Source organism: Amycolatopsis bartoniae (genome assembly GCF_014191255.1).
In the GTDB taxonomy this organism is placed as follows: domain Bacteria; phylum Actinomycetota; class Actinomycetes; order Mycobacteriales; family Pseudonocardiaceae; genus Amycolatopsis_E; species Amycolatopsis_E bartoniae.
On the sequence record NZ_JACHWH010000004.1, the window covers coordinates 230,325 to 343,615 of the forward strand.

The 113,291-nt window shown below is 71.1% G+C and carries 106 protein-coding genes and 2 pseudogenes (2 of these 108 cut by a window edge); 66 read left to right on the top strand and 42 right to left on the bottom strand.

The features are described 5' to 3' along the window. From FHX82_RS22440 to FHX82_RS22455, 4 genes are all read right to left on the bottom strand, one after another. Positions 1–473, bottom strand: the 5' portion of a protein-coding gene (locus FHX82_RS22440) for an ABC transporter ATP-binding protein (RefSeq protein WP_145939203.1). 235 nt of this gene lie to the left of the window's left edge; the window shows 473 of its 708 coding nt (coding positions 1–473); it begins with the start codon at positions 471–473; its stop codon lies beyond the left edge, outside the window. Continuing rightward, positions 470–1,732, bottom strand: coding sequence for an efflux RND transporter periplasmic adaptor subunit (locus FHX82_RS22445; RefSeq protein WP_145939204.1), 1,263 nt, complete (start codon positions 1,730–1,732; stop codon positions 470–472). Before FHX82_RS22445 ends, FHX82_RS22440 begins: the two co-directional genes overlap by 4 nt. 133 nt (positions 1,733–1,865) lie before the next feature. Next, positions 1,866–2,894, bottom strand: a complete 1,029-nt coding sequence (gene trpS, locus FHX82_RS22450) for a tryptophan--tRNA ligase (protein ID WP_145939205.1) — start codon at positions 2,892–2,894, stop codon at positions 1,866–1,868. Positions 2,895–2,907: 13 nt separating this feature from the next. Beyond that, complete coding sequence (locus FHX82_RS22455; protein ID WP_145939209.1) at positions 2,908–3,801, bottom strand: LysR family transcriptional regulator; 894 nt, start codon at positions 3,799–3,801, stop codon at positions 2,908–2,910. A 76-nt stretch (positions 3,802–3,877) separates the two neighbouring features. On the opposite strand from FHX82_RS22455, the gene FHX82_RS22460 reads away from it, so the two are divergent. Next, on the top strand, positions 3,878–4,900 hold the full coding sequence (locus FHX82_RS22460; protein WP_145939206.1) for a TDT family transporter: 1,023 nt from the start codon (positions 3,878–3,880) through the stop codon (positions 4,898–4,900). A gap of 133 nt (positions 4,901–5,033) precedes the next feature. Here the strand turns inward: FHX82_RS22460 and FHX82_RS22465 are convergent, their stop codons facing one another. Further along, on the bottom strand, positions 5,034–5,339 hold the full coding sequence (locus tag FHX82_RS22465) for a hypothetical protein (RefSeq protein ID WP_373308711.1): 306 nt from the start codon (positions 5,337–5,339) through the stop codon (positions 5,034–5,036). A gap of 206 nt (positions 5,340–5,545) precedes the next feature. Here FHX82_RS22465 and FHX82_RS22470 point away from each other — a divergent pair, with 206 nt between their 5' ends. The 4 genes from FHX82_RS22470 (at position 5,546) to FHX82_RS22485 (ending at position 8,041) form a co-directional block, all read left to right on the top strand. Beyond that, positions 5,546–5,764, top strand: a complete 219-nt coding sequence (locus FHX82_RS22470; protein ID WP_145939207.1) for a DUF2277 domain-containing protein — start codon at positions 5,546–5,548, stop codon at positions 5,762–5,764. Positions 5,765–6,310: 546 nt separating this feature from the next. Continuing rightward, positions 6,311–6,901, top strand: a complete 591-nt coding sequence (locus FHX82_RS22475; protein ID WP_145938795.1) for an ArsR/SmtB family transcription factor — start codon at positions 6,311–6,313, stop codon at positions 6,899–6,901. Position 6,902: 1 nt separating this feature from the next. Further along, a complete protein-coding gene (locus FHX82_RS22480; RefSeq protein ID WP_145938794.1) occupies positions 6,903–7,577 on the top strand; it encodes an SRPBCC family protein in 675 nt (224 codons plus the stop codon). Then, a complete protein-coding gene (locus FHX82_RS22485; protein ID WP_145938793.1) occupies positions 7,574–8,041 on the top strand; it encodes an NUDIX hydrolase in 468 nt (155 codons plus the stop codon). The genes FHX82_RS22480 and FHX82_RS22485 overlap by 4 nt, the downstream gene beginning before the upstream one ends. A 355-nt stretch (positions 8,042–8,396) precedes the next feature. Here the strand turns inward: FHX82_RS22485 and FHX82_RS22490 are convergent, their stop codons facing one another. From FHX82_RS22490 to FHX82_RS22505, 4 genes are all read right to left on the bottom strand, one after another. After that, positions 8,397–9,197 carry an exodeoxyribonuclease III gene (locus FHX82_RS22490; protein WP_145938791.1) on the bottom strand — a complete coding sequence of 267 codons (801 nt, stop codon included), beginning with the start codon at positions 9,195–9,197 and terminating at the stop codon, positions 8,397–8,399. Between the two features lie 36 nt (positions 9,198–9,233). Further along, entirely contained in the window at positions 9,234–9,557 is a 324-nt protein-coding gene (locus tag FHX82_RS22495) for an SH3 domain-containing protein (protein WP_145938790.1), read from the bottom strand. A gap of 192 nt (positions 9,558–9,749) precedes the next feature. After that, complete coding sequence (locus tag FHX82_RS22500) at positions 9,750–10,973, bottom strand: NADP-dependent isocitrate dehydrogenase (protein WP_145938789.1); 1,224 nt, start codon at positions 10,971–10,973, stop codon at positions 9,750–9,752. A 162-nt stretch (positions 10,974–11,135) separates the two neighbouring features. Next, positions 11,136–12,074 carry a GlxA family transcriptional regulator gene (locus FHX82_RS22505; RefSeq protein ID WP_145938788.1) on the bottom strand — a complete coding sequence of 313 codons (939 nt, stop codon included), beginning with the start codon at positions 12,072–12,074 and terminating at the stop codon, positions 11,136–11,138. An 87-nt stretch (positions 12,075–12,161) separates the two neighbouring features. Here FHX82_RS22505 and FHX82_RS22510 point away from each other — a divergent pair, with 87 nt between their 5' ends. The 3 genes from FHX82_RS22510 (at position 12,162) to FHX82_RS22520 (ending at position 13,406) form a co-directional block, all read left to right on the top strand. Continuing rightward, positions 12,162–12,563, top strand: coding sequence for a DUF6010 family protein (locus tag FHX82_RS22510; protein WP_145938787.1), 402 nt, complete (start codon positions 12,162–12,164; stop codon positions 12,561–12,563). Between the two features lie 4 nt (positions 12,564–12,567). Further along, complete coding sequence (locus FHX82_RS22515; protein ID WP_145938786.1) at positions 12,568–13,140, top strand: HhH-GPD-type base excision DNA repair protein; 573 nt, start codon at positions 12,568–12,570, stop codon at positions 13,138–13,140. 74 nt (positions 13,141–13,214) lie between these two features. Beyond that, positions 13,215–13,406 carry a DUF1918 domain-containing protein gene (locus FHX82_RS22520; protein WP_145938785.1) on the top strand — a complete coding sequence of 64 codons (192 nt, stop codon included), beginning with the start codon at positions 13,215–13,217 and terminating at the stop codon, positions 13,404–13,406. Between the two features lie 33 nt (positions 13,407–13,439). Here the strand turns inward: FHX82_RS22520 and FHX82_RS22525 are convergent, their stop codons facing one another. Then, positions 13,440–14,258 carry a spherulation-specific family 4 protein gene (locus tag FHX82_RS22525; RefSeq protein ID WP_145938784.1) on the bottom strand — a complete coding sequence of 273 codons (819 nt, stop codon included), beginning with the start codon at positions 14,256–14,258 and terminating at the stop codon, positions 13,440–13,442. A gap of 288 nt (positions 14,259–14,546) precedes the next feature. Between FHX82_RS22525 and FHX82_RS22530 the strand changes: the two genes are divergently transcribed. Beyond that, positions 14,547–15,710, top strand: coding sequence for an MFS transporter (locus FHX82_RS22530; protein WP_145938783.1), 1,164 nt, complete (start codon positions 14,547–14,549; stop codon positions 15,708–15,710). 2 nt (positions 15,711–15,712) lie between these two features. Here FHX82_RS22530 and FHX82_RS22535 read toward each other — a convergent pair whose 3' ends face one another. After that, the gene (locus tag FHX82_RS22535) at positions 15,713–16,012 is read right to left on the bottom strand and encodes a DUF3017 domain-containing protein (RefSeq protein WP_183176766.1); all 300 of its coding nucleotides are present in this window, start codon (positions 16,010–16,012) and stop codon (positions 15,713–15,715) included. Then, positions 15,993–16,850 (bottom strand): bifunctional methylenetetrahydrofolate dehydrogenase/methenyltetrahydrofolate cyclohydrolase, encoded by an 858-nt coding sequence (locus FHX82_RS22540; RefSeq protein WP_145938782.1) that lies wholly within the window; start codon positions 16,848–16,850, stop codon positions 15,993–15,995. The genes FHX82_RS22535 and FHX82_RS22540 overlap by 20 nt, the downstream gene beginning before the upstream one ends. 138 nt (positions 16,851–16,988) lie before the next feature. Here FHX82_RS22540 and FHX82_RS37145 point away from each other — a divergent pair, with 138 nt between their 5' ends. Next, positions 16,989–20,732 carry a glycohydrolase toxin TNT-related protein gene (locus FHX82_RS37145; RefSeq protein WP_229881511.1) on the top strand — a complete coding sequence of 1,248 codons (3,744 nt, stop codon included), beginning with the start codon at positions 16,989–16,991 and terminating at the stop codon, positions 20,730–20,732. Positions 20,733–20,977: 245 nt separating this feature from the next. Here the strand turns inward: FHX82_RS37145 and FHX82_RS22555 are convergent, their stop codons facing one another. Then, on the bottom strand, positions 20,978–21,571 hold the full coding sequence (locus tag FHX82_RS22555) for a pentapeptide repeat-containing protein (RefSeq protein ID WP_145938781.1): 594 nt from the start codon (positions 21,569–21,571) through the stop codon (positions 20,978–20,980). Positions 21,572–21,598: 27 nt separating this feature from the next. Between FHX82_RS22555 and FHX82_RS22560 the strand changes: the two genes are divergently transcribed. Beyond that, positions 21,599–22,294: a methyltransferase gene (locus FHX82_RS22560; RefSeq protein WP_229881513.1), complete on the top strand. Its 696-nt coding sequence runs from the start codon at positions 21,599–21,601 to the stop codon at positions 22,292–22,294. On the opposite strand, the gene FHX82_RS22565 is transcribed toward FHX82_RS22560, so the two are convergent. The 9 genes from FHX82_RS22565 to sucC all read right to left on the bottom strand — a co-directional run bounded on the left by FHX82_RS22565 (position 22,277) and on the right by sucC (position 35,711). Then, positions 22,277–25,624 (bottom strand): error-prone DNA polymerase, encoded by a 3,348-nt coding sequence (locus tag FHX82_RS22565; RefSeq protein ID WP_145938780.1) that lies wholly within the window; start codon positions 25,622–25,624, stop codon positions 22,277–22,279. The genes FHX82_RS22560 and FHX82_RS22565 overlap by 18 nt on opposite strands. 115 nt (positions 25,625–25,739) lie before the next feature. Then, positions 25,740–27,284, bottom strand: coding sequence for a DNA polymerase Y family protein (locus FHX82_RS22570; RefSeq protein ID WP_145938797.1), 1,545 nt, complete (start codon positions 27,282–27,284; stop codon positions 25,740–25,742). 202 nt (positions 27,285–27,486) lie between these two features. Continuing rightward, positions 27,487–28,098: a DnaE2-dependent mutagenesis accessory factor ImuA' gene (gene imuA', locus FHX82_RS38225; protein WP_145938796.1), complete on the bottom strand. Its 612-nt coding sequence runs from the start codon at positions 28,096–28,098 to the stop codon at positions 27,487–27,489. An 819-nt stretch (positions 28,099–28,917) separates the two neighbouring features. Further along, positions 28,918–30,471 (bottom strand): bifunctional phosphoribosylaminoimidazolecarboxamide formyltransferase/IMP cyclohydrolase, encoded by a 1,554-nt coding sequence (purH, locus tag FHX82_RS22580; RefSeq protein WP_145939333.1) that lies wholly within the window; start codon positions 30,469–30,471, stop codon positions 28,918–28,920. After that, complete coding sequence (gene purN / locus FHX82_RS22585; RefSeq protein WP_145939335.1) at positions 30,468–31,085, bottom strand: phosphoribosylglycinamide formyltransferase; 618 nt, start codon at positions 31,083–31,085, stop codon at positions 30,468–30,470. Before purN ends, purH begins: the two co-directional genes overlap by 4 nt. Positions 31,086–31,190: 105 nt before the next feature. After that, positions 31,191–32,585, bottom strand: coding sequence for a cell division protein PerM (locus FHX82_RS22590; protein ID WP_183176768.1), 1,395 nt, complete (start codon positions 32,583–32,585; stop codon positions 31,191–31,193). A gap of 151 nt (positions 32,586–32,736) precedes the next feature. After that, a complete protein-coding gene (locus FHX82_RS22595) occupies positions 32,737–33,453 on the bottom strand; it encodes a DUF5336 domain-containing protein (RefSeq protein WP_145939332.1) in 717 nt (238 codons plus the stop codon). 193 nt (positions 33,454–33,646) lie between these two features. Continuing rightward, a complete protein-coding gene (gene sucD, locus FHX82_RS22600; RefSeq protein WP_183176769.1) occupies positions 33,647–34,537 on the bottom strand; it encodes a succinate--CoA ligase subunit alpha in 891 nt (296 codons plus the stop codon). 4 nt (positions 34,538–34,541) lie between these two features. After that, entirely contained in the window at positions 34,542–35,711 is a 1,170-nt protein-coding gene (gene sucC, locus FHX82_RS22605) for an ADP-forming succinate--CoA ligase subunit beta (RefSeq protein ID WP_183176770.1), read from the bottom strand. Between the two features lie 117 nt (positions 35,712–35,828). Between sucC and FHX82_RS22610 the strand changes: the two genes are divergently transcribed. Further along, positions 35,829–36,572 carry a GntR family transcriptional regulator gene (locus FHX82_RS22610; protein ID WP_145939228.1) on the top strand — a complete coding sequence of 248 codons (744 nt, stop codon included), beginning with the start codon at positions 35,829–35,831 and terminating at the stop codon, positions 36,570–36,572. 58 nt (positions 36,573–36,630) lie between these two features. Here the strand turns inward: FHX82_RS22610 and FHX82_RS22615 are convergent, their stop codons facing one another. Genes FHX82_RS22615 through FHX82_RS22625 form a run of 3 tightly spaced genes read right to left on the bottom strand, consistent with a single transcriptional unit; the run spans position 36,631 to position 41,670 of the window. Then, entirely contained in the window at positions 36,631–38,757 is a 2,127-nt protein-coding gene (locus FHX82_RS22615; protein ID WP_221216441.1) for an acetate--CoA ligase family protein, read from the bottom strand. After that, the gene (gene frc / locus FHX82_RS22620; protein WP_145939230.1) at positions 38,754–39,980 is read right to left on the bottom strand and encodes a formyl-CoA transferase; all 1,227 of its coding nucleotides are present in this window, start codon (positions 39,978–39,980) and stop codon (positions 38,754–38,756) included. Before frc ends, FHX82_RS22615 begins: the two co-directional genes overlap by 4 nt. 10 nt (positions 39,981–39,990) lie before the next feature. Next, positions 39,991–41,670 (bottom strand): thiamine pyrophosphate-binding protein, encoded by a 1,680-nt coding sequence (locus tag FHX82_RS22625; protein WP_145939231.1) that lies wholly within the window; start codon positions 41,668–41,670, stop codon positions 39,991–39,993. Between the two features lie 164 nt (positions 41,671–41,834). Between FHX82_RS22625 and FHX82_RS22630 the strand changes: the two genes are divergently transcribed. Next, positions 41,835–42,815 (top strand): 2-dehydropantoate 2-reductase, encoded by a 981-nt coding sequence (locus FHX82_RS22630; RefSeq protein ID WP_145939232.1) that lies wholly within the window; start codon positions 41,835–41,837, stop codon positions 42,813–42,815. Next, the gene (locus FHX82_RS22635) at positions 42,812–44,341 is read left to right on the top strand and encodes an aldehyde dehydrogenase family protein (RefSeq protein ID WP_145939233.1); all 1,530 of its coding nucleotides are present in this window, start codon (positions 42,812–42,814) and stop codon (positions 44,339–44,341) included. The genes FHX82_RS22630 and FHX82_RS22635 overlap by 4 nt, the downstream gene beginning before the upstream one ends. On the opposite strand, the gene FHX82_RS22640 is transcribed toward FHX82_RS22635, so the two are convergent. Continuing rightward, positions 44,342–44,722 carry a MerR family DNA-binding transcriptional regulator gene (locus tag FHX82_RS22640; protein WP_145939234.1) on the bottom strand — a complete coding sequence of 127 codons (381 nt, stop codon included), beginning with the start codon at positions 44,720–44,722 and terminating at the stop codon, positions 44,342–44,344. Between the two features lie 47 nt (positions 44,723–44,769). On the opposite strand from FHX82_RS22640, the gene FHX82_RS22645 reads away from it, so the two are divergent. Together FHX82_RS22645 and FHX82_RS22650 are read left to right on the top strand one after the other, a co-directional pair. Then, positions 44,770–46,143 carry a DHA2 family efflux MFS transporter permease subunit gene (locus tag FHX82_RS22645; protein ID WP_145939235.1) on the top strand — a complete coding sequence of 458 codons (1,374 nt, stop codon included), beginning with the start codon at positions 44,770–44,772 and terminating at the stop codon, positions 46,141–46,143. Then, positions 46,143–46,700 (top strand): NADPH-dependent FMN reductase, encoded by a 558-nt coding sequence (locus FHX82_RS22650; protein ID WP_145939236.1) that lies wholly within the window; start codon positions 46,143–46,145, stop codon positions 46,698–46,700. Before FHX82_RS22645 ends, FHX82_RS22650 begins: the two co-directional genes overlap by 1 nt. A 502-nt stretch (positions 46,701–47,202) precedes the next feature. Here the strand turns inward: FHX82_RS22650 and FHX82_RS22655 are convergent. Next, the gene (locus FHX82_RS22655; RefSeq protein ID WP_145938993.1) at positions 47,203–48,513 is read right to left on the bottom strand and encodes a DUF349 domain-containing protein; all 1,311 of its coding nucleotides are present in this window, start codon (positions 48,511–48,513) and stop codon (positions 47,203–47,205) included. Positions 48,514–48,725: 212 nt separating this feature from the next. Here FHX82_RS22655 and FHX82_RS22660 point away from each other — a divergent pair, with 212 nt between their 5' ends. The 5 genes from FHX82_RS22660 (at position 48,726) to FHX82_RS22680 (ending at position 53,839) form a co-directional block, all read left to right on the top strand. Beyond that, positions 48,726–49,391: a class III extradiol ring-cleavage dioxygenase family protein gene (locus FHX82_RS22660; RefSeq protein ID WP_145938994.1), complete on the top strand. Its 666-nt coding sequence runs from the start codon at positions 48,726–48,728 to the stop codon at positions 49,389–49,391. After that, entirely contained in the window at positions 49,388–50,287 is a 900-nt protein-coding gene (gene miaA, locus FHX82_RS22665) for a tRNA (adenosine(37)-N6)-dimethylallyltransferase MiaA (RefSeq protein ID WP_145938995.1), read from the top strand. The genes FHX82_RS22660 and miaA overlap by 4 nt, the downstream gene beginning before the upstream one ends. A 9-nt stretch (positions 50,288–50,296) precedes the next feature. Then, positions 50,297–51,118, top strand: coding sequence for a diaminopimelate epimerase (gene dapF, locus FHX82_RS22670; RefSeq protein WP_145938996.1), 822 nt, complete (start codon positions 50,297–50,299; stop codon positions 51,116–51,118). Positions 51,119–51,365: 247 nt separating this feature from the next. Further along, a complete protein-coding gene (gene hflX, locus FHX82_RS22675; RefSeq protein ID WP_145938997.1) occupies positions 51,366–52,796 on the top strand; it encodes a GTPase HflX in 1,431 nt (476 codons plus the stop codon). A 20-nt stretch (positions 52,797–52,816) separates the two neighbouring features. Then, the gene (locus FHX82_RS22680; RefSeq protein WP_229881416.1) at positions 52,817–53,839 is read left to right on the top strand and encodes an SdiA-regulated/phytase-like domain-containing protein; all 1,023 of its coding nucleotides are present in this window, start codon (positions 52,817–52,819) and stop codon (positions 53,837–53,839) included. 282 nt (positions 53,840–54,121) lie between these two features. Here FHX82_RS22680 and lexA read toward each other — a convergent pair whose 3' ends face one another. Next, the gene (lexA, locus tag FHX82_RS22685) at positions 54,122–54,847 is read right to left on the bottom strand and encodes a transcriptional repressor LexA (RefSeq protein WP_145938998.1); all 726 of its coding nucleotides are present in this window, start codon (positions 54,845–54,847) and stop codon (positions 54,122–54,124) included. 259 nt (positions 54,848–55,106) lie between these two features. On the opposite strand from lexA, the gene FHX82_RS22690 reads away from it, so the two are divergent. The 5 genes from FHX82_RS22690 to FHX82_RS22710 all read left to right on the top strand — a co-directional run bounded on the left by FHX82_RS22690 (position 55,107) and on the right by FHX82_RS22710 (position 60,643). Continuing rightward, positions 55,107–55,580, top strand: a complete 474-nt coding sequence (locus FHX82_RS22690; protein ID WP_183176771.1) for a LysM peptidoglycan-binding domain-containing protein — start codon at positions 55,107–55,109, stop codon at positions 55,578–55,580. Positions 55,581–55,848: 268 nt separating this feature from the next. Continuing rightward, entirely contained in the window at positions 55,849–56,319 is a 471-nt protein-coding gene (gene nrdR, locus FHX82_RS22695) for a transcriptional regulator NrdR (RefSeq protein ID WP_145938999.1), read from the top strand. Between the two features lie 29 nt (positions 56,320–56,348). Further along, a complete protein-coding gene (locus FHX82_RS22700; RefSeq protein ID WP_145939000.1) occupies positions 56,349–59,153 on the top strand; it encodes a vitamin B12-dependent ribonucleotide reductase in 2,805 nt (934 codons plus the stop codon). Between the two features lie 133 nt (positions 59,154–59,286). Beyond that, complete coding sequence (locus tag FHX82_RS22705; protein ID WP_229881418.1) at positions 59,287–59,709, top strand: MarR family winged helix-turn-helix transcriptional regulator; 423 nt, start codon at positions 59,287–59,289, stop codon at positions 59,707–59,709. A gap of 10 nt (positions 59,710–59,719) precedes the next feature. Beyond that, positions 59,720–60,643: an NADP-dependent oxidoreductase gene (locus FHX82_RS22710; RefSeq protein ID WP_145939001.1), complete on the top strand. Its 924-nt coding sequence runs from the start codon at positions 59,720–59,722 to the stop codon at positions 60,641–60,643. A gap of 42 nt (positions 60,644–60,685) precedes the next feature. Here FHX82_RS22710 and FHX82_RS22715 read toward each other — a convergent pair whose 3' ends face one another. Further along, the gene (locus tag FHX82_RS22715; protein ID WP_145939002.1) at positions 60,686–62,692 is read right to left on the bottom strand and encodes a prolyl oligopeptidase family serine peptidase; all 2,007 of its coding nucleotides are present in this window, start codon (positions 62,690–62,692) and stop codon (positions 60,686–60,688) included. 156 nt (positions 62,693–62,848) lie between these two features. Here FHX82_RS22715 and FHX82_RS22720 point away from each other — a divergent pair, with 156 nt between their 5' ends. After that, entirely contained in the window at positions 62,849–63,277 is a 429-nt protein-coding gene (locus tag FHX82_RS22720) for a CBS domain-containing protein (protein WP_145939003.1), read from the top strand. Here the strand turns inward: FHX82_RS22720 and FHX82_RS22725 are convergent. Both FHX82_RS22725 and FHX82_RS37790 read right to left on the bottom strand, forming a co-directional pair. Next, positions 63,268–64,323 carry a DUF2293 domain-containing protein gene (locus tag FHX82_RS22725; protein WP_145939007.1) on the bottom strand — a complete coding sequence of 352 codons (1,056 nt, stop codon included), beginning with the start codon at positions 64,321–64,323 and terminating at the stop codon, positions 63,268–63,270. The genes FHX82_RS22720 and FHX82_RS22725 overlap by 10 nt on opposite strands. Before the next feature lie 48 nt (positions 64,324–64,371). Further along, positions 64,372–64,927 (bottom strand): annotated as a pseudogene (locus FHX82_RS37790) (LuxR C-terminal-related transcriptional regulator); the annotation flags it as partial. Positions 64,928–65,462: 535 nt separating this feature from the next. Between FHX82_RS37790 and FHX82_RS22735 the strand changes: the two are divergent. After that, positions 65,463–66,527 carry a DUF4192 domain-containing protein gene (locus FHX82_RS22735; RefSeq protein ID WP_183176772.1) on the top strand — a complete coding sequence of 355 codons (1,065 nt, stop codon included), beginning with the start codon at positions 65,463–65,465 and terminating at the stop codon, positions 66,525–66,527. Positions 66,528–66,724: 197 nt separating this feature from the next. Here the strand turns inward: FHX82_RS22735 and galE are convergent, their stop codons facing one another. The 3 genes from galE to FHX82_RS22750 all read right to left on the bottom strand — a co-directional run bounded on the left by galE (position 66,725) and on the right by FHX82_RS22750 (position 70,308). Next, positions 66,725–67,693: a UDP-glucose 4-epimerase GalE gene (galE, locus tag FHX82_RS22740; RefSeq protein ID WP_145936625.1), complete on the bottom strand. Its 969-nt coding sequence runs from the start codon at positions 67,691–67,693 to the stop codon at positions 66,725–66,727. Between the two features lie 108 nt (positions 67,694–67,801). Beyond that, positions 67,802–69,013 (bottom strand): galactokinase, encoded by a 1,212-nt coding sequence (gene galK / locus FHX82_RS22745; protein ID WP_145936624.1) that lies wholly within the window; start codon positions 69,011–69,013, stop codon positions 67,802–67,804. Positions 69,014–69,612: 599 nt separating this feature from the next. Beyond that, on the bottom strand, positions 69,613–70,308 hold the full coding sequence (locus tag FHX82_RS22750) for an iron-dependent transcriptional repressor DtxR (RefSeq protein WP_183176773.1): 696 nt from the start codon (positions 70,306–70,308) through the stop codon (positions 69,613–69,615). Between the two features lie 106 nt (positions 70,309–70,414). Between FHX82_RS22750 and FHX82_RS22755 the strand changes: the two genes are divergently transcribed. Continuing rightward, a complete protein-coding gene (locus FHX82_RS22755) occupies positions 70,415–71,587 on the top strand; it encodes an acetoin utilization protein AcuC (RefSeq protein WP_145936622.1) in 1,173 nt (390 codons plus the stop codon). A gap of 379 nt (positions 71,588–71,966) precedes the next feature. Next, the gene (locus FHX82_RS22760) at positions 71,967–74,696 is read left to right on the top strand and encodes a bifunctional acetate--CoA ligase family protein/GNAT family N-acetyltransferase (RefSeq protein ID WP_145936621.1); all 2,730 of its coding nucleotides are present in this window, start codon (positions 71,967–71,969) and stop codon (positions 74,694–74,696) included. Between the two features lie 128 nt (positions 74,697–74,824). Here FHX82_RS22760 and FHX82_RS22765 read toward each other — a convergent pair whose 3' ends face one another. The 3 genes from FHX82_RS22765 to FHX82_RS22775 are packed head-to-tail and all read right to left on the bottom strand — an operon-like array spanning position 74,825 to position 78,501. Next, positions 74,825–76,318 carry a long-chain-fatty-acid--CoA ligase gene (locus FHX82_RS22765; RefSeq protein ID WP_145936620.1) on the bottom strand — a complete coding sequence of 498 codons (1,494 nt, stop codon included), beginning with the start codon at positions 76,316–76,318 and terminating at the stop codon, positions 74,825–74,827. Beyond that, positions 76,315–77,319, bottom strand: a complete 1,005-nt coding sequence (locus tag FHX82_RS22770; protein WP_145936619.1) for an acyl-CoA dehydrogenase family protein — start codon at positions 77,317–77,319, stop codon at positions 76,315–76,317. Before FHX82_RS22770 ends, FHX82_RS22765 begins: the two co-directional genes overlap by 4 nt. Before the next feature lie 9 nt (positions 77,320–77,328). Beyond that, on the bottom strand, positions 77,329–78,501 hold the full coding sequence (locus FHX82_RS22775; protein ID WP_145936618.1) for an acyl-CoA dehydrogenase family protein: 1,173 nt from the start codon (positions 78,499–78,501) through the stop codon (positions 77,329–77,331). Between the two features lie 101 nt (positions 78,502–78,602). Between FHX82_RS22775 and FHX82_RS22780 the strand changes: the two genes are divergently transcribed. The 17 genes from FHX82_RS22780 to FHX82_RS22860 all read left to right on the top strand — a co-directional run bounded on the left by FHX82_RS22780 (position 78,603) and on the right by FHX82_RS22860 (position 93,626). After that, positions 78,603–78,797, top strand: coding sequence for a ferredoxin (locus FHX82_RS22780; protein WP_145936617.1), 195 nt, complete (start codon positions 78,603–78,605; stop codon positions 78,795–78,797). An 87-nt stretch (positions 78,798–78,884) separates the two neighbouring features. Continuing rightward, positions 78,885–79,973: a zinc-binding dehydrogenase gene (locus FHX82_RS22785; protein ID WP_145936616.1), complete on the top strand. Its 1,089-nt coding sequence runs from the start codon at positions 78,885–78,887 to the stop codon at positions 79,971–79,973. After that, the gene (locus tag FHX82_RS22790; protein WP_145936615.1) at positions 79,970–80,797 is read left to right on the top strand and encodes an SDR family NAD(P)-dependent oxidoreductase; all 828 of its coding nucleotides are present in this window, start codon (positions 79,970–79,972) and stop codon (positions 80,795–80,797) included. The genes FHX82_RS22785 and FHX82_RS22790 overlap by 4 nt, the downstream gene beginning before the upstream one ends. Next, the gene (locus FHX82_RS22795; protein WP_145936614.1) at positions 80,794–82,305 is read left to right on the top strand and encodes an aldehyde dehydrogenase family protein; all 1,512 of its coding nucleotides are present in this window, start codon (positions 80,794–80,796) and stop codon (positions 82,303–82,305) included. The genes FHX82_RS22790 and FHX82_RS22795 overlap by 4 nt, the downstream gene beginning before the upstream one ends. Continuing rightward, entirely contained in the window at positions 82,306–83,061 is a 756-nt protein-coding gene (locus FHX82_RS22800; protein ID WP_145936613.1) for a glucose 1-dehydrogenase, read from the top strand. A gap of 114 nt (positions 83,062–83,175) precedes the next feature. Next, positions 83,176–83,970, top strand: a complete 795-nt coding sequence (locus FHX82_RS22805) for an MlaE family ABC transporter permease (RefSeq protein ID WP_145936612.1) — start codon at positions 83,176–83,178, stop codon at positions 83,968–83,970. Further along, entirely contained in the window at positions 83,970–84,827 is an 858-nt protein-coding gene (locus FHX82_RS22810) for an MlaE family ABC transporter permease (RefSeq protein ID WP_145936611.1), read from the top strand. The genes FHX82_RS22805 and FHX82_RS22810 overlap by 1 nt, the downstream gene beginning before the upstream one ends. After that, positions 84,824–86,155, top strand: coding sequence for an MCE family protein (locus FHX82_RS22815; RefSeq protein WP_145936610.1), 1,332 nt, complete (start codon positions 84,824–84,826; stop codon positions 86,153–86,155). The genes FHX82_RS22810 and FHX82_RS22815 overlap by 4 nt, the downstream gene beginning before the upstream one ends. Further along, on the top strand, positions 86,152–87,195 hold the full coding sequence (locus tag FHX82_RS22820; RefSeq protein WP_145936609.1) for an MCE family protein: 1,044 nt from the start codon (positions 86,152–86,154) through the stop codon (positions 87,193–87,195). Before FHX82_RS22815 ends, FHX82_RS22820 begins: the two co-directional genes overlap by 4 nt. Continuing rightward, positions 87,192–88,220, top strand: a complete 1,029-nt coding sequence (locus tag FHX82_RS22825; RefSeq protein ID WP_145936608.1) for an MCE family protein — start codon at positions 87,192–87,194, stop codon at positions 88,218–88,220. The genes FHX82_RS22820 and FHX82_RS22825 overlap by 4 nt, the downstream gene beginning before the upstream one ends. 1 nt (position 88,221) lies before the next feature. Further along, positions 88,222–89,409 carry an MCE family protein gene (locus FHX82_RS22830; protein ID WP_145936607.1) on the top strand — a complete coding sequence of 396 codons (1,188 nt, stop codon included), beginning with the start codon at positions 88,222–88,224 and terminating at the stop codon, positions 89,407–89,409. After that, positions 89,406–90,578, top strand: a complete 1,173-nt coding sequence (locus FHX82_RS22835; RefSeq protein WP_145936606.1) for an MCE family protein — start codon at positions 89,406–89,408, stop codon at positions 90,576–90,578. Before FHX82_RS22830 ends, FHX82_RS22835 begins: the two co-directional genes overlap by 4 nt. Beyond that, on the top strand, positions 90,575–91,813 hold the full coding sequence (locus FHX82_RS22840) for an MlaD family protein (protein ID WP_145936605.1): 1,239 nt from the start codon (positions 90,575–90,577) through the stop codon (positions 91,811–91,813). The genes FHX82_RS22835 and FHX82_RS22840 overlap by 4 nt, the downstream gene beginning before the upstream one ends. Further along, complete coding sequence (locus tag FHX82_RS22845) at positions 91,810–92,304, top strand: Rv1363c family protein (RefSeq protein WP_308431620.1); 495 nt, start codon at positions 91,810–91,812, stop codon at positions 92,302–92,304. The genes FHX82_RS22840 and FHX82_RS22845 overlap by 4 nt, the downstream gene beginning before the upstream one ends. Further along, positions 92,304–92,477 carry a hypothetical protein gene (locus FHX82_RS22850; protein ID WP_183176774.1) on the top strand — a complete coding sequence of 58 codons (174 nt, stop codon included), beginning with the start codon at positions 92,304–92,306 and terminating at the stop codon, positions 92,475–92,477. The genes FHX82_RS22845 and FHX82_RS22850 overlap by 1 nt, the downstream gene beginning before the upstream one ends. Continuing rightward, on the top strand, positions 92,474–92,977 hold the full coding sequence (locus FHX82_RS22855; RefSeq protein WP_229881421.1) for a hypothetical protein: 504 nt from the start codon (positions 92,474–92,476) through the stop codon (positions 92,975–92,977). Before FHX82_RS22850 ends, FHX82_RS22855 begins: the two co-directional genes overlap by 4 nt. Before the next feature lie 16 nt (positions 92,978–92,993). Then, positions 92,994–93,626: a hypothetical protein gene (locus FHX82_RS22860; protein WP_145936604.1), complete on the top strand. Its 633-nt coding sequence runs from the start codon at positions 92,994–92,996 to the stop codon at positions 93,624–93,626. On the opposite strand, the gene FHX82_RS22865 is transcribed toward FHX82_RS22860, so the two are convergent. Together FHX82_RS22865 and FHX82_RS22870 are read right to left on the bottom strand one after the other, a co-directional pair. Continuing rightward, positions 93,623–93,877, bottom strand: a complete 255-nt coding sequence (locus tag FHX82_RS22865) for a hypothetical protein (protein ID WP_145936603.1) — start codon at positions 93,875–93,877, stop codon at positions 93,623–93,625. The genes FHX82_RS22860 and FHX82_RS22865 overlap by 4 nt on opposite strands. Positions 93,878–93,879: 2 nt before the next feature. Beyond that, a complete protein-coding gene (locus FHX82_RS22870; protein WP_145936602.1) occupies positions 93,880–95,682 on the bottom strand; it encodes an AMP-dependent synthetase/ligase in 1,803 nt (600 codons plus the stop codon). 105 nt (positions 95,683–95,787) lie between these two features. On the opposite strand from FHX82_RS22870, the gene FHX82_RS22875 reads away from it, so the two are divergent. The 7 genes from FHX82_RS22875 to FHX82_RS22905 all read left to right on the top strand — a co-directional run bounded on the left by FHX82_RS22875 (position 95,788) and on the right by FHX82_RS22905 (position 100,837). Beyond that, positions 95,788–96,177: a polyketide cyclase / dehydrase and lipid transport gene (locus FHX82_RS22875; protein WP_145936632.1), complete on the top strand. Its 390-nt coding sequence runs from the start codon at positions 95,788–95,790 to the stop codon at positions 96,175–96,177. A gap of 77 nt (positions 96,178–96,254) precedes the next feature. Beyond that, complete coding sequence (locus tag FHX82_RS22880; protein WP_145936601.1) at positions 96,255–97,046, top strand: metallophosphoesterase family protein; 792 nt, start codon at positions 96,255–96,257, stop codon at positions 97,044–97,046. 21 nt (positions 97,047–97,067) lie between these two features. Beyond that, the gene (locus tag FHX82_RS22885; protein ID WP_145936600.1) at positions 97,068–97,514 is read left to right on the top strand and encodes an SRPBCC family protein; all 447 of its coding nucleotides are present in this window, start codon (positions 97,068–97,070) and stop codon (positions 97,512–97,514) included. A 1-nt stretch (position 97,515) separates the two neighbouring features. Then, positions 97,516–98,652 (top strand): ArsA family ATPase, encoded by a 1,137-nt coding sequence (locus FHX82_RS22890; protein ID WP_145936599.1) that lies wholly within the window; start codon positions 97,516–97,518, stop codon positions 98,650–98,652. Beyond that, a complete protein-coding gene (locus tag FHX82_RS22895; RefSeq protein ID WP_145936598.1) occupies positions 98,649–99,023 on the top strand; it encodes a hypothetical protein in 375 nt (124 codons plus the stop codon). The genes FHX82_RS22890 and FHX82_RS22895 overlap by 4 nt, the downstream gene beginning before the upstream one ends. 15 nt (positions 99,024–99,038) lie before the next feature. Then, complete coding sequence (locus FHX82_RS22900; protein WP_145936631.1) at positions 99,039–99,968, top strand: ROK family protein; 930 nt, start codon at positions 99,039–99,041, stop codon at positions 99,966–99,968. Continuing rightward, positions 99,968–100,837 (top strand): NUDIX hydrolase, encoded by an 870-nt coding sequence (locus tag FHX82_RS22905; RefSeq protein WP_145936630.1) that lies wholly within the window; start codon positions 99,968–99,970, stop codon positions 100,835–100,837. Before FHX82_RS22900 ends, FHX82_RS22905 begins: the two co-directional genes overlap by 1 nt. On the opposite strand, the gene FHX82_RS22910 is transcribed toward FHX82_RS22905, so the two are convergent. Continuing rightward, positions 100,828–101,691: a polysaccharide deacetylase family protein gene (locus FHX82_RS22910; protein ID WP_145936597.1), complete on the bottom strand. Its 864-nt coding sequence runs from the start codon at positions 101,689–101,691 to the stop codon at positions 100,828–100,830. The two genes, FHX82_RS22905 and FHX82_RS22910, sit on opposite strands and share 10 nt — an antisense overlap. A 59-nt stretch (positions 101,692–101,750) precedes the next feature. Here FHX82_RS22910 and FHX82_RS38035 point away from each other — a divergent pair. Beyond that, positions 101,751–101,888 (top strand): annotated as a pseudogene (locus FHX82_RS38035) (MerR family DNA-binding transcriptional regulator); the annotation flags it as partial. A gap of 230 nt (positions 101,889–102,118) precedes the next feature. Here FHX82_RS38035 and FHX82_RS38040 read toward each other — a convergent pair. After that, positions 102,119–102,925 carry a class I SAM-dependent methyltransferase gene (locus tag FHX82_RS38040; RefSeq protein ID WP_229881424.1) on the bottom strand — a complete coding sequence of 269 codons (807 nt, stop codon included), beginning with the start codon at positions 102,923–102,925 and terminating at the stop codon, positions 102,119–102,121. A 52-nt stretch (positions 102,926–102,977) separates the two neighbouring features. On the opposite strand from FHX82_RS38040, the gene FHX82_RS22920 reads away from it, so the two are divergent. Further along, positions 102,978–103,847 carry a DMT family transporter gene (locus FHX82_RS22920; protein ID WP_145936594.1) on the top strand — a complete coding sequence of 290 codons (870 nt, stop codon included), beginning with the start codon at positions 102,978–102,980 and terminating at the stop codon, positions 103,845–103,847. Here the strand turns inward: FHX82_RS22920 and mftR are convergent. Beyond that, a complete protein-coding gene (mftR, locus tag FHX82_RS22925) occupies positions 103,807–104,397 on the bottom strand; it encodes a mycofactocin system transcriptional regulator MftR (RefSeq protein ID WP_145936593.1) in 591 nt (196 codons plus the stop codon). The two genes, FHX82_RS22920 and mftR, sit on opposite strands and share 41 nt — an antisense overlap. An 83-nt stretch (positions 104,398–104,480) precedes the next feature. On the opposite strand from mftR, the gene mftA reads away from it, so the two are divergent. The 10 genes in view from mftA to FHX82_RS22975 are tightly spaced (at most 10 nt apart) and all read left to right on the top strand, a layout consistent with a single transcriptional unit that may run on beyond the window. Beyond that, the gene (gene mftA, locus FHX82_RS22930) at positions 104,481–104,585 is read left to right on the top strand and encodes a mycofactocin precursor MftA (protein WP_145936592.1); all 105 of its coding nucleotides are present in this window, start codon (positions 104,481–104,483) and stop codon (positions 104,583–104,585) included. Then, positions 104,570–104,857 carry a mycofactocin biosynthesis chaperone MftB gene (mftB, locus tag FHX82_RS22935; protein WP_145936591.1) on the top strand — a complete coding sequence of 96 codons (288 nt, stop codon included), beginning with the start codon at positions 104,570–104,572 and terminating at the stop codon, positions 104,855–104,857. The genes mftA and mftB overlap by 16 nt, the downstream gene beginning before the upstream one ends. Positions 104,858–104,867: 10 nt before the next feature. Continuing rightward, positions 104,868–106,037 (top strand): mycofactocin radical SAM maturase, encoded by a 1,170-nt coding sequence (mftC, locus tag FHX82_RS22940; RefSeq protein WP_145936590.1) that lies wholly within the window; start codon positions 104,868–104,870, stop codon positions 106,035–106,037. Continuing rightward, positions 106,034–107,902 carry a mycofactocin system FadH/OYE family oxidoreductase 1 gene (locus FHX82_RS22945; protein ID WP_145936589.1) on the top strand — a complete coding sequence of 623 codons (1,869 nt, stop codon included), beginning with the start codon at positions 106,034–106,036 and terminating at the stop codon, positions 107,900–107,902. Before mftC ends, FHX82_RS22945 begins: the two co-directional genes overlap by 4 nt. Beyond that, positions 107,899–109,848, top strand: coding sequence for a mycofactocin system FadH/OYE family oxidoreductase 2 (locus FHX82_RS22950; RefSeq protein ID WP_145936588.1), 1,950 nt, complete (start codon positions 107,899–107,901; stop codon positions 109,846–109,848). The genes FHX82_RS22945 and FHX82_RS22950 overlap by 4 nt, the downstream gene beginning before the upstream one ends. Further along, entirely contained in the window at positions 109,845–110,744 is a 900-nt protein-coding gene (locus FHX82_RS22955; RefSeq protein ID WP_145936587.1) for a mycofactocin-associated electron transfer flavoprotein alpha subunit, read from the top strand. Before FHX82_RS22950 ends, FHX82_RS22955 begins: the two co-directional genes overlap by 4 nt. Next, the gene (locus FHX82_RS22960; protein WP_145936586.1) at positions 110,741–112,093 is read left to right on the top strand and encodes an FAD-dependent oxidoreductase; all 1,353 of its coding nucleotides are present in this window, start codon (positions 110,741–110,743) and stop codon (positions 112,091–112,093) included. Before FHX82_RS22955 ends, FHX82_RS22960 begins: the two co-directional genes overlap by 4 nt. Continuing rightward, entirely contained in the window at positions 112,090–112,389 is a 300-nt protein-coding gene (locus tag FHX82_RS22965) for a ferredoxin family protein (RefSeq protein WP_145936585.1), read from the top strand. The genes FHX82_RS22960 and FHX82_RS22965 overlap by 4 nt, the downstream gene beginning before the upstream one ends. Before the next feature lie 2 nt (positions 112,390–112,391). Then, positions 112,392–113,219, top strand: a complete 828-nt coding sequence (locus FHX82_RS22970) for a mycofactocin-associated electron transfer flavoprotein beta subunit (RefSeq protein WP_145936584.1) — start codon at positions 112,392–112,394, stop codon at positions 113,217–113,219. Further along, on the top strand, positions 113,216–113,291 hold the start of the coding sequence (locus FHX82_RS22975) for a mycofactocin-coupled SDR family oxidoreductase (protein WP_145936583.1). The gene runs 707 nt beyond the window's last position; 76 of the gene's 783 nt are visible here — the first part of the coding sequence; the start codon lies at positions 113,216–113,218; its stop codon lies beyond the right edge, outside the window. Before FHX82_RS22970 ends, FHX82_RS22975 begins: the two co-directional genes overlap by 4 nt.

Sequence of the window (113,291 nt, forward strand, 5' to 3'; positions counted from 1 at the left end):
CGGGCCAGCGCGACGCGGGACTGCTGCCCGCCGGACAGCTCGTTCGGCCGGTGCTCGACCCGGTCGCCGAGCCCGACTCGTTGCAGCAGCTCGATCGCGCGCGCCTTGCGCTCGGCGCGTTTGATGCCCGCGTAGCAGAGCGGCAGCTCGACGTTGCGCCATGCCGGCAGTCCCGGCAGCAGGTTGAACTGCTGGAACACGAAGCCGATGCGGCGGTTGCGGATCGCCGCGAGCTCCAGTTCGGACAGGCCGCTCACGTCCTCGCCGGCGAGCGCGTAGCTGCCGGTGCTGAGCAGGTCGAGGCAGCCGAGGATGTGCATGAGCGTCGACTTGCCGGAGCCCGACGGCCCCATGATCGCGACGTACTCGCCTTCCTCGACGCGCAGCGAAACCCCGCGCAGCGCCTCGACCTCCACCACGCCGGTCGAGTAGACCTTGCGCACGTCTCGTACGTCGATGACGGGGACGCTCATCCGGAGAACCCGTTTCCAGTGCCGAAACCGCCAGTGCGGTTGCCGCCGCCGAAGCCACCGGTACCACCGGTGCCACCCGGTCCGCCGAAGCCGCCGGTGCCGCCGTTCCGGCCGCCGGTGCCGCCCGTTCCGCCGGTGCGCTGGGTCCCGCCACCGGTGACCATCACCTGCTCCCCTTCGGACAGTCCACTGAGGACCTGGATCATCCCGTTGGAGGTCTGCCCGAGCTGGACGGTCCTGCTGGTCTGCTTGCCGTCGGTCATCACGTCGACGGTCGCCTGACTGCCGTTGTAGTGCACGGCGGTCGCGGGGATGGTGAGCACGTCGGTCAGCTGCTTGACCACGATCGAGACGGTGGCGCTCGCGCCCGCGATGAGCCCGGTGGGGCTGCCCGTGACGGTGATGGTGACCGGGTAGCTGGGCACGGAGGTGGAGCCGCTCGCCATCACGGCGACGGTGCTCACGGTGCCGTAGACCGGCTGAGTCGCGCCGTTGGGCGTGATCACGGCCTGGTCGCCCGTCTTGATCTGGCCCACCTCGGTGTCGTCGACGCTCGCGTTCACGATGTACGACCCGGTGGAGATCACCGTGATCTGCGCGGTGCTGCTGGAGCTGGACGACGAGGACGCGGCGCTCGCCGAACTGCCGCCCTGTCCACCGGCCTGCCCACCCGAGCCGCTGCCGGACGACGACGCCGAGTTGCTGCTACTGCCCGACCCGCCGGCGGAAACCTGTTGTCCCACCGTGAGGTTGACCGCCGCGACGGTGCCCGCGATGGGCGAGGTCAGCGTGGCTTCGGAAAGCGCTGTCTGCGCGTTGTCGAGCTGGTTCTGGGCCGCGGTGATCGACGCCTCGTCCGCCTCGATCTGCGCCGAGGACGCGCCGTTCGACTGGTCGGACGACAGCTTCGACTGGTCCGAGGCGAGGCTGGACCTGGCCTGCGCCACGCTCGCCGACAGCGACGCGGACTGCACGGTCGCCAGCGCCTGCCCGGCGGTGACCTGCTGGCCCACGGTCACGTTCACGGCGGTCACCTGCCCGGACACCCCGAAGTTCAGGTCGCTGCGCTGCGCCGGTTCGATCGTGCCCGACGACGAGACCGTCTGTTTCAACGTCGTCGTGCTGGCCGCCACCAGCCGGTACGACGGTGCGGCGGCGGGCCGCGTGAGCACCCACGTCGTGATCCCGGCGGCCACCAGCACCACCACGACGACGGTGCCGTAGACCCACCGTCTCTTCCTGCGAAGCCTGCTCAGCACCGCGACCTTCTCTCCTGCGCCAAGAAGAATGACCGGCGAAAGCTTCGCCGGTCATTCTGAGGCGCGTCTGAGAAAAGCCGCTTTCCAGCTGTGAATCAGCTATGTGTTTCCGGGGAATTCGGTAAAAAGGGGCTTACTTCCCCGGTGGCAGGAACCCCACCCGGTCGTACACCAGCGCCAGGGTCTCCGCCGCGACGGCCCTGGCCCGTTCGGCCCCGTGCGCCAGGACCTTGTCCAACTCGGCCACGTCGTCCAGATAGGACTGGACGCGTTCCTGGAACGGAGTCACGAACTCGACGAGCACTTCGGCAAGATCTTTCTTCAGGTCGCCGTAGCCCTTTCCGGCGTACGCCGCTTCGAGCTCCGGAACGGTGCGGCCGTCGAGCGCGGAATAGATCGTCAGCAGGTTCGACACCCCGGCCTTCTCCTCCGGGTCGAACACGATGTCGCGGCCGGTGTCGGTGACCGCCGAGCGGATCTTCTTCGCCGAGCGCTTCGGGTCCTCCAGCAGCTCGATGAGCCCGTTCGGCGACGACGCGGACTTGCTCATCTTCGACGTCGGGTCCTGCAGGTCGAAGATCTTGGCGGTGTCCTTGACGATGTGCGGCTCCGGCACGGTGAAAGTCTTGCCGTAGCGGCGGTTGAACCGCTGCGCGAGGTTGCGCGACAGCTCCAGGTGCTGGCGCTGGTCCTCGCCGACCGGCACCGCGTTCGCCTGGTAGATCAGGATGTCCGCGGCCTGCAGGATCGGGTACGTGAACAGCCCGACGCTCGCGTGGTCGGTGCCCTGCTTGGCGGCCTTGTCCTTGAACTGCGTCATCCGGCTGGCCTCGCCGAACCCGGTCTGGCACTCCAGGACCCACGACAGCTGGGCGTGCTCGGGCACGTGGCTCTGCACGAACAGCGCGCTGCGCTCCGGGTCGACGCCGAGCGCGAGCAGCTGGGCCGCCGAGACCCGCGTGCGCTGCCGCAGCACCTTCGGGTCCTGCTCGACCGTGATGGCGTGCAGGTCGACGACCATGTAGTAGGTCTCGTGCGTGTCCTGCAGCAGCACCCACTGGCGCAGCGCGCCGAGGTAGTTGCCGAGGTGGAACGAGTCTGCGGTCGGCTGGATGCCGGACAGCACGCGCAGCCGGGCTGGGGTTTCCTGAGCGTCGGACACGCCTTCGATTGTTTCAGGCCCCGCGGGCCGCGATGGCGGCGAGGTCCGCGGCCGGGCCCCGCAGCGCCTGCCCGGCGGGCCAGATCAGCCGGAGCGCCCGGCGGAGGTCCGTGCCGGAGACCTCCAGCCCGACCAGCGTGCCCGCGGACAGCTCGGTGGCCACGGTGTGCGCGCCCAGCACGGCAGGCGCGATGCCCTCGATGACCGCGGCCTTGATGGCCGTCGTCGACGACAGTTCGAGCACGGGCGCGACGATCCGGTGCGGCGCGAGCGCGAGCTCCAGCGCGCGGCGGGTGCCCGAGCCCTGCTCGCGGGTGACGAGCGGGGTCGCGGCCAGCTCGTCCGGCCGGACGCGGCGGCGTCGCGCCCACGGGTGGCCCGGTGCGACGACCAGCCGCAGCTCGTCGACCGCGACCGTCTGGGCCCGCAGCCCGCTCGGCAGGTCCGGCCCCTCGACGAAACCGAGGTCGGCCTCCCCGTCGAGCACGCGCGCCGCGACTTCGGCGGAGTTTCCCGCGGTCAGCGCGACGATGGTGGCCGGAGCGGGCGTGCGCAGGGCGGCGAGCCACTTCGGCAGCAGGTACTCGGCGACGGTGAGGCTGGCCGCGACGTGCAGGTGGCTGTCGCGCTCGTCACGCAACGCGGCGATGCCGGCTTCGAGGTCCGCCGCGGCGTCGACCACCGGCCGCGCCCAGTCGGCGACCAGCGCACCGGCCTTGCTGAGCCGCGAGCCACGCGGCGACCGTTCGACGAGCGAGACGCCGATGCGGGCCTCCAGCTGCTGGATGCGGGCGCTGGCCGCGGGCTGGGAGATGCCGTGCGCGCGGGCCGCCGCTCCGATCCCGCCGAGTCTCGCGACCGAGAGGAGCAGGTCGAACCCGGCCAGTTCGGTGACGCGCGACGGCAAGGGCATAAGTCCAGGCTATGAGTTCATTGGCCTGCGCGGTCTACCGTTTCCGCCGAGATACCCCGAACGTGTAGGTATGCCGCTGCCTCGTGCCGGAACCACGCCGAACTGGTTCGCCTCGGTGATGGGAACCGGGATCGTCGCCAACGCCGTCCCCGTCCTGCCCGTGCACCCGCCGGGGCTGCGTGGTGCCGCGACCGTCGTCTGGGCGTTCGCGGCGGGCTGGCTGGTGGTGCTGTGCGGGGCGATGGGCCGGGAGTGGTGGCGCAACGCGTCCGGCCAGCTGGCGCATCTGCGGGACCCCGTTCTGGCGCATTTCTGGGGTGCGCCGCCGATGGCGCTGCTGACCGTTGGCGCGGGGACGCTCGCGCTGGGACGGGACTGGATCGGGTTGCCCGCGGCGCTCGTGGTGGCGTGGGTGCTGTGGAGCGCAGGCACCGCGCTGGGTCTGGTGACGGCCGTCGGGCTGCCGTACCGGATGATCATGGGCCGCGTCGGGGACGGCGAGGCGTTCGGCGGGTGGCTGATGCCGGTGGTGCCGCCGATGGTGTCCGCGGCGACGGGCGCCGCGCTGGTGCCGCACCTGCCCGCCGGACAGGCCCGGTTGACGATGGTGCTGGGCTGTTACGCACTGTTCGGGGTGAGCCTGTTCGCGACGCTGGCGCTGCTGCCGTTGATCTGGCAGAGCCTCGTGCGCGGCGGGCCCGGTTCGGCGCCGACGGTGTGGCTGGTGCTGGGGCCGCTGGGCCAGTCGATCACGGCGGCGAACCTGCTGGGGACGGTCGCGCCGTTCGGTTCGGCGGGGCGGTTGCTGGGCCTCGTGTACGGCGTGCCGACGTGGGGGTTCGCGATGCTGTGGCTGGTGCTGGCGGCGGCGGTCGTCCTGCGGGCGGCGTTGCCGTTCTCACTGACGTGGTGGAGCTTCACGTTCCCGCTCGGTACCTGTGTGACGGGGACGTGCGCGCTGGCGGAGGCGACGGGTTCGGAGCTGTTCGCCGCCTCGGCGGTGGTGCTGTACCTGCTGCTGGTGGCCCTGTGGGCGACGGTCGCCGTCGGCACGGCGACCCAGGCGTGGTCTCGCCCGGCGGCGGGCGTGTGACCGGCCTCAGGCAGTCGGGCGCTGGTAGGCGTCTGCCCCGCAGCGGCCGGGCTGGCTTCAGGCCGTCGGGCACCGGCCGGGGGCTCGGGTTCGCGGCCCGCGTGATTTTCGCCCGTCGGCGGGGTGGCCCGTCTCAGGCAGTCGGGCGCTGGTAGGGCGTGAGAGCCGGACGGGCAGCGTCCTGGGCGGGCTCGGGTTCGACGGGGACCTGGGCGGCCTTGCGGCGCTGCCGCACGACGCCGAGCGCCATGCCGACGACACCGAGGATCACGGCGGCCAGCCCGACCGGCCCGAGGAGCCCGAACGACATCTCGTTGGTCGGCGGCGTCACCTGGGCTTCGGCCGCGTCGGCCACGCCGGTGCCGCCTGCCAGCAGCGCCAGGAAGAGCACGCCCGTCGAGGCGCCGAAAAGCCTGACCGGAGTGGTTCGGTTGCGCACCGGGTTCCTCCCACGTCGAGACGCCGTCAATGCAGCGTCGTCACCCTTATGGGCGGTCATTGCCTGCGTGAAAACTACCGAGCGTGTCAAGACGAGTCGTCTTTGATCAACTCGGGGCCAGACCCTAGCGCCCAACCGAGTGCACGCGACACCGGGTCCGGTTAAAAGCGTGCGATCGGGGTACGGGCGGGCGGAGAATGCGCGGCATGTGCCGGAGCATCAAGACACTGAGGCCGCCCTACGCCGACCAGGTGACCAGCGAAGACGTCCACGCGGCGGCGCTGCAGTACGTGCGGAAGGTGTCGGGCTTCCGCAAACCGGCGGCCCACAACGCCGAAGCCTTCGACCGAGCCGTCGCGGCGATCGAACAGGCCACCGAGGCCCTGCTGGCAACCCTCGAAGTCCGGGGCGCGCACAGCCACTGAGCCCCAGGCGTGAGTCTGATCACAGGTGCGGCGGGGCTTCGAAGCCTGGCGAGCTCGTGGCCCCGCACCCGGCTGGGTAACCCCGTGTCCGCCCAAGAACTCGTCGCCACCGTTGGCCTGCCTTCGCTCTCCTCCTCCGCCCGCATCGCCTCGCGCCACCAGCCCCGCCCTCCACCGCGCCGCTTGCCACCGCCCCGAGCCCACCCTCAACCCATGCGCCAACGCCTCTCGCTGCCCGCCACCCCAGGCCCCTGCCCCAAGCCCACACCCCTGGCCTCCCCGTCCACCTCACCGCCTCATAACCCGTGCCCCCTGCCCACACCCCTGGCCTCCCCGTCCACCTCACCGCCTCATAACCCGTGCCCCCTGCCCACGCTCCTGGCCTCCCCGCCACCCCTCCACCTCGCCGCCCACACACCGCATTCCCTGCCCTCCCCACCGCCGCACTCACCTGGCCCCACACGCCGCACCCCCTGCCGCCCACTCCGCGCCTCCGACAACACTTCCTGTCTTGACAAACAAAGTTGTCGGTAGCACACTTCCCCCATGCTCGAAGTCGCCGTGATCGAAGATCCCGCCGCGGCCGAGGTCACGTTGGACCCGGTCCGGGGGAAGCTGCTGGCCGCGCTCGTCGAACCCGGTTCGGCCACTACGCTCGCCGCGCAGGTCGGGCTGCCCCGGCAGAAGGTCAACTACCACCTGCGGGCGCTGGAGCGGCACGGGCTGGTCGAGCTGGTCGAGGAGCGCCGGAAGGGCAACGTCACCGAGCGGGTCATGCGGGCGACCGCCGCCTCGTACGTCATCTCCCCGACGGCGCTCGCCGACGTCGCGCCGGATCCCGACCGCGCGCCGGACCAGTTGTCGGCGCGGTGGCTGCTCGCGTTGGCCGCCCGGCTCGTCCGCGAGCTCGGCGGGCTCATCACCGGCGCCACGGCGGCCCGGCAGCGGCTCGCCACCTTCGCGATCGACTCCGAGATCCGGTTCGCCAGCGCGGCGGACCGCGCGGCGTTCGCCGAAGAGCTCGGCGACGCCGTCAAAGGGCTCGTCGGCAAGTACCACGACGAGAAGGCGCCGGGCGGGCGCAGGCACCGCCTGGTCGTCGCCCTCCACCCCACCCCCAAGAACAAGGAGCAGTGAAATGGCCAAGGAGTTCGAGATCAAGCGGGAAGTCGTGCTGCCGGCCGAGCCCGAGGACGTCTTCGCCGCCGTCACCACCGGTACCGCGGGCTGGATGTTCCCGACGCCCGCGCCCGACCCCGCCGACCCGGCGGTCCGGAACTGGGAGCCGCCGCACCGGTACACCGTCAGGCAGGAGAGCGAGGACTGGTTCAACGCGCTCGACTTCATCATCGAAGCACGCGACGGTGGCACGGCGACGCTCCGGTACGTCCACAGTGGAATCTTCACCGACGACTGGGACAACCAGTACGACGGCGCGAGCAAGCACACCGACTTCTACCACCACACGCTGGCCCAGTACCTGCAGTACTTCCGCGGCCGCAGCGCGGAGTACGTCGAGCTGTCCGGCCCGGAGCAGTCCGCGCACCCGACGGCGCTGGAAGCGGTGAAGAAGTCGCTGGGGATCAACGGCGAGACGGTGCGGCTCGACCTGCCGGGGCTCGACCCCGTCGAGGCGACTGTCGACTACCTCAACCCGTACTTCATCGGCCTGCGCACGCCGGACGCGCTGCACCGGATCTTCGGCCGCAACCACTTCGGCGGCACGGTGGACGTCAGCGTGCACCTGTTCGGCACCGACGCCGGGGTGGAGCAGGCGTGGCAGCAGTTCCTTAACGGGGTGTTCGCCGCGTGACTGCCCGGCAAAGCGCGGGAATTCTGTTGTACCGCAAGGAGAACGGTGAGCTGCAGGTCCTTTTGGGACACATGGGCGGCCCGTTCTGGGCGCGGAAGGACGCGGGCGGGTGGTCGCTGCCGAAGGGCGAGTACGAACCGGACGAAGCCCCGGAAGCGGCCGCCCGCCGCGAGTTCGCCGAGGAGCTGGGCCTGCCGGTGCCCGAAGGCGAACTCGTGGACCTCGGCGCGGTCCGGCAGTCGGGCGGCAAGGTCGTGACGGTGTGGGCGCTGGCAGGCGACCTCGACCCGGCGCAGGTGGTGCCGGGAACGTTCGAGATGGAGTGGCCGAAGGGCTCCGGCAGGCTGCAGGAGTTCCCGGAGATGGACCGCTTCGCGTGGTTCACGCTCACCGAGGCACGGGAGAAACTGCTGAAGAGCCAGCAACCGTTCCTGGACCGGCTTGCGGAAGCGGTGGGCGGGTAATTCGGTAGAGAAGACGATCACTGTGTACCAGGCTTACGGCTCCGCCATCGCCGACGCGCGTTGCGCGCGGGCACGTTCGTCCGCCGTGCAAGCCGGGCAGGAACGGGTCTCGCGGTGGAGGCGGCCCACGGGTTACTGCCCGGGGAGCACGAGTATCCCTTCCCGGGAGTGCCTGGGGTTCACGACCAGCCGTAGATGCTTCACGGAGTTTCCGCCTCTTTCAACAGCGCCGAACACGTCGAGGCGGCGAACCGAGAGAGCGCGACACAGCGCCTCGATCTCGCTCCGCTTCACTTCGATCAGCTCGTGCAACGACCGGCACCTCCCGGGACCGATTCTGCCGGATCCGCGAACCTCACGGCCAGTCGTACGTCACCGTCAGCGGGGCGTGGTCCGACCAGCGCTCCGCGTACGTCGCCGCCCTCTCGACGCGCGCCGAGACAGCGCGCGACGCCAGGCCCGGGGTGGCCACCTGCAGGTCGATCCGCCAGCCGGCGTCGTTGTCGAACGCCTTGCCGCGGTACGACCACCACGTGTACGGGCCCGGCCCCTCCGGGTCGAGCTTTCGCTGCACGTCCACGTACCCCGCCTCGTCGTAGACGCGGCCCAGCCACTCCCGCTCCTCCGGCAGGAAGCCCGAGTTCTTCCGGTTGGTCCGCCAGTTCTTGAGATCGACCTCGGCGTGCGCGATGTTCCAGTCCCCCAGCACGACCACCTCCGACCCCGCCGCCCCGGCCTTGGCCCGCAGCTCGACGAGGTACGGCAGGAACGCGGCCATGAACCGCTCCTTCTCCTCCTGCCTCGGCGTCCCCACATCACCGCTGGGCAGGTACAGGCTGGCCACCACGAGCCCCGGCAGGTGGACCTCCAGGTACCGGCCGCTCTGCTCGAACTCCGGCTCCCCGAACCCGACGCGCACTTCGAGCGGCTCGACGCGCGTGTACACCGACACGCCGTTGCGCCCCTTGACCGAACACGCCGCGTGGTGGACGTGCCACCCCAGCGGCGCCACGACCTCCTCGGGCAGCTGGCTCGACTCGGCGCGCACCTCCTGGCAGGCGACCACGTCGGCCTCGCTCGCGGCGAGCCACTCGACGAAGCCCTTCTTGGCGGCGGCACGCATGCCGTTGACGTTCACGGTGGAGATGGTCAGCACGCCAGCAGGCTACCGGCCCCCACCGACAGAACCGGCTCAGCCGCAGTTGGCGCCCGCCACCGGCTGCAGGTAGTCCGTCTTCGCCCACTTGTTCTCGGCGATCTTGCGGAAGCCGTTCTGCACGACGGGCTCGGCGGCGGTCTTCGCGTCGTGGTTGAACTTGCCCACGATCTGCGCGTTGACGTCCGGCGCGGCACGCACGTTCAGCACGTCCGCGGTCACCGCCACCGTGCAGCCGGCGGCGCCCCCGGTCGCGCCCTCGGACGCCCGCTTGTCGGCACCCATCACGTAGATGAGGCCCACGCCCACCAGCACGGCGCCGATGATCAGAACCCGCTTCTTCGGGAGAGCCAGGCTCACGGGAAACTCCTCGCGGTCTGCGGAATGCCGAAGTAAGGGTAGCCACACAAAGTTGGCCGGCGACAGGTCGAGAGAGCGAAACCACCCGGAGGCCGCAACGAGCGTGAACGGCCCATCACGGCCCGTGACGACGAAACAGGGGCGCGCCCGGCGAACCGGTGCGCGCCCCTGCGGGTCCGCGAGGAGGAGCCGTCAGCCCTGGTTGATCTTCTTGGCCAGGTTCTCGTCCAGCGTCGCGAGGAACTCCTCGGTGGTCTGGAACGGCTGGTCCTTGCCCACGAGCAGGGCCAGGTCCTTGGTCATCTTGCCGCTCTCGACGGTCTCGATGACGACCTGCTCCAGTTTGTTGGCGAAGCCGATCAGCTCGGAGTTGCCGTCCAGCTTGCCGCGGTGCTCCAGGCCCCGGGTCCACGCGAAGATCGACGCGATCGGGTTGGTGGAGGTCGGCTTGCCCTGCTGGTGCTGGCGGTAGTGGCGGGTGACCGTGCCGTGCGCGGCCTCGGCCTCGACGGTGCGGCCGTCCGGCGTGCGCAGCACCGACGTCATCAGGCCGAGCGAGCCGAAGCCCTGCGCGACCGTGTCGGACTGCACGTCACCGTCGTAGTTCTTGGTGGCCCAGACGTAGCCACCCTCCCACTTCAGCGACGCGGCGACCATGTCGTCGATCAGCCGGTGCTCGTAGGTGAGGCCCTTGGCGTCGAAGTCGGCCTTGAACTCGGCCTCGAAGATCTCCTGGAAGATGTCCTTGAACATGCCGTCGTAGGCCTTCAGGATCGTGTTCTTCGTGGAGAGGTACACCGGGTAGCCGCGGTCGAGGCCGTAGCGCAGCGAGGCGCGGGCGAAGTCCTCGATCGACTTCCGGAAGTTGTACATGCCGATCGCGACGCCGCCGCCCTCCGGGTAGCGCGCGACCTCGAACTGCATCGGCTCGGACTCGTCGTCCGGGGTGTAGGTGATGGTCAGCGTGCCCGGGCCGGGGACCTTGAAGTCGGTGGCCTTGTACTGGTCACCGTGCGCGTGACGGCCGATGATGATCGGCTTCGTCCAGCCGGGTACCAGCCGCGGGATGTTCTGGATGATGATCGGCTCGCGGAAGACGACGCCGCCGAGGATGTTGCGGATGGTGCCGTTCGGGCTCCGCCACATCTTCTTCAGGCCGAACTCCTCGACGCGGGCCTCGTCGGGGGTGATGGTGGCGCATTTGACGCCGACGCCGTGCTCCTTGATGGCGTTCGCCGCGTCGATCGTGATCTGGTCGTCGGTGCGGTCCCGCTCCTCGATGCCCAGGTCGTAGTAAGCCAGGTTCACATCCAGGTACGGATGGATGAGCTTGTCCTTGATGAACTGCCAGATGATGCGGGTCATCTCGTCGCCGTCGAGCTCGACGACGGTGCCCTCGACCTTGATCTTGGCCATGAGCAGCGGTGCTCCTCTCGCGGATCCTCGCGTTTCGGTTTCGATGCGCTGTGGTATGCGGTACAAGCGTACTGCTAGCGGGAGCGCGACGCCCCGGGTGGTGACGAACGTCCAGTCTCGCAGTTTCGCGACCTGGGCCGGGCCACCGGGTCGGACGTCGGTTCAGCCCCGGAACGCCGTCCGGTAGCCGCGCGGGCTGGTGCCCACCACGCGCTTGAACCGGTCCCGGAACGCCGTCGGCGAGCCGAAGCCGACCTCGTCCGCGATGCGCTCGACCGGGTGGTCCGTCGTCTCCAGCAGGTGCTGGGCCCGGCGGATCCGGGCCAGGTGGAGCCACTGCAGCGGGGTGGTGCCGGTCTGCTCGCGGAAGCGCCGGTTGAGCGTCCGGGCGCTCATGTCCGCCCTGGCCGCGATCTCCGCCAGCGTGAGGTCACGCGCGGCGTTGTCCTCCAGCCACCGCAGCAGCGGCTCCAGCACCGAACCGCGGGGCACGGGCGGCTGGTCGTGGACGACGAACTGCGCCTGCCCGCCCTCGCGTTCCAGCGGCATCACCGACAGCCGGGCCACGTCGGCGGCGATGGCCGAACCGTGGTCGCGGCGGACCAGGTGCAGGCACAGGTCCAGGCCCGCCGCCGCACCGGCCGACGTGAGGAACTGGCCGTTGTCCACGTACAGCACAGCCGGGTCGACCTCGATCGCCGGATGGCGCGCGGCGAGGACGCCGGCCGCGCGCCAGTGGGTGGTCGCGCGCAGCCCGTCGAGCAGGCCGGTCGCGGCGAGGATGAACGCCCCCGAGCAGATCGAGGCGAGGCGCGCACCCCGCGCGGCGGCCCGCCGGAGCGCTTCGAGGACCTCGTCCGGCACGGGGCCCGCCTCGGCGCAGCCGGGCAGGACGATGGTGTCGGCTTCGGCCAGCGCGTCCAGCCCGTGCGGCGGCTGCAGCGTGAACGCGCCCGCGCGCACGACCGGCGTGGCGCCGCAGGTCAGCACCCGGTACAGCGCGCGGCCGTCGGGCAGCCGGGCCCGCGTGAAGACCTCCAGCGGGGTGGCCAGGTCGAACGGGACGACCTGGTCGAGGGCGAGGACTGCCACCGTGTGCACGTGCCGACCGTAGCTGGCGAGAATCCGTTGGTAGTAGGCAATCCAGCCCGTTCCGGGGCGCGGCGGCCGTCGTTAGCGTCCAGGGCCATGATCGTCGTCTCCGCCATCCTCGTCGGCCTCGTCTACGTCCTGGTCAACTCCCTCATCGCCGAGTCGCACCGCCGCCGCTTCAACGCGGTCATGGTCGCCGGCGCCGGGGCCGCGTACCTCAGCAGCGGCGGGTTCGGGCCGTGGGAGCTCGCCTTCACCGCCGCGGTGACCTACTGCGCCTACCGGGGCCTGGAGTCGTGGACGTACATCGGCATCGCCTGGCTGCTGCACACCACGCTCGACGTCATCCACCACCTGAAGGGCGCCCCGATCCTCCCCTTCGCCCACACCTCGTCACTCGGCTGCGCGATCTGCGACCCGGTGATCGCGATCTGGTGTTTCGGCGGCGGGCGGTCGATCCAGCAGCTCCGCGGGCAGCTGGTCTCCGTGCGAAAATGACGCCATGCCCCAGAAGCTGCGCCTGACCGGCGACGCCGACGCCGACCGGCTGCTCAGCACCGATCCGTTCGCGCTGCTCACCGGCCTCCTCCTCGACCAGCAGTTCCCGATGGAACACGCCTTCATGGGCCCGAAGAAGATCGCGGACCGGATGGGCGGCTTCAGCATCACCAGGATCGCCGAGACGCCGCTCGAAGAGTTCGTGGAGTTGTGCGTGCAGCCGCCCGCCATCCACCGCTACGGCGGTTCGATGGCCCGGCGGGTGCACGCGCTGGCGCACCACGTCCTGTCGCACTACGACGGCAAGGCGGACCGGATCTGGAAGGCAGGCAAGCCGGACGGCAAGGAAGTCCTCAAGCGGCTCAAGGCATTGCCCGGCTACGGCGACCAGAAGGCACGGATCTTCGTGGCACTGCTGGGCAAACAGCTCGGCGTGACCCCGGACGGCTGGCGCGAGGCCGCGGGAGCCTACGGCGAGGAGGGTTCCCGGCGCTCGATCGCCGACGTCACCAGCGCGGAGACCCTCGCGGAGGTCAGGGCGTTCAAGAAGGCCGCGAAGGCGGCCGCCAAGTCCTAAGTGGACATACCCGTCCGGAGGTCTCGACGGCGCCCGCGCGCGCAACTACCCTGGTAGCCGCGGAGGTGGCGACGATGCACGCAACCGTCGGAGACCGGATTCTCGTGCACGGCAGGACCGTCGGCGCGGCCGACCAGCACGGCGAGATCGTCGAGGTGCGGGGCGAAGACGGCGGGCCGCCGTACCTGGTGCGCTTCGCCGACGGGCACGAAGGGCTCATCTTCCCCGGCACGGACTGCGAAGTCAGCCCAGCCGAAGACAGCTGACCCGCGCCGCCGGGGACGCGGGCCAGCCGGGGGTCAGGCTCCGATGAGTGCGGTTTCGCCGGTCCAGTAGCTGCCGGTGGGCAGGCTGTCCCACGGGTTGCCGTCGGGCCCGTCCGGCGTCACGTATACGTAGCCGGCGTTGCGCTGGCGGCTCAGCGCCATCGCGTTCTCCATGTCCGACTGCGACGCCGTGCTGTAGACCAGGTGCCAGATCTTGTCCGGGTCGGCCGAAAGCTCCCAGGACGGCGCGGTCCAGCCCGTGTAGCTGGCGTAGGTGCCCTCGAACATCACGATCACGTCGGCCGCGGACGAGTAGCACTCCTCGGCGGCACCGCCCGGGTTGTCGACCGTGAACCCGCCGTAGTTGTCCTTCACGTACTTGTCGACGGCCTTGTAGAGGTCGACGTGACCGCAGTCGGGCAGGCCGTCGTCGAAGAAAATGCCGGACAGGCCGTACGAGCCGTACCACGAATACCACTGCGAGACCTCGGCCTCGGCCTGCGCCGTCCACGCCTCGACGGAGGTCTCGCCGTTGTGGGTGGTGCGGCCGGTGGTGCCGAAGTAGCCCGTGTCGACGTAGCCGATGACCCGGCGGCCCGCCGCCGACGCGGCCTGGATCGCGTCGGCGTACTGCTGGTCGAAGCCGCTGCCGGGGCCGCTGTTCGGGTTGGCGATGGCGATGCCGACCGCGGAGCTGGCCGTGAGCTGCGGCCAGTACGCGGTGGCGGGGTTGAAGTAGGCCGGGATGGCCAGGTGCTGCACCGTGGGCGCGGCGGTGGCCGTGCCGACGGTGACCGCCGCTGCCAGCGCCGACGCGGTGGCCAGCAACCGGGAGAACATCCTGCCGTGCATGAAGGAACTCCTTGTCCGGTGGGGAAACGAGCGGATGGAGCCTCAGCTGAGGGCCAAACCATAGGGCGCGGTCACATAGAGCGTCAATGCGCGGTTTTGAGTGCGAACGGGCAACACCGCTCAGTTGTGATCACGTAAGGAGCGTCACCCTCCTGCCGGGATGACAAGCGCCACCTGCGCCGTTGACACTGGATGCGGGACAGTCCGAAGCGCCGTGATGCGCCTTGACTGTCCTTATTTCATGTCCCGGTCTGTATCGATGCAGTTCACGTCCTGGAAAGGAGAACCGTGCCCATCGCGCTACTCGCGCTGGCCATCGGTGCCTTCGGAATCGGCACCACCGAGTTCGTCATGATGGGTGTGCTCCCGCAGGCGGCCACCGACTTCGGGGTGTCCATCCCGTCGGCGGGCTACCTGATCACGGGGTACGCGCTCGGCGTCGTCGTCGGCGCTCCCCTGCTCACCGCGGTCGCCGTCCGGCTGCCGCGCAAAACCATGCTGCTGGCCATGATGGCCCTGTTCACCCTCGGCAACCTGCTGTTCGCGCTGTCGCCGAACCAGCAGTTCGGGGTCCTGTTCCGCTTCGTCGCCGGCCTGCCGCACGGCGCGTTCTTCGGCGCCGGGGCCGTGGTCGCGTCGAGCCTCGTCAAGCCCGGCGACCGGGCCAAGGCCGTGTCCATGATGTTCCTGGGCCTGACGCTGGCCAACGTCGTCGGCGTGCCACTGGGCACGCTGCTCGGCCAGCAGGTCGGCTGGCGCGCCACGTTCGGCGTCGTCGCGTTGATCGGCGTGCTCGCGCTCGGCGCGATCGCGAAGCTCGTGCCGCACCAGGGCCGTCCCGCCGAAGCCTCGCTGCGTGGCGAACTGGCCGCGTTCCGCCGCCCGCAGGTGTGGCTCGCGCTGGCCATCGTCACCGTCGGCATGGGCGGCGTGTTCGCCTCCCTGTCCTACGTGACGCCGATGCTCACCGACGTCGCGGGCTACTCGCCGCACAACGTCACGCTGCTGCTGGCGCTCGCCGGTGTCGGCATGACGATCGGCAACCTGCTCGGCGGCAGGCTGGCCGACCGGGCGCTGATGCCGAGCCTGTACGTCGCGCTGTTCGCGCTGGCCGCGGTGCTCGCGATCTTCACCCTCACCGCGCACAGCAAGGTCGGTGCTGCGGTGACGATCTTCGCGGTCGGCGTCGCCGGGTTCATGATCGGCCCGATGATGCAGACGCGGATCATGCAGAAAGCGGGCGGCACGCCGTCGCTGGTGTCCGCCGCGGTGCAGTCGGCGTTCAACATCGCCAACTCGATCGGCGCCTACCTCGGCGGCCTGGTGATCGCCGGCGGCCTGGGTCTGGTGGCGCCCAACCTGGTCGGCGCGATCCTGTCGGTGCTGGGCCTGTCCATCGCCGCCGTGTCCGGCACGCTCGACCGGCGCCAGCCCGCGCCCGTCGCCGCCTGACGTCAGGTGCCGAACGGGCCGTCGGTGATGGTGAAGGCGAGGAACAACACGAGGACGCCGAGGCCCGAGTAGGTCAGGACGTCCACGGGGCGGCCGCGGATCGCGAGCAAGCCCGCGCGCACCCCGGGCAGCACGGCCCGGAAGACCGCCGCCACGAGCAGGGCGCCGCCGACGATGACGGCGCCCTGCCGCCAGTGGTACTGCAGGACGCGCACGGCGGCGACCGCCACCAGCACCAGCACGACGGCGAACGGCACCTGTTCCAGTACCGCGGGACGGCGGCTACCGCGAGGCAACGACACGTTCGGCCGCCTCCACCACGTTCGTCACGAGCATCGCCCGCGTCATCGGCCCCACGCCGCCGGGGTTCGGCGACAGCCAGCCCGCGACCTCCTCGACCCCGGGCGCCACGTCACCGGTGAGCTTGCCGTCGACGTGCGAGACGCCGACGTCGAGCACCGCGGCACCGGGCTTGACCATGTCCGGCGTGATGATCCCGGGCACCCCGGCCGCGGCGACGACGATGTCCGCCCGCCGCACCTCGGCCGCCAGGTCTCGGGTGCCGGTGTGGCACAGCGTCACGGTGGCGTTCTCGGTGCGGCGCGTCAGCAGCAGGCCGAGGGCCCTGCCGACGGTGATCCCGCGGCCGACCACGGTCACGTTCGCGCCGGCGAGAGGAATGTCATAGCGGCGCAGCAGCTCGACGATGCCGTACGGGGTGCACGGCAGCGGGCCCGGCTGGTTGAGCACCAGGCGCCCGAGGCTGACCGGCGCGAGCCCGTCGGCGTCCTTCGCCGGGTCGATGCGTTCGAGGATCCGGCCGGTGTCGAGGTGCCTGGGCAGCGGCAGCTGCACGATGTAGCCGTGGCAGTCGGGGTCGGCGTTCAGCTCGTCGACGACGGCTTCCAGCTTCTCCTGGCTGATGTCGGCGGGCAGGTCCCGCCGGATGGAGTTGACACCCACCTTCGCGCTGTCCGCGTGCTTCATCCGCACGTACGAGTGCGAGCCGGGGTCGTCGCCGACGAGCACCGTGCCGAGGCCGGGCGTGACGCCCCGCTCCGCCAGTGCCGCCACGCGCGGCTTCAGCTCCGCGTAGATGGCGTCCTTGGTCGCTTTGCCGTCGAGAACCTTCGCCGTCACGCCGCCCATTCTGACAGAGGACACTCCGCGTAGCTCCGGTCAGACGCTCCGTACCTCGGTGGAGGTATAAATACAGGTCAAGAGAGGTAAAGGTGCGGGTGGTGTGCATTCGGTTTGCCCACCCGTCAAAATGAGCTGGTGGCTCAACCGACGACGCAGCTGAACGCGACCGAGCAGGACACACTGGTCAAACAGATCGGGCTGGCCCTGCTCCGGGCCGCTCCACGCGACTGGCGTCGCGTGACCGCGCACTACCGGGCGGTGGGCCGGTACCACGAGCTCACCGGGGAGGTCCTGAACGAGGACGGCAGCGTCGGCGAGTGGATGGCGACGCACGACATCGCGACCCTCTTCGGGCGCCTGCGGGCCGGGATGTACCGCGAGGGCCGCGGCACCTGGTTCAACGCGCGGTACCAGCTCGACCACCCATCGAGCTACAACCTCGAGTACGACCGCGAAGAGCCGCGGTGGGACCTGCAGCCCCCGCCGCAGGCGTACGCCGACGAGCTGCGCATGTTCCCGCGTTCGGAGGAGAACGTGCCGGAGTGGCTGATGCGCCGGATGTCCGGTCTCGGCCCCGAGCAGCCCGGCCCGCGGTTCCGCATCGCCCGCATCTTCGACGGCCAGGGTCCCGACGGGCGTCCGGTGCTCAACCGCCCGGAGCTGGACGCCGACGAGCTGGACCGGCTGTACGAGTACCTGAGCACGGCGCCGGTGGTGCTGTCCGAGCGCGGGCTGGACCTGGACCGCCTGGCGTCGCCGCCGACGGCGAAGGTGCCGGTGGCGTTCCACACCGACGGCACGTGGATCTGGCCGGCCGCGGTGAACTACTACCTGCAGGAGTACGGCATCGCCCCGGAGGCGGAGCTGGTGGCGCACGTCCAGCAGGCCGGGTTCCGGGTGCCGGAGGTGCCCGAGCAGGCGCTGCAGGCCGCGGGAGCGCACCTGACGCGCGGTAACCAGCCGCCGCCCCCGCCGCCGCGGCCGGTGGTCCCGGAGGTGCCGGAGCAGCAGCCCGTTGCCGAGCCGGCCACGACGTTCACCCCGGCGCCCGTGCTGGACGACGGTCCGCCGACGATGATCCAGCCGCCGGTGCAGGCGGAGGCCGAGTCGCCGGTGCTGGACACGCTGCGTGGGAGGCTCAAGGAGCTGGGCGTGCCCGAGTCGGCGTACCGCATCGGCGAGCCCGCCCGGCACGGCTGGAGCATGGAGCAGGTGGACTCCGGCTGGCGCGTCGGCTGGTACGACGACGAACTGACCAACCCGGCGGTCTTCGGTGACGCCGAGGACGCGGCGGCCTTCATGCTGGGCAAGCTGCTGCTGGCGCCCCGCGAGCAGCAGGCGGTGGCGCCTGGCCTGTCGCCGGCGCCCCCGATCCAGCCGGACGACACGGCCCCGGTGAACGGCGGCCCCAGCGCGGACCGGGCGCGGGAGAGTCGCGGTTTCCGCGGTGCGCCGGGCGGGTTCGTCCCCGTTGAAGAAGGCACCTCCGGTGCTGAGGAGTCGTTCCGGGAGCCGCATCCGGGCTCGCGGGAAGGTCGCGGCGAGGAGCCCGACGAGGCGGAGGGACGCGAAGCGGCTCTCCGGCCGGACGCCGACTCCCGAGGCCCCGAAGGCCGCCGGGAGACGTCCGCCTTCCAGTCCGAGGCGCCCGAGGCCCGGGGCTCCGAGACACGCCCCGCCTTCCAACCCGACGGTGGCGAGCGCCACGCCTTTGAACCGGAGGCCGCCGAACCTTCGGGCCGCAGGTCGTTGCCACCCGAGGGTGGCGAGGCATCGGGCCGCCGCGCCCTGCAATCCGAAGGTTCCGAGCGGCGGGCTTTCGAGCCCGAAGCCGGTGAGACTTCCGGTCGCCGAGCCCTGCAATCCGAAGGTTCCGAGCGGCGGGCTTTCGAGCCCGAAGCCGGTGAGACTTCCGGTCGCCGAGCCCTGCAATCCGAAGGTTCCGAGCCTTCCGGACGCCGCGCACTCCAACCGGAAGGCTCCGAGCGGCGGGCCTTCGAGCCCGAAGGTGGCGAGACTTCCGGCCGCCGCGCCCTCCAACCCGAAGGTTCCGAGCCTTCCGGACGCCGCGCCCTGCAGCCCGAAGGCTCCGAGCGGCGGGCCTTCGAGCCGGAAGCCGGTGAGACTTCCGGTCGCCGGGCCCTCCAACCCGAGGGCTCCGAGCGGCGGGCCTTCGAGCCCGAAGCCTCAGAGGCGCCGGGCCGCCGAGCCCTGCAGCCCGAAGGCGGCGAGCGCCGCCCCTTCGAGCCGGAAGCCCCCGAGGCTTCCGGTCGCCGGGCTTTCCAGCCTGAGGGGGCCAACCAGCGCTCGGCCTTCCAGGCGGAGTCCGTCGACAGCCGGTCCGGCTTCCGGCCGGAGGGTCCCGAGGGGCGTCCCGGGTTCCAGCCCGAGGGTGCCGACCACCGCGGCTTCCAGCAGGAGGGTCCCGACCAGCGTCAGACCTTCCAGCCGGAAGGCCCGGAGAACCGCCCGGGCTTCCAACCCGAAGGTGGGGACCCCCGAGGCTTCCACCCGGACGCCGCCGAGAACCGCCCGGGTTTCCAGCCCGAGGGCGGTGAGCACGGCGGCTTCCAGCCCCCCGCCCGTCCCGGCTTCCAGCCCGAGGGCGGCGAGCACGGCGGCTTCCAGCCTCCCGCCGAGCGGCCCGGGTTCCAGTCCGGAGGCTCCGAGCACCGCGGCTTCCAGCCGGACGCTGCCGAACGGCCGGGCTTCCAGCCGGACGTCGCGGACCGACCGGGGTTCCAGCCCGAGGGCCCGGACCACCGCGGCTTCCAGCCCGAAGGCGGCGAACCCGGCGGCTTCCAGCCTCCCGTCGGCCGCCCCGGCTTCCAGCCGGACGGCGGCGAGCACGGCGGCTTCCAGCCGGACACCCCCGACCGCCCGGGCTTCCAACCCGACGGCCCGGACCACCGCGGCTTCCAGCCCGAGGGCGGCGACCCCCGCGGCTTCCACCCGGACGCCGCCGAGAACCGCCCCGTCTTCCAGCCCGAGAGCGGCGAGCACGGCGGCTTCCAAGCCCCCACCGACCGCCCCGGTTTCCAACCCGAAGGCGGCGGCTTCCAAGCCCCCACCGACCGGCCCGGAGGTCCCGAACACCGCGGCTTCCAGCCGGACACCGGGGACCGACCCGGGTTCCGGCCCGAAGGCGGCGAAGGCCGTCCCGGGTTCCGGCCCGAGGACGGGCGCGGCGCTGAACCGCGGCCGGGGCGGCCGGAGGAACCGCGTGGTGACCTGCCGCCGCGGCCGGAAACTCCCGCGGCACGGCCGGAACCCGCGCGCGCCGAACAGCGGCCGGAGGGCCAGCCCGTCCGGTCCGAACCGCCGTCACCTCCCGCCGGCGAGCCGCGGCTGGAGGAGACCATCATCGACGCGCCGCCGACGATGGTGGCCGCGCCCGTGCCTCCGCCTGCCTCGCGTCGTGAACCGGCGCCGCAGCAGGTCGCGCCTCAAGGGGCACCGGCACCGCAGCAGCAACCCGCCCAGCCGCGGCGGGCCGCCGCGGCACAGGGCGGGAGCGGTCAGGGCCAGTGGCCCGTCCAGCCGCTGCCCGGCGAGCCGCCCCTGACGTTGTTCCGCGGCAAGGAGATGCGGGAACTCCCGGCGGGCAGTGAACTCGACCGGTTCGGCAACCCGGACGGCAACCTCACCTACGCCGCCGGCACGCCGTTCGAGGAACGCTCGCTGGTGCCGGAGTGGGTCGACAGGCCGTACCACGTCTACCGCGTGCAGCGCCCCATCGAGGCACTCGCCGGGGTGGCGATCCCGTGGTTCAACCAGCCCGGCGGCGGCGCGGCCTACCTGCTGCCGGCGTCGATCGAGGAACTCCTCGCCGAGGGCGACCTCATCGAGCTCGACCCGGGCGAACCGCCCATCGACTGACCGTGAAACGGCCGGCTTCCCCCGCGGAAGCCGGCCGTTCTTCGTTCAACGCGCCACCACCCGGACGCGGCCGCGAACACCATCCGCAGCAAGCCTCGCCCCGGCAGCACCATGCCCGGCCCCTGGCACCCCGCAGCAGCCGACCGATCTCCGGCCAAGACACCAGGCACGGCCACCACCCCGACATCCACCGGCGCCCCGCAACGGCCGACCGATCTCCGGCCAAGACACGCGACCGTCCCCGCTCAGGACACCACCAGCCCGTGCGCGGCCGCGAAGGCGATCGCCATGTCGACGTCCACCCGCGCGCCGCTGAGGTTCGCCCGCACCAGGCCGTCCGCGTCGACCTTCGCGCCGCGCAGGTCCGTGCCCGACAGGTTCGTGCCGAGTAGCCGCGCGCCACGCAGGTCGGCCTCCCTCAGGTTCGCGTCCGTCAGGTTGGACTCCACCAGGTTCGACTCCCGGAACCGCAACCCCGACAGGTCCAGCTTCCTCAGATCCGTCCGGGCGAGGCTGACGAGCGTGAAGTCCGTGTCCCGCGCGGAGATCGACCGCAAGCGACAGTCCACAAAGGACGACCCGAGCAACGAGCACCCGCGCCACGACACCTGCGCGAGCACGGTGCGGTCGAACGTGCACGACCGGAACGCGGACGACTCGTGCCGCGACTCCCCCAGGTCCGTGCGCGTGAAGTCGCACTCGTCGAACGTGCAGCCCTGCGTCACCAGCCCCCGCAGATCCGCCTCGGTGAAGTCGCAGCGCACGAACTTCCGCTTCTCCCACCGCGCCTGCGGCAGCACGGCGTCGCGGTAGTCCTCCCCGATTTCCGCCTCTTCCATGGCCAGGAGCGTGCCACACTGGCAGGCATGGTCCACGAGCCGATGCTGTCGCCCGACGACGTCGACCGGATCCACCGCTGGCACGAGGAAGCCAACGCGGGCATCCGCAGCGACACCCCGCGCACCTTCACCTACCTCGGCCACACGATCGTCGTGCCGCCGGACGTCATGCCCCTCTCCGGCACCTCGGCGCTGCTCGGCGAGGCGGTGCTGGAGGAGGTCCGCGAGGACGACCGGGTGCTGGACGTGGGCACCGGCAGCGGCGTCAACGCGATCCTCGCCGCGTCGAAGTCGCGGGACGTCGTCGCCGTCGACATCCACCCGCGCGCGCTCGAAGCCGCCCGCGAGAACGCCGAACGCAACGGCGTCGCCGACCGGATCACCGTGCTGCACAGCGATGTCTTCGAAAACGTCGAGGGCCGGTTCGACCTCGTCGTGTTCGACCCGCCGTTCCGCTGGTTCGCCCCGCGCGACCTGTTCGAGGCCGCCATCACCGACGAGGACTACCGGGCGCTGCGGACGTTCTTCCGCCACGCCAAGGCGCACCTCACCGACCGCGGCCGTCTGCTCGTCTTCTTCGGCACCACCGGCGACCTGGCGTTCCTGCGGCAGCTCGCCGACGACGCGGGCTTCACCACCGAGATCGCGCGCAGGCAGGAGCTGATCAGGGACGGCCGGATCGTCGAGTACTTCACGTTCCGGATGTCACCGGAAGTCCCGTGACTTCGACGAAATCCGCATCGGCAGGTTCTGCAGGCGGTCGGCCAGGATGCTCACCACCCCGTCGGCCCGCTCCACCACACCACGCACCAGCATCGCCGAGCTGCCGCGCGCGATCCGGTGGTAGCGACCCCACAGCCCGGCCGTGCACACGACGTTCACCATGCCCGTCTCGTCCTCGATGTTGAGGAACGTGATGCCGCCCGCCGTCGCCGGCCGCTGCCGGTGGGTGACCGCGCCGCCGATGAGCACCCGTTTCCCGTTCTCGACGTCCGCCAGCTTCGCCGCGGGCACCACGCCGAGCGCGTCGAGCCGGTCGCGGATGAACTGCGTCGGATAGCTGTCCGGCGACATGCCGGTGGCCCAGACGTCGGCGACCGCGAGGTCCACCTCGTCCATGCCCGGCAACGTGGGCGCGTCCGTGCCGACACCGGTGCCCGGCAGCTTCTCCGGTCGTTCCTCGGCCACCGCCCCGGCCGCCCACAGCGCCCGCCGCCGGTCCCCGCCGATCTCCGGGAAGCAGCCGAACGCGCCCGCCGTCGCCAGCGCCTCGACCTGCGGCCGGGTCAGCCGCACGCGCCGCGCCACGTCGGCCATGCTCGTGAAGGGTCCGCCGTTTTCCCTTACCCGGACCAGTTCCTCGGCCAGCGCCTGCCCGATCAGCCGGACCGTCGCGAGCCCGACGCGGACGGCGTGCCTGCCCTCCCCGGCGGGTTCGAGGGTGGCGTGCGGCAGGCTCGCGTTGACGTCCGGGCCGTGCACGACGACCCCGTGCCGCCGGGCGTCGGCGACGAGCGACTGCGGCGAGTAGAACCCCATCGGCTGCGCGCGCAGCAGGCCCGCGCAGAAGGCGTCCGGGTGGTAGTACTTGAAGTACGCGCTGGCGAACACGAGGTACGCGAAGCTCAGCGCGTGGCTCTCCGGGAACCCGAAGTTCGAGAACGCCTTCATCTTCTGGAAGATGCGCCCGGCCAGCTCCTCGTCGATGCCCTTCTTCGCGGCCCCGGCGTAGAACCGGCGCCGCAGCCGCTCCATCTTCTTCGTGGACCGCTTGGCGCCCATGGCGTGCCGCAGCTCGTCGGCCTCGGCGGCGGTGAAGTCGGCGACGTCGAGCGCGATCTGCATCATCTGTTCCTGGAACAGCGGCACGCCGTACGTCTTGCCGAGCGCGGGCTCCAGCAGCGGGTGGTCGTGTTCCCACTTCTCCTGCCCGTTCTTGCGCCGGATGTACGGGTGCACCGACCCGCCCTGGATCGGCCCCGGCCGGATCAGCGCCACCTCGATCGCGAGGTCGTAGAACTTCTCCGGTTTCAGCCGCGGCAGGGTCGCCATCTGCGCGCGGCTCTCCACCTGGAACACGCCGATCGCGTCCGCGCGCTGGAGCATCTCGTAGACGTTGCGGTCGCCCAGGTCGAGCTTGCCGAGGTCGATCTCGACGCCCTTGTGCTCCGCCACCAGTTCGAGCATGTACCGCAGCGCCGAGAGCATGCCGAGCCCGAGCAGGTCGAACTTGACCAGTCCCGCGGACGCGCAGTCGTCCTTCTCCCACTGCAGCACGCTGCGGTTCTCCATGCGCGCCCACTCGATCGGGCACACCTCGCTCACCGGGCGGTCGCAGATCACCATGCCGCCGGAGTGGATGCCGAGGTGCCGCGGGAAGTCCTCCAGCGCGCCCGCCAGCTCCAGCACCGATACAGGGATGTCGTGGTCGTGACCGTCCCTGGTCTGCTGCAGCGGGCCCCACCGGTCGATCTGCTTGCTCCACGCGTCCTGCTGCCCCGGCGAGTAGCCCAGCGCCCGGGCGGCGTCGCGCACCGCGGACTTGGCGCGGTAGGTGATCACGTTCGCCACCTGCGCCGCGCGCAGCCTGCCGTGCTTGGCGTAGACGTACTGGATGACCTCCTCGCGCCGGTCGGACTCGATGTCGAGGTCGATGTCGGGGTAACCGTCGCGGTCCGGGGCGAGGAACCGCTCGAACAGCAGTTTCCACTTCACCGAGTCGACCTTGGTGATGCCCAGCGCGTAGCAGACCGCGGAGTTCGCCGCCGAACCCCGGCCCTGGCACAGGATTCCCTGCTCGTGACAGAACCTCGCGATGTCCCAGACGATGAGGAAGTAGCCGGGGAAGTTCAGCTTCTCGATGATGTCCAGCTCGTGTTCGATCTGCCGCCACGCGTCCGGGCGCTTTTCGGGCGGCCCGTACTCCTTGAGCGCGCCTTCGCGCACCGTCTCACGCAGGAAGCTCGCCTCGGTCTCGCCCTCGGGGAGGTCGAACGGCGGCAGGTTCGGCGCCATCAGCTTGAGGTCGAACGCGCACCGCTGCCCCAGCAACGCGGCCCGCTGCACCGCGCCGGGGTAACGCGCGAACCGCGCCGCCATCTCCTCGCCGGAGTGCAGGAAGGCCATGCCCGACGCCGGCAGCCAGCCCTCCATCTCGTCGACGCTGCGCCGCGCCCGGATCGCGGCCATCGCCCCGGCGAGGCGGGCGCGGTCCGGCGTCGCGTAGTGCACGTTCCCGGTGGCCACGGTGAGCAGGCCGAGCTCGTCGGCCAGCGCGGCGAGGGCGTCATTGTGTGTGCTGTCCCCGGGATGCCCTTGGTCGATCAGCTCGACGAACACGTGCTCGGGACCGAACAGGTCCATCAGCCGCCGCATCTCGCGCGCCGCCCCCGCCTGCCCCTCCCGCAGCAACGCCCGGCGCACCGGGCCCTTGCGGCAGCCGGTGAGGACGACGACCTTGCCGTACACCTCGGCGGCGACGGACTCCAGGTCGTACACCGGGCGCCCCTTTTCCGCCCGCTGCGCCTTGGGCAGCTCGGCGTCGTGCCCGCGCAGCTGTCCGGCGGTGATCGCCCGGCACAACGCGGCGTAGCCGTCCTCCCGTTCGGCCAGCAGCAGCAGGTGCTCGCCCTCCGGGTCGGCGATCCCGTTCTGCGGCCCGGAAAGCCCGAAGCTCAGCTCGGTGCCGAACACCGTCTTGACGCCCAGTTCCCTTGCCGCGTCGGCGAAACGCACCACGCCGTACATGCCGTCGTGGTCGGTGAGCGCGATGGCGTCCAGCTCCAGCCGCGCTGCCTCCTCCACCAGCTCCTCGGGGTCGCTCGCGCCGTCGAGGAAGCTGAAGTTGGAGTGGCAGTGCAGCTCGGCGTACGGCACGCGGTGGCCGCCGCCGGAGAGGTCGTCGGCGCGCCGCGCGGGGAAGTCCGTCGGCCGCAGGTAGCCCTCGCGTTTCCGGCTCCACGCCGGGGAGTCACCGCCGTCGGTGGGTGCCGGATCGCCGTTCAGCGTCCGTTCGAGCTGCCGCCACGGGACGACGGGGTTGTGCCAGCCCACGGTCAGTCCAGCGGGGTCCGCGGCAGCGGGATCCAGGGCTCCTCGGGTTCGAGCGCCTGGTCCACGCGCTTCTGCAGCAGCCACTGCCGGATGTCGCGCAGGAACTCGTCTTCCATCAGTCGTACACTCCCTCAACCGTCCATTTGAGACTGTCCATTCCGGTACCCGTCAGCAGCACCGCCAGCTCCGGTTCGCCCGCCAGCAGCACCTGGATCCGGGTCCGGCACTCGTCGGCACCCCAGCGGGGTTCGACCAGCCACGGCCCGGCCCAGTCCAGGACCTGCCGAGGCCCACCGCGCAGGAGCACCACGGCGGGCGGGGCGGTGAGCTCGCGACGCCGGGTGAGCCCGACCTCCGCGCCCGCGGCGTCCCGCACCCGCGCCGGCCCCGGCTCGGCGAACACCGTGGCAGGGGACGGCTGCGGCAGCCGGCCCGGCCAGGTGGCGTCCGGCGGGCTCGTCACCGCCCGGTGGTCGCCCCACGGCACCAGCCGGACCCGTTCGGCCGGGCCACGGCCGCCGTCGAGTACCGCGGTGAAGACGCTGTCCGGGCCCAGCAGGCCCTGTACGCGGACCAGCGCGCGGGCCGCTTTCTCGTCGTGCTCACCGGTGAGGCCGCGCCAAAGCCCGAGCTGGAGGGACTGCCCTTCGACGGTCTCCTCCGGTTGCAGCAGCAGCCGCACGATCCCGGCGGTGGGCCTGCCCGCCGGGTCGGCCCGCAGCCAGCCCTCGAACTGCCAGCGGACGCGGTCGGCGATCCCTTGCGGCGTCAGGGGTTCCGCGCACCGCCACACGCGGTTGAGCTCCTCGCCGTGCTCGGTGGTGGCGGAGATGCCGAGCCGGGTGCAGGCCAGCCCGTGTGCGGCGAGCCCGGCGTGGAAGCGTTCGGCGAGGGTCTTCGCCATGAACGCGGCGGCGTCCACGCGGTCCAGCGGCGGGTCGAACTCCTTGGGCACGGCCAGTTCCGGCGGCAGGCGGCGGCGGTGCGGCGGGCGTTCGGAGCGGCCGTTCGCGAGCCGGTGCGCGACCAGGCCCGCGCTGCCGAAGCGGGACACCACGTCCCGTTCGGTGAGCGCGGCGAACGCCCCGAGGGTGCGCAACCCCAAGCGGCGCAACAGGTCCACGAGCTCGGCGCGGTCGACGTCCGGCTGGTCGAGCTCGTGGACGCCGAGCGGGGCGAGGAACTCCTTGGCCCTTCCGCGTTCGACGATGACACCCCGGTGCGCGGCGAGCGTGGCGGCGAACAGCCCGTCGGCGATGCCGATCTGGCATTCCACGCCCGCGTGGCCGGACACCTGGTCCACCAGCAGCTCGGCCAGCGCCTGCTCGCCGCCGAAGTAGCCGGCCGCGCCGTCGACGGGGACCGCGACCAGCCCGGGCCGCACCACCTCGACGCCGACGACCAGCTCCTCGACGGCGGCCGCGACGGGCTCGAACAGCCGCGCGTCGCGCCCATCGTCGGTCGCGAAGACGGCCAGCTCGGGGCACCGGGCCTGCGCCTCGCGCCGCCGCATGCCGCGGCGTACCCCGGCAGCGCGGGCGACGGCGGAACAGGCCACGACCCGGTTGGCGGAGAACACGGCCACGGGCTGGTGGGCCGGCACACCAGCCGCGATGGCCGCCGAGACCGCCGCCCAGTCCGCACACCAGACAGCGAGCATGCGCGTGGTCATCCGACGCCCTCCGCGGGCTGGGAGGCGGTGGCTTCTGTCGCGGTCCAGGGGGTCCCGGTGGCCACCACCGCCCAGGCTGCGGCCTCTACAGCGCTCCAGGAGCCGGTCCCCATGCCCCGCGCCACACAGCCGCCACCTCGCGCGATCCCAGTGGTCAGGCGGACGCCCTCCACCGTCAAGAGGGTGGCGGTCATCCGACGTCCTCCGCGATCCACGTGGCGGGCCGGGCGTCTTCCGCGGCCTGGGGAACGCCGGGCAGGGCCAGTTCGGCGTGCCGGGGCCGGGTGGCGGCGCCCCGGCCCGAGATCCGCACCTCCAGCCGCCGGGTGCGGAAGTGTCCGGCGCCACCGTCCAGTCCCTCCCAGCGGGAGGCGACACAGGTGAGGTCGAGCTCCGCGCCGGGCCACGGGCCGCAGGAGAGCAGCACGGCTCCCCGGTGGCGGGCGCGGGCGGACAGCCGCCGCGCCACCGAGGGAGCCGCCCCCGGGGTGACTGCGACCAGGTCGACCCCGTCGAGCAGCGCTGCGGTCACCGAGGCGAACTCCACCCCGGGCCGAGGCACCAGCGCCAGTCGGCCGACCTCCACCCCGAGCTCTTCCGCCGCCGCAAGGCCGATGTCGGGCAACCCCACCGCGGCGGCCCACGAACCGGTGGCGGTGGCCTCGGCCAGCAGTGCGAGCACGAGCGCGGCGGAACCGTGGACCGCCACCGTGCTGCCGCGCCGCAGACCGCCCGCGGGCAGCAGGTCACGCAACTCCGGCCGCACCGGCAGGAACTGCCCGTGCGGCGCCGCGGCGGCCAGACTCGCGTGGAGCTTGCGGACACGCTCGAAAACGGCGACGGGCGCGCTGGGTTCCCCACCGGAGACAGCCCCTTCGGCGGCTACCCAGTCGAAGCCGCCGACGCCGCCAGCCTTCTCGGCGGCCCTCCGACCGAACTCACCCCGGGGAGCCAGTACGGCACCGATGTGACCAGAGCCGGCCTTCCCGCCATCCCAGCCGGACTCACCACTGGCCGGTACACCGCCAGCGCGAGCAGAACCCGCCTCCCCAGCAGCCTCCCAGCCGAACTCGCCACCGGGAGCCGGGCCGAAACCAGCCTTCTCACCCCGCCCCCGAGCGACCCCAACCGCCCCACAGCTCCTCGGCGCGGGTATCGCCGGCGGGTCCGCGGCCTGGCCGGGCTCCCGCACCTCGGCCAGGCCCACGGCCTCCACCGTCGCCGCTGCGATGGGTTCCGAGGCGGTCCCCACCACCTCGTCCCGCGAAGCCGCCCCCGTGACGGCTTCCCGCGACGTACCCGGCGAAGCCGCCCCCGAGGCGTCCCCACCGGCACCCACCGACGTGACGGCACCGCCCGGCCTGGCCAGCTCGCTCGCCACGAACACCCCGGGCAGAGCCGCCAGCTTCGCGACCGACACCGCACTCCACCTCCCCGCACAGACGTCTCCCGACCCCGGTCCACGGCACGCGCACCAAGGAGGGAAGGATTCACCGCGGGGAAGGCGGCGAGTCGAACACCAGTTCGACTCGCTCAGTCTGCATCGCGCCCGGGCCCACTGTCAAGTCGAACGAAAAACCGGCGCTCCCAAGGGAAGCGCCGGTCCTGTCGCAGCGAACGATCAGTGGGTGAAGTGCCGCGTTCCGGTCAGGTACAGGGTCACGCCCGCCTCCTCGGCGGCCGCGATCACCTCGGCGTCGCGAATGGACCCACCCGGCTGCACGACCGCGCGGACGCCGGCCTCCAGCAGCACCTGCAGCCCGTCCGGGAACGGGAAGAACGCGTCCGACGCCGCGACCGAGCCCTTGGCCCGCTCGCCCGCCCGCTGCACCGCCAGCCGCGACGAGTCGACGCGGTTGACCTGCCCCATGCCGACCCCGACGGTCGCGCGGTCGTTCGCCAGCAGGATCGCGTTCGACTTCACCGAGCGCAGCGCGCGCCAGGCGAACTCCAGGTCCGCGAGCGTCTCGGCGTCCGCGGCCTCGCCGGTCGCCAGCTTCCAGTTCGCCGGGTCGTCGCCGGGCGCGTCGATGCGGTCGACGGTCTGCACGAGCATGCCGCCGGAGATCGGCCGGAACTCGATCGGGTCCGGGTTGCGCAGCTCCGGCAGCCGCAGCAGGCGGATGTTCTTCTTCTGCCGCAACACTTCCAGCGCGTCCTCGTCGAACGCCGGGGCGAGCACGACCTCGGTGAACACCTCGGCGATCTGCTCGGCCGCCGCGAGGGTGACCGGGCGGTTGCTGGCGATCACCCCGCCATAAGCCGAAACCGGGTCGCACGCGTGCGCCTTCCGGTGCGCCTCCGCGACATCCGCGCCCACCGCGATGCCACACGGGTTGGCGTGCTTGATGATCGCGACCGCGGGCTCGGCGAAGTCCGCGGCGGCCCGGCGCGCGGCGTCGGTGTCGACGTAGTTGTTGTAGGACATGGCCTTGCCGTGCAGCTGCTCGGCGTGCGCCAGCCCGCCGCGCCAGTGCCGGTACACCGCGGCCCGCTGGTGCGGGTTCTCGCCGTAGCGCAGGATCTCGCCCCGGTCCCACGTGCCGCCGGTGACGTCGGGGAAACCGGAGTCGTCGGCGGGTGCGTAGACGTTGGCGAACCACGCCGAGACCGCCATGTCGTAGCTCGCCGTGTGCGCGTACGCCTGCGCGGCAAGGCGCTTGCGGTCCTCGAACTCGAACCCGCCCTCGCGGACCTGCTCCAGCACCCAGCCGTAGCGCTTCGGGTCCACCACGACGGCCACGCTGCCGTGGTTCTTCGCCGCGGCGCGGACCATCGCGGGGCCGCCGATGTCGATGTTCTCGACGCAGTCCTCGGGGCTCGCGCCCGACGCGACGGTCTCACGGAACGGGTACAGGTTCACCACCAGCAGGTCGAACGGCGCGATGTCCAGCTCGCGCAGCTGCTCGACGTGCTCGGGACGGTTCCGGTCGGCCAGCAGCCCGGCGTGCACCCGCGGGTGCAGCGTCTTCACGCGGCCGTCGAAGGACTCGGGGAAACCGGTGACCTGCTCCACCGGCGTGACCGGCACCCCGGCGTCGGCCAGCGTCTTCGCCGTGCCACCGGTGGACACGATCTCCACCCCGGCCGCGTGCAGGCCGGTGCCGAGTTCCAGCAGACCCGTCTTGTCCGAAACACCGATCAGGGCCCGCTTGACCGCTCGCCGTCCTGTCACCGGAAACTCACCTTTCGTCCGTCCACAGTGCACCCACCCCGGCCCAGCCGCTCGACCACCTCGACCAGCAGCCGCCGCTCGACCACCTTGATCCGCTCGTGCAGCCCGGCCTCGTCGTCGTCCGCCTCGACCGCCACCGCCTCCTGCGCGATGATCGGCCCGGTGTCCATACCGGCGTCCACGAAGTGCACCGTGGAGCCGGTGACCTTGACGCCCATGGCCAGCGCGTCGGCGACCGCGTGCATGCCGGGGAACGACGGCAGCAGCGCGGGATGCGTGTTGATCACCCGGTTGGAGAACCGGCCGAGGAAGCTCGGGCCCAGCAGCTTGAGGAAGCCCGCGGACACCACGAGGTCGGGCCGGTAGGCGGCGACGGCTTCGGTGAGCGCCTTGTCCCACGCGGCGCGGTCGGGGTGGTCGCCCATCCGCACGGTGAAGTGGGGCACTCCGGCCCGCTCGGCCCTGGCCAGCGCCTCGATGCCGTCCCGGTCCGTGCCGACGGCGACGATGCGGGCGGGGTAGCCCGGCCGCTGGGCCGCGTCGACGAGCGCCTGCATCAGCGTCCCGGAACCGGACGCGAGCACGACCACCCTCACCGGCGTGGGCAGGTCCAACCGACTGGACTCCAACGCCTCTCCTTCACCCGGGGTTTCTCGCATCGAGCCTAGCTGTCGCGCGAAGCGCGTCCGTTGAGGGTGGTGGTGGGAGAGGGGCTGGCGCTAGTCGCCGGGGTCTTTGGGCTCGTCGGAGGCCTGGACGGGCTCCTCGGCGTCGTCCGGTCCGGACTCCTCCTCGGGCGCTTCTTCCGGCTGCTCTTCGGGTTCCTCGGACTCCTGCGGCTCCTCCTCGGGCTCCGCCGGGAGGTCCTCCTCTTCCGGCTCCTCGACGGGCTCGGGTTCCGGCTCCTCCTCGACCACCATCGGCGGCGCGGGCATCCGGCGCGATCCGGCGAGCCAGGCCACCAGGCTCCCGGGCACGGCGATCCACCCGAAGGCCGCCACCGACAGCAGCCCGACCGGAACGGACACGGGGTTGAACGGCCCGTGACCGAGCCGCCCGCCCGCGAGCGTGCCCAGCAGGACGCAGCCGAACCCGATGAGCGCACCGGCGATCCCGACCGTGCGCAGCCGCGCCCGCGGGTCCTCGTCGCTGTGCCGCAGCGACCAGCCGACGAGCACCCCGACGGCGGCGGGCAGCACCAGCAACGCCGGCCACCAGCGCGCGGCGTGCTCCGGCATGCCCCCGAGCAGCGGCAGGCCCGGCAACGTGCCGCCGCGGAACGAGAACGGCGTCAGCGAGACCGCGCCGACCGAGAACCCCGGCCCGGCGACGAAGGAGAGCGTGGCGACCACGGCGTTGGGCAGATAGCCGACGGACAGCAGCAGCATGCCGACGCTGCTGCCGAACCCGGGGGCGTTGGCCGCGAACAGCTGCCCGACGGTGTGCACCGACACGACCAGGCTGACCGTGTACACGATGGCTCCGGCGGCGAGCAGACCCGCCAGCCCCAGCGCACCGGCCCGCAGGCCGCGCAACGCCACGGGGTCGAGGTACTCGCGCGCGGCCGCGACGATCCCGCAGCGCTTCGCGAGACCGGCCGTCGCGCACAGCGCGGACACGAACCCGGGCACGAGGAACGCGGTCAGCGGTTCGACGCTGAGCCGCACGTCGCCGACGGTCAGCGCGATGGTGATCCCCGCCAGCGCGTGGGTGGCGGCGATGGGGGCGACCACGTTCACTGCCTGACCGGGTTCGCGGTAGCCGAGCCGGCCTGCCGCGTGCGCCGCGGACCCGGCGACCAGCGCACCGACGCCGATGGTGCCGAGCAACGGCAGGACGCCGAGGTCGCCACCGGTGATCGACACCGGCACCTGGTAGGCCGCGAGCAGCCCGGGACCGGCGGCGCGCAGCACGCCGAGGACGGAGAAGTGCGAGATCGACGCGAGAGCGGTGACCAGTGCGAACAGCGCGACGACGAGGGCGTAGCCCGCGACCAGCGGACCGAGGGCGGCCGCGAACACGACCTTGGTGCGTGTGGCGCCGCTCAGCTCACCCGGCTCGCGCAGGCCGGCCACCTCCTCCTCGGCGGGAGTGTGCGGGGTGAGCAGCTGCATGCTTCGCACCCTCGCACCTGTTCTGAGCCGTTCGGGTGAGGCACGCCGCCCACGGCCCGTGGCCCAGCGCACACGTCACCCGGTGGTGTGTGGCCCAGAACGCCGGAAAGGGCACCTCGCCATCGCCCGAGATGCCCTTTCCGCCGAACCGTCAGCCCTGGTTGCCCTGGTTGCCGAAGCCACCGGGCGGGGTGCCGGGCTGCTGCTGTTGCTGCGCCCCGGCGTCCGGCTGCTGGGGCTGGTAGAACTGGCCGTGCTGCGGGGCGTAGACCGTCGACTGCGGCGCCGCCGGCGGGGCGAACTGGGTGCCCTGCGGACCGCCCTGCTTCTCCGGCCCCTGCTGCGGCTGGCCGTACGGGCCCGGCTGGCCGTAGGGCTGGTACGCGGGCCGCGGACCGGGCGCCGGAGCCTTGATCACGTTGTACTCGAAGAGCAGCAGCGCCACGGAGACGAGCAGCTGCAGCAGGCCCAGGATCAGGATCACCGTCATGATGCCCGGGGTGTCGGTGCCCTTGGGCACGTGGACCACGGCGAGGATCGCGTCCAGACCGCCGAGCACGCTGAACAGGACCGCGAACGGCAGGGTCCGCGGGCCGCGGGGCAGCAGCGCCAGTGCCGCGAGCAGGCCGCCGACCAGCAGGAACAGCAGTGCCTGGCTGGAGCCGTCCGCCTCGTCCGAGAAGCCGAGGAAGTAGCTGACGACGCCGAGCACCACCACGACGGCGGTGAGGATCATGGGCAGGTTGACGCCCGACAGGCTCGCCCCACCCTGTTGCTGCGGGTAACCACCGGGGCCCGGGGGCTGGGGGTTGGGTTGTGCGCCGCCACCCTGCTGGGGGTAGCCCGGCCCACCGCTGGGGAAGGTCATGCCGTGCTCCTGTCGTGTTCGCCCGAAAGAGTGGGTGGCCGCTTTGTCCGAAACGCTAGCGCATCGGACCGCCCTGGCCATCCCTCGGCTATCCGACGTGCGGCGGCGCGAAACGGTTGCGTCGACTTCCCTGTGAAAGCCGACGCGGCCGGGCCCCGCGAAGGGACCCGGCCGCGTTCACCGACTGTTGGTGTCAGTGCAGGTTGTTGTACAGCTCCCGGGCGAGTGCGGCGGTCTCGGACGGCGTCTTGCCGACCTTGACGCCGGCGGCTTCGAGGGCTTCCTTCTTGGCTTGGGCGGTGCCGGCGGAGCCGGACACGATGGCGCCGGCGTGGCCCATGGTTTTGCCTTCGGGGGCGGTGAACCCGGCGACGTAGCCGACGACGGGTTTGGTGACGTTGTCCTTGATGTAGGCCGCGGCGCGTTCTTCGGCGTCGCCGCCGATTTCGCCGATCATGACGATGACCTCGGTCTCGGGATCGGCCTGGAACGCTTCGAGGGCGTCGATGTGGGTGGTGCCGATGACCGGGTCCCCGCCGATGCCGACGGCGGTGGAGAAGCCGATGTCGCGCAGCTCGTACATCATCTGATACGTCAGCGTCCCGGACTTGGAGACGAGACCGATCTTGCCGGGGCCGGTGATGTTGGCCGGGATGATGCCCGCGTTCGACTTACCGGGGGAGATGACGCCGGGGCAGTTCGGCCCGATGATCCGGGTTTTGTTGCCCTTCGCCACGGCGTGGGCCCAGAAGTAGGCCGAATCGTGCACCGGGATGCCCTCGGTGATCACCACCGCGAGCGGGATCTGCGCGTCGATGGCCTCGATCACCGCGTCTTTGGCGAAGCGCGGCGGCACGAAGATGACCGACACGTCGGCGCCGGTTTCCTTGATGGCCTCCTCGACCGTGCCGAACACGGTGAGGTCCTTCCCGGCGAGAGTCACGGTCTGCCCGGCCTTGCGGGCGTTCACCCCGCCGACGATGTTCGCGCCGGCCTGCAGCATCTTGGTCGCGTGTTTGGTGCCCTCGGACCCGGTGATGCCCTGAACGATGATCTTGCTGTCAGAGTCAAGGAAGATCGACATTGTTCTACGCTCCTGCCGCCGCGAGTTCGGCAGCCTTGTCCGCCGCGTTGTCCATGGTGTCCACCTGCGTCACCAGCGGGTGGTTCGCCTCGTTGAGGATCCGGCGGCCCTCCTCGACATTGTTCCCGTCCAGACGCACCACCAGCGGCTTGGTGGCCTCCTCACCCAGGATCTTCAGCGCTTCGACGATGCCGGTCGCGACCGCGTCACAGGCGGTGATGCCACCGAAGACGTTGACGAACACCGACTTGACCGCGGGGTCGTTGAGGATGACGTCCAGCCCGGCGGCCATCACCTCCGCGGAGGCGCCGCCCCCGATGTCGAGGAAGTTCGCCGGCTTCACCCCACCGTGTTTCTCCCCGGCGTAGGCCACGACGTCCAGGGTGGACATGACCAGCCCGGCACCGTTGCCGATGATGCCGACCTCACCATCGAGCTTGACGTAGTTGAGGTTCTTCGCCTTGGCCTTGGCCTCCAGCGGGTCCTCGGCCTGCTTGTCCACCAACTCCTCATGCCCGGGGTGGCGGAACGAGGCGTTCTCATCCAGCGTGACCTTGCCATCCAGGGCCACGATCTTGTCCTGCGGGTCACGCACCAGCGGGTTGACCTCGACCAGGGTGGCGTCCTCGGCGACGAAGGTCTCCCACAGCTTCACCACCACCTCGGCGGCCTGCTCGCGGATCACCTCGGGGAAATTGCCCTGGGTCAGGATCTCCAGCGCCTTGGCCTTGTCGACCCCGGCGATCGCATCGACCGGCACCTTGGCCAGCGCGTCGGGGCGCTCGACCGCGAGCTGCTCGATCTCCATACCCCCCTCGGCCGAGGCCATCGCCAGGAAGGTGCGGTTCGCGCGATCGAGCAGGAAGGAGAAGTAGTACTCCTGCGCGATATCCGACGCCTCGGTCACCAACACCCGATGCGTGACGTGACCCTTGATGTCCAAACCAAGGATCGCTTCGGCCTTCTCCTTGGCCTCGGCCGGGTCCTGGGCCAGCTTCACACCACCGGCCTTACCACGACCACCGGTCTTCACCTGCGCCTTGACCACAACCTGACCACCGATCCTCTCGGCGGCGGCCTGCGCTTCTTCCGGGGTACTCGCAACGGCACCGGGCAGAACCGGCACACCGTGGGCGGCGAAGAGATCTCGTGCCTGGAACTCGAACAGGTCCATGTGTTCAGTGTAGACTGTATGCAGTATGTAGACAACGAGCGTGCTCCAGCTCACGGGAGCCGGAAAGCCGTTCACTGTATGCTGTAGTCAGTCGACCACCATCGTCGGGAGTTCAGCATGCCGCCCAGTGAGTTGCCGCAGGACATGGCCGCGCGCCGGATCGACCGGCCGGTGCCGCTGCGGGAACGCGTCTACCAGGCAATGCAGGAGCTGATCATCTCCCGTCAGCTGGCTCCCGGGCAGCACCTGGTCGAGAGCGAGCTCGCCGAGATGCTCGGCGTGTCCCGTCAGCCCATCCGCGAAGCGCTCCAGCTGCTCAACTCCGAGGGCTGGGTGGACCTCCGCCCCGGCTACGGCGCCTTCGTGCACGCGCCGACGGACACCGAGGTCGACCAGCTGCTGGCCGTGCGATCCATTTTGGAGAGTGAGTCGGCGCGGCTCGCCGCCGAGAACGCCGATACCGCCGGCATCGAGCGGCTCAAGCAGATCTGCGTCGAGGGTCAGGAGGCGCTCGAACGCGACGACATCGACGCGATGGTCGCCGCGAACGCCGAGCTGCACCGGACCGTCACGGAGATGTCCGGCAACCAGGTGCTGCTCGACTTCGTCACCCAGGTCGACCGGCGCGTGCGCTGGTACTACACGCCGATCGCCCGCAAGCGGGGCCACAAGTCGTGGGAGGAGCACGGGAAGCTCATCGACGCGATCGCCTTCGGCAACGGTGACGAGGCGGCCGAGATCATGCGTGAGCACACCGAGCGGACGCGGCAGTCCTACCTGGCCGAGCGCGCGAACAAGCCCGCCGAGGAGCAGCCGGTGCAGATCCGGTCACGGCGCAGGCGAACCGTTCCGCGGGGGTAAGCCCGGAAACCGGTTTCGCCCGGGCCGCAGCCCGGGCGAAACCGGAATTCCCCCAGCCTCAGAGCAGCCCTGCCGCCCTGGCCCACTGGTACTTCGCGCCGAGCACCGCGACCGGGCGTTCGGTGGTGTAGGGATAGGCGATGACGCGGTGGTCGAACAGGTACTCGCTCGCCTTCTCCACCTCGGTGTCCCCGGCGAGCGACGCGACCACCGGCTTGTCGATCCCCTTCGCCCGGAACTCCTCGACCACGCGGACCGTGAGCTCGGCGAAGACCATGGGCGGGGTCACGATCGTGTGCCAGTAGCCGAGGACCAGCGCGGAAATGCGGGGGTCTTCGAGGCCCAGCCGGATCGTCGCCTCGTACGTCGACGGTGGTTCGCCGCCGGTGATGTCGATCGGGTTGCCCGCGGCGCCGAACGGCGGGATGAACCGGCGGAACGCCTCGTCCAGATCCGGTGGAATGTCCATCAGCGACAGTCCGTTGTCGACACACGCGTCGGAGAGCAGCACGCCCGAACCGCCGGCACCCGTGATGATCACGACGTTCTCGCCCTGCGGCGTCGGCATGAGCGGCAGCGACCGGGCGTACTCCAGCATCTCGTTGAGCCCCGGCGCCCGCACGACGCCCGACTGGCGCAGGATGTCGTCGTACACCTTGTCGTTGCCCGCCAGCGCACCCGTGTGGGAACCGGCCGCTCGCGCGCCCATGGCCGTGCGGCCCGCCTTGAGCACCACCACCGGCTTCTTCTTCGTGATGCGCCGCGCCGCGGTGACGAACGCCCTGCCGTCCTTGAGGTCCTCCAGGTGCATCGCCACGCACTCGGTGTTGTCGTCCTGCTCGAAGAACGTGAGCAGGTCGTCCTCGTCCACATCGGACTTGTTGCCGAGCCCGACGATGGCCGACACCCCCATCTTCGTCGTCCGGCTGAACCCGAGGATCGCCATGCCGATCCCGCCGCTCTGCGACGTCAGCGCGACGCCGCCGCGGACGTCGTACGGCGTGCAGAACGTCGCGCACAGGTTCTTCGGCGTGTAGTAGTAGCCGTAGATGTTCGGGCCCAGCATCCGGATGCCGTACCGGTGCCCGATCTCCACGATCTCGTCCTGCAGCTCCTGGTTTCCGGTCTCGGCGAATCCGGACGGGATGAGCACGGCCGCGGGAACGCCCTTTTCGCCGCATTCCACGAGTGCCGCGGGCACGAACTTCGCGGGCACGGCGAACACCGCCACGTCCACCGGACCGGGCACTTCACCGATCGACGGATACGCGGTGCGCCCCAGTATCTCCCGCGCCTTCGGGTTGATCGGGTGGATCGCCCCGGCGTAACCGCCGTTGATCAGGTTCTTCATCACCGAGTTGCCGATCTTGCCCTCGGTGTCCGACGCGCCGATGACCGCGACCGACCGCGGGTTCATCAGCCGGTCCATCACGCGCAGGATCTCCTCCCGCGACGGCCGCACCGGCTCGGTCACCTCCTCGGTTTCGACGAGGATCCGCACGTCGGCCGCGCTCGCGCCATCGGCCGTCGCGAACACCGGGTTCAGGTCGAACTCGCGGATCTCCGGAAAGTCCGTGACCAAAGTGGACACCTTCTGCAGCACGGCGGCGAGCGCGTCCAGATCGACTCCCGGACCGCCGCGGACACCGTGCAACACCTCGGCTGCCTCGATGCCGTCGAGCATCGACCTCGCCTCCGCCGCGTCCACCGGCGCCAGGCGGAAGGTGACGTCCTTGAGCACCTCGACCAGCACGCCACCGAGGCCGAACGCGACCACCTTGCCGAACGTCGGGTCGGTGGTCGCGCCGACGATCACCTCCTGCCCGCCGCCGAGCATCTCCTGCACCTGCACGCCGGTGATCGTGGGGGAACCGTGGTACGCCTTGGCGTTCTCGACGATCTTGCCGAACGCCTCGCGCACCGCCTGCGCGCCCTGGACGCCGACGACGACTCCGCCGGCCTCCGTCTTGTGCAGGATCTCCGGTGAGACGATCTTGCACGCGACCGGGCCGCCGATCTCCTCGGCCAGCGCGGCGGCCTCGTCGGCCGTCGTGGCCAGCCCTTCCCGCGGCGTCGGAATGCCGTAGGCGTCGCAGACCAGCTTGCCCTCCGGTGCGGTAAGCGCTTCCCGGCCCTCGGCGCGGACCTTGTCGAGGATTTCGCGCACGGCTGCCTTGTCCATCAGATGACGCCCTTCGCCTTGAGGCCCGTGAGCTGTTCACCGAGGCCGAGTTCGCTCCCGTAGATGTCCTCGTTGTGCTCGCCGAGCAGCGGGGAACGCTCGACGTCGACGGGCGAGTCGGACAGCTTGATCGGGCAGCCGACGGTGGTGAACTCGCCGCGCTCGGGGTGGTCCACCTTGACCACCATCTCGTTCGTGGCGAGCGACTCGTCCTCGATGATCTCCTTTGTGGACAGGATCGGGCCACACGGGATGTTGCTGGCGTTGAGTTTCGCGAGCACCTCCCACTTGCTGTGTCCGATGCTCCAGTCCTCGATCAGCTGGAACATCTTGTCCAGCTTGTTCAGCCGCGCCTCGGGAGTGGCCCACTCGGGGTCGTCGGCCAGGTCGGGCCTGCCGATCAGCTTCGTGATCGGCTCCCAGCCGACGGGCTGCACGATGACGTAGATGTAGTCGTTCGGCCCACCCGGCGCGCACCGGACCGCCCAGCCCGGCTGGCCGCCACCACTCGCGTTGCCCGAGCGCGGAACCGTGTCGCCGAACTCCTTGTTGGGGTACTCCTTGAGCGGCCCGTGCGTCAGGCGCTGCTGGTCACGCAGCTTGACGCGGGCCAGGTTCAGCACCGCGTGCTGCATCGCGACGGTGACGCGCTGCCCGCGGCCGGTGCGCTCCCGCTGGTACAACGCGGCGAGAATGCCTGCCACAGTGTGGATTCCGGTGCCGGAGTCACCGATCTGCGCACCGGTGGCGAGCGGGGGCCCGTCCTCGAACCCGGTGGTGCTCATCGACCCGCCCATCGCCTGCGCGACCACTTCGTACGCCTTGAAGTGCGTGTACGGGCCCTCGCCGAAACCCTTGATGGAAGCGAAGATCAGGCGGGGATTGAGCTCCCGCAGCCTGTCCCAGCCGAAGCCCATCCGGTCCAGCGCGCCGGGGCCGAAGTTCTCGGCGAGGACGTCGAACCGGGGCAGCAGCTCGGTGAAGATCCGCTTGCCCTCCTCGCTCTTCATGTTGAGCGTGATGCTGCGCTTGTTGCAGTTCAGCATCGTGAAGTACAGACTGTCCACATCGGGCAGATCACGCAGCTGCTTGCGCGTGATGTCGCCGCCGGGTGCCTCCAGCTTCACCACGTCCGCCCCCAGCCACGCCAGGATCTGAGTGCAGGACGGTCCTGATTGGACGTGCGTCATGTCCAGGACGCGCACGCCTTCGAGTGCCTTTCCCACGACGGTCACCTCACTTGTACATGGTCTGGTTCATGGTTCCGGGCGCGTACACGTCCGGGTCCACCCAGACGTTGATCAGCGATGGCTTGCCGGACTCGCGGGCGCGTTCCAGCGCGGGCCGGATGTCGGCGGGGTCGCGCACCTCCTCGCCGTAGCCGCCGAGCATCTTCGCGAACTCGCTGTAGCGCACGTCGCCGAGCGTGTTGCCGACACGGCCGCGGTCCTCGCCGTACTTCTGGATCTGGCCGTAGCGGATCTGGTTCATCGACGAGTTGTTGCCGACGATCCCGACGAACGGCAGGTTGTAGCGCACGAGCGTCTCGAAGTCCCAGCCGGTGAGGCTGAACGCGCCGTCACCGAACAGGGCCACCACTTCCTGGTCCGGGCGCGCGTACTTCGCCGCGAGCACGAACGGCACGCCGACGCCGAGGGTGCCGAGCGGGCCGGGGTCCATCCAGTGGCCGGGCGCCTTCGGCTGCACCACCTGACCGGAGAACGTGACGATGTCCCCGCCGTCACCGACGTAGATCGAGTCCGGCGTCAGGAACTCGTTGATCTCGTGCACCAGCCGGTACGGGTCGATCGGGTTGGCGTCGGAATGCTGACGCGGCAAGCGTTTCTCGTACGCCTGCGTCTCGACCGCGCGCAGCTCCTCCAGCCATTCCTTGCGGGTGGTGGCACCGTTGTCGGTGCGGCCGGACGCGGCCTGGGTGACCGACGACAGCACCAGTCCGGCGTCGCCGACGATGCCGAGGTCGACGTCGCGGTTCTTGCCCACCGTGCGGTAGTCCAGGTCGATCTGCACCACCGTCGCGTCGGGGGAGAGGCGCTTGCCGTAGCCCATCCGGAAGTCGAACGGCGTGCCGACGATGATGATCAGGTCGGCGTGCTGGAACGCGTAGCGGCGCGCGAGCTGCAGGTGGTGCGGGTCGCCGGGGGGCAGCGTGCCGCGGCCGGACCCGTTCATGAACGCGGGCACGTTCAGCTCGCGCACGAACTCGATCGCGGCGTCCGTCGCCCGGCACGTCCACACCTGGCTGCCCAGCAGCACGCACGGTTTTTCCGCGTGCACGACGAGATCGGCCAGCCGCTCGATGGACTCGGGGTCGCCGGCGGTGCGGGTGGAGGCCCGGTAGGCACCGGACTTCGGCACGCGCGCCTTCTCCAGCGGCACCTTCGCGTCGAGCACGTCGCGCGGGATCTCCAGGAACGACGGGCCGGGTGCGCCGAGGTAGCACTCGCGGAACGCCATGGACACCAGGTCCGCACAGCGCTCGGTCGTGGGCACCGTGGCCGCGAACTTCGTGATCGGCGCCATCATGTCGACGTGCGGGAGGTCCTGCAGCGACCCCATCTTGTGCTGGCTGAGCGCGCCCTGCCCGCCGATGAGCAGCATGGGGCTCTCCGCGCGCAGTGCGTTGGCGACACCGGTGACCGCGTCCGTGGTGCCCGGGCCGGCGGTGACGACGGCGCAGCCCGGGCGCCCGGTGACGCGGGCGTAGCCGTCGGCGGCGTGTGCGGCGACCTGCTCGTGCCGGACGTCGACGACGTCGATCCCTTCGTCGACGCAGCCGTCGTAGATGTCGATGATGTGGCCGCCGCACAGGGTGAACACGACGTCCACGCCCTCCGCTTTCAGCGCTTTCGCCACCAGATGCCCGCCGGACACCAGTCCCGGTTCGCCTGACATACCGCCCACTCCCTACACCATTCTGACTACCGAATACTGCATACGATATGGAGTCAATCCTGGGCCCTGGATGGCCCGGTTGTCCAGAGCTGCGTCACCCGTTGACCAACTGCCTCCATACCGTATACTGCATACAATGTCGCACGCAAGATCGGAGAGACACCGTGAAAGTCGCTGTTCTCGGTGCCGGAGCCATCGGCGCGTACGTGGGCGCAGCCCTCCACCGCGCGGGAGCCGAGGTCCACCTCGTCGCCCGCGGTCCTCACCTCGAAGCCCTTCGCGCGCACGGCGTGCGAGTCCTGTCCGACCGGGGCGACTTCACCGCCCACCCGCACGCGACCGCCGACCCGGCGGAAATCGGTCCCGTCGACCACGTTTTCCTCGGCTTGAAGGCGAACTCCTACGCCACCTGCGGTCCCCTCGTCACGCCGCTGCTGGCCGAGCACACCTCCGTCATCGCGGCGCAGAACGGCATTCCGTGGTGGTACTTCCACGGTCTGCCGGGGCCGTTCGAGGGCCGCCGGATCGAAGCCGTGGACCCCGGTGGTGCCGTGAGCGCCGTCCTGCCGACGCGCCGCGCGATCGGTTGTGTCGTCTACGCCGCCACGGAGATCTCGTCGCCCGGCGTGGTCCGCCACCTCGAAGGCACGCGCCTGTCGATCGGCGAGCCGGACGGCTCGATCTCCCCGCGCTGCCGCGAGTTCGCCGACGCCATGGTCGCCGGCGGGCTCAAGTGCCCGGTCGAACCCGACCTGCGACGCGACGTCTGGATCAAGCTCATGGGCAACGTAGCGTTCAACCCGTTGAGCGCGCTCACCCGCGCGACGATGCTGGGGATGTGCAAGCACGCCGACACGCGGTCGGTCGTGGTGCGGATGATGCGGGAGACGCTGGACGTCGCGGCGCGGCTCGGCGTGCACCCTGAGGTGTCCATCGAACGCAGGCTCGCCGGCGCCGAGCGGACCGGTGAGCACAAGACGTCCACGTTGCAGGACCTGGAAAAGGGCAAACCCCTTGAGCTCGACGCCCTCCTCGCCGCGGTGGTGGAGCTGGCGGACCTCACCGGCGCGCCGGTGCCGACCCTGCGCGTCGTCCACGCGTTGGCGGGACTGCTCAACGAGCAGGTCACGAAGGAGGCGACATGATCGTCAAGCCCGGTACCGAATGGGAAAGCGTTTTCGCCCGCTGCCGGTCGGTCGCCCCCGAGGCGTTCGAGTCCGACCGGCTGCTCAACTTCTGGGGTGGTCGCTGGCGCCAGGAGGGAGTGCCGACCGAGACGACCTCACCACTCGACGGAACCGTCCTCATCGGACCGCCCAGGCTCGGGCTCGCCGACGCCAAGCGGGCGGTCCGGGCGAGCCTGAACGAGCACCGGACGTGGTGCGCCGCGTCGCTCGCGGAACGCAAACGTCGCGTGCTCGCCGCGCTCGACGAGCTCGCCGAGCACCGCGACCTGCTCGCTTTGCTGCTGGTGTGGGAGATCGGCAAGACTTGGCGGTCAGCGAAGGCCGATGTGGACCGTTGTCTCGACGGAGTCCGCTGGTACGCCGAGGAAATCGATGACATGCTCATCGACCGAAGGCCGTTGCCCGGTCCGGTGAGCAACATCGCGAGCTGGAACTACCCGATGAGCGTGCTGATGCACGCGGTGCTGGTCCAGGCGCTCGCGGGCAACGCGGCGATCGCGAAAGCGCCGACCGACGGCGGGGTGAACTGTCTTACGCTGGCCACCGCACTGGTCGCACGGCACGGGTTACCGGTCACGTTGGTCAGCGGCAGCGGCGCCGAGCTGTCCGAGGCGCTCGTGACCTCACCGATGATCGGCTGTCTGTCCTTTGTGGGCGGACGCAGCAGTGGCGGTGAGGTCGCGGCGCGGCTGGTCGACTCCGGCAAGCAGCACATTCTGGAGCAGGAGGGCCTGAACTGCTGGGGCGTCTGGGAGTTCAGCGACTGGCCACTGCTCGCCCGGCACGTGCGGGCGTCGTTCGAGTACGGCAAGCAGCGCTGCACAGCCTATCCTCGCTACGTCGTGCAGCGGTCGCTGTTCGACGACTTCCTCGCGGCGTACCTGCCCGCGGTGCGCGAACTGACGTTCGGGCACCCGCTGGCGGTCGCTGATCCGGCGGATCCGTTGCCGGAGCTGGACTTCGGGCCGTTGATCAACGATGTCAAGGTGAAGGAGCTGCGGGACACCGTCGACGACGCCATCGGACGCGGGGCCGTTCCGCTGTTCCGCGGTTCCTTGGAGGAGTCCCGGTTCCTGCCGGGGCAGGACACCGCGGCGTACCTGGCGCCGGTGTCGCTGCTGAACCCGCCACCGTCCTCGCCGCTGCACCACGCGGAGCCGTTCGGGCCGGTGGACACGGTGGTGCTGGTGGACACCGAGGCGGAACTACTGGCGGCGATGAACGCCAGCAACGGTTCCCTGGTGGCCTCCCTCGCGTGCGACGACGAGACGACGGCCCGGCGGCTGGCGGCGTACCTGCAGGCGTTCAAGGTCGGCGTCAACCGCCCGCGCTCCCGCGGCGACCGGGCGGAGTACTTCGGCGGCCGCGGCGCGTCCTGGCGGGGCGCCTTCGTGGGCGGGGAACTGCTGGTGCACGCGGTCACCGAAGGTGAAGGCCCCGTCTACGGCCACTTCCCGACGTCGACCCGGTACCCGCCGACGTGATCACTTCGGCGGGATCTCACACAGCTTCCGCTCGGAGGTCAGCTCGTCCAACGTCTCGGTGAGGGCGAGGAGGCGCCGGCGTGCCTCGTCCTCCAGCCGGGCGCGGAGGTGGTAGAAGGCGTCGAGCGTCATTTCGGAACGGTCCTGTGGCAGGTCGGCCATGAGGTCGCGGATCTCCGCGACGGTCAGGCCGACCCGCTGCGCCACGCGCACGATCTTGACCAGACACGGCTCGACGCGGTGGAAGCGGCGTTGGTTGCCCGCGGTCCGCTGACCGGTGATCAGGCCGTGCTTCTCGTAGAAGCGGACGGCCGACGGGGCCACGCCGGAATCTCGCGCGACCTCGCTGACGCTCAGCGTTTCCTCCGTCACAGTGGTCATTCCGCCTCCTTGACTTCAACATTAGTTGAGCTTTTAGCGTAGCCCGCATGAGCGAGGTCCGCGACCGACCAGTGAAACGGATAAGTCGTCCGGTCTGGTGTGCGGCGATCGTGGTGGCGCTGGGCGCTTTCCTGGCGAACATGGACAGCTCGATCGTCGCGGTGGGACTGGAATCCCTGCGGGCCGCGTTCGGCGCCGAGCTGGTGCGGATCCAGTGGGTCGCCACCGCGTACCTGCTCGGCCTGTCGGCCGTGCTGCCGCTGACCCCGTGGCTCACGCGACGGCTGGGCGCGGGCAGGCTGTGGCTGTCTGCGCTTTCCGGGTTCCTGCTGACCTCGGTGGCGTGTGCGCTGTCGCCGACGGCGGAGGTGCTGATCGCGGTCCGGGCCGCGCAGGGGATGACCGCGGGCATCCTGGTCGCGGCGGGGCAGACCGTGATCGGACTGGCGGTCGGACCCGAGCGGCTCGGCCGGATGATGGGCGTGCTCGGCCTGGTGGTCGGGCTCGCGCCCATCGCGGGCCCGAGCGTCGGCGGGTTCCTGCTGGCCCGGTTCGGCTGGCCGTCGATGTTCTGGTTGAACCTGCCGGTCGGCGTCCTCGCGCTGGTCCTGGCGGTGCGGTTCGTGCCGCGAGGCGAACGGCAGGCACCACCACCGATCGACTGGTCTGGTCTGCTGCTGGTGTCGCTCGGTTTACCGTTGACCGTCTACGCACTGACGGGAATCGGTATACCGCAGACGTCTCACTTACTGGACGGCGTGCTCGCGCTGATCGGGGTCGGGGCGCTCGCTGTGTTCGCATGGCGCACGCTGCACACGCCTCGGCCGGTGCTGCGGCTGCGTCTGCTGGCCCGGCCGGTGCCGGCCGCGGCGTCGTCGACCTTGGTGACGGCCGCCGCGGGCATGTACGGCGCGGTGCTGCTGGTGCCGCTGTGGTTCCAGCTCCAGCTCGGCGCCGGTGCGGCGGAGACGGGGTTGCTGCTCGTGCCGATGGGGGTCGGCACGACGGTGACCGTCGCGCTCGCCGGACGCCTGGTCGACCGGCTCGGCGGTGGGCCGGTCGCGCTGGCCGGTGCCCTGCTGGTGCTGGTGAGCACGGTGCCGTGGCCGTGGCTCGGGCCGGGCACGCCGATGATCGCCGTGCAGGTGCTGCTGGTCGTGCACGGGATAGGGCTGGGGTTGTCGCTGATGCCGGCGACGACCGCGGCGTACGCGTCGGTGCGGGCGAGCGAACTGGGTGACGCCACCGCGCTGGCGAACATCGTCCTGCGGGTCGGGGGAGCGGCCGGGAGCGCGCTGACGGTGATCGTGCTCGCCCAGGGCGGGTTCCGCGCCGCGTTCGGGTTGCTCGCCGTGCTCGCTGGTTGTGCCGTCCTGGCCGCTTCGTGGCTCACGCGTGCCGAAAACGGAAGGAAACTCTGATGGAACCTCTTCGTGTCGCCGTCGTTCTGGGCAGTGTCCGCAATGGACGGTTCGGGGAACGGGTCGGCGAGTGGGTGCACAAGACCCTGCTCGACGCGGACGTCGACGTCGAGCTGGTGGACCTGGCGGGGTTGACGATCCCGCGGACGATGGATGCGCATCCCGACGTCGCGGCGTTCGCCGGGCGCATCGGCCGCGCGGACGCGGTGGTCGTCGTGACGCCCGAGTACAACCACAGCTACCCGGGCCCGTTGAAGACCGCGCTCGACGCGGTGCGGGACGAGTGGCACGCGAAACCGGTGGGTTTCGTGTCGTACGGCGGCATGGCGGGTGGCCTGCGGGCGGTGGAGGCGCTGCGCCCGGTCTTCGCGGAGCTGCACACGGTGACGGTGCGGGAGACGGTGAGCCTGCACAACCCGTGGGGCCCCGCGGCGGACCCCGAGGTGGACTACCCGGGCACCCCGGAGACCGCGGCGCTGCACCGACTGCTGCGGCAACTGCTGTGGTGGGCGAGGGCGTTACGGCAAGCCCGAACGGCGGAGCCGTACCCGGCCTGACCGGCGGGGGTGGGGCGGTCGGTGACGGGCCGCTTGGCGGGTGGGGCGTGCTCGGTGATGGGCGCTCGCGGTGGCGCGCTTGCCGATGGCACCTGCTGGCCGGTGGCGCGCGGCGGGGGGCGCTTAGCGAGTGTGTGCGCCCGGCAGGCGCGTGCTTGGCAAGTGGGAAGCGGTTGGCGGCGAGACGCCCGCGGTGGGCGCGCCTGCGGCGAGGCCCCGGCGGTGAAACCCCGCGGCGGGTGGCGCGCGCGGCAGGTGCTCGGTCGAGTGCGCAGTCGCCCGTACCGGGGGCGATCACCACCCGCTGCGGGACTCAGCCGGGGCGGTACCGGGCGTGGCTCCTCGGCTTCAAGCCATCGCCGCTCGCCGCAGCCAGCCGCTCGCCGCAGCCAGCTCTGCCAGCCTTCCGGTGCCACCGTGCCGCACGAAAACGGTCACGGCACCGCGGCCCCGGATTCACCGCTCAGGCGGGGCAGGCGGTCCCCACCCCGGCACCGAAACCTCAGCGATCCGCGACGGCGCGCTCCGCGGCGGCCATCCACTCCCGCCACTGCGCCGCCTGCTCCTCGGCCTGCTTCGCGCGGCGCTCGTCGCCCGCGGCGCGGGCCTTCGCGGCCTGCGTCTCGAACTGGTGCACCCGCTCGCGGAACTGCTCGACGCGCGCCTGCGCCTCCGGGTCGGTCCGGCGCCAGCGGCTGTCCTCCGCCTCGCGGATCCGGTCCTGCACCGCCTTGAGCCGGCCGTCCAGCTCCCGGATCCGCTCCCTCGGCACCTTCCCGATCTCGTCCCACTGCTCCTGGATCCGTCGCAGGTGCGCCTTCGCCGCGTCCAGGTTCGACGCCGGGTCGATCTTCTCCGCCTCGGCGAGCAGCTCCTCCTTCTTCGCGGCGTTCCCGGCGAACTCGGCGTCCCGCTCCGAGAACACCGCCGACCGCCGCGCGAAGAACTGGTCCTGCGCCGCCCGGAACCGCTGCCACAGCGCGTCGTCGGTCTCCTTCGGCGCCCGGCCCGCGGCCTTCCACTCGGCCATGAGCTCCTTGTACCGGCCGGCCGTCGGCCCCCAGTCCTCGGAGTCCACCAGCGCCTCGGCCTCGGCGATCAGCTCCTCCTTGCGGGTCTTCGCGGCCGCCCGCTGCTTGTCCAGCTCCGCGAAGTGCGACCCGCGCCGCCGGTTGAACGCCTCCCGCGCCTTGGAAAAGCGCTTCCACAGCTCGTCGTCGGTCTTGCGGTCGACGCCCTTGATCGTCTTCCACTCGTCGAGGATGGCGCGCAGCCGGTCACCCGCCACCTTCCACTGGGTGGACTCCGCCGCGATCTGCTCGGCCTCCTCGGCCAGCGCCTGCTTGCGCCCGATCGCCGCCGACCGGGCCTCCTCGCGCTCCTGCTTCGCGCTCGCCAGCGCCGCCTCGGCCTTCTCGACGATCCGGTCCAGCCGCGCGCCCAGCGCCGCCAGGTCGCCGACCACCGCCGCTTCGGCCAGCCCGTCCCGGAGCTGCACCGCGCTCGACAGCGCGTGCTTCGGGTCGCCCGCGCCCGAGTTCAGCCGCGTCGCCAGCAGCTCCACCTCGGTGCGCAGGTCGTCGAACCGCCGCGCGTAGTGCACCAGCCCCTCGTCGGGGGTGCCCGCCTGCCAGACGCCGACCGTGCGTTCGCCGTCCGCGGTCCGCACGTAGACGTTGCCCTCGTCGTCCACCCGGCCCCAGCGGGACGGGTTCGGCTCGGCCGGCGGGACCGGGCGGTCCTGGCCCGCCGGCGGGTGCGGAAGCGGCAGCTTGTGCGGCGCGGGGGCGCCGGGGGTGATCTCGTCGGCCATCGCAGGCTCCTTATCGCCTGTCGGGCCCGCCGGTTCCGGCGGGCGCCCCACCGGGGTGGGGCCGGGTCGTGCGGGGGAGCGCTTCGACCCCCACGCCGCATTCAAGCAGTTCAGCACGGCTTGTGGTACTCGGTGCGGAAGTCGAGCGGGTGATTCTACTGTGGCTGGCTGTGGGAGGGGTGTGATCGGGCCGCCCGGTAACCTCGGCCAGTGTGATCACGCGTGCCGTCGTGGTGCCGCAACCCCCGTTGCTGGTGCCGCGCCTCTCCCCGGGGCCGGAGCCCGAACTGGCTGCCCTGCGCGAAGCCTGCCTAGCCGCTGTCGGCCGCCTCGGCCCCCGGTGGACCGCGGTCGGCGCGGCCGGGAAAGACCAGGTCATCGGCCCGGACGCGGCGGGCAGCTTCCTCGGTTACGGCGTCGACGAGCGCGTGTCGCTGTCCGCGGACGGGGTGGCGCGCGCGCTGCCGCTGCCCGCGCTGATCGCGGGCTGGCTGCGGGAACGGGCCGGTGCGGAAGCGGTCGAGGTGCGGCTCGTGGACCGCGCGACCCCACCGGAGGACTGTGCCCGGAAGGGCAGCGAACTGACCGGTGACCTGCTGATCCTCGGTGACGGCTCGAACCGGCACGGGCCCCGGTCACCGGGCAGCGAGGACGAGCGGGCGCCCGCGTTCGACGAGGCCGTCGCGGCGGCGCTGGCGAAGGCGGACACCCGGGCGCTGCTGAAGGTCGACCCGGGGCTGGCCGACGAGCTCGGCGCCGGTGGTCGCGTGCCGTGGCAGGTCCTGGCCGGGGTGCCGGGCGAGTGGCGCGCCGAGCTGCTGTACTCCGCCGCGCCCTTCGGCGTCGCCTACCACGTGGCCGTCTGGGAGCGTGGGTGAAGCCGGTCGCCGTCGTCGGGCCCACCGCCACCGGCAAGTCCGACCTCGCCATCGACCTCGCCGAGCGCCTCGGCGGCGAGGTGGTCAACGCCGACGCGATGCAGCTGTACCGCGGCATGGACATCGGTACCGCCAAGGTGTCGCCCGCGGAACGCCGCGGCGTTCCGCACCACCTGCTGGACGTGCTCGACGTGACGGAGACGGCGTCCGTCGCCGCGTACCAGCGCGACGCCAGGGCGCTCATCGAGCGGCTGCTCGGCGAGGGCAAGGTGCCCGTGCTGGTCGGCGGCTCCGGCCTGTATGTCCAGGCCGTGCTCGACGACCTGCGCTTCCCCGGCACCGACCCGGCCGTGCGCACGCGCCTGGAAGCCGAAGCCGCGCAAGCGGGCCCGGCCGCGCTGCACGAGCGGCTCGGCGCGCTCGATCCCGCCGCGGCGCGGGCGATCCTGCCGTCCAACACCCGCCGGATCGTGCGGGCGCTGGAGGTCATCGAGATCACCGGCGAGCCGTTCTCCGCGAACCTGCCCAAGCCCGGTCCGGCGCGGTACGGCACGGTGCTGATCGGAATCGATCGTGAAGCCGCGGAACTCGACGAACGCGTCGAGCAGCGCGTGGACCGGATGTTCACCGAAGGGCTCGTGGACGAGGTGCGCGCGCTGGCCGCACGGGGGTTGCGCGAGGGGAAGACGGCGTCGCGTGCGCTGGGGTACCAGCAGGTGCTCGCGGAGCTCGACGGCGCCGGGGACTTCGCCGCGGCCGCGGCGGCGACGAAACAGGCGACGCGCCGATTCGTTCGCAGGCAACGATCCTGGTTCCGCCGGGACGCCAGGATCTCCTGGTTCGACGGAAACGATCACGACGTGGCCGCGCGGGTGCTGTCCGTGGTCGCCCAGTAGTCTGATCGTGTGGCGATCGAGTTTCTCAAAGGGCATGGCACACAGAACGACTTCGTGCTGCTGCCCGACCCCGACGGCCGGCTGGACCTGACGCCGGCCCGGGTGGCCGCGCTGTGCGACCGGCAGCGGGGGCTCGGCGCCGACGGCGTGCTGCGAGTGGTCCGGTCCAGTGCGCTGGGGCTGCCGTCCGAGGGCGAGTGGTTCATGGACTACCGCAATGCGGACGGCTCGGTCGCGGAGATGTGCGGCAACGGGATGCGCGTGTTCGCGCGGTACCTCACCGACGCGGGGCTGGCCGCCGGGCCGGAGTTCGTGGTGGGCAGCCGTGCCGGTGACAAGCCGGTGGTGGTGCGGCCCGGTGGTGAGGTGACGGTGCACATGGGCCCGGCCTCGATCACGGGCGCGTCGGTCGCGATCGTCGGTAAGCGCAACTTCTCCGGTGTCGCGGTGAACGTGGGCAACCCGCACCTGGTGTCCATTGTGGACGACGACGTGATGGAGCTGGACCTGCGCGACCAGCCGCGGTACGACGAGGACTTCTTCCCCGAGGGCGTGAACCTGGAGTTCGTGAACCCGATCGGCGACGGCGCCCTGCGGATGCGCGTGTACGAGCGCGGAGTGGGCGAGACCCGCTCCTGCGGCACGGGCACGGTCGCCGCGGTGGCCGCCGCGCTGCACCTGACGGGAACGGACACCGGAGAGTCCACTGTGGACGTCCCCGGTGGCAGGGTGACGGTGTCGCTGGAACGCGGCGAGTCCACCCTGACCGGCCCGGTGGAGTTCGTCGCCCGCGGCGAGCTGTTCGACGGCTGGTGGGCCGCTCAGGCGTAGGCGTTCGCGGGCACGTCCCGCAGCCTCCGCACGCCGCATCCGGTCCACCCGGACCCAGGCGCAAGCGCGCCGCGCGCGCCTTCCGGCGCGAAACACGCTCGCCTCCGGAATACGTCCGTGCGTCCTCCCGTTGATCAGTATGGCGGCGCCGACCTCGGCCTTTCCGCCGCCGCAGACCACGTCGCGACCTGCCCGAGCCGGTAATGCGCTCGGTTTATCCCGCGAAGCGTGGGACCATGGAAGGACGATGACAGAACTGACACACACAGACTTCCGCGAAGACCCGTCGATCGGCGAGCTGGAGCTCGAGGAGCGCGCCTCACTGCGGCGCGTGGCCGGGCTCTCCACCGAGCTGGCGGACATCACCGAGGTCGAGTACCGGCAACTGCGGCTGGAACGGGTCGTGCTGGTCGGCGTGTGGACCGAAGGCACCGCGAGCCAGTCCGAGGCGTCACTGGCCGAGCTGGCCCGGCTCGCCGAGACGGCGGGCTCGGAGGTGCTGGAGGGTCTCGTGCAGCGCCGCGACAAGCCGGATCCGGCCACCTACATCGGCTCCGGCAAGGTGCGGGAGCTGTTCGACATCGTGGTCGCCACCGGCGCCGACACCGTGATCTGCGACGGGGAACTGTCGCCCGGCCAGCTGCGCAACCTGGAGCAGCGGCTCAAGGTCAAGGTGATCGACCGGACGGCGCTGATCCTCGACATCTTCGCCCAGCACGCCCGCTCCAAGGAGGGCAAGGCGCAGGTCGAGCTGGCCCAGCTGCAGTACCTGATCCCGCGGCTGCGCGGGTGGGGTGAGTCGCTGTCCCGGCAGGCCGGTGGCCGTGCCGGTGGCGCGAACGGCGGCGTGGGCCTGCGTGGTCCCGGTGAGACGAAGCTCGAGACCGACCGTCGGCGGATCAACAAGCGCGTGTCGAAACTGCGCCGGGAGATCGCCTCGATGGACGCGATCCGCGAGACCAAGCGCGGGCGCCGCGTCGCCAACGAGGTGCCCAGCGTCGCGATCGTCGGCTACACCAACGCGGGCAAGTCGAGCCTGCTCAACGCCATCACCGGCGCGGGCGTGCTCGTCGAGAACGCGTTGTTCGCCACCCTGGACCCGACCACGCGCCGCAGCGCGACGCCGGACGGGCGCACGTACACGCTGACCGACACCGTCGGGTTCGTGCGGCACCTGCCGCACCAGCTGGTCGACGCGTTCCGCTCGACGCTCGACGAGGCGGCCGACGCCGACCTGCTGCTGCACGTGGTGGACGGCTCCGACGCGTCGCCGGAGGAGCAGGTCGACGCCGTGCACGAGGTGCTGGCGGAGATCAACCAGCGGCGCAAGGGCCCGCTGCCGCCCGAGCTGATCGTGATCAACAAGGCGGACGCGGCCGACGAGCTGTCCCTGGTCCGGCTGCGCCACTCGCTGCCCCATGCCGTGGTCGTGTCCGCGCGCACCGGGCAGGGTGTATCCGCGCTGGTCGAGGCCATCGCCGAGCGGCTGCCGCGGCCGGAGGTCACCGTCGAGGCGGTCGTGCCGTACACCCGCGGTGAGCTGGTGTCGCGCGTGCACGCCGACGGTGAGGTCCTCGCCGAGGAGCACCTGCCGGAGGGCACGCGGCTGTGCGCCCGGGTCCGGCCGGACCTGGCGTCCGCGCTGGAGACGTATGTCGTGAACGGCTCCCTGGCCTGACGCTCGGTAACGTCGGCGGTGTGACGTCGCGTTGGGGTGCGCTGCTGGCCGTGGTCTCGTTCGTCCTCGCGCTGTCCGCGGCTCCGGCCGTGGCGGCCGAGGCGCCGACCACGGTGTGTACGGTGTCGGACAAGCGGATCACGGAGCTGTCCGGGCTGGTCAGCGACGGGCAGCGGTGGTACGCGATCAACGACGGCGGCACGAAGCTCCAGGTGTTCGTGCTGGGCCGCGACTGCGCGGTGCAGCGGGTGATCACCAACTCCCTGGATCCGTACGACGTGGAGGACCTGGCGCGGGCGTCCGACGGCACGCTGTGGCTGTCCGACACCGGGGACAACGACAAGAAGCGCGAGACGGTCGCCCTGGAGGCTCTGACGCCCCAGGGCAAGGCGACGCTGTACCGGCTCACGTACCCCGACGGTCAGCACGACGGGGAGGCGTTGCTGCTGGACCGCGCGGGCACGCCGTATCTGGTGACGAAGACGCCGTTCGGTGATTCGGGGATCTACCGGCCTGCCGCGCAGCTGCAGAGCCCGGGCCCGACGCCGCTGGAGAAGGTCGGCACGCTGGACTTCCGCACGACGGACACCCCGGGCGGCCCGGTCGCCGGGTTCGGCTCGGTGCTGGTCACGGGCGGTGCGACGAGCGCGGACGGCACGGTGGTGGCGCTGCGCACGTATACGGATGCCTACTTGTACTCGGCCCCGGACGGCGACATCGCGGCGGCGCTGAAGCGCGAGCCGGTGCGGGTGCCGCTGCCGAACGAGAAGCAGGGCGAAGCGCTGGCCTTCGAGCCGGACGGCACGCTGCTGTCGGGCGGCGAGGGCGTCGGACAGCCCATCAAGGCGGTTCGAGGCGCCACGGCCCTCGTGACCCCGGCGACGGAAGACGGCACCCCGGCAGCCGCAGGCGGCGAGGCCGCGGCCGGGAAGTCGGCGGGGAAGGGCATGGGCACCGGGCCCGCACTGCTGCTGGCGGTATGCCTCGCGGGCGGGGGACTGTTCGTGATCACGAAGCTGCGGCGACGGTTTTCCCGCAGGTGATTCCGGAGCGCTGACCCCAGGACGCGCCTGAGTCGCTGCTGTGCGGGTTGCTGACCCCACGATCCGCCACGCGAGCTCCAACGCCCGCAGATGCCCCCACCGCCTGCCTTGCCCGCTACCACTGGGGCGGTTCACAGCATCGCGAGCCGTCCGCCCGCAGATGCCTCCAGGGCGCGCCTCACCCCCGCTGGGGCATGCCAAATCCACCACCCCCACACCAGTACGGTCCGCAACCCACGTTCCCGGCGGCAGCGGCCCCCGCCCACCGCCGCCGTTCCCTGGTCACAACCGCCGCAGGACGGCCACCACCTTGCCGAGGATCGTGGCGTTGTCGCCGTTGATCGGCTCGTACGCCTCGTTGTGCGGCATCAGCCAGACGTGCCCGCCCTTGCGCTTGAACGTCTTCACCGTGGCCTCGCCCTCGATCATGGCGGCCACGATCTCGCCGTTGTTGGCCGTCGGCTGCTGGCGCACCGCCACCCAGTCCCCGTCGGTGATGGCGGCCTCGATCATCGAATCACCGGTGACCTTGAGCAGGAACACCTCGCCCTCGCCGACGATGTCCTTCGGCAGCGGGAACACGTCCTCCACCGCCTGCTCCGCCAGCACCGGCCCACCGGCGGCGATCCGGCCCACCACCGGCACGTACGCCGGCTTCGGCATGTCGTTCTCCGCGCGCCCGATCCGCGCCGCGTGCTCGGCCGCGGCCGTCAGCACCCCCACCGCGCGCGGCCGGTTGGCGTCCCGGCGCAGATAGCCCTTGCGCTGCAGCGTGCGCAGCTGGTGCGACACCGAGGACGTCGAGGTGAGCCCCACCGCCTCGCCGATTTCCCGCACGCTGGGCGGGTAGCCGAAGCGGTCGACCCACGCGCGGATCACCTCCAGCACCTGCTGCTGGCGCGGGCTGAGCCCCTCCTCCACGTCCTCGGGATCGGGAAGGGGGTGTACGTCGCCGAACCGGCCCCCTGGGCGCCGGGGAATTTCGGCCGTTTCGTCGGTGTCTGTCATGGTGCTGCCTCCCAGCTGCGCTGCGTCTTCCCACCTGCCGGGCCGCAGTCTCGTGAGCGACCGGCGCGTTTCGCCTTGTCCTGGTCACCCACGGTAGTCCACCGGACCGGGAACATCAAACAACTGTTCGAGCGACACGCCGGGTGCCTCTCGATTTTGTCGGACCCCGGTGGTACACATTCGCGCAGAGGTTCGATAGAACGAGTGTTCGACCGGTGGCCTGCCGGGGCCGGTCGGCAAACGTGAAGGAGGTGCCGCGATGGCGGTACTGCTGGACGGAAACCGCACAGCCGGAACGTCCGAGGAGCGCCACGTCAGGCAGCCCGTGCCTGTCCGCGTCCGGCGTCCCGCGGGGGAGACGCGCCGTCCGCCGACGCGGGCGCGGGTCGTCGCGGGCCGTGGCCGCCCCGCGGGTGCCGCCTGTGCCCCGCGCCGGGTCGCGCCCCGGTGGCCGTGGCTCGTGGCCGTGGCGGTCGCCGTGGGGCTCTTCGTCACCGGTCTGGGTGTTTTTGCCGGGCAGTTGACGCCCCCGGTACCCACCCGTACGGCCACCGTCACGGTGGGCGAGGGGCAGTCGCTGTGGGACGTCGCGCACCAGTACGCCCCGGACGCCGACGCCAACGCGGTGGTGGCCCGGATCAGGCAACTCAACAACCTCGGCGGCGACGCGGTGGTTCCGGGGCTGCCGCTCACGGTCCCCGTCGACGCCGCGCCGCTCGGCGCGTCCCGCTGACCGCCGGGCGACGATACCCCCCTCTCACCCCGGCGGGTCGCTTGCACCCCCGTCGTGCGCGATCTAAGGTCAACCGCTATATCTAGTAGTTACATGGATGTAGTTGGTCCACAAGTTGGGGTAGACTGAACAACGAGTTGTCCACAGCCGGACAGCGTTCACCCACCGGATATCCACAAGTCGATCACCAGGTCGACGCGGCCAGGCCGTTGCGTGGCGGCCTGCGCGGATGCCGGGGGAACCGACGAGAAGGGGAAGGTGATCGGTCGTGCGGTGCCCGTTCTGCCGGCATGCCGACTCCCGGGTCGTCGACTCCCGTGAGGTGGACGAGGGGCAGGCCATCCGCCGCCGCAGGTCGTGCTCGGCGTGCGGCCGCCGGTTCACCACCTCGGAGACGATGGTGCTCGCCGTCGTCAAGCGTTCCGGTGTCACGGAGCAGTTCAGCCGGGACAAGGTGGTCCGGGGCGTCCGGCGGGCGTGCCAGGGCAGGCCGGTCGACGACGACGCGCTGCAGCAGCTCGCGCAGCGGGTCGAGGAGTCGATCCGCTCGGCCGGCGTCGCGGAGATCCCCAGTCACGAGGTCGGCCTTGCCATCCTCGGACCGCTCCGCGAGCTCGACGAGGTCGCGTACCTCCGGTTCGCCAGCGTCTACCGCTCCTTCTCCTCGGTCGAGGACTTCGAGAAGGAGATCGCGGACCTTCGTGCAGCCATGCGGGAATCGGGAGCGGACGGCGAGTGAGGCTCGGCCGGCGGGAGAGGGACAGAGGCATGACGGAGACCGTGACGACAGGCAGTAAGGGCGCGAAGCGGGACAAGCGCGGGCTCACCGTGGAGCGCGTGTTCACCACCGAGGGCGTGCACCCGTACGACGAGGTGAAGTGGGAACAGCGCGATGTGGTGATGACCAACTGGCGTGACGGTTCGGTCAACTTCGAACAGCGGGGCGTCGAGTTCCCCGAGTTCTGGTCGGTCAACGCCACCAACATCGTCACCAGCAAGTACTTCCGCGGTGCGGTCGGCAGCCCGCAGCGCGAGAACAGCCTCAAGCAGCTCATCGACCGGGTCGTGAAGACGTACGTCAGGGCGGGCACCGAACACGGCTACTTCGCCACCGGCGCCGACGCGGAGGTCTTCGAGCACGAGCTCACCTGGATGCTGCTGCACCAGGTGTTCAGCTTCAACTCCCCGGTCTGGTTCAACGTCGGCACCACGTCGAAGCAGCAGGTCAGCGCCTGCTTCATCCTCGCGGTCGACGACAACATGGACTCGATCCTCAACTGGTACAAGGAAGAGGGCCTGATCTTCAAGGGCGGTTCCGGTGCGGGGCTGAACCTCTCCCGCATTCGTTCCTCCAAGGAGCTGCTCTCGTCCGGCGGCACGGCCTCCGGCCCGGTCTCCTTCATGCGCGGCGCGGACGCGTCCGCGGGCACCATCAAGTCCGGCGGTGCCACCCGGCGCGCGGCGAAGATGGTCGTGCTCGACGTCGACCACCCCGACATCGAGGAGTTCATCGCCACCAAGGCGCGCGAGGAAGAGAAGATCAAGGTCCTGCGCGACGCCGGGTTCGACATGGACCTCTCCGGCGCCGACATCCACTCGGTGCAGTACCAGAACGCCAACAACTCGGTGCGCGTCAACGACGAGTTCATGCGCGCCGTCGAGTCGGGCGGCGAGTTCGGCCTGCGGGCGCGCCTGACCGGCGAGGTCATCGAGAGCGTCGACGCCAAGAAGCTGTTCCGCTCGATGGCGCAGGCCGCGTGGGAGTGCGCCGACCCGGGCATCCAGTACGACAGCACCATCAACGACTGGCACACCTGCCCCGAGTCGGGCCGCATCACCGCGTCCAACCCGTGCAGCGAGTACATGCACCTGGACAACTCCAGCTGCAACCTCGCGTCGCTGAACCTGCTGAAGTTCCTCAAGGACGACGGCTCGTTCGACGCGCAGCTGTTCGTCAAGGCCGTCGAGTTCGTCATCACCGCGATGGACATCTCGATCTGCTTCGCGGACTTCCCCACCGAGGCGATCGGCGACACCACCCGCAAGTTCCGCCAGCTGGGCATCGGCTACGCCAACCTCGGCGCGCTGCTGATGGCCACCGGGCACGCCTACGACTCCGACGGCGGCCGCGCGCTGGCGGCGGCGATCACGTCGCTGATGACCGGCACCTCCTACCGCCGTTCGGCCGAGCTGGCCGGCATCGTCGGCGCGTACGAGGGCTACACCCGCAACGCCGAGGCGCACCAGCGCGTCATGCGCAAGCACGCCGCGGCCAACGACGCGATCCGCACGATGCACTCCAACGACGTCGCGATCCGCGACGTGGCGACCCGGGAGTGGCAGCGCGGCATCGAGATCGGCGCGCGCAACGGCTGGCGCAACGCGCAGGCCAGCGTGCTCGCCCCCACCGGCACCATCGGCTTCATGATGGACTGCGACACCACCGGTATCGAGCCGGACTTCTCGCTGGTCAAGTTCAAGAAGCTGGTCGGCGGCGGGTCGATGCAGATCGTCAACCAGACCGTGCCGCGCGCGCTCAAGGCACTGGGCTACCAGGACGAGCAGATCGAGGCGATCGTCGAGTACATCTCGCAGCACGGGCACGTCGTGGACGCGCCGGGGCTGCGGCCGGAGCACTACGAGGTGTTCGACTGCGCGGTCGGTGAGCGTTCGATCGCCCCGATCGGCCACGTGCGGATGATGGCCGCGGTGCAGCCGTTCATCTCGGGCGCGATCTCGAAGACCGTCAACATGCCGGAGTCGGCGACGGTCGAGGACGTCGAGCACATCTACTTCGAGGGCTGGAAGCTGGGCCTGAAGGCGCTCGCGATCTACCGCGACAACTGCAAGGTCGGCCAGCCGCTGTCGACGGCGAAGAAGTCCGAGGCGAAGGCGGTTGCCGAGCCCGAGAAGGTCGTCGAGTACAAGCCGGTCCGCAAGCGGCTGCCGAAGAAGCGCCCGAGCCAGACGCTGTCGTTCACCGTCGGTGGCGCCGAGGGCTACCTGCACGCGGGCTCGTATCCGGACGACGGGCTCGGCGAGATCTTCGTCAAGCTGGGCAAGCAGGGCTCGACCCTGGCCGGCGTGATGGACGCGTTCTCGATGTCGATCTCGGTGGGTCTGCAGTACGGGATCCCGCTGGAGTTCTACGTCTCGAAGTTCTCGAACCTGCGCTTCGAGCCGGCCGGCATGACGGACGACCCGGACATCCGCATCGCGACGAGCGTGCTGGACTACCTGTTCCGCCGGCTGGCGCTGGACTACCTGCCGTACGAGAAGCGCGCGCAGCTGGGCATCTTCACGGCGGAGGAGCGCACCGCGCAGGTCGAGGCGTCGGACTACGGCGCGGCGGCGCCGGACAGCGTCGACCTGGAGGAGCTGCGCAGCACGGTGGAGTCGAAGCAGCAGGAGGTCGTCGAGACGCAGGCCGCCCACAGCACCGCGGAGCTGATGGACCTGCACCTCGGCAAGGCGAACGACGCCCCGCTGTGCATGACCTGCGGCACGAAGATGCGCCCCGCGGGCTCGTGCTACGCCTGCGAAGGCTGCGGCGCCACGTCGGGCTGCAGCTGACCGACGCGTGAACCGGGGCCGGAGGTCGTCAGTCGACCTCCGGCCCCGGTTTTTTTGTTGTGCTTCCGGTTGTCCGGGCATACCTCACTCCAACTGCCTTAGCACTAACTAGATACGTGCTAAACTAAATCTCGTGAACCTGCGGGACGTGTTCGACGACCTGATCCGCTTCGAGGTGCTCCTCTGGAACGCCCTCGACGCCCGGCTGCGGGACGAGGTCGGCCTGCCGCTCGGCAGCCTCGACGTCATGCGCATCGTCGCCCGCACGTCGAACTGCCGCGTGTACGACATCGCCACCGCCCTCGGCATCACCGTCGGCGGCACGAGCCAGGCCGTCGACCGGCTGGAGAAACGGGGCCTTTGCGCGCGGCGGCCGAACCCGGACGACCGGCGCTCTTCGCTCGTCGAGCTCACGCCGGAGGGGCAGGAGCTGCTCGAAGCCGCCCTTCCCGTCTTCGACCGCGAGCTGGAACGCCACCTCCGCGTGCCCGGTCTGGACCGGTTCGCCGCGGAACTCACCACCCTCCGCGCCAGCGCGGAGCGGAACCGAACCTGAGGAGTTTCCCATGACCACATCCGCGCGTGCCGTGCGTTTCGACCGCTACGGCGACCGCGACGTGCTCTACGTCGCCGAGGTGCCGGTGCCCGAACCGGCGCCCGGCGAAGTCCTCGTCGCCGTCCGGGCCGCCGGCATCAACCCCGGCGAGGCCGCGATCCGCAAGGGCCTCATGCGGGAGAGCTTCCCCGGAACCCTGCCGTCCGGCCAAGGCAGCGACCTGGCGGGCGTCGTCGCCGCGCTCGGCGAAGGTGTCACCGGGTTCCAGGTCGGCGACGAGGTCCTCGGCTACTCGTGGCAGCGCTCCAGCCAGGCGACGCACGTGGTCGTGCCCGCCACGCAGCTCGTGCCGAAGCCGCCGGCGCTGAGCTGGGAGCAGGCCGGCTCGCTGTACGTCGTGGGCGCCACCGCGTACGCGGCCGTACGCGCGATCGACCCGAAGCCCGGCGAGACTGTCGCCGTGTCCGCCGCGGCGGGGGGCGTCGGCACGCTCGTCGTGCAGCTGCTCGTGCTGCGCGGAGCCCGGGTGCTCGGCATCGCGTCCCCGGCGAACGACGCCTGGCTCACCGAGCACGACGTCACGCCCGTGCACTACGGCGACGGCTTGGCCGAACGGCTCAAGGAGGCCGGGCCCGTCGACGCGTTCATCGACCTGTTCGGCCCCGAGTACGTCGAGCTCGCCGTCGCACTGGGTGTCCCCGCCGACCGGATCGACACGATCATCTCTTTCGAGAAGGCTGCCGAAGTGGGCGCGAAAGCCGAAGGCAGCATGGCCGCCTCGACGCCCGAGGTGCTCACCGAGATGGCGGACCTCGTCGCGTCCGGCAAGGTCGAACTGCCCATCGCGGCGACGTATCCGCTCGACCGGGTCGCCGACGCCTTCGCCGAGCTCGAACAGCGCCACACCCGCGGCAAGATCGTGTTGCTGCCCTGACGGAACCGGCCGGGCGGGCACGCTCCCGCCCGGCCACGACCGTCAGTACTTCAGCTGCGACCACAGGAACTCGAACAGCAGCGCCCACTTCTGCGCCAGCTGCTCGTTGTCCGCCGCCGCGCCGTGCCCGCCTTCGATGTTCTCGTGGTAGCGCACGCCGTACCCCAGCTCACGCAGCTTCGCGACCATCTTGCGGGCGTGGCCCGGATGCACGCGATCGTCGCGTGTGGACGTCATGAACAGCGTCGGCGGATAGTCGCGTCCACTGTGGACGTTCTGGTACGGCGAGTACTTCGAGATGTACTCCCACTGGGCCGGGTCGTCCGGGTCGCCGTACTCCGCCATCCACGACGCGCCGGCGAGCAGCAGGTGGTAGCGGCGCATGTCCAGCAGCGGCACCTGGCACACGATCGCGCCGAACAGCTCCGGGTAGCGGGTGAGCATGACGCCCATCAGCAACCCGCCGTTGCTGCCACCGTGCGTGCCCAGCTTCTCGCGCGTGGTGATGCCGCGCTCGACGAGGTCCTGCGCCACGGCGGCGAAGTCCTCGTACACGAGGTACCGGTTCTCCTTCATCGCCCGCGTGTGCCACGAGGGCCCGTACTCGCCGCCACCCCGGATGTTCGCCAGCACGTACGTGCCGCCGCGCGCGAGCCAGCCGCGGCCGAGCACGCCGCTGTAGTCGGGCAGTCGCGACACCTCGAACCCGCCGTACCCGGTGAGCATCGTCGGGCCGCCCTCGGCGCGGGGTCGCACGACGAAGTACGGGATGCGCGTGCCATCGCGGGACGTGGCGAAGTACTGGTCGACCGTCATGCCCTCGCTGTCGAACCGCGCGGGCGACTGCTTGAGCACCTCGGTCTCGCCGCCGAGGTGCCCGTACCGCAGCGTCGGCGGCTCGGTGAACCCGCTGGTGCTGAGAAAGTATTCGTCGCTTTCGTCCGGATCGGTGTCGAGGATCTGAGCGACGCCGAGCGGCGGACCCGCCGGCATCGGCTCCCGGCGCCACCCCTCGGTCGGCGTCAGCACGTGCAGCTCGGTGCGCACATCGGACAGCGTGGTGAGCACGAGGTGGTTGCGCGTCCAGTCGTACGCCTCCAGCGAGGTGCTGGCGTCGGGCTCGAACAGGACGGTCAGGTCACGCGACCCGGCGAGGTAGTCGTCGAACCGGGCGGCGAGCAGCGTGCCGGCGTCGTAGACCCGGTCGTCGAGCTGCCACGGAGAGCGCGTGCGGATCAGCAGCCACTCGCGGTGAGCCGAGATCCGCGCGTCCTCCGGCACGTCGATGCGCACCAGCCCGTCGTCGGTGCGGAGGTATTGCTCCGTCCGGTAGAAATCCGGGGAGCTGCCGACGATGTCCCGTTCGAAACCCGGTGTCGGATCGTGGAACGCGAACGCCGCAACGTCCTCCAGCTTGCCTTCGTAGACGGTGACGGCCTCGGACAACGGCGTGCCGCGGCGCCATTCCTTCATGATCCGCGGATAACCCGACGTGGTGAGCGAGCCTTCCCCGAAATCGGTGCCGACGTAGATCAGGTCCTCGGAAATCCACCCGACACGGCTCTTGGCCTCGGGCAGCTGGTAACCGTCCTCGACGAACTCGTGCCGGTCCAGGTCGAACTCGCGCACCACCGTGGCATCGGCACCGCCGCGTGACAGTTCGACCAGCGCGCGCCGGAAGCCGGGACGCAGGACGCTCGCGCCCTGCCACACCCAGTTCTCGCCCTCGGCGGTGGCCAGCGCGTCGACGTCGAGCAGGACCTCCCAGTCCGGCCGGTCCTTGCGGTACTCCGCCAAGGTGGTGCGTCGCCACAACCCGCGCGGGTTGGCTGCGTCCTGCCAGAAGTTGTAGAGGTACTCGCCGCGCCTGAAGACGTACGGAATCCGGTCGTCCGCGTCGAGCACTTCGCGGATCTCCGCGCGCAGCTGTCTGAACCGCTCGCTGCGGGACATCTCCCCAAGGGTTTCGGCGTTGCGCGCGCGCACCCAGTCGAGCGCCGCTTCGCCGGTCACGTCTTCGAGCCACAGAAAGGGGTCTTCGTCAGCCATGCGGACCAGTCTGCCAGGTGCGGGGCGTTTTCCGTGCCGGTTCGATTACCGCCGGTTCGCGTGGGAAAGGAGGCCCGGTATCGCCCGAATCGTGGCTTTCCCCGGACGAGCGTCGCCCCTAACCTGGTGTGAAGCAGATCACCTCGGAGGTGTCGGATGCGGATCGCGGACGTGTTGCGGACCAAGGGCGACTCGGTGGCCACGGTCTCCCCGGACACCACGGTTGCCGGGTTGCTGGCCGGGCTCGCCGAGCACAACGTCGGCGCGATGCCGGTGGTCGAGGCCGGCGAGGTGGTGGGCATCGTCTCCGAACGCGACGTCGTGCGCAAGCTGCACGAACGCGGCGAGGGGCTGCTGGCCAGGCCGGTCTCGGAGATCATGACCACGATCGTGGCGACGTGCACCCCGCGTGACTCGGTGGACGACCTGAGCGTGCTGATGACGCAGCGGCGGATCCGCCACGTACCGGTGGTGGAGGACGGCAGGCTCGCCGGGATCATCAGCATCGGTGACGTGGTGAAGACCCGGATGGAGGAACTGGAGGCCAACCAGGAGCAGCTCCAGGCTTACATCGCTCAGGGCTGAGGGCGCTCCCAGCGCACCAGCACCCGGTCGATGTCCCTGCGGATCCGGTCGCGGGCCTCGGCTCGCGGGACGCCCGCCATCAGCATGGCGTCGTAGTCGGTGTCCTCGTGCCGGACCGAGGCGATGACGGCCAGCCGCACGGCGTTCTCGTCGAGGGCGCGTCCCGCCGCGGACCGGCCAACCCGGCCGCTGCCCCGCGTGCCGGCGTGCGCCGCGATGGCGTCGGCCCGGTCGCAGCCCGGGAACAGCCGCCGGATCTCGGCGGCCATCGCGGCCTGGAACTCGACGTCCTGCTCGGCGCGGCGCACCGCGTCCCGCTCGCGTCGCCGCGCGCGGACGTCCTCGTCGGCCAGGCACTGGCTCTCGGCCCGCTCCAGCGCCGCCTCCTCGACCAGGATCCCTTGCCGCTCATAGCGTTTCCGCCGTTTGTTGAACCGGGACACGAGCACGGCGAGCGTGCTCTCCTTCTTCGCGCGCCGGGACAACGCGGCGTTGCCCGACGGCAGGAACACGAGGTGGTCGAAGTCCGCGCAGGACAGGCACAGCGAACGGTCTTCCTCGGGGTACTGGAACTCGCCCGCGGCGGAGCGCGTGCCGCAGCTCGCGCACGTCCAGTCGGCCGGAGCGACCACCGCCACGAGATCCGGCGCCTGGTTCTGCCGTGCTTCGAGCTTTTCCCGCTGCTTCTCCGACAGGTCCGGTGAAACCCAGTGCGTGCGGAAAACCCGTTGCAGCGACTCGTCTTCGGTGAACACGAGCGGCCGCCGGTCCCGCGTGCCCGCGAGGTACGCCGCTTCGCTCGGCTGGAGTCCGCGTCCGCGTGCCCAGTCCCGCAGGTGCTCGAACGCCGTCAGGACCTTCACGCCGTCGACCGGCAGGCGTTCCGCGAGGGACCCGGGCCGGCCCCGCCGCCACTCCTCGACGGCGGACGCCTGCAGCCACCGCAACCCCACGAGCACGTCGACCGGCGCCACGTACTTCTGCTTGCGCAGCACCGCTTCCGCGGCTTCCGCGACCCGGCGCTGGAGTTTGGGTTGATCGCCCACGACCCACGACTTTAGTCCGCCGGCGTTTGCAGTGGTGGACGAGACCCGCGCGAAGGCCACGGCCTGGGCGCGGTCACGTAGCCCGCCTTCGCGAGCAGGTGGTTGACGTGCGTCTTCACCGTCGCCTGGCTGATGAACAGGGTGCGCGCGATCTCGGCGTTGGACAGTCCGCCCGCGATCAGCCGGAGTACCTCGACCTCGCGGGCGGTGAGCCCTGGCGACCTGCTCCGCGCGCGATGCCGGGGCGCGGCAGTTGGGAGTCCACAGTAGACGCCCGTTCGCTGCGGAGCGCAACGCACGCGCGATCGACTCCGCGTCGGCGTCCTTCGTCAGGTAGCCACGGGAGCCCGCGCGCAGCGCCGACAGCAGCGAGTCGTCGGCATAGGACGACCGTCTCCGTGCCGGGGTGCTCCGCGCGCCCCGTTCCGTTCGCTGTCACGCCGTCGCAGCGGGGCATCCGCAGGTCGACCAGGAGCATGTCCGGCGCCAGCTCGGCGACGAGCCGCAGGGCCTCGACGCCGTCCGCCGCCACACCAACGTGGTCGATCTCGGGCAACAAACCCAACAGGGTGACCAGGCCCTCGCGGACCACCGCTCCGGTCAGCCACTCCGCGACTCCGCGACGCCGCGGCTCAGCCGCCACCCCGCGACTCCGCCACTCCGCTGTCGCTCCGGTTAGCCACCCCGCCGCTCCGCGACTCTGCGGTTCACTCACCCCGCCGCTCCGCGACTCTGCGGCTCCCCCATCGCTCCGGTCAGCCGCTCCGCCACCCCGCCACCCCCGCCACCCCGCGACTCCGCCGCCGCTCCGGTCAGCCATTACCTCCTCAACCACCACCCCTACTCCGCTCTTCTGGTCGCCCGCTTTCCGCCAGCCGTTCACCCACCCGCCCTGGCCAGTCGCCCGTTCCCCCCTTCCACAACCGTCGTTCCGTCCCCGCCACTATCCGACTTCCGTGGCCGCAGACAATCTGCCACCCCGCCGTCGCATCGTCGCCGCCTTTCCCACGTACCAGCCTCACCCCAGATCCACCCTCCGATGTGGACAAATCGCCGCCAGTTATCCACACCACCCCCCTTATCCACAGCCGGCCAAACTTTTTCCCATCGAGGCTCCCGCATGCGCCATTGTGGAAACCGTGACCACCACGACAATCCTCTCCGACCGTCCCTACAGCCTCATCCTCCGTGAGCCGGCGCAGATGATCGCGGCCCTGCCTCCGCTCCTCGGTTTCCGGCCCGCGAACTCCCTCATCGTGCTCGGCCTCGGTGGGCCCGGCGGCCAACAGCTCCAAGCCATCGTTCGCGCTGACCTACCGGAGCAAGGAAAAGAGCGGGACATCATCAAAGCAGTCACCCGCATGCTCGCCACTCAGCCGCCGAAGACGGTGGAGGTCATACTGATCGGCCGACATCCGGCTCAACCCCCGCCGCCGACGGGTCCGCCTCATCGAGATCTCGTCGCGCTACTGGCGACAGCGTTCGCCACTCTCGGCGCGCGCGTCCGGCACACCACCTGGGCGCCCGAAATCCGTAAGGGCGCGACGTGGTGTTGCTACCACGAAGACGGTTGCGAAGGCGTCCTGCCGGACGAGCTGAGCACCGTCGCCGCCGCGGCGTTCGCGTTGGACGGGAAGGTGACCTTCAGCAGCCGGGAAGAATTGGTACGACTGCTGTCGCCGGATGATCCGGAAGCCCTGCAACGGCGCGCGGAGTTGCTGAACTCGGCCCTGAAAGCGACCGACCCCTCGATCGCTCAGGAAGAGCTGCGGCCACAACGAGCGGAGACAGTCCGGTCCGCGCTGGAAACGGTCAAGCGGCAAGAACTGTCCCTTTCGGACGAACAGATCGTCGACCTGGCGATGGCGCTGTCCGACTCGCTGGTCCGGGACGCGTGTCTGGCCACGGCCCGCGACCCCGCCTGGAACGAACACGCCGAGCGTCTGTGGGAGGAACTGGTTCGGTCCACCCCTGCTCCGGAGCGCGCGGAACCCGCGGTGCTGCTGGCGTACTCGGCTTATATCCGTGGCGAAGGAGCACTGGCCGGTATCGCACTCGACAACGCTCTGGAGGCGGACCCGGGCAACACGATGGCGGGCTTACTCTTCCGCTGCCTGGCGGCGGGCGTACCCCCGGAACGCCTTCGAGCCTTGGCTCAACACGAGGACACTGTCCAGATCCGGCCGGCCGGCGACCCACCCTGACAGACGAGCCATGGCTTCAGCACGACGCCATGGTCCAGATCCGCCCCCCGGTGACCTTCCCCGACCGGCGGGCTGCGATGTTCCGGCGACGGTGGGCAGGGCATACGACGACGGCGCACGCCGAGCGGCGTCGTCTGCCCACCCGAGCGACCCGCCGTCGCCGGAACACTGGGAAGAACGCGTCGAACGAGCTGGTGTCAGCCCTGTCGCCGTTCCTGGGCGAAACGCCACGCGTCGCCGACGATGCCCGACAGGTCGGCGCGCTCGGGCTTCCAGCCCAGCTCCTCGCGGGCCCGGTCGCTCGCCGCCACCAGGACAGCGGGGTCGCCGGTACGGCGCGGAGCGAGGGTCGCGGGAATCGGGTGCCCGGTCACGTCGCGGCAGGTCTGGATCACCTGCTGCACGGAGAACCCGGTCCCGTTGCCCAGGTTGTAGATGCGGTGCTCCCCGGCCACCGCGTGCTGCAACGCCAGGAGGTGGGCGTCGGCGAGGTCGACGACGTGGATGTAGTCACGAACGGCAGTGCCGTCTTCCGTGGGGTAGTCGTCGCCGAAGATCTGCACCTGCTCGCGGTCTCCGCTGGCGACCTGCAGCACCAGCGGGATCAGGTGCGTCTCGGTGGTATGCCGCTCCCCGTAACGGCCGTAGGCGCCGGCCACGTTGAAGTAGCGGAGGCTCACCGCGGCCAGCCCGTGGGCGCGGGCGTAGCTGGTGATGGCGTGGTCGATCGCCAGCTTGGACGCGCCGTAGGTGTTGGTCGGCTGGGTCGGAGCGGTTTCCCGGATCGGTGAGCTCTCCGGCTCGCCATAGGTGGCGGCGGTCGAGGAGAACACGAGGCGCGGTGTGCCGTTGTCGCGCATCGCGTCAAGCAACCGGATGGAGGTGAGAACGTTTCCGTGCCAGTACTTGGCCGGGTCGGTCATCGACTCGCCCACGAGTGACTTCGCGGCGAAGTGCAGCACCCCGTCGAAGCCCTCGCCGAGCAGGGAGGCAGTCGCCTCGGCGGCGTCGCCCTCGACGAACCGGGCGCCGTCGGGCACGGCGTCCGCGTGACCGGTCGACAGGTCGTCCACCACGACGACCTCGTGTCCGCTCTCGATCAGGCGGGCCGCGCAGACACTGCCGACGTACCCGGCACCGCCGGTGACGATCAGTTTGAGGGCCATGAGTTGTCGGAAGCCTTTCTCGGAAACTGCGGAAGGAGGTGGTGGCGCCCAGTGTGGACCACGAAGCTGTGCGCCGCGCACGGCATGGCGCACGGGCGGAGCCCGCCGTCAGAGGTCACGTCGCGCCCCGGCCGACGGCACCGCGACGAACGTCCGCGGGGCACGCCAGCCTTCGCGTTCGTACGCCTCGGTCACGCTCGCTTCGACGGCCTCGACCTTCGACTCCGGTACCAGGGCGATCGCCGAGCCGCCAAACCCGCCGCCGGTCATCCGGGCACCCAGCGCACCCGCGGCCCGGGCCGCTTCCACGGCGGTGTCGAGCTCGACGGTCGAGATCCGGTAGTCGTCACGCATGCTGGTGTGCGAGCCGTCGAGGGATGGGCCGATGTCCTTCAGCCGGCCCTCGTGCAGGAGAGCGACCACGTCCAGCACGCGCTGGTTCTCGGTGACGACGTGGCGAACCAGCGGCACCAGCTCCGCGGGCAGGCGCTCGAGCGTGGCGTCGAGGTCGGCGAGCGGGACGTCGCGGAGCGCCTTGATGCCGAGCAGGTCCGCGGCGCGCTCGGTGCCCCGGCGCCGGTCGCCGTAGCCGGACTCGCTGTGGGAGTGCTTGGTACGGGTGTCGATGACGACGATCCGCAGCCCGACGGCAGCGGTGTCGAAGGGCACCTGCTCGGCCTGGCCGGACCGCACGTCGAGGAACAGCACGTGCGACTCGGTGCAGCAGAGCGACGCGGTCTGGTCGAGCAGGCCGGTCGGTGCGCCGACGAAGTCGTTCTCGGAGCGCTGGACCCAGCGGGCGATCTGCATGCGGTCGGGCGTGCCGGGCTCGTCGAGCTCCTGACCGTTCAACCCGAGCAGAGCGAGCGAGACAGCGCATTCCAGCGCGTGAGAGGAGGAGAGACCGGCACCAGTGGGCACGTCGCCTGCCAGCACGATGTCCGCACCGCGGGTGATGCCCTGGTCACGCAGCACCCAGGCGACACCGGCGGGGTAGGCGGCCCAGCCTTCGACACCGCCGGGCGTGAGGCCGGGGATCTCCAGCGGGTCCGCCTGCTGGATGCGCCCGTCCGAGCCGAGCGTGGAGACGGTCAGCAGCTGGTCGTCGCGCGGCGAGGCCGCGGCGGCGATGCGGTGCGGCAGGGCGAAGGGCAGGACGAAGCCGTCGTTGTAGTCGGTGTGCTCGCCAATCAGGTTGACCCGTCCGGGGGCGGACCACACCCCGGCCGGAGCGCGGTCGTGCACCGAACGGAACGCTTCGGCGGCGGCTTCGTGCGCCTGGAACTGCGCGGGCCCTTCCGCGCTCACCGGGCTGTCCATGTCGTTCACCCTCACCCATTTCTGCCGGGGACCACTGCCCCTGTGCCGGAGCGGAATCCCACCCTGCCGGGATCCCGCCGCCCGGGCTCGGGTCTGTCGCCTCGGCCCGGACCCGTGCCTTCCGATCCTGCCGTGACCCGGTGCTCGTGTCAGCTGAATCCCTCGTCCTCCCGATCCTGCCTGACCGTCCGGAGCAGCTGCGGGCGGGCTGGGCGTCGGAGGCCGGGAGCCGGAGGGTAGGCGCACCGCGAAGGCGTGCTTGCGGCGACCGAAGCCCGGGTGCTGACCGAACGACCGACAGCTTCGGCTGAACGCGCCGCTGGGCACGTCGATCACGAAGCCGGAACCGGCAGCCTCACCGAGCTGCACCAGCACGTGGCGGCGCCGCCACTTCACCTCAGATGAGCTACAGCGGCACGTGACAGCGAGCGCTGCACGCCAGAACCCCAGAACCCGCCGCCTCGACGAGCAGCCGAACACCCCCAGTGACAGCCGGGCAACCGGCCGTCGAACCCCACCACGGACAGGAGGACTCCCGATGCGACACCTTGCCCGGAAACCACCCTCACGGGGCTCTCGGGCGCGCCGGCCGCGAGAGGTCAGCGAGCCTGCGCCAGCACCGCGTGCAGCACCGACATGGGCACCTGCACCGAGGAGGCCTCGCCGGTGACCTCGACCGTGCCGCCGCCCGCCGCGCGGCCCACCTTCACCGTGGTGCCCGGCACGATGCCCGCCGCCTTGAGGTCGATCATCATCTTCTCGTCGATCTGCACGTGCTCGGCGATGCGGCGGATCTCCGCGTCACCACCACCCGCGCGGGCGAACTCGTCGAGGCGGATGAGGTCGGCCTCCGGCTGCGGGGCAGGCAGGCTGCCCTGGTCCAGCTTGTCGAGCCCCGGGATCGGGTTGCCGTACGGGGACGTGGTCGGGTGGTTGAGCAGCTTGATCAGCTTGCGCTCCACCGCCTCGCTCATCACGTGTTCCCAGTGGCACGCCTCGGTGTGCACCTGCTCCCACTCGAGCCCGATGACGTCGAGCAGCAGCCGCTCGGCCAGCCGGTGCTTGCGCATGACGGCGGTGGCGAGCTCGCGCCCGTGGTCGGTGAGCTGGAGGTGGCGGTCGTCGGCCACGCGCACCAGGCCGTCCCGTTCCATCCGGGCCACGGTCTGGCTCACCGTGGGCCCGCTCTGCTCCAGCCGCTCGGCGATACGGGCACGGAGCGGTACGACACCCTCTTCTTCGAGCTCGAAGATGGTTTTCAAGTACATCTCTGTGGTGTCGATGAGATCGTTCACGATGTCCCCTTCGTCCGCAGGAATCCATGGTAGTGCCTGGCACCGACAGTCAGCCGAGGTGATCGGGGCGGCAAAACCCGGTCCAGCCCGGCTACCATCGGGGTGCATGGAGCCGCCCGCCGTCGTCTGGGATCCCGCGCTGCTCGGTTACGATCTCGGCGGCGATCATCCGTTCAACCCCGTCCGGCTGCAGCTGACCATCCGCCTGGCCACCGAGCTGGGCGTCCTCGACGGGGTGTCGCTGCTCATCCCCGAGCCCGCTACCGAAACCGAGTTGCTCCGCGTGCACGCCGCCGAGTACCTGGAAGCCGTCAAACAGGCGCCGCTGGCCGGCTGGGACGTCGGGCACGGGCTCGGCACCGCCGACAACCCCGTCTTCAGCGAGATGCACGACTCGTCGGCACTGGTCGTCGGCTCCACGCTGCTCGCCGCGCGGAAGATTGCGGACGGCGAAGCGCGCCGTGCGGTCAACATCGCCGGTGGCCTGCACCACGCCATGCGCGACCACGCCGCCGGCTTCTGCATTTACAACGACTGCGCCGTCGCCATCTCGTGGCTCCTCGACCACGGCTTCGAGCGCATCGCGTACGTCGACACCGACGTCCACCACGGCGACGGCGTGCAGGCCGCGTTCTACGACGACCCGCGCGTCCTGACGGTCTCACTCCACCAGCACCCCTTCACGCTGTGGCCGGGCACGGGGTACTCCGGCGAGGTGGGCGCGGGCGAGGCCGAAGGCAGTGCGGTGAACATCCCGCTGCCGCCCGGCACCAAGGACCCCGGCTGGCTGCGGGCGTTCCACGCGGTCGTGCCGTCGCTGCTGGCGGAGTTCCGGCCGCAGCTGCTGGTCACCCAGTGCGGGGTCGACTCGCACGAGGAGGACCCGCTGGCCGACCTGTCCCTCTCCGTCGACGGGCATCGGGCGATCTACGCGACGCTGCGGGAGCTGGCCGAGCGCTACGCGGGCGGCAAGTGGCTCGCGGTCGGCGGCGGTGGGTACCAGCTGATCCGGGTGGTGCCGCGGTCGTGGACGCACCTGCTCGCGACCGTGCTCGACCGGGATGTCGAGCCCGAGACGCCCATTCCGGCGGGGTGGTCCGAGATGGTGCGCAAGGCCGCGCCGCACGCGGAGCTGCCGCGCGAGATGTCCGACGGGGCGGACGTCACTCATAGCCCCTGGGGCGACGGCGACGACGACCCGGTGGACGTCGCCATCCGCGACACCCGCCGTGCGGTCTTCCCGCTGCACGGCCTCGATCCGGACGATCCGAGGGACTGATCATGGCGGCTGACTACTTGTGGGTGACGGGGGAGCGGGTGCTCCGGGGCCACGACCGCCGGGGCGTGACCGGGAGTGAGGGCGCGGCCGACACGGGTAGCCGGGCGCGACGCGACGTGACCGACATGACGAGACAGGGACAGACGGGCCGAGGAAGGCCGAGGGGCTGAGCGAACCGATGAGCACCGGCGACGGCAGCGGCGACCGCGGGGCCAGTGGCGACCGCGGCGGCAGTGCAGACAGTGGCGGCAGTGGGGTCAGTGCTGACCGCGGTGGCAGTGGGGTGGGTGGCGGCAGTGGGATCAGCGGTGATCGCGGCGGCGGTGCGGTGAGTGGTGACCGCGGGGTCAGTGGCGACAGTGGGGTAAGTGGCCGCGGGGTGAGTGGTGATCGCGGCGGCAGTGCTGACAGCGGCGACAGCGGGGTCAAGCACGGGCCCCGCGATGCGTACGACTACCCGCGGCAGTGGGAGGCGGATGTGGTGCTCTCCGACGGGGGCACTGTCCACTTGCGACCAATCGTGCCGAGTGACGCCGAGGCGCTCGTCAAGTTCCACGGCCGGCTCTCCGAGCGCACCCGCTACCTCCGCTACTTCGGCGCGTACCCCCGCATCCCGCAGCGGGACCTCGAACGCTTCACCGTCGTCGACCACCACGACCGGGTGGCGTTCGTCGCACTGCTGGGGGACGACATCGTCGCCGTCGGGCGGTACGAGCGGCTCGGTCACAAACCGTCCGCGGAGGTGGCCTTCGTCGTCGACGACGGGCACCAGGGGCGCGGGCTCGGGTCCATCCTGCTGGAACACCTCGCCGCCGCCGCGTCGGAGTCCGGGTTGCGGCGCTTCGTCGCCGAGGTGCTCGCCGAGAACTCCGCCATGGTGCGCGTCTTCCGCGACGCCGGGTACCAGGTCAGCCGCGCCATCGAGGAAGGCGTGCTGCACCTCGAGTTCGACATCGACCCCACCGAGGAGTCCCTCGCCGTCGCCCGCGCGCGCGAACAGGCCGCCGAGGCGCGCAGCGTGCACAACCTCCTGCACCCGCGTTCCGTCGCCGTCATCGGGGCCAGCACCGACTCCACCAAGGTCGGCTACGTCGTCTTCTCCAACCTGCTCACCGCCGACTTCGCGGGCACCGTCTACCCGGTCAACCCGGAACACCGCTCGGTGCGGGGCGTGCGCGCGTACAAATCGGTGCTGGAGATCCCCGACCCCGTCGACCTCGCCGTCGTCGCCGTGCCCGCCGACCAGGTCGAGTCCGTCCTCGACGGGGCGCTCGCCAAGGGCGTCAAGACACTCCTGATCGTCACCGCCGGATTCGCCGAGGCCGGGCCGCACGGCCTGCACGCCGAGCTGCGGCTCGTCGGCGAGGCCCGCGCCCACGGCATGCGCGTCGTCGGGCCCAACGCGCTCGGCGTGCTCAACACCGACCCCTCGGTGCGCCTCAACGCCACCCTCGCCCCGCGCCTGCCCGCCCGCGGCCGCGCCGGGTTCTTCTGCCAGTCCGGTGCGCTGGGCACCGCGATCCTCGCCGACGCGGAGTCGCGCGGGCTCGGGCTGTCGACGTTCGTCTCCGCGGGCAACCGCGCCGACGTCTCCGGCAATGACCTGCTGCAGTACTGGGAAACCGACCCCGCCACCGACCTCGTGCTGCTGTACCTGGAGTCCTTCGGCAACCCGCGCAAGTTCGCGCGGCTCGCCCGGCGGCTCGGGCGCAGCAAGCCGATCGTCGCGGTCAAGTCCGGGCGCCACGCCGTGCGCCCGCAGCTGGCCGCGAACTCCGCCGAGGTCGACGAGTCCAGCGTGCAGGCGCTGTTCGAGCAGGCCGGGGTCGTGCGGGTGGAGACACTGGCGCAGCTGTTCGACACCGCGCTCGTGTTCGCGCACCAGCCGCTGCCCGCGGGACCGCGGGTCGGCATCGTCGGCAATTCCAGCGCGATCGGCCTGCTCGCCGCCGACACCGCCCGCGCGCAGGGGTTGCGGCTGGCGTTCGAGCCGGTGGACATCGGGCCGCAGGCGGGCCCGGAGGAGTTCGCCGCGGCCGTGCGCGAAGCGCTGAACTCGCCGGAGACCGACGCGCTCGTGGCGGTGTTCGTGCCGCCCGTCGCCACGCCGGGCGCGGAGTACGCGCGGGCGCTGCGCGACGCCGTGCAGGAGCTGAACCTCAACAAGCCGATCGTGTCGACCTTCCTCGCCGTCGAGGGCGTGCCCGCCGAGCTCGCGGTGTCCGATGAGGACGGTGCGCCGGGCAAGGGTTCGATCCCGTCGTTCTCCAGCCCCGAGCGTGCGGTCGTCGCGCTGGCGCGGGTCGTGCGGTACGCGGCGTGGCGGCAGCGGCCGCAGGGACACCTGGTGCGGCCGGCCGGGATCCACGCCGAAGCGGCGCAGGACATCGTGCGTGAAATCCTCGACGAGCAGGACCGGAACGTGGTGCTGGAGGACTCCGACGTCGTGCGACTGCTGGGCTGCTACGGCGTCGACGTCGTGCCGTTCCGGGTCGTCTCGACCCCCGACGACGCCGTCGCGGCCGCCGAGGAACTGGGGTATCCCGTGGCGGTGAAGGCGGTCGACGAGCGGTTGCGCGGGCGCCCGGATCTCGCGGGGGTGCGGCTGGACCTGGGCTCGGAGGACTCGGTCCGGCGTGGTTACCGCGATCTGCGCGAGGTGTCGCACGAGGACGACATGTACGTGCAGCGGATGGCGCCCAAGGGCATCTCGTGCTTCATCGGCTTGCAGGACGACCCGTCGTTCGGCTCGCTGGTGTCGTTCGGGTTGTCGGGATTGGTGAGCACGCTGCTGGGTGACCGGGCGTACCGGGCGGTGCCACTGACGGATGTCGACGCCGCGACGCTCATCCGCGAGCCGAAGAGCGCGCCGCTGCTGACCGGCTACCGCGGCGACGAACCCGCGGACCTGGCGGCGTTGCAGGACGTGGTGTTGCGGGTGGCGGCGCTGGCGGAGGACAACCCGGAGGTGCGGTCGCTGAGCCTCGACCCGGTGATGGCGTCCCCGGAGGGCGCGTTCGTGGCCAACGCGCGGATCGTGCTCGGCCCGCCGCCCGCCCGCCCGGACACCGGGCCACGCCGGCTGAGGCCGATCAACTCGCTGGATTGAGGGCTGGGGACGGTGGCAGTTCAACTCGGTCGGCGCCGGGATCGGCTGGTGCCGGTTCGTGGCGGGGTGCACCGCCGGGTCGGGCCGTCGCCTGCCCGGCCGCGCCGGGCCGCGGCGGTTGCGGCCGGTCAACTCGCTTGGTCGACCGCTGAGACGGGTTGATACGAACACCCGGCGCGGATCCACACCGGGTCCGCACAATGAGGGCCCTCGGCGGACAACTGGCGTTTGACGACCTTGAACGTCGCCGTTCGGGGGAGTTCCGCGGCGATGCGGACGTAGCGGGGCACCTGTTTCGGGCCGAGGTCCGGCTGCTCCGCGACGAACTCCCCGAACTCCGCCGGGTCGAGGGGGCGTGCCAGGACCAACGCGGCCATCACCTGGTCGCCCGCCACCGGGTCCGGGACCGCGTACACCGCCGCCTCCGCAACGGCCGGGTGGCGGCGCAGGACGCGTTCGATCGGGGCTGTGCCGAGGTTTTCGCCGTCCACTCTGAGCCAGTCGCCCAGGCGGCCGGCGAAATAGCAGTAGCCCTCGGAGTCCACGTACGCCAGGTCGCCGGTGTGGTACCAGCCGTCGCGCATCCGCTCGGCGTCCGCCGCCGGGTCGCGGTAGTAGCCTGCGAACGCGCCCGCGCCCGCCGTGTTGACCAGTTCACCGACGACGCCGGCCGGACACCGCTGTCCGGTTTCCGGATCGACCACCAGCACGCCCTCCGGCAACGGGCCCAGCGAACCGGACGGCGTGTCCGGCGTGCGGGAGAAGCCGATACCGCCCTCCGTCGAGCCGAAAGCGTCGACCACGCGGCAGCCGAACCGTCGTTCGAACGAGCGGAGATCCGCCTCCGCGCCTTCGTTGCCGTACACGATGCGCAACGGATTCTCGGCATCGTCCGGCCGCTCGGGCGTGGTCAGCACGTACGACAGCGGCTTGCCGACGTAGTTCGCATACCTGGCACCGAACTTCCGGACATCGGGCAGGAAACCCGAAGCCGAGAACCGGCGGCGCAACGCGATCGTCGCCCCGGCCGCGAGACCGACGCCCCAGCCCGCCATCACCGCGTTGGAGTGGAACATCGGCATCGACACGTACACGGTGTCCGCAGTGGACAGTTCAAACCGCGAAGCCAGCATCACCCCGGGACCGGTGATCTTCTCATGCGTACAACGCACCGCCTTCGGATCGCCACTGGTGCCGGAGGTGAAGATCAGCATCAGCAGGTCCTCCGGCGCGGCCGGCACCGGATCGAAAGCCGAACGGGGCGGGGTTTCCAGCAGGTGCACCGGCACGTCGAGCCCGTCGAGCAACGGCGCGTACCGCGGTTCCGTCAGCACGAACTGGCAGTCGGCCAGCCGGACGTCCCGTGCCAGCGCCTCGCCGCGGCGCGTCGGGTTCAGGCCCACCAGCACCGAACCCGACAACGCGCAGCCGCCGAGCAGGAACGAAAACGCCGGGATGTTGTCCGCCAGCAGCCCGACATGCGGTGGCGCGCCCGGACGGAGCATCCGCCGCAGCATCGCCGCGTGGTCCACGCACGCCCGCACGTGCTCGTCGCCGGTGTAGCACTCGTCCTCGAACCGCAGGCCGGGGCGGCGGGAGAGCAGCAGCTCGGTGACCGTCATGCGGGTTCCGCGGCCAGCAGGTCGCCGAGCGCACGCAGGTGCGCGGTCGCGCCGCCCAAGGTGAACTCGATCCGCTTGGCCACCGCGAAGTACCGGTGCACCGGGTGCTCGACGTCGATGCCGACCCCGCCGTGCAGGTGGACCGCGGTGTGCGCGACGCGGTGCCCGGCCTCCGCGGCCCAGTACTTGGCCGTCGCGACCTCCTCCGCCGCGGGCAACCCCTCCGCGAGCCGCCACGCGGCCTGCCACAACGACAACCGCACGGCCTCGACGTCGATGTACGCGTCCGCCAGCCGTTGCCGCACCGCCTGGAACCCGGCGAGCGGATGGCCGAACTGCTCTCGCTCCCGGGCGTACCGGGCGGTGCGTTCCAGCGCGCTCTCCAGCACACCGAGCTGCACCGCGCACAGCCCCACCGTGCCCCGCAAGCGCAACCATTCGGCCGAAACAGCCAGCGAGGCACCGGAAACACCTTCGAGCCGCACCAGTGCCGCATCGGCCGCGTCGATCACGCTCTGCCGCTGCACGTCGGCGTGCTCGACGAGGAAGACCCCCTCATCGGTGGGGACCACGAACCCGTCCGCGAACGCGCCGAACGGCACCGCCGTCTGCTCGCCGGAAATCCGGCCGTCCTCGACCGAAAACCCCGGCGCGGCGCCGACGTCCGGCAGCGCCACCGCGAGCACCCGCTCGCCCCGCACCACCGGCATCGCCCACCGCTCGATCTGCTCGGGCGTGCCGAAGGCGAAGATCGCCGCCGCGGCCGTGGTCCGCGACGGCAGGTACGGCACCGGCGCGACGGCCCGGCCGATCTCGGTCAGCACCGCGCACTGCTCCAGCAGGCCGAAGTCCGCGTCGACGACGCCGACGCGGCCCAGCTCACGCCACAGCCCGGGGTCGAACCCGCCTTCCCCGTGCTGCCCGGGTTTCGTGCGGTCGCCGAGCACGCGACGGGTGAGCGCGGCCAGCTCCCGCTGGGCTTCGCTGAGCGAAAAATCCACGACGGCTCCTCACCGGGTGACGGGCAGGGCGAGCGCGGTGGCGGCGATCAGGTCGCGCTGGATCTCGTTGGTGCCGCCGCCGAAGGTCAGGATCAACGCGGACCGGTGCGCGCGTTCGAGCCGGCCGCGCAGCACCGCGCCCGGCGAGCCCTCGCGGACCACCGCGCCCGCGCCGACGACCTCCATCAGCAGCCGGTACGCCTCGATGGCCAGCTCGGTGCCGAACACCTTCGTCGCCGACGCCTCCGCCGGGCCCAGGTCCGGGGTGGACGCGATCCGCCAGTTCCGCAGCTTGAGGTACTCGCCGTGGGCGTGCACGCGGGCGAGGTGCAGCCGGACCCATTCGGCGTCGATCACGCGGCTGCCGTCCGGCTGTTTCGTCTCCTGCGCCCACCGCCGCACCTCGCGCAGCGCCGACAGCACGGGCGCGGCCGAGGTGAGCGCGACGCGTTCGTGGTTGAGCTGGTTGGTGATCAGCGGCCAGCCCGCGTTCTCCTCGCCGATGCGCGCGCTCACCGGCACGCGGACGCCGTCGTAGTACGTGGCGCTGGTGCCCACACCCGCGACCGTGCGGACCTTCGTCCACGAGAAGCCGTCCGCGGTGGTCGGCACCATCAGGATGCTGAGGCCCTTGTGCTTGCGGGCGTCCGGATCGGTGCGGGCCGCGAGCCACACGTAGTCGGCGTACTCGATGAGGCTCGTCCACATCTTCTGCCCGGTGATGACGTACTCGTCGCCGTCTCGGACCGCGCGCGTGCGCAGCGACGCGAGGTCCGTGCCCGCGCCCGGTTCGGAGTAACCGATCGAGAAGTGCAGCTCGCCCGCGGCGATCTTCGGCAGGTAGAACGTCTTCTGTTCTTCGGTGCCGAACCGCATGATCGTGGGACCCACGGTGTTGACCGTCAGGAACGGCACCGGCACCCCGGCGACGGCCGCCTCGTCGGTGAAGACGAGCTGTTCCAGCATGGAGCGCGCCTGCCCGCCGTAGGCTTCCGGCCACCCGATCGCGAGCCAGCCGTCGCGGCCTAGTTCGCGCACGATCTCCTTGTATGCCAAGCCGTTTCCGTATTCGCCATTGTCGGCGGCAAGCGCTTCCCGGCGGTCGGGGGTCATCAGCTTCGCGAAGTAGGTGCGCAGCTCGTCCCGCAGTTCCCGCTGCTGCGCGGTGTAGTCGATCCGCATGCGTCACCTCCGGGGCACCCGCTCGTTCTGGTAGCGAAGCGGGCGCGGCGCTAGTCTAGAACCTGTTCTAGTTCTACCAGCTCTGCCCGACGGGAGGAAGCATGCGCGCCGAGGTCGACCGGGACCTGTGTGAGGCGAACGGGGTGTGCGCGGGGCTCGCGCCGGCCGTGTTCGAGCTGGACGACGAGGACGAGCTGGTCGTCAAGCAGTCCGAGGTTCTGCCCGAAGAAGTAGAACGTGTTACTCAAGCGGTGGCCGCTTGTCCGCGAAATGCCCTGTTCATCCGGGATCGATAGCCTCTTGCCGAAGACGAGAACAGATTCTAGTCTGTGCCGGAGGAGGCGGGCCGACGAGGGCTTGCCGCGCCAGCGAGGAGGCTGCCCGTGAGAGCCGCCGTACTGAACGCGATCGGCGATGACAAGCTCGAGCTGCGCGACGACGTCACCACCGTCGATCCCGGCCCGCACGAGGTGCGGATCAAGGTCCGGGCCTCGGGCATCTGCCACAGCGACCTCTCCGCGATGGACGGGACGCTGCCCGCGCTCGCGCCGGGGATCGTGGGGCACGAGGGCGCGGGGGAGATCGTCGACGTGGGGTCCGCGGTCGAGCACCTCGCGCCGGGCGACCACGTCACCGTCTCGTTCGTGCCGCCGTGTGGCGCCTGCCCGAGCTGCCTCCGGGGCGAGCCCAACCTCTGCGCGGTGCACGCGATCGCCGCGTTCACCACGCCGCGCTTCCGGCTCGGCGAAACGCCGGTGTTCGGCTACGCGGGGCTCGGCACGTTCGCCGAGGAGCTCGTCGTACCGGCCTCGGGTGCCATCAAGGTGGACCCGGACGTGCCGTTCGAGACGGCCGCGCTCATCGCGTGCGGCGTGCTGACCGGCGTCGGCGCGGTGCTGAACACCGCGAAGGTGCGTCCGGGCTCCACGGTCGTCGTGATCGGCTGCGGTGGCGTCGGCATCTCGGTGATCCAGGGCGCGCGGCTCGCGGGCGCGACGACGATCGTCGCCGTCGACCCGGTGGAGGGCAAGCACGCCATCGCGAAGCGGTTCGGCGCCACGCACGCCACCACGCCCGACGGGCTGGAGGCGCTCAAACAGCAGGTCACGAACGCCGAGGGGTTCGATTACGCCTTCGACGTCGTCGGACTGCCCGTCACCATCCGGTCGGCGTGGGACTCCGCGCGCCGCGGCGGTTCCGTGGTCGTCGTGGGCGCCGGGCGCGGGGACGCGATGGTCCAGTTCAGCGCCCAGGAGCTGTTCCTGCACGACAAGAAGATCCTCGGCTCGTTCTACGGTTCCTCGCACGTGCACCACGACACCGGGCAGATGCTGCGGTTCTGGCGCGCTGGCCTGCTGGACCTCGACGGCATGATCTCCCGGCGCCTGCCGTTCGACGAGCTCAACGACGGCCTCGCCACGCTGCGCGACGGCAGCACCGACGTGATCCGCCAGGTGGTGACTCTCGGGTGAACCGGGTCGCCATTGTCACCGGCGCCGGGGCCGGGCTGGGGCGCGCGGAAGCGCTCGCGCTGGCCCGGGACGGCGCGGCCGTCGTCGTCAACGACGTGGCCGACACCGACGTGGTCGACGAGATCGAAGCCGCGGGCGGAAAAGCGTTGCTGGTCAAGGGAGACGTGGGCGAGCGCGAAACCGCCGACGCACTCGTGGCCGCCGCGCTGGAACACTTCGGCGGGTTGCACGTGGTGGTCAACAACGCCGGGGTGCTGCGTGACCGGATGATCTTCTCGATGTCCGACGAGGAGTGGGACACCGTGCTCCGCGTGCACCTGCGCGGGCACTTCCTGCTGTCCCGCAACGCCACCGCGCACTGGCGGCAACAGTCCAAAGTGGAAGGACGACAGGTCTACGCGCGGATCGTCAACACAGCGTCCGAAGCCTTCCTGTTCGGTTCCGCCGGACAACCCAACTACGCCGCCGCCAAGGCCGGGATCGCCGCGCTCACCGTGGCGACGGCCCGCGGCTGCGCCCGCTACGGCGTGCGCGCCAACGCGATCTGCCCGCGGGCACGCACCGCGATGACGGCGGGGACCTTCGGCGACGCGCCGGAAGGGCCGGACCCGCTGTCGGTCGACCACGTGGCGCCCTTCGTCGCCCATCTCGCCTCACCCGAGGCGGAACCCGTCAACGGCCAGGTCTTCGTGGTGCACGGCGGAAAGGTCGCGCTCGTGCGGCCGCCGTCGCTGGAACGCACGTGGGACCTCGCCGACCTTCCCGAGCTGCCCGGCTGGTTCGCCGGCCGGGACCGGATGTTCGCCAGTCAGGAGCTGCTATGACCCTCACCGTGCAACCGCACCGCGAATCCGTCGGGCTCAAGACCGGGCAGCTGCTCGTCGACGGCCAGTGGGGACCGGGCAGCGGCGGCGGAACCTGGACCCACCGGCACCCGGCCACCGGCGAGGAGATCGGCGAGTTCGCCGTCGCGACGGCCGCCGACGTGGACGCGGCCGTCGAGTCCGCGCGCCGCGCCTTCGACTCCGGTGCCTGGTCGAACTCCCGCGCGGGCGTCCGGATCAAGCTGCTGCACCGCTACGCCGACCTGTTGCGTGAGCACGCCGAGGAGCTGCGGTCGTTGCAGGCGCTGGACAACTCGGTGCCGTTGTCGTTCAGCGGCAACATCTACGCCACCTCCGTCGAGGCCGCCGCGGACGTGTTCGACCACCACGCCGGGTGGGTCGACAAGCTCGGCGGGCAGACTCTGCCGCCGTACCAGGGCGGCGACCACCTGGCGATGACGTTCCGCGAGCCGATCGGTGTGGTGGCGGCGATCCTGCCGTGGAACGCGCCGTTCCTGCTGTTCGCGCAGAAGGTCGCGCCCGCGCTCGGCGCCGGCTGCACGATCGTGCTCAAGCCGTCGGAGTACTGCACGTTCACCGTGCTGCGGATGGTCGAGCTGCTGACCGAGGCGGGGCTGCCGCCGGGCACGCTCAACGTCGTCACCGGCCCGGGCGATCCGGTCGGCGAGGCGCTGATCACGCACCGGGACGTCGACAAGATCAGCTTCACCGGCAGCCGCGGTGTGGGCAAGCACATCGTCGAGGCGTCTGCCGGCACGCTCAAGCGCGTTTCCCTGGAGCTGGGCGGAAAGAGCCCGGCGCTGGTGTTCGCCGACGCGCCGAACGTCGGGCTCGCGGCCGCCACCACGATCGGCGCGGTCACGATGGGCCTGTCCGGGCAGGCGTGCGTCGCCAACACCCGCGCGCTGGTGCACCGCGAGGTCTACGACGAGTTCATCGCCGCCGCACAGGGCATGGCCGCCGCGATCACCTACGGCGACCCGTTCGACCCGGGCGTGCTGTCCTGCCCGCTGATCAACGAACGGCAGCTCGACCGCGTGCTCGGCTACATCGAGCAGGGCAAGCGGGAGGCGCGGCTGGTCACCGGCGGCGAACGGCTCGGCGGCGACCTCGCGGCGGGCAACTTCGTCGCGCCGACGATCTTCGCCGACGTCGCCAACGACGCCACCATCGCGCAGGAGGAGATCTTCGGCCCGGTGCTCGCGGTCGTCCCGTTCTCCGACGAGGACGAAGCGGTGCGCCTGGCCAACGACACCGAGTACGGCCTCGGCGCGAGCGTGTTCAGCGCCGACGCCCAGCGCGCGTTCCGCGTCTCACGGAAGCTCAAGGCGGGCACGATCGGCGTCAACGGCTTCCAGATCGAGCCGCACCTGCCGTTCGGCGGGTTCAAGCAGTCCGGGCTCGGCCGCGAGGGCGGGCTCTCCGCCATCGAGGCCTACACCGAGCTGAAGTCGGTGTTCATGCCGCTGACCGATGAGCTGATGTAGATGGGCAGGCTCGACGGGAAGGTGGCATTGGTCACCGGTGCGGCGCGCGGCCAGGGTGCCGCGGCCGCCCGGCGGTTCACCGAAGAAGGCGCCCGCGTGGTGGTCGCCGACGTGCTCGACGACGAGGGCAAGGCGCTCGCGGACGAGCTGGGCGCGGAGTACCAGCACCTCGACGTGTCCAGCGAGGACGACTGGGCCGCGGCGGTCGAGCGGACGGAACAGGAGTTCGGCTCGCTCACCGTGCTCGTCAACAACGCGGGAATCCTGCACTTCTCGGAACTCGCGAAGACCAGTCTTGCCGATTACGAACGCGTGATCAGGGTGAACCAGATCGGTGCGTTTCTCGGCATGCGCTCGGTCGTTGAACCCATGACCCGCGCGGGTGGCGGTTCGATCGTCAACGTGTCCTCAGTGGAAGGACTGGCCGGAATGCCGTTCCTGATCGCCTACACCGCGAGCAAGTTCGCGATTCGCGGAATGACGAAGGGGGCGGCGCTGGAACTGGGACCGAAGGGCATCCGGGTCAATTCCGTGCACCCCGGCATGATCGACACGCAGATGGTCTCCGACGCCGCGATGGGCGCGAAGATCGACACTTCCTGGGTGAACAAGAAGGTGGCACTGGGGCGGATCGGGCAGCCGGAGGAGGTCGCGCAGCTGGTGGTCTTCCTCGCCAGCGACGAGAGCTCGTACAGCACGGGTGCGGAGTTCGTCGTGGACGGCGGCGCGACCGCCACGCACGCACTGAGGCCGTGACGGGGACCACTGGGAGGCCGCCGATCCGATCATGTGAACACCGCTAACGGAAAGCGGACACCCATCGTGAGCAAGACTCACGAGCGACGAAGCTGAGGGGTCGGCGGAGGTGTGATGGGTTCGCGCAGTGGTACGGCCGCGGTTCCGGGTGCCGCCGCGCTGGCTCAGGTGGGGCGCCTGGCGACGCTCGCCTGGGAGGTGCTGTGCGCGATCCCGCGCCGGCCGTTCCAGTTCCGAGAGTGGATCCAGCAGTGCTGGTTCTTCGCGAGCGTCACGATCCTGCCCACCGCGCTCGTCGCGATCCCGTTCGGCGCCGTGATCGCGCTGCAGCTCGGTTCGCTCACGCAGCAGATCGGCGCGCAGTCGTTCACCGGCGCCGCGAGCGCGCTCGCGATCGTGCAGCAGGCCGCGCCGCTCATCACCGCCCTGCTCGTGGCGGGCGCGGGCGGCAGCGCGGTCTGTGCTGATATCGGCGCGCGGAAGATCCGGGAAGAGATCGACGCGATGGAGGTGCTCGGGGTCAACCCGATCCAGCGCCTCGTGGTGCCGAGGGTGCTCGCCGCGATCGTCGTGTCGCTCCTGCTCAACGGGCTGGTCAGCGTGGTCGGCGTGCTCGGCGGCTACTTCTTCAACGTCGTCATGCAGGGCGGCACGCCCGGCGCGTACCTGGCGAGCTTCAACGCCCTCGCCCAGCTGCCAGACCTCTACGTCAGCGAGGTCAAGGCGCTGCTGTACGGGTTCGTCGCCGGGGTGGTCGCGGCCTTCCGCGGGCTGAACCCGGCGGGCGGGCCGAAGGGCGTCGGTGACGCGGTGAACCAGGCGGTGGTCATCACGTTCCTGCTGCTGTTCCTGATCAACGTCGTGCTGACGGCCATCTACCTGCGGCTCGTGCCGCCGAAGGCGCTGTGATGACGACGGCCGTGGAGACCGACGAGCGCCCGGACCGGACGCTCGAACTGATCGCGCGCCCCGGCGCGATCTTCGAGGGCTTCGGCGAGCAGCTGTCGTTCTACTTCCGCGCGCTGGCGTGGGCGCCGCGCACGCTCAAGCGGTACTCCGGCGAAACGCTGCGGCTGCTGACCGAGGTGTGCTTCGGCACCGGCGGGCTCGCCGTGATCGGCGGCACGCTCGGCGTGATGATCGGCATGACGATGTTCACCGGTCTCATCGTCGGCATGCAGGGTTACGCGGCGCTGAACCAGCTCGGCACCGCCGCGCTCACCGGGTTCATCTCGGCCTACTTCAACACCCGCGAGGTCGCGCCGCTGGCCGCCGGGCTCGCGTTGTCGGCGACGGTCGGCTGCGGGTTCACCGCGCAGCTGGGCGCGATGCGGATCTCGGAGGAGATCGACGCGCTCGAAGTGATGGCCGTGCCGAGCATGCCGTACCTCGTCACCACGCGCGTGCTCGCCGGGATCGCCGCCGTGATCCCGCTGTACGCGGTTGGGCTGCTGTCGTCCTACCTGGCGTCGCGGCAGATCACGGTGTGGCTCTACGGCCAGTCCCCGGGCACCTACGACCACTACTTCACGCTGTTCCTGCCGCCCGAGGACGTGCTCTGGTCGTTCCTGAAGGTGGTGTTCTTCAGTGCGATCGTGATCCTGTCCCACTGCTACTACGGCTACACCGCCGACGGCGGCCCGGCGGGCGTGGGAGTCGCGGTGGGCCGGGCGGTGCGCACGTCGATCGTGCTGATCTCGCTGCTCGACTTCTTCCTCAGCCTCGCGATCTGGGGTGCGACGACGACGGTCAGGATCTCGGGATGAACAGGGCGGTCCTGCGGCGCAGGTTGTGGCACCAGCTGCTCGGGCTGGTCTTCCTCGTCGTGTGCGCGTTGTTCTTCGTCACCACCGTCGCGATCTACAAGAAGGCGTTCACCCCGGTGGACATGGTGCGCCTGGAGACCGACCACGTCGGCAACCAGCTCGTCGCGGGCTCGGACGTGAAGGTCCGCGGCGTGGTCGTCGGCGAGGTCCGGGTGGTCAACGCGCTCGGCGACCACGCCGCGATCGACCTCGCGCTGGACCCGGGCAAGATCGGCCAGATCCCGGAGAACGTGTCCGCGCGGCTGCTGCCGAAGACACTGTTCGGTGAACGTTACGTGGCACTGCAGCTGCCCGACCGGCCGTCGTCGCGGTCGCTGGCGGCGGGGGACGTGATCCCGCAGGACCGCAGCAGCTCGGCCGTCGAGCTGGAGAAGGTGCTCGACGACGTGATGCCGCTGCTGCAGTCGGTCCAGCCGCAGAAACTGTCCGCGACGCTGAGCGCGGTGTCGACGGCGTTGCAGGGCCGCGGCGAGCAGCTGGGGCAGACGCTGGGCAAGCTGTCGGACTACCTCGGCGGGCTCAACCCGTCGCTGCCCGACATCAAGGCCGACATCACGAGCTTTGCGAACGTGACGGACGTGTACGACAAGGCCGCTCCGGACTTCCTGCAGGCGCTGTCCGACCTCACCACCACCAGCAAGACCGTGGTGGAGAAACAACAACAGCTGACGCAGGTGTACGAGTCGGTCACCAACGTCTCGAACGACCTGACGAGCTTCCTGCGGGTCAACGAGAACAACATCATCCGGCTCACCGCCACCTCACAGTCCACATTGGACGTCCTGGCGAAGTACGCGCCCGAGTACCCCTGCCTGCTCCAGCAGTTCGCCGAGTCCGTGCCGCGCGCGTACGAGGCGTTCGGCTACGGCACCGACCAGATGAACCACGTGACGATCCGCTTCGTCGCCGACCGCACCAAGTACGTGCCCGGCCAGGACGAGCCGAAGTACACCGACAAGCGCGGCCCCCGCTGCTACCCGCAGGTGCTGCCGCCCGGGCGCTGGCCGCAGTACCCGCCGGGCGGCCCCGTCCAGGACGGCTCGACGCACCCGCCCGTGCCGCCGGGGGAGAACACGCCGTTGCCCAGCAACGGGATCATCACCGGCGGCTCGGGCACCACCGGGTCCGTCGCGAACTCCCCGGCCGAGCAGGACCTCATCGGCGTGCTCACCGCGCCTGCCCTGGACACCACCCCCGACCAGGTGCCGGGCTGGACGAGCCTGCTCGTCGGCCCGCTGTACCGGGGCACGGAGGTGGACGTCCAATGAGGAACATCGCCGCGCCGCTGATCAAGATCGTGCTCTTCGCCGTGGTCACCGTGCTGCTCACCGGCATCCTCGGCGCGACCATCGCCAACACGAACTTCGGCGTCACCGCCGGCTACACCGCACGCTTCACCGACGCCTCCGGCCTGCACGAGGGCGACGACGTGCGCATCGTGGGCGTCAAGGTCGGGCAGGTGGACGGGATTTCCGTCGCCGAGGACGGCGACCGCACGCTGGCGGACGTGCACTTCTCGATCTCCTCGGCCTACCACCTGCCCGCCGCCGTCACCGCCACCGTCAAGTACCGCAACCTCGTCGGCCAGCGCTACCTCGCGCTCGGGACCACTGTGGACGGTGCCGGTCAGCTGCCCGAGGGCGGCACCATCCCGCCCGAGCGCACGCAGCCCGCGCTCAACCTCACCGTGTTGTTCAACGGGTTCAAGCCGCTCTTCCAGGCGCTCGACCCGCAGCAGGTCAACCAGCTGTCCTACGAGATCATCCAGGTCTTCCAGGGCGAGGGCGGCACGATCGACAGCCTGCTGACCCACACCGCGTCGATCACCTCGGCCATCGCCGACAAGGACAAGGTGATCGGGCAGGTCATCGACAACCTCAACACCGTGCTGGCGACCGTCAACCAGCGCGGCCCGCAGCTGGGGAACCTGATCGACCAGACGCAGCAGCTGGTCACGGGGCTCGCCCAGCAGCGCCAGCCGATCGGCGACGCGCTGTCCGCGCTGGGCGACCTCACGAACACCACCGCGGGCCTCGTGCGGGACGCGCGCCCATCGGTCAAAGAGGACATCGCGCAGCTGGGAGTGCTTTCGGGCACCTTGTCCGACTCCGGGCAGCTGCTCGACGAGCTGCTGCAGAAGATGCCCGGCAACCTGGAGAAGTTCACCCGGACCCTGAGCTACGGCAGCTGGTACAACTACTACCTCTGCGACCTGTCCGGCACCATCGGCATCTCCGCCTTGAACATCACCCTGCCGTTGCTGCCCATCCCGGGCACCGAGATGCCGGAGAGGTGCAAGCCGTCGTGAAACGCCTGCGCGAGCGCAACCAGGCCGCGGTCGGTGCCGTGACGCTGGTGCTGGTCGTCCTCGGCACCCTCGTGTCGTACTTCTCCGACGAGCTCCCGTTGCTGGGGACGGGCACCACGTACCAGGCGTACTTCGCCGAGTCCGGTGGTCTCGTGCCGGACAACGAGGTGCAGGTGGCCGGGGTCAAGGTGGGCCAGGTCAGCTCCGTGACGCTGGCGGGCAAGCAGGTGCTGGTGAAGTTCAAGGTCAGCGACACCCGCCTCGGCGCCGCCACCACCGCGTCCATCGAGATCAAGACGCTGCTGGGCGACAAGTACCTCGCCCTGCAACCGAAGGGCGGCGGCGCGCTCGACCCGGACACCCCGATCCCGGTCAGCCGCACCACCACGCCGTTCCAGCTGCAGGACGCCTTCCAGCAGCTGTCGCAGACCGTCGGCGACATCAATACGCAACAGCTCGCGCAGAGCTTCGAGACGGTGTCGGCCGCGTTGCAGGACACGCCGCAGCCGCTCAAGGACACGCTCAACGGCCTGTCCGCGCTGTCGAAGACGGTGTCCTCACGCGACCAGGAGCTGGCGAACCTGCTCAGCAACACCAGTCAGGTCTCGAAAACGCTGTCCGACCGCAACACCCAGCTGCAGCGCGTCATCGACGACGGCAACCTGCTGCTGACCGAGCTGCAGCAGCGCCGGGACGCGATCAGCCGCCTGCTCAAGGGCACGCAGGACCTCTCCGCGCAGCTGAGCGGGCTCGTCGCGGACAACCGCGCGCAGCTGCGGCCGACACTGGACAAGCTCAACGACGTCACCACGATCCTGCAGCGCAACCAGGACAACCTCGGCCGCAGCCTCGCGCTGCTCGCGCCGTTCACGCGCGTCGGCACCAACGCCACCGGCAACGGCCGCTGGTTCGAGGGTTACATCTGCGGCCTGCTGCCGCCGGTGATCAAGGCGGGCGGGCTGTCGGTCAACCCGGAGGGCTGCACCCCGCCGATCTCCGCGCCCGACCAGGGAATGGGCAACTGACATGACCATCGACAGCGAGCCGAAGCGCAGCGCGTACCGCTGGGTGGCCGCGGCGTGCGTGGTCGCGCTGGTGCTGACCGCCGGGCTGTGGCTGGTGTTCCGCAACTCGGGCGGCACCAGGGTGTCCGCGTTGTTCGACAAGACCGTGGGTCTCTACGCCGGGTCCTCGGTGCGCGTGCTGGGCGTGCAGGTCGGGCAGATCACCAGTGTGACGCCGCAGGGTGACGTGGTGCGCGTGGACATGCGAGTCGATCCCGGGGTGCAGATCCCCGCAAACGCGGGCGCCGTCGTCGTCGCGCCCTCGCTGGTCAGCGACCGGTACGTGCAGCTCACCCCGGCCTATGACAGCGGTCCGGTGCTGGCGTCGGGCACGGTGATCCCGAAGGAGCGCACCGCGACGCCGATGGAGATCGACGACCTCTACGGCAGCCTCGACGAGCTGTCGCAGAGCCTCGGTCCCAACGGCGCCAACGCCAACGGCGCGCTGTCGGACCTGCTCGACACCGCTGCGAAGAACCTCGACGGCAGCGGCAAGAACCTGGGCGACACCGTGAACGAGCTGGCGAACCTGTCCCGCACGCTCGACGACTCCAAGGGCGACCTGTTCGCGACGATCCGGAACCTGCAGTCGTTCACCACGGCGCTGTCCGACAGCGACAACCAGCTCAACCAGTTCTACGCCCGGATGGCCGACGTGGCAGGTTTCCTGGCCGGCGACTCCGACGACGTGGGGCGGGCGCTGTCGTCGCTCGCCGGCTCGCTCGGCGACGTGCAGACCTTCGTCTCGGAGAACCGCGACCTGCTGGAGTCCAATGTGGACAAGCTGGCGAGCGTGACGCAGGTGCTCGTGGACCAGCGTGCCGCGCTCGCCGAGGTGCTCGACGTGGCGCCGACGGGCATGACGAACTTCATCAACTCCTACGACGCCGCGTCCGGCAGCGTCGCGATCCGCTACAACGCCAACGAGCTCACCAACCCGCTCGTGACGACGTTGTGCCGGATCCTCAAGGCGTCCACCCCGGTCGGCCTGCCGGACGTGGTCGGCAACCTGTGCACCGTGCTCCAGCCGGTGGTCGACGGGGTCGCGAAGATCCCCTCGATCCCGCAGCTGCTCGCCGACATCGGCAGCGGCAAGCTGCCGCCGCTGCCGTTGCTGCCGCTCGTCGAGATCCCGGAGAGTGGCTCGTGAAGCGCCTGCTCGGGGTCCTGGTCGTGGTGCTGCTGCTCGGCGGCTGCGGCACCGGCGGCTTTTCGGGGCTGTACGACCTGCCGCTGCCCGGCGGCGCCGATCTCGGCGACCACCCTTACCACGTCAGCGCGCGGTTCGCCGACGTGCTCGACCTCGTGCCGCAGGCGAGCGTGAAGGTCAACGACGTCGCCGTGGGCCGCGTGGACAAGATCGAGCTGGCGCCGGACACGCGGTCGGCGATCGTCGACATGCGGGTCAACGGCGACGTGAAGCTGCCCGCGAACTCCTACGCCGACCTGCGCCAGTCGAGCCTGCTGGGGGAGAAGTTCGTCGAGCTGCGTGAGCCCGCGTCCGGCGCCGAGGGCACGCTGACCGACAACGCGGTCATCCCGCTCGACCACACGAACCGCAACCCCGAGGTCGAGGAGGTCCTCGGCGCGCTGTCGCTGCTGCTCAACGGCGGCGGGGTGAACCAGCTGGCCGACATCACGCGCGAGCTGAACAAGACGCTCACCGGGAACGAGGCCGAGATCCGGGCGCTGCTGTCGCGGGTGGACCAGCTCGCGACCGAGCTGGACGGGCAGAAGAGCGAGATCATCCGCGCGATCGACGGGCTCAACCGCCTGTCCAGCACGCTCACCGGGCAGACGGCGAACCTGAGCAACGCGCTGGACAACCTCGCGCCCGGGCTGCAGGTCCTGACGCAGCAGCGCGACCAGCTCGTCGGGATGCTGCAGTCGCTCGACACGCTGTCCGGCGTCGCGGTGAACACGATCGACCAGAGCAAGGACCAGCTGATCGACAACCTGAAAGCGCTTACTCCCACGCTCACCAAGCTCGCCGAGGCGGGCCAGAACCTGCCCACCGCGTTGAAGATCCTGCCCACGTACCCGCTGCCGGACGTCGCCGGTGACGTGGTGAAGGGCGACTACGCGAACGTGAAGGCCCGTGTCGACCTCGACCTGAGCGGGATCCTGCAGAACATCGAGAATGCCGGGCGCGTCCAGATCGACACGCCCGCGGGCACGATCGGGATCGGGCAGGGCACGTCGTCGTCCGCGCCGCCGCTGCCGTTGCCGCAGGAGCAGCCCGCGCCGACGACTCCGTCCACACAGGACGGTGGTCTGCTCGGGAACCTGCTCGGCTCGCTGCTGGGAGGAAACCGATGATCACCAGGCGGCACCGGGTCAAGCTGCTCGCGTTCGGGCTCATCGCGGTGGTCTCCGTCGGTTACGTCGGCGGCAAGTACGCGGGGCTGGACCGGTTGTTCGGCTCGCGCGGGTACGTCGTCACGGCGCAGCTGGCCGACTCCGGCGGCATCTTCGTCAACGCCGAGGTGACCTACCGCGGGGTGTCGGTGGGCCGGGTGGCCGCGATGCGGCTGGACGAGCAGGGCGTGGCCGTGGACCTCGACATCGACTCGGGCACCGAGATCCCGGCGGCCTCGCAGGCCGTCGTCGCGGACCGCTCCGCGGTCGGCGAGCAGTACGTGGACCTGCGGCCCAGCTCCGAGGAGGGGCCGTACCTGCACGACGGGTCGGTGATCGAGCGGGCGAAGACGGCGTTGCCGGTGTCGCCGGACACCGTGCTGGCCAACCTCGACCAGTTCGTGTCCAGTGTGGACCCGGCGTCGCTGCGGACGGTGGTGGACGAGACGTACGACGCGTTCGCCGGCCGCGGCCCGGACCTGCAGCAGCTGCTCGACACCGCGGGGTCGTTCACGGACTCGGCGGCGGAGAACCTGCCGCAGACCCAGAAGCTGCTCAGCGACGGCCGCACGGTGCTGGCGACGCAGGAGCGGCAGGCGCAGAACATCACCTCACTCGCCGCTGGGTTGCGCCAGATCGCGGGGCAGCTCAAGACGTCCGACCCGGACCTGCGGAAGGTGGTCGACGAGGCGCCGCAGCTCGCGGACGACGTGGACCAGATCCTGTCCGTGTCCGGCAGCGACCTCGGCGTGCTCGTCGCGAACCTGCTGACCACGATGCAGGTGACGTCGGTGCGCACGGACGCCATCGAGGAGCAGCTGGTCGCGCTGCCGGTGATCTCGGCGTTCACGCGGTCGGTGTGGTCGAACGGCGAGGGGCACCTGGGGCTGGTGCTGAACTTCTTCGACCCGCACTCGTGCACCAAGGGCTACGAGACGACGAAGGAGCGCCCGGCGAACGACACCTCCGAGGCGCCCGCGAACACGCAGGCGTACTGCGCGGAGCCGCCCGGCAGCCCCACCGGCGTGCGGGGCGCGCAGAACGCGCCGTACGCGGGCGTGCCGGTGACGCCGGCGAAGACGTCTTCTTCGTCGCCCGCGGTGGCTCAGCAGCAGGCGCAGCTGCCCGGTCTGCTGGGCCTGTTGTCGGGGCCGGGTGCGACGGGAATCGGGCAGCTGCTGGGATTGCCAGGGTGAGGTCTCCTGCGATGGTGGTGGCGAGCGTGCTGGCCGCCGTGTCGGTGCTGGTCGCGGCGTGGTTCGGCTGGTCGTGGTGGCGTGCGGCCCACGACGACGCGGCCCGCCGCGCGGACGACCGTGACGCCGTGCTGACCGCGGCGTCCGATGCGTTGTCGGCGTTGAACACGATCGATTACCACGATCCGGGTCCGGCGGTGGACCGGTGGCTGGACGTGACGACGGGACAGCTGGGCCGGACGCTGTCGGGTGACCGGGAGGAGCAGATCGGCCGCGCCACGGCGAGCAAGACGGTGGCGAGCGCGCGGATCGACCAGGCGGCGGTGGCCGACCTGGACTCCGGCAAGGGCACGGCCAGGGTGCTCGCGGTGCTGGACGTGCAGCTGAGCACGAACGGCGCCCCGTCGGCGCAGTCGCGGGCGAGGCTGAACGCGACGCTGACCCGCACCGACGCGGGCTGGAAGGTCGACTCCGTGCAGGCGGCGGCGTGATGACGGCAGGCAGAGCGGCGGTGGGACGCGCGTCGGCGCGGACTGTGGTGGGCGAGGTGGCGTCGGGCCGGGCGGTGGTGGCGCGGGGCGTGCTGGCGGCCCGGTCGAGGGTGCCTGCCGCGGGCGGGGTGGCGCTGGCGTGGTGCGCTGCGGGTGCCGAGGTGGCGTCGTGAAGGCGGACCGGCGGGCGACGGTGCTCGCGGTGCTGACTGCGGTGGTCGTGCTGGCCATCGGCGCGGCGGTGTGGTCGATCCTCCAGGTGCGGGCGATCCACGGCGGCAACCGCGCGGTGGCCGACACGACGGCGACGGCCGAGGTCACCGATCAGGTCGGGAACGACGTGAAGGCGCTCTTCTCCTACGACTACGCGAACCTGGCCCGCACCGAACGGGCCGCGGCGAGCGTGCTGGTGGACGAGGCGGTGGGGCAGTACCAGTCGGGCTACGCGGCGGCCAAGCAGCAGGCGCTCGACCAGAAGCTGGTGCGCACCACGACGATCAGCGCGGCGGGCGTGCAGGACCTGCGCGGCGACACGGCGCACGTGCTGGTGTTCCTCGACCAGCAGACGCTGGTGACCACGTCGAACCAGCAGTCCTCGGCCTCGGCGGCGCTCGCGGTGACGGCCCGCCGGGTCGACGGCACATGGAAAATCGCGAGCATGACCGCCCTGTAGCCGCCACGATGGGGGCGTGGACGGCAAGGGCTACCTGGAACGCCTGATCGCGGACCGCCTGGCGCCGCGCGGCGGGTTCGACCTGCACGAGGTGCGGGGCATCGCGCGCGGCCTGGAGGCGGCGGGCGCGCTGTCACACGCCGACGGGGAGCGGATCCTCGCCGACCTCGAAGCGACGATGCGGAGCCTGGGCATGCTGCGGACTCGCCGGGTGTCAGGCTCGGCGACGTCGGAACCGGCACTCTTCACGCGCGCTGCGGGCCGGGAGCGCCCGGAGTGGCAGGAGGCGGTGGAACAGCCGCCGATCCCGGAGCTGCGGGCCGTCCGGGCGCTGGCGGGAACCACGCTGGAGGCGGGCCCGTTCCGCCTGGAGTTCACGAGCCTGGAGCGGTGGTCGACGCTGCTGGTGCTGCGTTACGCCTACCAGGCCGCACCACGGGAGGGCCTCTTCCGCACCGGCTACCGCTGGACCGCGCGGGACGACGCCGCAACTCACTACCTTGTGGGCTCCGGCGGTGGCTCGGGCCTGCACGGCTGGATGTTCGAGCACAGTGTCCTGCGCCCCGCCCCACTACCCGGCGCGACGACCCTCACCGTGACCCTGTCCAATAAGGACACCAGCGCCTCGGCCGTCCTCCCGCTGCCCTAGGAGTCCTCGCCGAGGGGCGGCAACCAGTCCCAGTCACCCGGGTGTTTCCGCAGCTGTTCATAGACGCGCCGGAAACCGGCCTCGATCGTCGGCGCGTCAGTCCTGACGTAGCCGCCTTCGCCGAGGGACGGGCCGGAGACCAGGACGGTCCACGGCTTCGTTCCCTCGGCGAGGCGCTCGTGATCGATCTTGAGCAGGACACTGAAACCCCGGCTGCCGAACTCCAGCAGTACCCGCTCGACGGCCCTCACGCTCAACGGGCGTAGAGGGATTCGATGGTGTCCGAGTAGTTCTTGCTCACCACGTTGCGCTTCAGCTTCAGGCTCGGCGTGATCTCGCCCGTCGCCTCGCTGAAGTCGTGCGCCAGGATCACGAACTTCTTGATCGCCTCCGCGTGCGAGACCTGCTTGTTCGCCTCGTCGACCGCCGCCTGGACGGCTGCCTTCAGGTCCGCGTCGTCGGCCAGGTCGGCCACCGTCGCGGACTCCGGCTTGCCGTGCTGCGCCTTCCACGCCGGGAAGAACTCCTCGTCGATCGTCACCAGCACCCCGATGAACGGCCGCCGGTCGCCGACCACCATCGCCTGGCTGATCAGCGGGTTCGCGCGCAGCGTGTCCTCCAGCCCGGACGGCGCCACGTTCTTGCCGCCCGCCGTGACGATGATCTCCTTCTTGCGGCCGGTGATCTTGAGGAAACCGTCGTCGTCGAGCTCGCCGAGGTCGCCGGTGTGGAACCAGCCGTCCTCCAGCGACTCCTTCGTGGCCTGCTCGTTGTTGAAGTACGCCCGGAACACGACGTCCCCCTTGAGCAGGACCTCACCGTCGTCCGCGATGCGCACCGACGTGCCCGCCACCGGCCTGCCGACGGTGCCCACCCGGAACGCCGTCTGCGTGTTCACGTTCGCCGCCGCCGACGTCTCCGTCAGGCCGTAGCCCTCGAACACCGGCACGCCGATCCCGCGGAAGAAGTGCGCCAGCCGCGCCCCCAGCGGGGCGCCACCGGACACCGCCGCGATGCAGCGCCCGCCCAGCGCGGCCCGCAGCTTCGTGAAGACCAGCTTGTCGAACACGAGGTGCTTCGCCTTGAGCCCGAGGCCCGCGCCGCCGGAGTCCTGAGCCTCGCTGTACGCGACCGCGACGGCCTCGGCCTGGTCGAAGATCTTGCCCTTGCCCTCGCTGTGCGCCTTCTGCTTCGCCGAGTTGTAGACCTTCTCGAACACGCGCGGCACGGCGACCACGAACGTCGGCCGGAACGTGCCCAGGTCCGCCACCAGGTTCTTCACGTCCGGCGTGTGGCCGAGGGTGACGCGCGCGGTGATCGCGGTCACGGCGATGGCCCGCGCCAGCACGTGCGCCAGCGGCAGGAAGCACAGCAGCGAGTTGCCCGCCTCCATCAGCTGCGGGAACGCGGCGATGTCGGCGCGGATCTCGGCGAGCAGGTTGCGGTGGGACAGCTCGACGCCCTTGGGACGGCCCGTGGTGCCCGAGGTGTAGACGATGGTGGCCAGCTCGTCGGCCTTCACCCCCCGGCGCCGCTCGTGCACGGTGTCGTCGGCGACCTTCGAGCCCAGCGCGGTCAGCTCGGCGACCGCGCCGCCGGTGTGGCTGTTCTCGATCTGCCACACGTACTGCAGGTCCCCGAGCCGGTCGCGCACCTGGTCGACGTTCCCGAGGTGCTCGTCGGTCTCGACGAAGACGCCCTTGGCGCCCGAGTCGGACAGGATCCAGTGCACCTGCTCGGGTGACGACGTGTCGTAGATGGGCACGGTGACCGCGCCCGCGGCCCAGATCGCGAAGTCGAGCAGCTGCCACTCGTACCGCGTCTTGGACATCAGCCCGATGCGGTCGCCGTGCTCGACCCCCGCCTCGATCAGCCCCTTCGCGACGGCGAGCACCTGCGCGGCGAACTCGCGGGCGGTGACGTCCAACCAGGACCCGTCGACCTGGCGCCGGAAGCTGATCGACTCCGGGAACCGCTCCGCGTTCGCCCACAGGATGTCGCTGAGGTTCTCGTCATCGGCTACCGGCTTCGCCGCCGGGGCGCTGTACTCGCGCACGGGGGACCTCCGCGTCCTTCGGTGTTACTCGCCAGTCAACTTAGCGTCAGTACCACCTTACGACCAAGGCGGTGGGACCATGACATTCTGGACCCCGTGAGCACGCTGAACGGCGCCCCGCCCGCGATCGACGTGGTCGACGAGACCTTCCTCGCGGTGCCGCCGGCCACGGTGAAGGCGGCCTTCGCCGCGCCGGCCGCGTGGCGCCGCTACTGGCCGGATCTGCAGCTCGAGGTGTACACCGACCGCGGCGACGAGGGCCTGCGGTGGACGGTCAAGGGCGCGCTCGTGGGCACCATGGAGGTGTGGCTGGAGCCCGTGCTCGACGGCACCCTGCTGCACTACTTCCTGCGCGCGACCCCCCAGGGCCCGCTGCGCCCACGTGATCTTCGTCGCGAAGGCGACCGCCGCGCCCGGGCGGCGAAGGGCATCGCGCTGGAGCTGAAGGAGATCCTGGAGGACGGACGCGAGCCTGGAGTGCCGCCGAAGTCCTGAGGTGCGGCCGTCCACTGGCACCGCCTCAGGTTCCGCTACCCGCACCGACTTGCAAGTCAGTTCACTAATCTGTGTTCATGCGCGTACATGTCGTCTCCGATGTGCACGGCAACGCGGAGGCGCTCGCCAGGGCGGGTGAGGGTGCCGACGCGCTCGTCGTGCTGGGTGATCTCCTCGACTTCGTCGACTACCACGAGCACGACAGGGGCATCCTCGGCACGCTGTTCGGCCCGGAGAAGGTGGGCACGTTCGCCCGCCTGCGCCGTGAGGGCACCCGCGACGAGACGGTCGCCTTCTCCCGTTCCCTGTGGAACAGCCTCGACGACCCGGGCGGCGCGGTCGAGGAGGCCATCCGCGCCCAGTACGCCGAGCTGTTCGCCGCGATGACCGCCCCCACCTACGCCACCCCGGGCAACGTCGACTCGCCGCACCTGTGGCCGGAGTTCGCCGGCGACGGGCTGACCATCGTCGACGGTGAGGTGATCGAGCTGGGCGGGTTGCGGTTCGGTTTCGTCGGCGGCGTCGTGCTGCCCCCGGGTGCCACCGTGCGCCGCACGAACCCGGTGTGGCGGCCGTACCTGCGCGAGCGCGACGAGTTCGACGCCGCGGTCGACAAGCTCGACGACGTCCAGGTGCTGTGCACCCACGTCCCGCCGGCGTTTCCCGAGCTCACCTACGACGTCGTCGCCCGCCGCCAGGAGCTGGGGTCCACCGCGCTGCGAGCGCTGATCGACGAGCAGCAGCCGCGCTGGTCGCTGTTCGGGCACGTGCACCAGCCGCTGTCGCCGCGGCTGCGGGCGGGCCGGACCGAATGCCGTAACGTCGGACACTTCAAGGTCACGGAACGTCCGTACGTGCTGCGGCTTTGACCGACCGGTAACCTCTCCGCCATGGCCGAGCAGTCCACGCAGTCCATCGAGGTCGACGCGCCGCCCGAGCGGGTCATGGCGGTGATCGCGGACTTCGGGTCGTACCCGGAGTGGGCGAAGCAGGTCCGCGAGACCGAGGTCCTCGCCACCGACGCCGACGGCAACCCGAAGCAGGTCAAGCTGACTCTGGACGCGGGCCCGATCAAGGACGTCTACACCCTGGAGTACGACTGGGCGGCCGACGGGCGCTCGGTGAGCTGGCACCTGGTCAAGGGCCAGATGCAGAAGGCGCAGGACGGCCGCTACGAGCTGGCCGAGACGCCGGGCGGCGGCACGAAGGTGACGTACACGTTGTCGGTCGAGCTGGCGCTGCCGATGATCGGCCTGCTGCGCCGCAAGGCGGAGAAGATGGTGATGGACACGGCGCTCAAGGAGCTCAAGCGCCGCGTGGAGAGCGGCCCCGCCTGAGATGCGCCTGCTGCTGTTCACCGGCAAGGGGGGTGTCGGGAAGACGACCCTGGCCGCGGCGACGGCGGCCGGGCTCGCCTCGCGCGGGCACAAGACGCTGGTGGTCTCCACCGACCCGGCGCACTCCCTCGGCGACGCGTTCGCCCAGCGGCTCGGCGCCGAGCCCGCCGAGGTGGACCACTGCCTGCACGCCGCGCAGGTCGACTCGCGCGGGCTCGTCGACGGCATCTGGCAGGAGCTGCGCGGGCGGCTGAAATCGGCGCTGGCGGGCGCGGGCGTCGACGAGCTGGACGCCGAGGAGCTGACCGTGCTGCCCGGGGTGGACGAGCTGCTCGCGCTGACCGAGGTGCAGCGGCTGGCCGAGTCCGGGCGCTGGGACACCGTCGTCGTCGACTGCGGGCCCACCGCCGAAACGCTGCGCCTGCTCGCGCTTCCCGAGGCGGTTTCGGGGTACCTCAACAGGATGTGGCAGGTGAAGCTCGCGGGCCCGCGCGGGACCGTCGAGGCGGTGCGGAAGCTGGCCGCGCACCTGGAGTCGCTGCGGAGCCTGCTCACCGATCCCGCGAGGACCGGCGTGCGGCTGGTGCTGACCCCGGAACGGGTCGTCGTCGCCGAGGCGCGCCGCACGCTGACTTCCCTTGCGCTGCGCGGAATCCGTGTCGACGGCCTGATCGTGAACCGGCTGATGCCCGCGCCCGGTGTGTGGCGCGGTGCGGCGGCGGCGTGGCTGCGCACCCGCCGCCGCGAGCAGGACGCGGTGCTCGCGGAACTGGCCGACGCGGGCGTGCCGGAGTTCGCGCGGGTCGAGCACCGGGCGGTCGAGCCGGTCGGGCTGCCCGCGCTGCTGGAGATCTCGCGAGAGCTGTACGGCGAGGAGAACCCGTTGGCGGGCAACGGGAACACGGGTGTCCCGCTGCTGGACGTGTCCGAAGTGGACGGCGGCTACGAGCTGCGGGTGGCGATGCCGCTCGACCCGGCCGCGGTCGTCGACCTGGCCAGGGTGGACGACGAGCTGGCGATCACCGTGGACGGCTTCCGCCGTCTCGTCGCGCTGCCGGAGGCGCTGCGGCCGTGCCGGATCACCGGCGCCGCGTCGGACGAGCGCGGGCTGGTCGTGTCGTTTGAGGAGGAGGCATGACCGAGACCGACGCGACGAGCCTCGCCGACGAGGTGCGGCTGCTCGTCGAGATGGTGATCGAGCGCGCGGCGCCATGGCTGGAAGGTCTCGTGAGCGCCGGGCACGGCGAGGGCGAGCACGCGACGGCCGACTGCGCGTGGTGCCCGCTGTGCGCGGTGGTCGCCGTGGTGCGTGGCGAGCGGCCCGAGTTCGCCGCCCGGCTGATCGAGCACCTCGGCCAGCTGGTCGCGCTGCTGCGCGCGGTGCTGGCCGACCGCTGGGACCCCGAGCACGGGTTCCACATGCCCGGCTTCTCCCCGGAGCCGAAACCCCAGCCGCCGAGTCCCCGGGTGCAGCGCATTCCCGTGCGGTGGCGCGGCGAGGTGGCCTGAGTGCGCGCGATCGGACTGGACGTCGGGGGCACGAGCGTCCGTGCGGCGGTGGTGGACGAGCAGGGGTCCATTCTGGACACCGACCGCGTGGGCACGCCGAGTGAGGAGGACGCGCTCGAGGACGCCATCGCCGGCGTGATCGAGGAGTTGCGCAACCGGCACGAGGACGTGGGGGCGGTGGGCCTGGCGGTAGCGGGGTTCGTCGCGAACGACCGCAACACGGTGATGTTCGCGCCGCACCTCGCGTGGCGCGCGGCGCCGGTGGCCGACCGGATCGCCAAGCGCGTGGACCTGCCGGTGACGCTGGAGCACGACGCGAACGCGGCGGCGCTCGGCGAGCACCGGTTCGGCGCGGCGCGGGGAACGCGGGTGGCGGCGCTGGTGGCGATCGGCACCGGGATCGGCGCGGGCCTGCTGCTGGAGGGCGAGATCTACCGCGGTGCGTACGGGGTGGCGCCGGAGCTGGGGCACCTCACGGTGGTGCCGGGTGGGCGGGCGTGCCCGTGCGGCAAGTACGGCTGCTGGGAGCGGTACTGCAGCGGGACGGCGCTGGCGGCGACGGCGGTCGAGCTGCTGGCGCGGCATCCGGGGCAGTCAACGGTGCTGGCGCGCGAGACGTCGGGCGATCCCGGGTCGATCACCGGACGGCGGGTGGCGGGCGCGGCGCGGGACGGCGACCCGATCGCGCAGCGGGCCGTGGCGGAGCTGGCGAAGTGGCTCGGGGAAGGGCTCGCGCTGGTGGCGGACGTGTTCGACCCGGAGATCGTGGTGATCGGCGGCGGCGTGTCCGGTTCGGCGCCGCTGTTTCTCGACGAGGCGCGCGAGCACTACACGGCGGCGATCACCGGGGCCCGGCACCGGCCGCTGGCCCGCATCCGCACCGCGCACCTCGGTGACGACGCGGCGATGGTGGGTGCCGCGGCGCTGGCGCTGGAAGCGGCGTGATGGACGGTGACGGGTTCGTCGAATGCGCCGCGGGGCACCGGCACTGGGGCCGCTTCGGTGCCGCGGGGTTGCTGCTGACCGATCCCGAGCGCGGGGTCCTGTTGCAGCATCGGGCGTGGTGGACACACCACGGCGACACGTGGGCGCTGCCGGGTGGCGCGCGGGACAGCCACGAGGACGCGTGGCAGGCGGCGACGCGGGAGGCCGAGGAGGAGGCCGGGATCCCCGGCGACGCGGTGCGGCCGCTGTCGGCGTGGACGGTCGACCACGGCGGCTGGACCTACACGACGGTGCTGGCGCAGACCGTGCGGCCGGTGCGCGAGCAGGTGATGAACCACGAGAGCGACGAGCTGCGGTGGGTGCGGCCGCAGGACGTGCCGGGTTACCCGCTGCACCACGACTTCGCGTCGGCGTGGCCGTCGCTGGTCCCGCAGCTGGGCCGGGAGCTGGTGCTGGTGGTCGACGGGGCGAACGTGGTCGGCTCCCGCCCGGACGGCTGGTGGCGCGACCGGGCGGGAGCCGCGGGCCGGCTGCGGGACCGCCTGGCGACCCTCGTCCGCAGCGGCGTGCGGGGCTCGGCCTTCGAGGTGACGGACGGCCCGGAGTGGTCGTGGTGGCCACGGGTCGTGCTGGTGGTCGAAGGCCAGGCGAAGGGCGTCCCGGCGAGCGAGGAGGTCGAGGTGGTGTCCGCGGCGCAGGACGGCGACTCGGCGATCGTCGACACGGTGCGTTCGTTGCGGGTTTCGCGCCCGGCGGACCACGTGACAGTCGTGACGGCGGACCGCGAACTGCGCAGCAGGATCACGGCGGAGGGCGCGGGCTACCTCGGCCCGGGCACACTGCTGGCCGCTTTGGACGATCAGGGCTGACGCGTGCGCAGGTAGTGCTCGGCGATCTCGTCGCTCGTGGTGAGCCAGACGTCGGGTTGGGCGGCGAGGTGCGCCAGCGCCCGGTCGAGGTACTTGTGCCGGAACGGCTGCCCGATCACGAAGGGGTGCAGGGCGAGTGCCATCACCCGGCCACTGTGCTCGGAGTCCGCGTGCAGCTGCTCGTACTGGTCCTGGACCATCCGCAGGAACTCCGGGCCGGTGTGCCCCCTGCCGAACAGGATCAGGTCGTTCAGCTCGACCGAGTACGGCACGCTGATCATCCCCGGCACGTCCAGCGGATAGGGCTGGTCGTCGTTGGTCCAGTCCAGTACGTAGCTCAGGCCGAGTTCGGCGAGCAGCTCCGGGGTGTTGAACGTCTCCGTCAGGCCGGGCCCCATCCAGCCTCGTGGTCGCTGTCCCGTGGCCGTCGCGATCGTGTCGACGACTTCGGTCAGGAAACGCCGCTCCTCGTCGCGGCCCATGCCCGTGTGCGGGATCGAGTTGGTCCGCCCGTGCGCGATCCAGCTCCAGTTCCGCTCGACCCCGGCCTGGACGATCTGCGGGTGGTGGTGGGCGACCGCTGAGTTCAGCAGCACGCTCGCCCTGATGCCGTGGCGGTCGAGGCTTTCGACCGTGCGCCAGATGCCGACGCGCGGTCCGTAGTCGCGCCAGCCGTGGTTCAGCGCGTCGGGAACCAGGTCCGCCGAGCCCGGCCAGATGCACGTGGACGGGCGGTCGATGAGGAAGTGCTCGACGTTCAGCCCGACGTAGACGGCGACCCGGGCACCACCGGGCCAGGTGATCGGGGATCGCTCGGTGATCGGGCTGTAGGAGAAGGGTTCGGTAGGTGTCATGCGGCCAAGGTAGGAGTTAACATCGATGTCAGGTTCAAGCTCGCCGACGGGGGAGGCGGATGAAGATCGGTGAACTCGCCCGGCGCACCGGGGTCAGCGAACGGTCACTGCGGTACTACGAGCAGCAGGGGCTGCTGACGGCCGATCGCACGCCCGGCGGGCACCGCGACTACCCGGAGCGGGCGGTCGACCGCGTCATCCGGATCCAGGAGCTGTTCGCCGCGGGCCTGCACAGCAGGAAGATCGCGAGCCTGCTGCCGTGCCTGCGCGACACCGACGGCGGTCCCGCCGAGACCGCCACCCCGCGGCTGGTCGAAGAACTCACCGCCGAACGGGCGCGCATCGACAGGCTGATCGCCGGTCTGCACACCACCCGCGAGGTGCTGGACGAGGTGATCGACGCGGCGTCGGAGCCGCGCGACGAGCCTCACGTCCAAGCGTCGATGACGTGCACCAGCCGCGCACCCGGATCATCCGTGCCCGCCACTGACAGCTCCGCCGCCGGGAAACCCGCTTCCCGCAAGGCATCCGCCGCCTCCAGCTCGGACTCGTAGTGCAGGTGCACGCGGCCCCGGACGAGGGCCTGCAGCAGTTCCGTGCCCAGCCGTGCGGCCGGGGACCGCGCGCCCGGCCGCAGCACCACGTCCGCGAAGTACGCGCCGTTCGGGAAGCGGCGCAGCACGTCGGCGAAACGGGCCCACATCCCGGAAACCGCCTCGCGGTCGAAGTAGTTCAGCAGGCCCTCCGTGACGATCGCCGTGCCGACCGACGGGTCCAGGGTGTCCGCCAGCGCGCCGATGCTGTCCGGGCCGTCGTCGGCCAGCGCGTCCACCGTCGTCACGCGCGGGCCACCACCGAGCCGCTCCAGCAGTTCCCGCTTCCGCGAAGCCATCCGCGGGAGATCGGCCTCCACATAGGTCACGTCGTACCGCCGCGTGAACCGCCAGCCGCGCGCCGACAGGCCGGCCGCGATCTCGATCACCTGCCCGACCTCGCCGCGCTCGATCGCGCCCGCCAGCAACACGTCGAGCATCCGGTGCCGGGCCACCAGCAGCCCCTCGAACGTCGGCTGCCCGAGCAGCCTGCCGAGCCGCATCGCCGGCTCCAGCGCGTGGAAGAGCAACCGCCCCTCCGCGGTCGCCAGCTCCCGCGGCGCGAGGTCGTGGCGGACCCACACGTACCCCGTGTAATGACCGGTCGGGCTGATGGCCTCGGCACCACGCGGGAGCAACACAACCGGGATCGTAGAGACTGGTACCGCTTCGCGCGACGGAAGGCGGTGCCGGGTGGTCCTCGGGGTGGTGTGCGCGGTGCTCGCCGCGGGCGCGAACGCGGCCGGGTCGGTGCTGCAGCGCATGGGCGCGCGACGCAAACCCGGGCTGCTGGAACTCGTGCGCAAACCGACGTGGCTCAGCGGCGTGCTGGCGACGTTCGCGGGGCTCGTCCTGCAGACCGTCGCGCTCGCGAACGCGCCGATCGTGCTGGTCCAGTCCCTGCTGATCGGCGAGCTGGGGTTCGTCCTGCTGCTGGCGAGCGTCGTGTTCCGCACCCGGCTGCCGCCGCTGGAGTGGGTCGCGCTCGCCGGGCTCGGCGCCGGCATGGCGCTGCTGCTCGTGTCGCTGTCCGCGCAGGGCGGGGACTCGCTGCACGTGCCCGCCGGGGTGTGGCTGCTGGGCGTCGGGGCGACCTTCGCGGCCGTCGGGGTGCTCCTCGCCGTCGGCTCCAAGCGGCACCACCTGAAGCGCGCCGCCTGCTTCGGTGCCGCCGCGGGGATCTGGTTCGGGTTCACCGCCGTACTGGTCGACGGCATCGGCGCGACCTTCACCAACGGCTTCTCCGGCGTGTTCTCGGCGTGGCAGACCTACGCGATGCTCGTCTGCGGTCCGGCCGGGTTCCTGCTGCTGCAGCAGGCGCTGCGCGCCGGGCCGCTCGTCGCCTCACAGCCCGGGCTCACGCTCGCCAACCCGCTGGCCGCGCTCGGCTGGGGCCTGCTGGCGTTCCACGAGGACGTGCGCGGCGGCGCGTGGCTCGCCGGCGACCTGACCGCGCTGGTGCTGATCACGGCCTGCACCGTCCAGCTGGCCCGCTCCAGCCTGCTCGACGGGCGCGACGAGGTCAGCCGATCGCCGCGGTCAGCTCCCGCATCCCCGCGTTGAGCAGACCCGGCAGGTCGGCGTCCGGCAGCCGCAGCCACTGCTCGTACGCGGCCAGCGCCACGCCCAGCGTCGCGTACGCGATCGCTTGTGGCGCAAGGGATTCCGGCGGGGCTTCGAGGCGCTGGGCGATGAACTCGGCGAGCACCCGGCGCCACTCGGCGTACCGCAGCGTGGAGTGCGCCTGCAGCGCGGGCGTGGTGAGGATCAGCTCCATCCGGCGCCGGTGCCACGGCGCCTCGCGTGGGTCGATGCGGTTGAAGTCCACCAGCGCCTCGCGGATCGCATCCACGAGCGGCACGTCCGGCGGATAGCCGGCGAGCTGCTTGCGCATCCGCTTCAGCTCGCCGTCGAAGTCGCCCCACGCGATGTCGTTCTTCGACGGGAAGTACCGGAAGAACGTGCGCCGCCCGATGCCCGCGGCCTGCGCGATGTCGTCGACCGTCGTGCGCTCGAAGCCCTGGCGGGCGAACAGTTCGAACGCGGCGTGCTCGACCTCGGCGCGCGACGTGATCGGCCGGCGTCCCGCGCGCGAGTTCCCCTGATCGGTCATCGCCTCTTCCATTCGGCACTCGGTGCCATTATCGTCTGGAACACGGGCCGCACCGGGGCGGCCGCGACGGAAGGGAGCATCCCATGTCCGAGACCGAGCAGGTTGCCCAGACGCGCGACGAGGGTCTGGTGGAGGAGGAGCTGCTCGTCGAAGAGGTCTCCATCGACGGTATGTGCGGGGTCTACTGACCGCCGTGTTCGAGCCCGACCAGCCCTACCGGTGCTCCCCGCGCGTCGCGCTCCGGCCCGAGCCGTTCGGCGCGCTGGCGTACGACTTCGGCACCCGCAGGCTGTCGTTCCTCAAGACGAAACTGCTGGTCGAGGTGGTGCGCACGCTGGGGGAGCAGCCCGACGTGCACACCACCCTCGACGAGGCCGGGGTCCCCGAGGACCAGCGGCCCTCCTATCTCAAGGCGCTCGAAGGGCTGGAGCGCACCGGAACCATCGAGCGACGGACCTGAAAGGCGTGCGATGAAGCTCGTCGAACACTTCAAGGAAGGTCTCAACTCACCCATCTGCCTGACGTGGGAGTTGACCTACGCCTGCAACCTCTCCTGTGTGCACTGCCTGTCCTCCTCGGGGCGGCGCGACCCGCGGGAGCTGAGCACCGCGGAGTGCAAGGCGGTGATCGACGAGCTGCAGCGGATGCAGGTGTTCTACGTGAACATCGGCGGCGGCGAGCCGACGGTGCGCTCGGACTTCTGGGAGCTCGTCGAGTACGCCGTCGCCCACCAGGTGGGTGTCAAGTTCTCCACCAACGGGGTGAAGCTGACGCCGGAGCGGGCGCGGTGGCTCGCCGCCACCGACTACGTGGACGTGCAGATCTCGCTGGACGGGGCCACCGCGGAGGTCAACGACGCCGTTCGCGGGCCCGGCTCGTTCGACACCGCGATCCGGGCGATGACCAACCTGCGGGACGCCGGGTTCCGCGACTTCAAGCTGTCCGTCGTGATGACGCGGCAGAACGTGGGCCAGCTGGACGCCTTCGCCGAGATCGCCGACACCTACGGCGCGCAGCTGCGGATCACCCGCCTGCGGCCGTCCGGTCGCGGCGCCGACGTGTGGGACGAGCTGCACCCGACCGCGGAGCAGCAGCTGCAGCTGTACGACTGGCTGGTCGCGCGCGGCGAAAAAGTTCTGACCGGGGACTCGTTCTTCCACCTCAACGCGCTCGGCTCGGACCCGCTGCCGGGGCTGAACCTGTGTGGCGCCGGGCGGGTGGTGTGCCTGATCGACCCGGTCGGCGACGTCTACGCCTGCCCGTTCGCGATCCACCAGGAGTTCCTGGCGGGCAACGTGCGCGACGAGGGCGGGTTCGCGCGGGTGTGGGGCGAGTCGGAGCTGTTCACCCGCCTGCGCGGGCCGCAGACCGGCGGCGCGTGCACGTCGTGTTCGGCGTACGACTCGTGCCAGGGCGGCTGCATGGCGGCGAAGTTCTTCACCGGCCTGCCACTCGACGGGCCCGACCCGGAATGCGTGCAGGGGCACGGCGCCCGCGCGCTGGAGACGGCCGGCGCCGCGCCGCGGTCCGATGTGGACCATTCGCACCGCAAGAGCCGCAAGGTGCCGGTGAACATCGGGTTCGGTCCGCCGCGTCCCGACCGCGCCTGCGACACGAGTCCCCTCGCCGGGCTGCGATGACCACGCTCACCGCTCCGTTCGAGATCGCGGGGCGGACGGCGCCGAGCCGCGTGCTGTTCGGTCCACATGAGACGAACCTCGCGCGCGGCCGGGTGCTGTCCGACCGTCATGTCGCCTACTACGCCGCCCGCGCGGCCGGTGGCGCCGGGATCATCGTGACCGAGACCGCGAGCGTGCACGACTCGGACTGGCCCTACGAGCGGGCTCCGCTGGCCTCGTTGTGCGGTCCGGGCTGGCGGTCCGTTGTGGACGCCTGTCGTGGCGCGATCGTGCTGGCGGGGCTCGGACATGCCGGTTCACAGGGCTCCTCGGCGTTCAGCCAGTCCGCGTTGTGGGCGCCCTCCCGGGTGCCGGACGTGGCCAGCCGCGAGCTGCCAATGGAGCTGGAGGCCGCGGAGATCGAGGCGCTCGTCGCCGGGTTCCGCGACGCCGCCGCGCTGGCCGTGGAGTCCGGAATGGACGGTGTCGAGATCGACGCCGGGCAGTACTCGTTGCTGCGCCAGTTCTCCTCCGGCCTGACCAACCAGCGGGGCGACGAGTACGGCACCGACAGGTCGCGGCTGCTCCGGGAAGTCCTCGGTGCGGTGCGGGAGTCCGGTGGGATCGTCGGGCTGCGGCTGTCGTGTGACGAACTGGCTCCCTGGGCCGGTCTCACACCCGAACAGGCGGCGGTGCTCGCCGCGGATCTCGCCGCGTCGGTCGACTACCTCGTGCCCGTACGCGGCTCGGCGATGAGCGCCTCCGCGACGCGGCCCGACCTGCACACCGAGCCTGGGTTCAACCTCGACCTGTGCCGCCGGATCACCGAAGCCGTCGACGGCCGGACGCTGACGGTGTTGCAGGGCAGCGTCGTCGATCCCGCGCAGGCGCAGCAGGCGCTCGACGACGGCGTGGCGAGCCTGGTCGAGATGACGCGGGCGCAGATCGCCGAACCGGAGCTGGTGAACAAGGTGCGCGCGGGCGCCGCGCCGCGGCCGTGTGTGCTGTCGAACCAGAAGTGCCGGGTGCGCGACAACCGCAACCCGATCGTCTCGTGCATCGGCGAGCCGCGCAGCGGGCATGAGACCGAGGATCCCTCCCCGCAAGGCGCCGACGCGCCGGGGGACGTGCTCGTGATCGGCGGCGGTCCGGCGGGGCTGGAGGCCGCGCGGGTGCTGGCGATGCGCGGGCACCGGGTGGAGCTGCGCGAGCGGTCGGAACACCTGGGCGGAATGCTGCGCGTGGCGGCGAAAGTCGGGGGCCGGTCGCGGCTCGCGCGTCTCGCCGAGTGGCTGGAGTCCGAGGTTCACCGCCTGGGCGTGCACGTCCGGACCGGGGTCGAGGTCACCGACGTGCCCGCGGGCGCGATCGTCGCGACCGGCTCGGTGCCGGGGCCCCGGAACTACGTGGTGCACGGCCGCGTCATCGACGTGGTCGACTTCCTCAACGGCGCCGAACTGCCGTCCGGACCAGTGGTGGTCGCCGATCCGGTGGGTGACTTCGTCGGGGTCGGAGTGGCGGAACTGCTGGCCGCGCAAGGAAGGCAGATCGCGATCGTGAGCCAGGACCAGGTGATCGGCACGCAGCTCGCGCTCACCGGCGACCTCGCCGACGCCAACACCCGCCTCCAGCAGGCCGGGGTGGCACTGGCGAAGCGGTCGCTGCTGCGTGAGGTGCACGAGGACCACGTGGTACTCGAAGACGTGTTCACCGCAGAGCGCAGGGAACTCGAAGCCGCCGTCGTCGTCCACTGTGGACACCGGTTGCCCGACGAGCTGCCCGGTGCGCTCAGGGCCGGAGACTGCGTCGCCCCTCGCACGGTGCACGAAGCCATCCTCGAAGGCCGTCGCGCGGCGCTGACACTCGTGACGGGGGCGTTGGTGTGAGTTACCGGTACCTGTTCTCGCCGTTGCGCCTGGGTCCGCTCGTGGTGCGCAACCGGATCGTGTTCTCGGCCCACCTGACCAACTACGCGCAGCACGGCCTGCCCAGCGAGCAGCACGCCGAGTACTACGCGGCGCGCGCGGCCGGTGGCGCCGGGCTGATCATCACCGAGGAGCACTCGACCCACCGCACGGACTGGCCGTACGAAAAGCTGATCCACGGCTTCAACCGCGAGGTCATTCCCGGCTACCGGCGCATCACCGAAGCCGTGCACGCGCACGGCACGCCGATCCTCGCGCAGCTCAACCACAATGGCGGCCAGGCTTCGTCGATGTACTCGCGGCTGCCGGTGTGGGCGCCCTCGCCGGTGCCGGACCCGATGTTCCGCGAGGTGCCGAAGGCGATCGACACGCGGGAGATCGCCGAGGTCGTCGCGGGCTACGGCACCGTCGCCGGGCACTGCGCCGAGGGCGGGTTCGACGGCGTCGAGCTGCAGTGCTCGCACTCCTCGATCGTGCGCGGTTTCCTGTCCCCGGCGACGAACAAGCGCACCGACTCCTACGGCGGTTCGCTGGAGAACCGGGCCCGGATCCTGCTGGAGATCATCGACGCCGTGCGCGAGGCCATCGGGCCCGAGCGCGCGCTCGGAGTCCGGTTGTGCGGGGACGAGCTGATCGAGGGCGGCACCACGATCGACGAGGCGGTCGAGGTGGCGAAGCTGGTGGAGGCGACCGGCAAGGTCGACTACATCAACACCTCCATCGGAGTGGCCACCTCGACACTGTTCATGATCGAGGCGTCGATGGCCATCCCGCCCGGCTACGCGCTGTTCATCGCCAACGCGATCCGTGAGGCCGTGCGGCTGCCGGTGATCGGCGTCGGCCGGATCAAGGACCCGGTGCAGGCCGAACGTGCGCTCTCCGAAGGGCACTGCGACCTGGTCGGCGTGGTGCGCGGCCAGATCGCGGACCCGGACTTCGTCGCCAAGGCCCGCGCCGGGCACGCGCCCGAGATCCGCACCTGCCTGTCGTGCAACCAGGAGTGCGTCGGCCGGATGGGCCTCAACCGCTGGCTCGGCTGCATCGAAAACCCGCGCACGGGCAGGGAAAGCGTGCCGCTGCCGATGCCGGGGCCACGGCCGAAGCGCGTGCTGGTCGTCGGCGGCGGCCCGGCGGGGCTGCAGGCCGCGTCCACCGCCGCGCAACGCGGGCACCACGTGACGTTGTTCGAGCGCAACGAGGGCACCGGCGGTCAGGTCACGCTCGCCGCGAGCGTGCCCAGCCGCGCCGAGTTCCTCGACGTGGTGCGGAACCTGCTCGCCGAATGCCAGCGCTACGGCGTGGACCTCAAGACCGGTGCCGAGGCCACCGCCGACCTGCTGCGCTCGGAGTCGCCGGACGCCGTCGTGCTCGCGACGGGCGCGAAACCGCAGGCGCCGTACTGGGCGAACGGGCTCGACCGCGTGGTGGACGTGCGGGACGTGCTCGAAGGGCGCGCGGCGCCGGAGGGCGAGGTCGTGGTGCTCGACGACCTCGGGTTCCACCAGGCCACGTCGGTCGCGGAGCTGCTGGCGGACCGCGGCTGCTCGGTGCGGCTGACCACCTCGGGCATGGTGGTGGGGCAGGACCTCGGCGTCACGCTGGACATGGAGACGTTCAACGTCCGCGCGCACGCGAAGGGCATCCGGCAGCACACCGACGAGGTGATCCTGGCCGCGTCCGAAGTGGACGGACGAATCGTGTTGCAGGTGCTCACGCACACCACCGGTGTCACGCGGGAGGTCGTCTGCGACTGGGTGGTCTGCGCGACCCACCAGGCGCCCGAGGACGAGCTGTGGCACCAGTTGAAGGACGCGCCGTTCCCCGTGCACCGGGCCGGGGACTGCGTCACGCCGCGCCGCGCGCACGCGGCCGTCGTCGAGGGACACCGGGTGGGGGTGGCGCTGTGAAGCCCGTACTCGCGGTCGTCGTCGTGCGTGACGGCGTGCTGCCGCTCGGCGCGGACGAAACCGTGGCCGAAGCCGGTGGCGCGGCGCTGCTCGTCGGCACCGGCGTCAAGGAGGCCGCCGGTGAACTGCCGTCGTTGAGCACCGGCTGGCTCGCCGGCAACGGCGCCTTCGCGCCCGGCCGCTGGGCGCGGCAGCTCGCGAAGGTGCTGGCGGACACCGAACGCGTGCTGCTGCCCGCGTCGGCCGACGGCCGTGACCTCGCGCCCCGGCTCGCCGCCGAACTGGGCCGCCCCCTGCTGGCCGGGGCGATGCGCGTGACCGGCCAGGGCGCGGAAGTGGCGCGCTGGGGTGGCCGCGTGTGCGTCGACCTCGTCGCCGACGGGCCGTTCGTCGCGACGCTGCAACCGGGTGTCCGGGGGAGCGTGCCGGCACAATGCCAGACGCTCGACGAGATCACCCTGCCCGCCGCCGACGCCCGTGACGTGACGGTCGTCGAGGTGCTCGACCCCGAGCCGGGCACGGTGGACCTCGCCGAAGCACCGCGGATCTTCGGCGCCGGTGCCGGGCTGGGCGGCCCGGAAGCCGTGGCGCTGCTGGAAAAGGTGGCCACCGCGATGGGCGCCTCGCTCGGCGCGACCCGGGTGGTCACCGACGCGGGGTGGACGGGTTACCAGCGGCAGATCGGCACCACCGGCGTGGTGGTGCACCCCGAGCTGTACGTCGCGTTCGGGATCTCCGGCGCGGCGCAGCACCTCGGCGGGCTCGGCGATCCCGCGCACGTGGTGAGCGTGAACACCGACCCGTCGTGCCCCATGACCACCATGGCGGACCTCGGTATCGTCGCTGACGCCCCCGCCGTCCTCGCCGAGCTGGCCCGGATCCTGGAGGTGCGATGACCTACGCCGGACCGGGTTCGGAGTCCACTGTGGTCGGTGAGGTGACGAGGACGTTCGACGTCGTCGTGGTCGGCGCCGGACCCGCGGGCTCGGCCGCCGCGCTCGAAGTGGCACGCGCCGGGCATTCCGTCGCCCTCGTCGAGCGGGGTCCGTTCCCCGGCTCCAAGAACGTCTACGGCGGGGTGGTCTACGGGCGCGTCCTCGACGAGCTGGTGCCGCGGTGGTGGGAGCGGATGCCCGTGCAGCGCTGGGTGACCCGCCGCTCGACCATGGTCATGACGCCGACGCAGGCGCTCACCGTCGACTTCCGGACGCAGGACTGGGGCAGCCCGCCGTACAACGGGGCCACCGCGCACCGCGCCGACCTGGACGCGTGGCTCGCCGAGCTGGCCATCGAGGCGGGCGCGGTGCTCATACCGTCCACTGTGGCCACTGGGTTGCTGCGGGACCGCTCGGGGCAGGTCGTCGGCGTGCGCACCGACCGGCCGGACGGCGACCTCACCGCGGGCGTGGTCATCGCCTGTGACGGGGTGAACTCGTTCCTGGCCAAGGAAGCCGGCATGTACCGCGTCGCGAACGAGGCCGCGCACCTGACGCTGGGCGTCAAGCAGACCCTCGCGCTGCCCCGCCAGGCCATCGAGGAGCGGTTCGCGGTGAGCGGCCGCGACGGCGTGGACATCGAGATCCTCGGCTGCACGCGCGGCATCCCCGGCGGCGGCTTCCTGTACACGAACCTGGACTCCGTCAGCATCGGCGTGGTGCTGGGCCTCGAAGGCATCCGCGACGCCAGGACCCGGCCGGAGGAGCTGATCGCGGACCTCAAGCGGCATCCGGCCGTCGCGCCGCTGATCAAGGGTGGCGAGCAGATCGAGCACTCCGCGCACCTCATCCCCGAGGGCGGCTACCACGCGATGCCCGAGCTGATCGGCGACGGCATGCTCGTCGCCGGGGACGCCGCGGCGATGTGCCTGGCCGCCGGGATCTGGCTGGAGGGCGTGAACTTCGCACTCGGCGCCGGGATGTACGCCGGGCGTGCGGCCGCCGCCGCGCTGGCGGCGGGGGACACGTCGAAACAGGGCCTCGCCGGGTACCGCACGCTGCTGGAACGCTCGTTCGTGCTGGCCGACCACCGCAGGCTGGCGAACTTCCCGCAACTCGTGCTGTCGGACCGGGTGCAGCGCGACTACCCTGGGTTTCTCTGCGACGTCGTGCAAGGGCTGTTCCAGGTCGACAACCCGCAGCCGAAGCCGGGCCTGCGTACGCTGGTGAGGCGCAGCGCCCGCCGCAACGGCGTGCGGATGCGTGACCTGGTGCGGGACTCCTGGACCGGAATGCGGGGGCTGCGATGACCGACCAGCGTTACGTCGAGCCGGCGTTCGAGGACGTACTGTCCACTGTGGAGTTCCGTGTCGCCGAGCGCCCGCACATCACCGTGGACACCGAGGTCTGCCGGTCGTGCACCACGCAGGCGTGTGTCTACGCGTGCCCGGCGGACCTGTTCGTGCCGACCAGCGACGGCGGCATCCTGTTCAACTACGAGCAGTGCTTCGAGTGCGGCACCTGCTACCAGATCTGCGACGGCCAGGGCGCGATCAGCTGGAGCTACCCCGACGGGGGCTACGGCGTCGTGTTCCGGAAGGGATAGCGATGCTCGTCGTGGCCGCTCTGCGCTGGAGCGATCAGCGCGCCGCCGTCGACCCGCTGACGGGCGAGGTCCGCACCGACGCCCGCACCAGCGGGGCGAGCGCGGCCGACCGGGCCGCGCTGGAGCACGCGCTGCGCCTCGCCGAGGCCTTCGACGGGCGGTGTCTCGCCGTCACCGTCGGGCCGCCCGAGGCGGAGGAGATGCTGCGCGAGGCGCTGGCCACCGGGGCGCACGAGGTCGTGCGGGTCGACGGCCCGGCCGCGACGGTGACCGAGGACGGCAGCGAGACCGCGCGGCTGCTGCTCGACGGCCTGCCCGACCGGCCGGACGTCGTGCTGTGCGGGGACTCGTCGGCCGACCGCGGCACCGGCAGCACGCCGGCGTTCCTGGCGCAGCGGCTCGGCGCGGCCCAGGCGCTCGGCCTCGTCGAGCTGAGCGTCGCGGGCGGCGAGCTGCGGGGCGTCCGGCGGCTCGACGGCGGACGGCGGGAGCGGCTGGTGTTCGGGCCGCCCGCGGTGTGCTCGGTGGAACCGGCGGACGTCGTGCTGCGCCGCGCGTCCCTGCCCGCCGTGATCGCGTCGAGGACCGCGGAAATCCCGGTCGCGCGGCCGGGCTCGCTGCGTTACCTGCGGGCCGGGGCGCCTCGCGCGTACCGGCCGCGAGCGCGTGCGTTACCGGCCCCGCGCGAAGCGGACCCGCACCAGCGGATGCTGTCGTTGACGGGTGCGCTGGTCGAGCGCACCCCGCCCACGGTCGTGCGGCCCGCGACCGCCGAGGAGGCCGCCCGCCAGCTGCTGGACTACCTGCGACGGCGCGGTTACACGCGATGAGCCGGGTGGCGGTGGTGACCGGAGCGGCGCGGGGCATCGGCGCCGCGGTGGTCGAACGCCTCGCCACGGACG

What these genes read in the sequence shown, in the direction of transcription:
- FHX82_RS22460 (WP_145939206.1), top strand. Translation starts at nt 3,878, where the DNA reads ATGCCGCTGCCTCGTGCCGGAACCACGCCGAACTGGTTCGCCTCGGTG.
- FHX82_RS22470 (WP_145939207.1), top strand. Translation starts at nt 5,546, where the DNA reads ATGTGCCGGAGCATCAAGACACTGAGGCCGCCCTACGCCGACCAGGTG.
- FHX82_RS22475 (WP_145938795.1), top strand. Translation starts at nt 6,311, where the DNA reads ATGCTCGAAGTCGCCGTGATCGAAGATCCCGCCGCGGCCGAGGTCACG.
- FHX82_RS22480 (WP_145938794.1), top strand. Translation starts at nt 6,903, where the DNA reads ATGGCCAAGGAGTTCGAGATCAAGCGGGAAGTCGTGCTGCCGGCCGAG.
- FHX82_RS22500 (WP_145938789.1), bottom strand. Translation starts at nt 10,973, where the DNA reads ATGGCCAAGATCAAGGTCGAGGGCACCGTCGTCGAGCTCGACGGCGAC.
- FHX82_RS22510 (WP_145938787.1), top strand. Translation starts at nt 12,162, where the DNA reads ATGATCGTCGTCTCCGCCATCCTCGTCGGCCTCGTCTACGTCCTGGTC.
- FHX82_RS22515 (WP_145938786.1), top strand. Translation starts at nt 12,568, where the DNA reads ATGCCCCAGAAGCTGCGCCTGACCGGCGACGCCGACGCCGACCGGCTG.
- FHX82_RS22520 (WP_145938785.1), top strand. Translation starts at nt 13,215, where the DNA reads ATGCACGCAACCGTCGGAGACCGGATTCTCGTGCACGGCAGGACCGTC.
- FHX82_RS22525 (WP_145938784.1), bottom strand. Translation starts at nt 14,258, where the DNA reads ATGCACGGCAGGATGTTCTCCCGGTTGCTGGCCACCGCGTCGGCGCTG.
- FHX82_RS22555 (WP_145938781.1), bottom strand. Translation starts at nt 21,571, where the DNA reads ATGGAAGAGGCGGAAATCGGGGAGGACTACCGCGACGCCGTGCTGCCG.
- FHX82_RS22560 (WP_229881513.1), top strand. Translation starts at nt 21,599, where the DNA reads ATGGTCCACGAGCCGATGCTGTCGCCCGACGACGTCGACCGGATCCAC.
- FHX82_RS22570 (WP_145938797.1), bottom strand. Translation starts at nt 27,284, where the DNA reads ATGCTCGCTGTCTGGTGTGCGGACTGGGCGGCGGTCTCGGCGGCCATC.
- FHX82_RS22590 (WP_183176768.1), bottom strand. Translation starts at nt 32,585, where the DNA reads ATGCAGCTGCTCACCCCGCACACTCCCGCCGAGGAGGAGGTGGCCGGC.
- FHX82_RS22595 (WP_145939332.1), bottom strand. Translation starts at nt 33,453, where the DNA reads ATGACCTTCCCCAGCGGTGGGCCGGGCTACCCCCAGCAGGGTGGCGGC.
- sucD (WP_183176769.1), bottom strand. Translation starts at nt 34,537, where the DNA reads ATGTCGATCTTCCTTGACTCTGACAGCAAGATCATCGTTCAGGGCATC.
- sucC (WP_183176770.1), bottom strand. Translation starts at nt 35,711, where the DNA reads ATGGACCTGTTCGAGTTCCAGGCACGAGATCTCTTCGCCGCCCACGGT.
- FHX82_RS22610 (WP_145939228.1), top strand. Translation starts at nt 35,829, where the DNA reads ATGCCGCCCAGTGAGTTGCCGCAGGACATGGCCGCGCGCCGGATCGAC.
- FHX82_RS22625 (WP_145939231.1), bottom strand. Translation starts at nt 41,670, where the DNA reads ATGTCAGGCGAACCGGGACTGGTGTCCGGCGGGCATCTGGTGGCGAAA.
- FHX82_RS22635 (WP_145939233.1), top strand. Translation starts at nt 42,812, where the DNA reads ATGATCGTCAAGCCCGGTACCGAATGGGAAAGCGTTTTCGCCCGCTGC.
- FHX82_RS22640 (WP_145939234.1), bottom strand. Translation starts at nt 44,722, where the DNA reads ATGACCACTGTGACGGAGGAAACGCTGAGCGTCAGCGAGGTCGCGCGA.
- FHX82_RS22645 (WP_145939235.1), top strand. Translation starts at nt 44,770, where the DNA reads ATGAGCGAGGTCCGCGACCGACCAGTGAAACGGATAAGTCGTCCGGTC.
- FHX82_RS22650 (WP_145939236.1), top strand. Translation starts at nt 46,143, where the DNA reads ATGGAACCTCTTCGTGTCGCCGTCGTTCTGGGCAGTGTCCGCAATGGA.
- FHX82_RS22655 (WP_145938993.1), bottom strand. Translation starts at nt 48,513, where the DNA reads ATGGCCGACGAGATCACCCCCGGCGCCCCCGCGCCGCACAAGCTGCCG.
- hflX (WP_145938997.1), top strand. Translation starts at nt 51,366, where the DNA reads ATGACAGAACTGACACACACAGACTTCCGCGAAGACCCGTCGATCGGC.
- lexA (WP_145938998.1), bottom strand. Translation starts at nt 54,847, where the DNA reads ATGACAGACACCGACGAAACGGCCGAAATTCCCCGGCGCCCAGGGGGC.
- FHX82_RS22690 (WP_183176771.1), top strand. Translation starts at nt 55,107, where the DNA reads ATGGCGGTACTGCTGGACGGAAACCGCACAGCCGGAACGTCCGAGGAG.
- FHX82_RS22700 (WP_145939000.1), top strand. Translation starts at nt 56,349, where the DNA reads ATGACGGAGACCGTGACGACAGGCAGTAAGGGCGCGAAGCGGGACAAG.
- FHX82_RS22710 (WP_145939001.1), top strand. Translation starts at nt 59,720, where the DNA reads ATGACCACATCCGCGCGTGCCGTGCGTTTCGACCGCTACGGCGACCGC.
- FHX82_RS22715 (WP_145939002.1), bottom strand. Translation starts at nt 62,692, where the DNA reads ATGGCTGACGAAGACCCCTTTCTGTGGCTCGAAGACGTGACCGGCGAA.
- FHX82_RS22720 (WP_145939003.1), top strand. Translation starts at nt 62,849, where the DNA reads ATGCGGATCGCGGACGTGTTGCGGACCAAGGGCGACTCGGTGGCCACG.
- galE (WP_145936625.1), bottom strand. Translation starts at nt 67,693, where the DNA reads ATGGCCCTCAAACTGATCGTCACCGGCGGTGCCGGGTACGTCGGCAGT.
- galK (WP_145936624.1), bottom strand. Translation starts at nt 69,013, where the DNA reads ATGGACAGCCCGGTGAGCGCGGAAGGGCCCGCGCAGTTCCAGGCGCAC.
- FHX82_RS22755 (WP_145936622.1), top strand. Translation starts at nt 70,415, where the DNA reads ATGGAGCCGCCCGCCGTCGTCTGGGATCCCGCGCTGCTCGGTTACGAT.
- FHX82_RS22765 (WP_145936620.1), bottom strand. Translation starts at nt 76,318, where the DNA reads ATGACGGTCACCGAGCTGCTGCTCTCCCGCCGCCCCGGCCTGCGGTTC.
- FHX82_RS22775 (WP_145936618.1), bottom strand. Translation starts at nt 78,501, where the DNA reads ATGCGGATCGACTACACCGCGCAGCAGCGGGAACTGCGGGACGAGCTG.
- FHX82_RS22780 (WP_145936617.1), top strand. Translation starts at nt 78,603, where the DNA reads ATGCGCGCCGAGGTCGACCGGGACCTGTGTGAGGCGAACGGGGTGTGC.
- FHX82_RS22795 (WP_145936614.1), top strand. Translation starts at nt 80,794, where the DNA reads ATGACCCTCACCGTGCAACCGCACCGCGAATCCGTCGGGCTCAAGACC.
- FHX82_RS22800 (WP_145936613.1), top strand. Translation starts at nt 82,306, where the DNA reads ATGGGCAGGCTCGACGGGAAGGTGGCATTGGTCACCGGTGCGGCGCGC.
- FHX82_RS22805 (WP_145936612.1), top strand. Translation starts at nt 83,176, where the DNA reads ATGGGTTCGCGCAGTGGTACGGCCGCGGTTCCGGGTGCCGCCGCGCTG.
- FHX82_RS22810 (WP_145936611.1), top strand. Translation starts at nt 83,970, where the DNA reads ATGACGACGGCCGTGGAGACCGACGAGCGCCCGGACCGGACGCTCGAA.
- FHX82_RS22815 (WP_145936610.1), top strand. Translation starts at nt 84,824, where the DNA reads ATGAACAGGGCGGTCCTGCGGCGCAGGTTGTGGCACCAGCTGCTCGGG.
- FHX82_RS22820 (WP_145936609.1), top strand. Translation starts at nt 86,152, where the DNA reads ATGAGGAACATCGCCGCGCCGCTGATCAAGATCGTGCTCTTCGCCGTG.
- FHX82_RS22830 (WP_145936607.1), top strand. Translation starts at nt 88,222, where the DNA reads ATGACCATCGACAGCGAGCCGAAGCGCAGCGCGTACCGCTGGGTGGCC.
- FHX82_RS22840 (WP_145936605.1), top strand. Translation starts at nt 90,575, where the DNA reads ATGATCACCAGGCGGCACCGGGTCAAGCTGCTCGCGTTCGGGCTCATC.
- FHX82_RS22850 (WP_183176774.1), top strand. Translation starts at nt 92,304, where the DNA reads ATGACGGCAGGCAGAGCGGCGGTGGGACGCGCGTCGGCGCGGACTGTG.
- FHX82_RS22880 (WP_145936601.1), top strand. Translation starts at nt 96,255, where the DNA reads ATGCGCGTACATGTCGTCTCCGATGTGCACGGCAACGCGGAGGCGCTC.
- FHX82_RS22885 (WP_145936600.1), top strand. Translation starts at nt 97,068, where the DNA reads ATGGCCGAGCAGTCCACGCAGTCCATCGAGGTCGACGCGCCGCCCGAG.
- FHX82_RS22890 (WP_145936599.1), top strand. Translation starts at nt 97,516, where the DNA reads ATGCGCCTGCTGCTGTTCACCGGCAAGGGGGGTGTCGGGAAGACGACC.
- FHX82_RS22895 (WP_145936598.1), top strand. Translation starts at nt 98,649, where the DNA reads ATGACCGAGACCGACGCGACGAGCCTCGCCGACGAGGTGCGGCTGCTC.
- FHX82_RS22905 (WP_145936630.1), top strand. Translation starts at nt 99,968, where the DNA reads ATGGACGGTGACGGGTTCGTCGAATGCGCCGCGGGGCACCGGCACTGG.
- FHX82_RS22910 (WP_145936597.1), bottom strand. Translation starts at nt 101,691, where the DNA reads ATGACACCTACCGAACCCTTCTCCTACAGCCCGATCACCGAGCGATCC.
- mftR (WP_145936593.1), bottom strand. Translation starts at nt 104,397, where the DNA reads ATGACCGATCAGGGGAACTCGCGCGCGGGACGCCGGCCGATCACGTCG.
- mftA (WP_145936592.1), top strand. Translation starts at nt 104,481, where the DNA reads ATGTCCGAGACCGAGCAGGTTGCCCAGACGCGCGACGAGGGTCTGGTG.
- mftC (WP_145936590.1), top strand. Translation starts at nt 104,868, where the DNA reads ATGAAGCTCGTCGAACACTTCAAGGAAGGTCTCAACTCACCCATCTGC.
- FHX82_RS22945 (WP_145936589.1), top strand. Translation starts at nt 106,034, where the DNA reads ATGACCACGCTCACCGCTCCGTTCGAGATCGCGGGGCGGACGGCGCCG.
- FHX82_RS22960 (WP_145936586.1), top strand. Translation starts at nt 110,741, where the DNA reads ATGACCTACGCCGGACCGGGTTCGGAGTCCACTGTGGTCGGTGAGGTG.
- FHX82_RS22965 (WP_145936585.1), top strand. Translation starts at nt 112,090, where the DNA reads ATGACCGACCAGCGTTACGTCGAGCCGGCGTTCGAGGACGTACTGTCC.
- FHX82_RS22970 (WP_145936584.1), top strand. Translation starts at nt 112,392, where the DNA reads ATGCTCGTCGTGGCCGCTCTGCGCTGGAGCGATCAGCGCGCCGCCGTC.